The following is a 114,254-nucleotide window of genomic DNA, read 5'->3' on the forward strand; positions in this document are numbered from 1 at the left end:
CATCCACTGGTACAACCATGACCGCATCTCGTTAACGCTCGAGTGCCTGAGCCCGATGAAATACCGGGCCCAGGCACTGGCTGCGTAGACTTTTACTTACCGAGTCCAACTTTCGGGGACCAGTTCACAACTCGGTCCACTTCTCAGTGTGAAATTTTCGGACGTTGGGTGTCGCGGTGAACCATCGGCCTATGCCCCACACGACCGCGGGCCCGAACTGGTTGAGTTCTTTCAATGGCACAGGCGACCTCCCAGGCGGGTATCTCTCATTAGATGTGAAGACCGCTCAGGCATCGTGCTCGTCGCCGCAGCGATCCTGGTCAGCATCAGCCCTCGTGCGCGGGCAGTTCAGTGTTCCGATGATCCAGCAACGCCGCAACCGTTCCACCTCCCGAGGTGCCACTTCAGGATTCCGATCCGTGCCGGGCGACGCTACGTTGAGGTCAATCGACAGGGGCCCTGTCCTGCTTGCGTGCATAGGCGCGCGAGGCGCGCACGCGATCACCGCAGCGGGTGGAGCACCAGCACCGACGCGCATGGGTCCGCAGAAAATACCGATCGCAGGAGGCTGCCTCGCAACGGGCAATCAACCCTGCCTGGCTGCCGGTCAGCAAGGCGGAGGCATCCTCTGCGATCTGGGCCATGGCGTGTTCGACGAGTTGCGTCACCGGCGGCCGTGGCACCCGGCGAAGCCCTTCGGTTGATTCGTATTGGAGTACCGGTGCGCTGGGTACTTTCACCAAGGCCCGGTTCACGCTTGCCAGGGCCTGGGGATCTGGGGCGGCACCGTCCACGTGGGCCGTGAAAACTGCCCGCAGGTCCCCGCGCAACGCCATGAGCTGGCTTTGGCAGTACTCCAGCAATGCTGTCTTCTCGGGAACTAGGCGATGTCCGACAAGCCAGTCGGTGGCTTCGGCGGGGCTTTCCAATTCATCCACCGAGTGGCCGCCGGGGAGGCTTGTGGCGCTGTTGACCAGGGCGAGGCTCGGGTGGTCGCCCGCTCCGGGTGCGGGTGGAAGAGGACTCTTTGACATAAGTCTCATGGTATCAGTTGTATTTTTCCGTGACATCAAGCTAGGGTGGTAATCACGCTTAACTTGCTATTTTACCGTGAGAATCGAGAGACAACCCATGAACCAGTCACGCCCTTCGGGCAACGCGCCCTTCGTCCTTTCGGTGCTCGACAATGCCATCACCGGAGTGGGGCATACGGCACAGGAGACCTTCGGGGAAATCATCGCACTGGCGCAGTTGGCCGAGAAGCGCGGCTTCGAGCGCTTCTGGATGTCCGAACACCACGCCATGCCCGGTGCCGTGACCTCCTCGCCCCAGCTGATGGTGGCTCGCCTGACCGGCGAGACGCAGCGGATCCGCCTCGGTGCCGGTGGCGTGATGCTGCCCAACCACGCACCACTGGTGATCGCCGAGCAGTTCGGCATGCTTGAGTCGCTCGCCCCGGGACGCATCGACCTCGGACTGGGGCGTGCTCCGGGAACCGACGGGCAGACGGCGGCAGCGCTGCGGCGGCGCCACAATGCCAATGACGACTTTCCACAGCAGGTGCTGGAATTGCTCGGTTTCATCGACGACGACTTCCCACAGGGGCACCCATACCGCGATGTCCACGCCGTGCCGGGCCCCTGGCTCGCCGAGCAAAACCGGGTGCCGAGGCCCGAGACGAATCCCGAGGTCTGGATCCTGGGCTCATCCCCGTATTCGGCGCAGCTGGCGGGCCAGCTGGGCCGTCCCTACGCCTTCGCCCTGCAGTTCGGCAGCGCCGACGTTGTCACGGCCATGCGGCTGTACCGCGAGAACTTCCGGCCCTCGGAGCTGCTGAGCGAGCCGTACAGCCTGGTCAGCGTGGGCGCAATCGCCGACGACAATCCGGTCGAGGCGCGTCGCCAGGCGGCGTCCTCGGCGATGGCCATGATGCGGATGTTCCAGCGCAAGCCCTTTGCCATGCTGCCCCCGGACGAGGTCGAGGCCTACCGCGCCAACGAGCACGAGCGGGCGATCCTCGAGGAATGGACAGACCGCACACTGCACGGCACCGCCGCGGACGTGGCCGAGGGCCTGGAGCTGCTCCACCGGCAGACGGGCGTCGACGAAGTGATGCTCGTTGTCGGGGGCCATTCACGCCAGGCGCAAACCCGGACCGTGGAGCTGATCGCCGACCACTACAACCTGCCCCGGCTCTAACACCGGTCCACGGTCAGCACCTGCGAAACGAGCTATAGGGATCATGCAACATTTGCCTGTCCCGCCCTAGAGCCACCGCCGGTGCCGGTGCCTGGGAGAGAAGCGTGCCCCAGCCGAGGATTTACGGCGTCACTTTCACTCGGAGACGCGATTGGCATATGGCCGCTCATCTCAAACCCATGCCGATCCCGTGGAATTCCCTTAGTGATCGCCCCCAGGCAGCCACCGCAGGGGCACCCAGCGACGCGCGGGACATGGTTCCAAATCCCCACAGTCAGTCAACCAGGAGAAGAAATGAAGCTTAAGCATGTCCGCAACGCCACCATGGTGCTCGAACTTGGGGATCAGCGGATCCTCGTCGACCCCATGCTCGGCGCCAAGGGATCCATGGATCCTTTCCCCAATTCCGCCGGCAATTCCACACGCAACCCCACCACCGACCTTGCCGTGCCCCTGGCCGAGCTGATCGATGTTGACGTCGTCGTGGTCACACACATCCACCTGGACCATTGGGACAACGCCGCAGCTTCGCTGCTTCCACGAGATGTGCCACTGCTGGTCCAGAACGAAGCCGACGGGAAAGCCATTTCCGCGAACGGCTTCAGCAATGTCCAGGTCCTAAAGGAGCCCCTCCGCATCGGTCAAACCGTGTTCACGCGCACCGCGGGCCAACACGGCTCGGACGCAGTGTTGGCGACATGGCCCAGCCTGGGCGAAGTCAGTGGCGTCGTCATCAATCATCCGGGGGAACCAAGCATCTACGTCGCCGGGGACACCGTCTGGAACGACCAGGTGAACGAGGCCCTGGCCGAGCACCGGCCCGACATCGTGGTGCTGAACACCGGTGAAGCACGATTGCCCGACAACAGCCGCTTGATCATGGACGCCCAGGAGATCCTCGAGGTGCACGCAGCCGCCCCGCAGGCGCGCATCGTCGCCGTGCACATGGAGGCGCTGAACCACTGCGTCGTCACCCGAGCCCAGGTCCGCGCACTGGTGCGCGAGCACCAAATCGCCGAACACGTCCTGGTTCCCGAGGACGGCGAAGTGCTCATCTTCTAATTCGCGCCCCGCCATTGGCTTGGTTTTCGCGAACCGGCGAGAACCAAGCCAATGGCACCTTCGCCGTTCAGTACCCCCTATTTCCGAGCAGAAAGCGAGTCCCCTCGTGGAGACAGTCCGGGCCGTTGGCCAACACCATGCCGAGGAAACCGGCATGCCCCCCGGTCGCCTGCCCACGCAGCGAAGGGTCCTCACAATCCTCGTGGTGGGGCAGATCCTGGGTGGGCTCGGCATGGGTGCCTCGCTTTCCCTCGGGGCGCTGCTCGCCGTTCACGTCTCCGGCTCCGCGGCCTGGTCCGGCATGGGTGCCACGATGAACACCTTGGGTGCCGCGCTCTTCGCCATTCCGCTTGCACGACTTGCGATGCGACGTGGCCGCCGGGTCTCGCTCGCCACCGGCGCCCTCATCTCGGGGATCGGGGCCTGTATCGTGATCCCCTCCGCCGCCGTCACGTCCTTCGCCGGGTTGCTGGTGGGGTTGGCGCTGCTCGGTGCGGGAACGGCGGTCGGCTTGCAGTCCCGCTTCGCAGCCAACGACCTTTCCTCGCCCAAGAGCCGGGGTCGGGATATCTCGATCGTGATTTGGTCCACGACCATCGGAGCTGTTGCCGGACCCAACCTCGTCGGACCAGGCGAGGCCTTCGGCCAAATGCTGCACATGCCACCCCTGACGGGTTCGTTCGTCATCACTGTGCTCGCGCAGCTGCTCGCTGCCCTCGTCTACATTGCAGTGCTGAGACCCGATCCGCTGGGACCGCGTCCGGTGGCCACAACGGCGGGGCGCCGCACCTCTTCGGGCATGGCCGTGCTCCTGCGCAACCCGAACGCACGCTTCGCCGTGGCCGTCATCGCCCTGAGCCACGGCACGATGGTCGCACTGATGTCCATGACCCCGGTCCACCTTCAGGATCACGGCGCGGGCCTCACCGCCATCGGGCTGACCATAAGCCTCCACATTGCGGGCATGTACGCGCTCTCACCCGTCTTTGGCTGGCTGGCCGACCGGATCGGCAGACTCCCTTCCCTTCTCATGGGTCAGGGGATGCTACTTGTGTCGCTCCTGCTGGCGTGGCTCGCCCCGGACACCATGACGACCCCCAGCCTGATTCTCCTGGGCCTAGGGTGGTCGGCATCCATCATCTCCGGTTCCACCTTCCTCACCGACTCGGTACCTGCGGGCGAGCGGCCCGGGGTCCAGGGCTTGTCTGACCTGGCCATGAACCTGGTGGGAGCCTTGTGCGGCGCGCTCGCCGGGCTGGTCCTGTCCGGCATCGGCTATTCAGGCCTCGCGGCAGTGGCCATGGTCCTAGTGGGGGGCGTGATCGGATGGACGATTCTGCGTTCCACTCGCATCAAATCCGACCGGATGGATATGTCGGTCCCGAAGTAGGAGTATCCGCCGCGCCCGGGCGCACGCTGACCGGCGTGGGCACTGGGTGGGCCGTCGACACCTACGTGCAGGCTTGACTTCAGGCTGGCGGAGACCTCTACCTTCGGATGGGAAACAGGTGTCGCGCTGGACCATCGGCTTACGCGGCAGGACTCAAGCTCTTGAGCTGCGGTCGCTCCCGGACGCGGGAAGCGGACCAAAGTTCTTCCGCGCCCCAGGTAGGAGCATCCAACTCCCGGTGCATCGACGCGCGGCATCGTGATCCGCGGTAGCCCCGGGAGCCGGGGGTCGACGGAGCTGGCAATGAGGCTATCGAGTTGAGAACGCAGCTTGTCCCGCCAGCAGGCCGGAAGCGGCCGCGCGACGAAAGACGGGGAAGAAAATCTTTCAAACGTGTCTGTGGGCTTACCACGCGTTGAGCGGAACGATGTCCGTTCGACGTCCTGAATCGTCGAACAGGGCTCCCATTCGTTTGACCGTTTTGACGGTGGTGAGCCGATCGTGGACTTGTAGAGATGGAATTTTTTCGACGAGTGCGCTCTCGAATTCCTGGATGTGGCCGAGGTCGCGGAGCCACAAATTGATGAACATCGTGTAGTGGCAGGATACTTTAGCAATCATCCGGCATTCTGGCTGTTCCTGGATGATTCTGCATGCCGTCTCTAGCCGGGGTCCCAGGACAGAGGCGAGCAGAGACACCGCCACCGGGAAGTCGGCTAGCTCTCTGGAGACATCGCAGCGAAATCTCACCAGGCCAGTCTTTGTTAGACGCTCGACACGCCGCTTTGCCGTTCCGGCAGTGGTTCCGCAAGCAGCGGCAACATCAGCCCAGGCCCTCCGCCCGTCTCCGCTCAGCTGCTTTATGAGGGCACGGTCGAGACTGTCCACCAATCCCTCTCTGCTTCGGCCCACTGTCTTCTGTTGGCGCTGTACTCCCAGACGGCGAAGTTGGGACGGGTCCAACGACCCCAGTCCCCAGCTGCTCGCTTCCTGGTAAAGGCGCGTGATGAAGGCGGTCTTGACGCTGGTGATGCCGGGAACATGATCCAGGGTGTTGATCAGGTAGGACGAAAGCGATTCCAGGTCCCGGGCGACAACGTCAAGCTGCAGGTCCGCGCCACCTACGGTGACCTCGATCGTGGCAGCCTCGGGATGCTGTGCAATGATATCCGCCACCTGTAGGCGTAGCCCGGGTTGGCAGGAGACCAGGACAATCGCCGTGCAGTAAAGCCGAGTGAACTCCGGGCCCGGTCCCGTTGAGATCCATGCAAATCCATGCAAATCCGGCATTCCGGAGACGAGCCCAGCGGCGGGAGACCGTGGCCGTGGAGGCGTCAAGGGAGCGTGCGACTTGGGATAGCTCCCCGCGAGGCTCAATCTGCAGGGCATGGACGATTTCGTAATCCAGCGACGCCAGCATAGCTAATTATTGCATTTGTAGGTCGTGGCTGCCTGATATTTGCAATATCGCCTACGGCGTTACCCGCGATGCCAATCTTAAGCGGGGGCTATCAAGCGCTTCTTGAATCCGAGCTCCGTAGTCGGCATTTGGGGCTCATGGTGGCCTGCCTCGACCGCTGGGAGACAAGCTGTACGGCATATTCGAGGTACAAAAGCCACTTCGCGCCAGACCCAGCCATCATCGGATTCTTCCTGTTTACAGAGATTGGAGGTGGCTATGACGTGGTCGGTTGCTGTTCAAGGTTCCCGCACCACCGGCATCGCCACCGAGGTGCGGGGCAATTCCGTGCATCGGTCTACGAACCACCTGACCCCGAGACCATATTCGGTCGCGCAGCTTTTGTTCCTCCCGCCCCTACTTCGAGAAAGCGCAATAATGACGACAACAGCTAATTCCGTCACGACGGGGGCTGAAACGGCCTCCAACAGAATCGTAGGCATCAAGGATCGAATCCGGGCCGAAATAGAAATGATGCGGGATCGCTTCACGGGATTCAGCCACCTCCTGCACGAGAATCCGGAGCTCGGATACCAGGAGATCAAAGCATCGGCGTGGCTCGCGGAAGAGCTCCGGAAGGTAGCGGGGGCACGAATCACCCATGGATTGGGAGACTTCCCGACTGCGGTGCGCGCCGAAATCGGCACTGGCGAACTGGTCGTCACCCTCTGCGCGGAATATGACGCCCTCCCGGGAATGGGACATGCCTGCGGCCACAACATCATCGCGGCCAGCGCGCTGGCAGCCTTTACCGGGCTTGCTCCCGTTGCTGCCGAGCTGGGGATCACGGTCCGGCTCCTGGGGACCCCTGCAGAAGAAAGCGGCGGAGGGAAGATCGATCTTCTTCGGCAAGGCGATTTCGACGGAACCCATGCCGCCATGATGGTGCACCCCACCAATGGGGAGGATGAGGTTGCGATGCATCCGCTGGCCTGCGTTTCCTACACGGCACGCTTCACGGGCAGGAGTGCCCATGCCTCGGCCGCCCCCTGGGAGGGCATCAACGCCTTGGATGCAATGACCGTGGCACTGACCGCCATCGGACTGGCGCGCCAGCAGTTGGAACCCGGCCATCAGATCCATGGCATCCTGACGGCCGCCGGCACGGCAGCGAATGCGATTCCCGAGACCGCCGCAGGCGAGTGGATGATCCGCGCCCACGACATCGAGTACCCTGAAGCGCGCCAGCGCGGTATTCCGTCGCTGCCTGGATGCCGGGGCGGTGGCAACAGGTGCGTCGCTAGAGGTGACGAGGATGGGCAACCCTTTCAGCGAAATGGACAGCGACGAGGCGATGAACCAGCTTTTCCTGAAGAACGCAGTGGCCTTGGGGCGGGACATGAAGCCGGCCAGCGGCAGGCGCGGCGGTTCCACCGACATGGCCAACGTTTCGCACTACTTCCCTACCATCCACCCCATGCTCGGAATCGGCGACGGCTCTCCGCAGATGCACAGCCCCGATTTTGCCGACTTCGCCGCCGGACCGAAAGCGGATCGGGCCCTTATCGATGCTGCCTTAGCCATGGCCTACACGGCGGCCGATTTTGCCGCCGACGAAGTGCAGCGGCGGCGCCTGCTCGCCCGCATCCCCCTCCCCACAAGCGGTGCCGGGTCCGAACTCGACAACTGAACCAGCCTGACCACATTTCGACCACCAATCACACGGAGAACACCATGAACGAAAAGATCCGGCGCCTCATGCGCAAAGGCCCCATAACGGCCGGGGCCTTAATGGCAGTATCAGCCATCGCCCTCACCGCCTGCACCACGGGTTCCCCCACAGGCGGCGCCAATTCCTCCGGGTCCCCCTCAACGGACACTATCCGCACGGTGTTCACCGCGGATCCCTCGACGTTCTCCCCCTTCAAGGTCAATGCCATCGACGACTACACGGCCAGTCGCTTCCTGTTCGATACGCTGGTGCGACGCGGGGCGGACAACCAGATCGTTTCCGGGCTCGCTTCCAAGTGGGAAATCATCCCGACCAAGGGGGTCTTCACTCTTCGGGACGGAGCCACTTGTTCGGACGGCACAGCGATCCCGCCCCAGGTAGTCTCCGATTCGCTGAACTATTTCGCATCCAAGGACGCCGGATCCACCTTCCGGGTCTTGGTCTTTGGCGAGGGAGAAGCCAAGATCAGCGCAGATGCCGCTGTCGGCACCGTGACCGTGGACCTGGCACAGCCATGGACCGACATGCTCCAGGGCCTTAGCCTGGCCGGATCGGGCATCGTCTGCCCGGAGGGCCTGAAGGACCAAAAGGGCTTGGCCGCGGGCACCGCCAAGGGCGCTTTCTCAGGGCCATACACCCTGGCCAAGAAGGCACACGGCGTCAACTACCAGTTCGCCCTGCGCACCGATTACAAGGCATGGCCCGCCTACGATCCAGCGCCCGCCGGAACACCTGCGAAGAGCATCGAGGCTAGCGTGAACGCCAACTCCAGTGCCATAACCAACGAGCTGCTAACCGGCAGCCGGGACTATGCCCGCATCAGCGGCAAGGACATGACCCGCTTCAAAGACCAGCAGGGATATGGGGCCGAGGTCTATGCGCAGGCCAGCACCTACATCGTCTTCAACGAACGCCCGGGTAGCCCCTTCGCCAGCGCTGATGCGCGGAAGGCCGTCGCTCAGGCAGTCAACCGCGATGCCTACAACCACGCCACCGGCGGAGGCCTTGGCCAAACCTACAGCTCCTTTGCCCGCCCCGGAGTCGCCTGTGCCAACGAAGAACAGGCGATGTTGATCCCGGAAGATTCCGCCGCAGCCAAGACATCGCTCGCCGGAATCAAGATCAAGATGGTCGGAGCCAATGCGTTCGGTCCCAACGGCGCCGGAAACACCTACGTGAGCGAGGCCCTTCGGGCAGCGGGGGCCGACGTCGAACTGCGCAACGTTGATGTCGCCAACTGGGCCACCGACCTCCAGCAGAATCCCGAGGCCTGGGACATGACCATTTACGGCGCTCTTAATCCCAGCGGCACCATGTATGCGGCTCTTTCCCCCATTGCCGGCGTCCCGGTGGAATCCGGCGGATTGAACGTCACCGGCAACGCGAACCAGCCCGTGATGGACCTGGTGGCCCAGGCCATGGCCGAGACGGACGACACCAAGCGCTGCACGACCTACGAGGCAGTGCAGGAAAACATCATCGGAGAGGCCCACGCCGTGCCGCTGGCCTCGTTGCCCGCCCAGTCCACCACCCGCCCGGGATTCGGTGTCAGCATTTTCAATGGATCCGTCGACGAAAGCACCCTACGCGTCACCAATTGATCTAGCGGGTGGGCACGATGGGCGGTTCCCGAGGTTTGACCGCCAAATCGCGGGAACCGCCCATCGTTTTTCACGAGCCCGCAAACCAGCGCCGCAGTGATGTTTTACCCCGCGGGCTTGGACGTCAGTGTGGATAAGGACGACATACATTGACCCTTTATGTCATGAATGCGGCGAAGTCCTGTCACGCGGGAAGTGCAGGAGGAAGCGGCTGCAAGGAGCTCCCGGCAGGGACGGACGGACGAAGAACAATTCAGGCATGTTTGCGGCGGCGGGCGGCGGTCAGACGGTATCCAAGATGTTGATAGTGAAGGGAATACCTTCGCCGCAAATGTCGTGTTGTCGAGCCTTGGCTGTCTCCGGCACGTATCGAGGGGGCACCCTGAATTGCAGAAAGGACTTCATTTCGTTGAAAATGCGCACAATGCTGAATGTCGGCATACATTGTGCATATGACCTCCCTTACCGATCTTGACCGTCGCCTCCTCTCCGCACTGCGGGAGGACGGCAGGGCACCTGTCGCCAGCCTGGCCCGAACCCTTGGCGTCGCACGCGCGACGGTGAACAGCCGGCTCGAGCGCCTTCTCGCCACTGGAACCATCGTTGGCTTCACAGCCAGGGTTCGCGACGAGGTGGACCCGCTCGCCATCCATGCCATCGCCTTCATCGCGGTAGAGGGTCGTTCCGCGGATAAGGTTATCCGGCAATTGAGGGGTTTTCCGGAGATTACGGCGCTGCACACCACCAACGGCGGATGGGACCTCGTTGCCGAGTTGCGCACGGAGAGCCTGGGCGGCTTCGACCAGGTACTTGGCCGGATCCGCGGCGTCGAGGGCATCGTCAACAGCGAGACAAGCCTGCTACTCAGCTCCGTACTTCGGTGAAAGCCCACGTGGCCCAGCGGACTGCCGCCATCCGGGCCACATCCCGCACCGTATGCCGACCCAAGACCGGGGGAGATCTGGCTGGATGGGCAAAATGCATCATGAGCCGCTTCATTTCGTATATTTTTTCAACGAAAAGCATACACTTCGGCCATTGTGGCTGCATATCGACAATCCGTAGGCTCGTAGTACCAATGGTTTACGAGAAAAAAGGGGGCGCAATTGACGCGCTTTGTCGATGTTCACAACATGGTCCGCTGGACGGCCAGCCGCGGTCCGGAAAACATCATCGCCGGCATAATGGCATACCTCGAGGATGACTTCCGGCGCTGGGAGTCCTTTGACAAGACCCCCCGTGTCGCCAGCCACACACCTTTCGGCGTCATCGAACTCATGCCCACCAGTGATCGCGAAACGTACGGTTTCAAGTACGTGAACGGACACCCCTCGAATCCGGCCCGAGGCTTCCAGACGGTCACGGCCTTTGGTGTATTGGCCGATGTCCACAACGGCTATCCCACGTTCCTGACCGAGATGACGGTGCTGACCGCCCTGCGGACAGCAGCAACCTCCGGCATGGTGGCGAAAAAGCTTGCCCGCGCGGATTCGCGGGTGATGGCCATGATTGGAACCGGCAGCCAGTCCGAGTTCCAGGCCCTGGCCTTTCGCAGCGCCCTGGGGATCACCACACTCCGCGTCTGGGACACGGATCCTGCCGCGATGGAAAAGTTTGTTCGGAACATGACCCCGCTAGGCTTCGATATCACCGTCGCCGCATCGGCACACGAGGCATTGCGTGGCGCGGACATCATCACCACCTGCACCGCCGACAAGACCAACGCGACCATCCTCACCGCAGACCTCATTGCGCCCGGCGTGCACATCAATGCCATCGGTGGCGACTGCCCGGGAAAAACCGAACTCGATGCCACCATCTTGGAACTCGGGAACGTCTTCGTGGAATACACCCCGCAGACACTCATCGAAGGCGAAATCCAGCAGATGCCCGCCGATTTCCCCGTGACCGAGTTCTGGCAGGTCCTGGCCAATCAAGCGATGGGCAGGACGTCCCCCGAACAGGTCACGATCTTTGACTCCGTCGGCTTCGCCATCGAGGATTTTTCAGCCCTGCGATACGTCCGCGATGCAGTCGACGGCACGGACTTCTTCGAGGACATCGATCTTGTCGCAAACCCAGAGAACCCCAAGGATCTCTTCGGCCTGGTCGGCGCACTCTCTCCAGTCGGATTCTGAGCAACAGGATGTCTGTTCAGGCCCCCTCCGCGATTGTTCTCATCCGGCCACACCGGTTCGCACCGAACCCGGCGACCGCGGGAGACAACGCCTTTCAGGTCTCCGCCGGCACCTTGGACCCGGAGGTGCTCGCGGCCACGGCCCGGGACGAGGTCACGGGGCTCGCACTGGCGCTGGAGTCCGCCGGCGTCACGGTGCACCTGTTTGATGACCACGACCATAGCCGGCCGGACAGCGTGTTTCCCAACAACTGGCTGTCCACTCACGCCGGCGGCCACGTGGCCGTCTTCCCGATGTACGCTCCGAACCGCCGAAGCGAACGCCGCACCGATATTCTTGAGCTTCTCAAAACGCGGTATCGGGTGCAAGACGTCATCGACTACTCCGGACTCGAGCTGGACGATGTCTTCCTGGAAGGCACCGGGGCGATGGTCCTGGATCACGGAGGCCGGGTGGCCTACGCGGCGAAGTCCCATCGGGCGGACCCGGTGGCACTGGAGCGGTTCTGCACAAATTTCGGTTATGAGCCGATGGTGTTCGATGCGGCGGATTCCTCCGGAACCGCCGTCTACCATACGAATGTCATGATGACCGTTGCGACCGATTTCGCGATGATCGGACTTGACATGATTCGATCACCCGAGCGGCGCCGACAGGTCGTGGAACGCCTTTCCGCTGGCGGGAGGACCATTATCGAGCTTACCCATCATCAGGTCCGGGAATTCGCGGGGAACGCGATCGAGCTGCAGGGCCCGAACGGACGCATCCTGGCACTGTCGCACCGGGCCTTCGCGAGCCTGACAGAATCCCAAAAGGCCGTGATCCAGCGCAGCTGCACCCTACTCCCGATTGACGTGCCAACCATCGAGCTGGCAGGAGGATCCGTGAGGTGCATGATCGCCGGCATACACCTCGACCCCAGACCCGTCCTCCTGTCCGGGGACGGCTCGCCAGAGCAGTCGGGCGAGCATGGATTCCTTACTGCCTGCCACGCTCCATTGACGGAGCCCGAACGCCTCGCACCCGGTGAGCTACGCTCGCAGCAGGCAGCACTTATTCCTGCATAGGGAAGGCGCACTTCCGCGCCTGGCGGATCCCGGAACGTTGGACCCTCAAAATAGGAGTCTGCGTAACGGCCGCAATTTCGGGCAGACCCCCTCCCGAGGCTCAAGCGTTCATGCCTTTGGGGCATGTCCTTCTTTGGCATTTGGTCTTAGACAGCGTCCTGCCAACGCCCCGACAATGGGATTATACCCATGGCTGAAAGGAACCCCCATGCCCGTACCAGTAAAATCCTCCACAGGCGTTGCCCCTACCCCGGCCGCCGGCATCAATGCGCAGGGCTCTCCCCAGTACCTTGCCCAGCGCACCCTTGCCGCGCGTCCCTCGGAGGTCCGCAAGGTTTTTAGGGCCGCCCAGCGTCCGGGCATGATCTCCTTTGCCAACGGAGCGCCCTACCTTGGGGCGCTGCCGTTCGAGCGGATCGCGCTGGATGCCCAGCGGATACTGCTTGAGGGCGGAGAGCGCTCGCTCCAGTACGGGTCCAGTGACGGCATTCCCGAGTTGCGCGCACACATCAGTGAACTCATGAAGCTTGAGGGCATCAGCGCCGGCCCGGACCAGGTCATCGTCACCTCGGGAAGCCAACAGGCCCTTGACGTCGCCGCGCGCGTGCTGGTCAATCCGGGCGATGTCATCTTTGCGGAGGCGCCCTCGTACGCCGGCGGCATGGCCGTCTTCACCAGCTATGAGGCCGAGATCGTGCACGTCCCGATGGACGCCAACGGGCTGATCCCGGAGGAGCTCGAACGCCTGATCGGCGAGGTCCGGGCAGCAGGAAAGACGGCCAAGGGACTCTACACGATCCCCAACTTCCAGAATCCCGGGGGAGTGAACCTCTCGGAGGAACGCCGGCTGCAGGTGGGGCAACTGTGTCGAAGCAACGATCTTTTGATATTCGAAGACAACCCCTACGGCCTGCTCGGTTTCGACGGCGAGACCATGCGGGCCATACAGCCTGAGTTCGAGGACATCACCTTGTACTTCGGCTCCTTCTCCAAGATGATCGCTCCGGGCCTGCGTGTGGGTTGGGTCCTGCCGCCCGCTTCGCTGTATGGCAATCTGGTCAATGCAAGCGAGACCTCACAATTGAACCCCTCGGTGTTCTCCCAGCAGCTCATCAGCGCCTACCTCGACGATCCTGCATGGCAGGACAAGCTCTCGGAATACCGTCGCATCTACCACGAGAAATTCACCGTCCTGGTGGAATCGCTGGAAAAAGTCATGCCCGAGGGGACCACCTGGAACCGGCCGACCGGCGGTTTCTACCTCTGGGTCAAGCTGCCCGAAGGCATCGACACCGAAGCCCTGGTCTACGAATGCATCGAACGCGGCGTGGTGTACGTCCCCGGAACCGCCTTCTACACCGACGGCAACGGACACGGCGAACTGAGGATGTCCTTCTGCCTGCCGTCCCTGGACGACATCCGCAAGGGCGCCGCCATCCTCGGCGAGGTTTTCGGTGCCGCCGTTGCCGGAGCAACCTCCAACTAGACCAGTAACGACATAACAACGTGAGGCGCCCCCAGAACCTGTCTGCGGGCGCCTCACGTATATATGTGCGTATTTCAGATCGGATTACACAGAGGCCGGCACTGCTTCCGTATGACGTCCAAAAAAGATCTCGAACGAATCGAAATCGATCATCCGTCGGGTGCCCGTGACGGTGTCCTGAATCCAGAACACTCTCAAATCCGGGTGGGCTTCTTCGATGCGGCCTAGGTGGTGAATTTTTTGGTTCTGCCGAGCCTCGATGAAATCGCCGGGGCAGAGGCGGGTGAAGTCGTAGGACCGGAACTTGTCGGAGGGGAGGTCCGTCATGAGGGGTCCCTTCTGGACGGAGTGGGTGGCTGAGGCCGGTAGTTCTGGCGTTTTTTCATGGTGTTTTCCAAATCCCGCCGTCTACTTCGCGGTACGGATCAGCTTCCGGTTCACGAACTCGTCCATGCCGTACTTGCCCAGTTCGCGGCCCACGCCGGAGCGTTTGATGCCGCCGAACGGCAGCTCGGCCGCGGTGCCCGGCGCCTCGTTGATGAACACCATGCCGGTCTCAAGGCGGTCCGCGATTTCCTCGGCCTTGGCCGGGTCGGTGGACTGGATCACGGCGCCCAGGCCGTAGACGGAGTTGTTGGCCAGCTCCACGGCCTCGTCCTCGGAGGAAACGCAGTGGAGAACGGCGACCGGTCCGAAGAGTTCCTCGGAGAAGGCGCGCATGTCGGCGGTGACCCCGGCCAGGACCGTCGGCTGGAACCAGGCCCCTGGCCCATCCAGGCTCGAACCGCCGGCGAGTACCGTGGCGCCCTTGGCGACGGCGTCGTCTACCTGCGCGGCGAGCCCGTCACGGGCAGCGGTGGAGGACAGTGGACCCATGAAGGTGTCGGCCTCGGTCGGGTCGCCCACCTTTACGGAGGTGACGGCGCCGACGAACTTTTCCACGAATTCGTCGTAGACGGCATCGGCCACGATGATGCGCTTGGCCGCGTTGCAGGCCTGGCCGGTGTTGCCGAAGCGGCCGAAGAGCGCGTGCGTGACTGCCTGATCAACATTCGCGGACTCGAGAACCAGGAACGGGTCCGATCCGCCGAGTTCCAGCACCACCTTCTTGAGGTTTCGGCCTGCGATTTCGGCGACGGCGGATCCCGCGCGCTCCGAACCGGTGAGCGAGACACCCTGCACGCGGGGGTCCGCGATGATGTCGGCAACCTGTGCGTTGGTGGCGAAGATGTTGAGGTAGGCCCCCTCGGGGGCGCCTGCGTCCAGGAAGATCTGTTCCATGGCCAGTGCCGACTCCGGGCACTGGGGTGCGTGCTTGAGCAGGATGGTGTTGCCGTTCATCAGGTTCGGAGCGACAAACCGCGCGACCTGATAGTACGGGAAGTTCCATGGCATGATGCCCAGCAGAACGCCAAGGCCGTCCTTGCGGACGATTGCCTTGCCGCCGGCGGACACGTCCAGTTCCTCGTCCTCGAGGAACCCGGGGCCGTTTTCGGCGTAGTAGCGGTAGATGGATGCGACGATGTCAACTTCGATCTGCGCCTGGAAGATGGGCTTGCCCATTTCGCGTGTGACGATCGCGGCGAGCTCGTCGCGGCGCTCGGTGTACAGCTCCGCGACGCGGCTCAGGAGTTTGACCCGATCACCCAGGGCCGTCTTGTTCCACGACTTGAATGCGCCATCAGCTGTGGCAAGGGCGGCTTGGATGTCCGCGTCGGTGGCCGTGGAATACTCCTTGAGGGACTCCCCGGTCGCCGGGTTGGTGACGGCGTAAAGGCTCATGCTGTTCTCCTTTTGGTGGTTCAGAGCGCTCAGGGGAGGGCGATCTGCGGATCGGTGATGACGTGGATGATGGCCGGAATCCGCGTCTCCAGCACGGCCTTGAGGGCACGTTCGACGGCGGTCGCGGCCTGGTCGTCATGGGTGACCGTCTCGCCGTGGCCTCCAAAGGCCCGGGCGAACGCGGCGAAGTCGGGGTTGCTGAGCTGGGTGCCGCTGACGCGGCCCGGGAAGTGGTGCTCCTGGTGGTCGCGGATGGTGCCGTACTGGCCATTGTCCATGACGATGATGAGCATGGCGGCACCGTGCTGCACGGCCGTGGCGAACTCCTGGCCGTTCATCAAGAACTCGCCGTCGCCGGCGATGGCCACTGCCAGTCGCTCCGGGGATTCCAGGGAAGCGGCGACCGCTGCAGGCACGCTGTATCCCATGGATCCGTTGCGCATGCTCAGCTGCGACGGAAACACATTGGTGGGCAGGTACCGCTGCGCCCACGCGCAGTGGTTTCCGGCACCGAAGGTGTAGACGGCGTCGTGGGGCAGCCGCTGGACCAGCTCGGCGACAACGGCGCCCATGTGCGCGGTGTGCTCCCTGGTGGCAGGAAGGGCGGACTGTTCCGGCAGCGCGCTGAAGGCGATCTGGGCCATGCGTCCGGCGGCACGCCACGGATCCCACCGCGCGGAATTGCCCAGCCGCACGTTCCTGATGGCGTCGGCGAAGGCCACCGGGGATGCAAGGACGTGGGCGGTGACCGCACCGGAGCGTCCGCGCAGAGAGGTGTCGATGTTGACGAGGATATTGGTGGCATCCTTGGTCTGGCGCAGGGTGTAGCCGTCGGTGGGAACATCGGTGGGAAGGGCGCCGATGGCCAGCAACACGTCGGCCTCGGCGAACATCCGGGCGGTGTCCTGTGTGCGGCCGTAGCCCAGGGCGCCCACGAAGACCTCCGAGTTGAACGGGATGCGGTCAGAAGCGCGCCAGTCCTGGACCACCGGGATGCAGTTGGCTTCGGCAAAGGAGGTCACTGCGGCGGCGGCCTCTGGGGTCCAGCGCTGGCCACCGACGAAGATCACGGGCTTTTGTGCTCCGGCCAGGGCGGTGGTGATCAGCTCCAGCTCCCCGGCGGAGACCGCACCCTCGGCCACGGCGATGGCAGGGTGCAGTTCGCCCGCGAATTCGTGGGTGATGACGTCCTCGGGCAGGCCGACGATGACAGGCCCGGGCCGCCCGGACTTGGCCGCAAAGAACGCCTCGGCGACGATCTCCGAGGCGCGGGAGGCCTCCTCGAGCACGAAGACACGCTTGGCCTGGGTACCGAACCATGCGTGGGGGTCGAATTCCTGGAATGATTCGCGCATGCGGTCGGCCACCGGGATCAGGCCCACGAAGAGGACCATCGGGGTCGCATCCTGCCAGGCAGCGTGGATGGCCACGTAGGCGTTGGCGGCCCCGGGCCCGCGGGTGACCATGGCGACGCCGGGCTCGCCGGTGAACTTGCCGTGCGCCTCGGCCATGTAGGCCGCCCCGCCTTCCTGGCGGCACACCACGGTGTTGATATCGGCACCGTGGAGTCCGTCGAGCACGGCGAGGTAGCTTTCGCCCGGTACCGCGAATACACGGTTAACTCCGTGCAGGGCCAGCGAATCAACAATCGCCTGGCCGGCGTGGGTCTTCTTCTCCAAGTGGTGCTCCTCAAATGGGGTGTAGGCGGTTAGATGCCTCTGGCGATAGGGGACCCAGAGGCCATGGTCCGTTGCTTATTTCAAGTATTCGTCCGCGCCTTCATGCTGTCCAATACTCATAAAGTTCAAACTTCATAACCGCAGGGCATGACGGGGAGGTTGCTTCTCGGCCGCTCTCAGGGGAATCACGGGCAATCGGGTCGCTGCGCCGGGGAGCGGCGGCTATCTTGGCTCCGTCGACAGCAAGGTCCGGTGTGCCCCATGCATCGGTCAAGCAGCGGGCGGGTTGGGGCTTGTTACAGCTTCCCGTGGGCGAGCCTGCCATCGACTACTGTGGCGGTGACCGTGATGTCGCCGATATCCTCGGAGGCCACGGTGTAGATGTCATCGGACAGCACAACGAAGTCTGCCAACATGCCATGGACCAGGGTGCCTTTGCTCCGTTCCTCATGGACCGCATACGCGCTGCCCAGAGTGTAGGAGCGAATCGCCTGCGCTACCGAGATGCGCTCCTCGGGAACGAAGTCCGCGCCGGAGGCGGTGCGGCGGTTCACCAGGTCATGGATGTTCTGGATGGGGTCCGCGCCCACGACCGGGGCGTCCGTGCTGGCGGGAATCTCCAGCCCGGCATCCAGCAGGGCCTTCACGCGGTAGGAGATCCTGGTGCGGTCCGGGCCCATGGCCCGGGCCACGCCGTCCCCGAGCTCGTAAACAAAGCGGCCTTGCGGAACGGGGACCAGGCCGAGGGCAGCTACGCGCCGGATCTGTTCGTCACTGGCCACGCTCAAGTGCTCGATCCGGTGGCGGGTGTCGGGCCGGGGGTAGAGCCGTTGGGCTTCCTCGAAGATCCCCATCACCACGTCAAGGGCCGCGTCCCCGATCGCATGCGCGGCCACCTGCCAGCCTGCCCGGTGTGCACCGATGATCTTCCGGCGCATGTCCTCGGCAGGAAACTGCAGCAGACCGCGGTTCTCTTGGTTCGCCGCCGCATCCCCGCTGTAATCGCAGCACATGAATGCGCTGCGGCCAATGAGCGAACCGTCGGAGAGGATCTTGGCCGGGCCAAGTCGCAGCCAGTCGTCGCCGAAGCCGGTGCGCATGCCCAGATCAAGGCCGATCGGCCGAACCGGTAACCCGCGGTCTTGGTCACCGACAAGGAAATCGCCCAGGCCGTGCAGTGTGGTGATGTACGGCATGACGGTGGCGCGCACGCCCAAGATCCCCGCGTCGCGAGCCTGCTGAAAGCCGGCGAGGTCCGAAAAGCTGTGGCCGATGTGCTGGGGGGCGCCGAGCCCGGGTTCGGTGATGCTGGTGACCCCCAATGCCAGCAGCGCCGCACTGCCGGCTGCCACCATGCCGGCCACATCGTCGGTGGTGGGCATCGGGATGGCGTCCATGACCAGTGCCCGCGCCGTTTCCTGCAGGAGGCCGAGGGCGCGGCCATCGGAGGACACCGGTACCGCGCCGCCTTCGGGTGCGTGTACGTTGCGCCTGTCGGGATAGCCCGCAAGTTCAAAGGCATGCGTATTGGCCACGCCCATGTGCCTGGAAACGTGCATCAGGAAGACCGGGTGGCCATGGCTGACGGCATCCAACTGCTCCGCCGTGGGGTGTTGGTTCCCGAAATAGTTTTGGTCGTAGCCCGCACCTTGGACCCAGGCACCCTCCGGTGCTGCGGCACACGCAGCCTCGACCGCCGCCAGGAGCTCGTCCATGGTGGTGCAGGTCGAGGGCCGCAGGTCCGCCTGCATCGTCGCCAGTCCCACATAACTCAGGTGGCAGTGTGCGTCGTTGAAACCGGGAACCACGACAGCGCCGTGAAAATCGTGCACCTCGCGGAAGTATGTGGGTGCCAGTTCGTCGTCGAGGCTGATGACACGCCCGTTGTGGACGCCGATGCTTTGGGCCAGTGGTCGGCTGGCGTCCTGCGTGTGGAAGGTTCCGTTGGTGTAAAGCGTATCGAAGAGCATGCGCTTCCCCCGATTCTGTGGATGCGTAGTGGGCTTCATCCCAGTATCGGTAGCTAACTCCATGCTGTCTAATACGGTAAAGGTTGGGTCCCAATGCCCCTTGGGCATGAACTGGGTCTGGTCGGGCTTAGTTTGCGGGGGAATCGGTAATAGTGGCGCCCTGTTCACTGAGGAAGTCGTGTAGGCGCACGGCGAGGGCGCGAATGGATTTCTCTGCAAAGTGGCCGGGAATCCACGCCACGTGCAGGGGTAGCCGCAGGGTGCGGCCGGTAGCCCCGGGGGCGCTGTTGAGGATGCGAATCGGATGGGTGCCGTAGGCGGGAAGGTCGGTGGTGATTCCGAGCCCGTGTCCTGCTGCCGCTAGCGCCATGATCGTATTGCCGTCGTCGCACTCGGAAACTTGCCGGAAGGCCAACTGCGACTGGTTAAGGGCGTCGTCCAGGATGTAGCGGCTCACGCTCTGGTGCGAGGGCAGGATCGCATGGTGGCCTATCAGTTCCTCAAGCGGCAGCTCGGTGGTGCCGGCCAGCGCCCATTCATGGTTGGCCGGGACGAAGGCTTTGAGCGGGATGCTGCCCAAGGGCATGGTCGCGAGCCCTGGTTCCGGTGGTGCCGGGGAGACGGCGAAGTCGCTGCCGTGCAACAGTGCCTCGGTGATGGCAAAGTGGCTGGTCTCCCGCGTGATGATCAGCGGCTCGGTGGGGTTGGTGGTGGCAATGAAGGGGGCGAGGAAGCCGCGGACCGACGCAGCCGTCGCGGCAGCCACGAGCGCTGCGACGTGCCCGGTCCGGAGGGAATCCGCAGCGTCTTCGAGGCTCTGTGTCTCCAGCATCAGGCGGCGGGCGGCCGGCACGAACGCCCGGCCGGCGGGTGTCAGCGCCAACTTATTGCCCTGGGGCTCGAACAGGGCAAGCTTGAGCTCGCCCTCAAGCGTCTTGATCTGCCGGCTCAGGGCGGGCTGGGCAATATGGATCTTTTCCGCGGCCGCGGTAAGGGTGCCCGCATCGACTACGGCGAGGAAATACTGGAGACGGCGAAGATTCATGACTAAATCATGCCTCTTTGGCATGGCATCTCGCAATTATTGGCAATCTCGGGTATGCAATCGTCGGGGAGAGCTTATTCCCCGCTCATGTGCCGCACCAGCCCGTCTGTGACGGTCATCCGCACCTTCGTCTCCCTGATCTCCGCCGGGCCCACCGCGAAGATGTCCGTGTCCAACACCGTGAAGTCCGCCAGCATCCCGGGCTTAAGCATGCCTTTGAGGTTTTCCTCCCCTGACGCATAGGCCGGTGCGACGCAGTAGGCATTGAGAGTTTGGGCCAGGGAGATCCGCTCGTGGGGTTCCCAGCCGCCTTCGGGCTTTCCCTCCTCGGTGGTCCGCGTCAGTGCCGCATGGATCCCGTGGAACGGGTTGGGGATTTCGACGGGGGAGTCGGAACCAAACGCCACCGTGGCCCCTGCATCCAACAGGCTTCGCCAAGCGTAGGACGCGAGGTTCCGGCCCCTCAGCATGCCCAGGATGGGCATGTCGCTGGGACAGTGCTGTGGCTGCATGGAGGCCACGACCCCGAGGGTGGCCAGCCGCGGAACATCCGCCGGCAAGAGGAACTGGACATGTTCGAGCCGGTGGCGCAGCCCGTGCCTGGAGGTGAGGCCCTGGACCTCGGTCAGCGCGTTGAGCACCAAATGGTTGGCCCGGTCCCCGATGGCGTGGACCGCGACGGCGATTCCCGCCCTGGCGGCGCGAGTGGCCAAGGAGAGCATTTCGGGATATGTGGTGACTTCCATCCCGTGGTTGTTGCCGCCCGGAAAGGGTTCGCCCATGTGGCAGGTGTGCGAGCCCACCGCGCCGTCGGCGAAAATCTTCACCGCGCCGTGCCGGATCCAACTGTCTCCTTGGCCTGTCCGGATCCCGTTCCGGATCGCGGCCTCCAGATCGTTCTGGGCGAGCAACTTGTTCACGCGCAGGGCCAGCGCTCCGTCCTCGCGAAGGCGGGTGTAGGCCTCCAGCGCATCGGCTCCGTCGATGTCGTGGACGCCGGTCACACCCAGCGACAATAGGTACCCCTGGGCCTTGCGCAGCTGTTCGGCGAGATTTCCGGAAAGCCCCGAGGCGGCGAGCCTCCGGACTGGATAGACCGCGCTCTCCCGCAGGATCCCCGTGGCTTCCCCCTGCGCGTCGCGGACGATTTCGCCGCCGGCGGGATCCGGCGTCGTCCGGGTGATGCCGAGCGCCTGGAGCGCCCGGCCATTGGCCCATACCGTGTGGCCGTCGGCGCTGGTGAGTGCCACCGGATTGCGTGGGCACACCGCGTCCAGTCCGCGGCGATCCGGCTGGACCGGAACTTGCCATTTGTTGTAGTCCCACCATCCGCCGAAAATCCACTCGCCGTCACCGTATTGCGGCTCCACGGCAGCGACCCCGGCCAGCGCTTCCTCCACGCTTCCGGCATACCGCAGGTCGACCTCGTGCATGGCCCGCGCCAGCGTCGCGGTGTGGATGTGGGAATCGGTGAACCCGGGAATGACCACTGCTTTTTCCAGATCGTGTGTTCTGGTCCCGATCGGAGCGTGGGCTCGAAGTTCGGCTTCCGAGCCTACCGCCACGATGATGCCATCCTCCACCAGAAGGGCACTGGCCCGGGGCTTCCGTGGATTGAGGGTGTGGATGGCGGCGTTGGCAAAGAGAGTGGTGGTCATGGAATGAGGGTATGGGCGCCGCTTCGCAACAACGCCCTGGGTTGCGCAACAAGCGGGTCACAAATATGCGCTGCACCGCGTGCCCACTTCGGGATCCCACGTGAATAAACGGAAGCGCCGCCTTCATGCCAGTTATGCATACGTTAGTTGCGAAATGAGTCTTAGACGTACTGGAGGAGCGGGTCACATACTCACTCCATGGGCATTCGCATGAGCTAGGTCACACGAAGCCCGCACTCGCATTGAATCCAAGCAAAGGACCCCCACGTGATCCAGAAACACCAGTCAACGGCCGGCACGTCCGCCCGCCTTGGCCGCCGACTCGCCCGCCTGGCCGCCGCCGCCGCGGCAATCACCATCGCCGCCACCGGCTGCACCACCGGCGCCGGAGCAGGCGCGGGGGCGCCTGCCTCCGGTGAAGTCTCCACGGACACCATCAACACCGTGCTCAGCGCCGACCCCACCTCGTTCGCGCCGGTAGAGGTCCGCAATGCGGACGACTACATGGCCAACCGCCTCTTATACTCCACGCTGGTGCGTCGCGATGAGAACAACAAAATCGTTTCGGACCTGGCCAGCAAGTGGGACATCACCCCCACCCAGGGCACGTTCACCATCCGCGACGGCGCCACCTGCTCCGACGGCACCCCCATCACCGCCAGCGTGGTCGCTGACTCCCTGAAGGTCTTCGCCTCGCCGGATAGCAAGTCCAGCTTCCGCCCCCTCGTCCTGGGCGAGGGCCCGGCCACGGTCACCGCCGATGAATCCGCCGGCACCGTCACAGTGAAGCTCGCTCAGCCGTGGACCGACTTGCTGCAGGGCATGAGCCTTCACGCCACAGGCATTGCTTGCCCCGCGGGCCTCAATGACCCCAAGGGCCTGACCGCCGGCGACGTGGCCGGGGCGTTCTCCGGACCCTATACGCTGACCAAGAAACAGCACGGCGTCGGCTACTCGTTCACGCTTCGCGATGACTACAAGACCTGGCCCGCCTACGAGACCAAGATCGAGGGCACGCCCGCCAAGACCATCGAGGCCAGCGTCAACGCCAATCCCAGTGCCATCTCCAACGAGCTCCTCACCGGCACGAAGGACATTGCCTCCATCCGCGGGAAAGACAGCACCCGGTTCGAGGGCAACCAGGACTTCAGCACCGAGACCATCCCGCAGGGCAGCCTGTACATGATGTTCAACGAGCGTCCCGGCCACCCCTTTGCCGACCCGACCCTCCGCAAGGCCGTCGCGCAGGCGCTGAACGCAACCGCCTTCAACCAGGCCACCTCCGGTGGCCTCGGCGAGGTCTACACGTCCTTCGCCCACCCAGGCGTTCCGTGCTCCAGCACCGACACTGAACTCCTCATCAAGTCCGACCCTGCAGCGGCCCAAAAGGCCCTCGCCGGAGTCAAGATCCGCATGGTCGGGGCCCAGATCTTCGGCCCCAACGGAGCGGCCAACACCTACGTCGCCGAGGCCCTGCGGGCCGCCGGGGCGGATATCGAGCTGCGCAACGTGGACCTGGCAACTTGGAGCACCGAGCTGACGCAGAAGATCGACACCTGGGACGTCACCGTCATGGGTGGCATCAACGCCGGGGGCACCATGTTCGGCGCACTGTCCACAGTCATCGGCACTCCGGTGGAACAAGGCGGCCTGAACTGGGGAGGCTTGGAGAACCAGCCCGTCCTTGACATCGTGGCCAAGGCCATGACGCAGACCGACGCCACCGAGCGCTGCGGCACCTACCAGGAAGCCCAGAAAGTCATGATCGGCGAGGCCCACGTGGTCCCGCTGGCCAGCCTTCCCGCCCAGGTCACCATCCGGTCCGGATTCGCCATGCACACCATGAATGGCCAGCCGGACGAAAGCACCATGCGGATCACGAAGTAGGAACAGGCCATGACTTCCTCGATTGCTGTTGAAGCTTCCCGAACCCCCGGCGTCGCAGCCGGGGGTTCGGGGGGCCGTTTCGTCCACCGGCCGTGGGTGGCGTTTTCCTTGCGCCGCCTCGGTGGGCTGGTGTTGTCGTTTGCGGTGCTGGTCGTGGTGACGTTCCTGATCGTGCCGCTGATCCCGGGCGATCCTGCGGTGATTGCCGCCGGTGACGGCGCAAGTCCCGCGCAAATCGCCACTGTCAGATCCGAGCTTGGCCTGGACCTGCCGGTCGCCGTGCAGTTCCTGAACTATGTCGGGGGAGTGCTGCGCCTGGACATGGGGACCTCGTTCGTCTCCGGCGAGAGCGTCTCCGCCTTGATCTTCACCCGGTTTCCCTTCACCGCCGAGATCGCGTTGCTGGCCATCGTGCTGGTCCTGCTGCTGTCGGTCCCGCTGGGCATGGCCGTGGCGATCCTGACCCGCGGCGGACGAAACAAGTGGCTGGACAACTCCTTCAATTTCCTGACCAGCCTGCTGTACTCGATCCCGCAGTATGTGGTGGCGACACTGCTCGTGGTGGTGTTCGCCGTAACGCTGCGCTGGCTTCCGGCGGCGGGCGCAGCGACCCTGGATTCGCTGGTGCTTCCCACGGCGGCACTGATGCTGGGCCCGATCTGCGTGATCTCACGGATCGTGCGACGCGAAACGGCCGTGGTCCTGGACAAGGACTACATCCGCACGGCGCGCGGCTGGCGGCTCGGCGCGCTGCGCACCAATGCGCGCTACGTCTTGCCGAACCTGGTCACCACTACGCTGACTCTCTCAGGGCTCATCCTTGCCGCACAGCTGGGCGGAGCCGTGGTCATCGAGACCGTCTTCGCCTGGCCGGGACTGGGCCAGGGGATCGTGAACGCGATCCTGCAGCGCGACTATCCCGTCATCAGGGGCATCATCCTGGTCCTGGGCCTGCTCGCGACCCTCATCATCATCCTGGTGGACCTGATCCTGGCCATCATCGATCCCCGCAACCTCGGAGGAACCTCAAGTGACATCTAGGCTTAGGAGCCGGGAGTTCTGGACTCCCGCCATGCTCACCGGTGCCAGCCTGCTCACGGCATTGGTTCTGGTGGCCATCATCGCCCCGCCGACCCTGGGGCAAGCGGCCGAACAGCTGACCCCCAATGCCGCCCTCGGACCCAGTGCCGAGCATTGGCTGGGCACCGACGACTTCGGCCGGGACCTGCTCTCGCGCACCCTAGTCGCGACCCGGCTGACCCTGCTCATGACCGCCGGCGCCGCCGCCATCTCGGTTGTCTGCGGCGCGGTGATCGGCCTGGGCATCTGGCTCTCGGGCCGGCGTGTCCGGGAAGTTGCGCTGCGCATCCTGGAAACCGCAGTCGCCTATCCCTCGCTGATCTTCGCCCTCGTGATTGCCGCAGTCCTGGAACCGGGAGTTTCCTCGGCGGTCATCGCGATCGGCATCGCCGGCATCCCCGGCTTCGCCCGGATCACCGCGAACCTGGCCTCCTCGGTGTCCAACAGTGAGTACGTCGTGACGGCACGACTGCTGGGTGTCAGCCCGGTGCGGATCGCGGCTCGGCACATGCTGCCGAACATGGCCGAGCCGTTGCTGATCCTGTCCGCGACCGTTTTCGCCTTGTCCCTCGTGGAGATCTCCGCGCTGTCCTTCATTGGCCTGGGCGTCCAGTCCCCGCAATACGACTTCGGCCGGCTCCTGAACGACAGTCTCGGGGCCCTCTACACCCAGCCGGTGGAGGCAGTCGGCCCGTCGGTCATGATTGCCCTCAGCGGGCTCTCGGTCATGCTGATCGGTGACGCGCTGGCAGCCCACGCCGATCCCCGGGCCAAGCGCAGCTTCTTTCGCCGGGCCCTGGACCGCACGCGCATCATCCCGGCCCAGGTCACCGGCGCCGACACCGCATTGGTGCGCGTGGAGAACCTACGCATCAGCATCCCGAACCGGGCCGAGCTCGTCAAGGGCGTCTCGTTCTCCATCAACCCCGGTGAAGTCGTGGCCCTGGTGGGCGAATCCGGATCCGGGAAGTCCCTCACGGCCATGGCCATTGCGGGCCTGTCCTCCGAAGACCTCGCCGTCGAGGCGGAGCTCCTGCGGGTCGGTGACATGAACATGCTCGCCGCACCGGACCAGTCACGGCTGGCCAAGGAAATCAGCATCGTCTACCAGGACCCCGGCACCACGTTCAACCCCTCCCTGCGCATGGGTTCCCAGCTGACCGAGGTACTGCGGACCCATCTGGGCATGGGCGGGGCGATGGCGCGCAAGGTGATCACCGAGGCACTGGCCAGCATGAACGTCACCGAACCTGCCCAACGCCTGCGCCAGCACCCGCACGAACTTTCCGGCGGCATGCGCCAGCGGGCCATGATCGCCGCATCCATCGTCACCTCGCCCAAACTCATCGTCGCCGACGAACCGACCACGGCACTGGACGTCACCGTCCAGGCCGATGTCCTTCGCCAATTCCGGCGCATCCACCGCGAACAGGGCACCGCGATGCTCTTCATCTCCCACGACCTCGGCGTCGTCGAGGCACTGTGCGACACCATCCTGGTCATGAAGTCAGGGGAGATCGTTGAACGGCTTACCGCCGCCCAGCTCGCCGCCCGCGACGTCCACCACCCCTACACCAAGGCACTGCTGGCCGCGATCCCCACCCTGGACCTCGACCCCGCACCGGCCACCGCAGGAGCAACCACACCATGAACGCGCACACCCAACCCGTCCCCTTCGAAACCCGCACCGACACCATAAACGACATCCCTCAGGGCGGCGGCCTGCCCGCGGCCGCATCCGTGAAGGACCTCAACGTCAGCTTCGGCGCCGCCCACGTGCTCAAGGGCATCACGCTGAGCGTTCCCGCCGGCATCGTGGTCGGACTGGTCGGGGAATCCGGCTCGGGAAAGTCCACGCTTGGCAAGACCCTGGTCGGAATCAACAAGCCCTCCAGCGGCGAGGTGCTCATCGGCGGCGAGGACTTCACCAAAATGCACGGCAGGCGCCGCCAGCAGATGCGCCGCGAAGTCCAGTACATCCCACAGGACCCGTACTCCTCACTCAGCCCCCGTCGCACCACCGGCCAAACGCTGGCCGAGGCCCTGGACCCCCACGGCGCCAATCCCGCCGAGCACCGCGAGGCCATTGCCGCCGCCCTGGAACGGGTCAAGCTCCCGTCCTCGTCCGCTGAGAAATACCCACATGAATTCTCCGGCGGGCAACGTCAACGGATCGCCATCGCCCGCGCCCTGATGCTCGAGCCAAAACTCGTGATCGCCGATGAAATCACCTCGGCCCTGGATGTCTCCGTTCAGGCCGACATCATCAAACTGCTCCAAGGCATGCGCGGAACCGTGCGCTCCGCCATGCTCTTCATCTCCCACAACCTCGCCGTCGTCCAACAGGTCTGCGACGAGGTCGTCGTCATGAACCACGGCCGCATCGTCGAACACGGCACCATCGACTCCGTCTACCGCAACCCACAACATGACTACACCCGAAAGCTCCTCGCTTCCGTCCCCGGCTCACCCGGATTCACTTTGGACTAAAAGCGAAATAGCTCAGCTCCGGGGTGACGCTCAGAATGACGGCCACCGGATCAGGCAGCCACTGGCCTCCCATGCGTTGCCGGTGCCCGAGGTGCAGGAACCGGCCATCGGGTTCCGGCAGCCCGCCATAGCCCGCCGGGGGTACAGCGCGGGAAAGCGGACCCGACGGTTTCCACGGGGCCCGGCCCGTCAGTCTTCGATTGTTGGTAATCCGCAAAGGTCCCCGCGTCCCTTTTCGGCCAGCGAAAATCAAAGTGGCATTGCCGGTCGCCGCCGCCTCGGCAACCGGCGGAAGCACCGAGAGCGCGCGAAGTGCAGGTGCTCCATGCCCTGGTGCTATGCAACTCTTGCAATTTTGGTCATGGACGGCAGGTTGCACAGGTCACATACTCGAATGAAACCTTCCATAATATTGTGGAACTTCAGTTCATTCGAAGGGAACATTGCGTGTCCGTCACGAAAATTCTTGAAGACGCCCGGGAGCTTCATGGCGATATCGCCCAGTTTCGTCATGACCTCCACCGACACCCCGAGCTTGGGCTGGAGCTTCCCCGGACCCAGGAAAAGGTCCTCGAGGCCCTGGCGGACCTGCCGCTCGAGATCACTCTCGGCAAGGGGCTAAGCTCCGTTGGGGCCGTCCTGCGCGGTAAGGCACCCGGTGATCAGGGGGATGCGCCCAAGCACACCGTCCTCCTGCGAGCGGACATGGATGCCTTGCCCCTCCAAGAGGAAACGGGCGTCGAATTTGCCTCGACGGTGGCCAACCGCATGCACGCCTGCGGCCACGACCTGCACACCGCGATGCTCGTTGGCGCCGCCCGCCTGCTCTCGGAGCGGCGGCACTTGCTCACGGGCGACGTGGTCTTCATGTTCCAGCCCGCCGAGGAACAGCTCGCAGGCGCCCCGATGATGATTGAGGAAGGAATCCTGGATCTTTCGGGACACCGGGCAGACGCGGCCTACGGGCTCCACGTCTTCAGCGCCGGCGGCAACACCGGACGCTTCGAAACGAAGCCCGGGGTCATGATGTCCGCGGCGGACGCCTTGTTCGTCAAGGTCATCGGACGGGGCGGCCATGGCTCGGCACCGCACCAGGCCCAAGATCCGGTGCCGGTGATGGCAGAAATGATCCTCGGCCTCCAGCACATGGTCACTCGCCAGTTTAACGCCCATGATCCGGTGGTCGTGTCGGTCGGAATGGTCAAGGCCGGCGATGCCATCAACGTCATCCCCGACTCAGCAGAATTCGGCGCGAGCCTGCGCATGTATTCGGCAGAGGCGCGGACCAAGATGCAGTCGGCCATTCCGCGGCTTCTGAAAGGCATCGCCTCCGCGCACGGCGTCGAAGTTGACATAAACTACCACGTCGGTGGTCGGGTCACCGTGACGGACGAGGCCCACACGAACTTCGCCGCTGAACAAATCACCGAACTCTTCGGTGCCGAGCGCCATCACCGTTTGGCCGCTCCGCTGGGCGGTTCCGAGGATTTCGCCGACGTCCTGGCGCAGGTTCCTGGCAGCTTTATCTGCCTGGACGCCACGCCGCTCGGCGCCGGTCCCGATGCCGCATTCAACCACTCGCCCCGAGCCACCTTCGATGACAGTGTGCTGGTCGATGGTACGGCCCTGTATACCCAACTCGCCATGGGCCGCCTGGCCCGGTCCGCCAGCGTCTGACCTTCTCCTCCATTCCCAAGGAATTCCGATGATCCACAAGACAAAATCCGGCACCGCAACGGCGGTCTCCCGGGAAGCGGTTCCGCCCGCAACTGCTTCTCCCAGAGCCACTAAATCCCAGAGGCAGACCCTTTTCGCCACCGGCTTGGGCAACGCGCTCGAATGGTACGACTGGGGTATCTACTCCGCGTTCGCCATCTACTTCGCCACCGAGGTCTTCAACCCGGAAGACCCCCTGGCCGCGCTCCTGGGTGCCATGGCGGTCTTTGCCGTCGGCTTTATCGCCCGACCCGTGGGGGGCTTCCTCTTCGGGTGGATGGCGGACCACTTGGGGCGCCGGTCCTCCATGATCGCCACCGTTGGTCTCGCCTCCTTTGGTTCGCTCATGATCGCCCTGGTGCCGACCTACAACACGGCCGGCATCTGGGCCGCGGTGGTCCTCCTGACCGCCCGCCTGCTCCAGGGGCTTGCCCACGGCGGAGAGATGCCCTCCGCACAGACCTACATTTCCGAGGCCGCGCCGGCCGAGCGCCGGGGACTGTGGTCCTCCCTGATCTACGTGTCGGGCACCGCCGGGATCGTGATCGGCCTGCTCTTCGGCTACATCCTGAACTCCATCCTCAGCAAGCAGGACATGCAGGCCTGGGGTTGGCGCATCCCCTTCATCCTCGGGGCACTCCTTGGCCTCTACACCCTCATTGCCCGCTCCCGCATGAAGGAGACGGAAGCCTTCTCGGTCGCAAAGGCCACGGGCCGCCAACCGATGTGGCCTGAGATCCGCAAGAACTGGCGCTCGGCGCTGCGCGTGATCGGCCTCGGCGTCGGCTCCACCGTGTGCTACTACGTCTGGTCGGTGAGCGCCGTCCAACAGGCCGTTATCATCCACGGGATGGACCAAGGCACGGCACTGTTGGCCAGCGTCCTGAGCAACCTCGTGCTGATCATCTCGCTCCCTTTCTGGGGAAGGTTCTCGGACCGCTTCGGGCGCCGCGCCGGCCTGCTGATCGGCACCGGGGTTCCAATCGTGTTGTTCCCCCTGCTGATAACCACCGTAGGCTCGACATTCTGGTCTCTCTTCCTCCCTGCGACCGCCATCCTGGTCCTGATGGGGGCGACGCTCGCGATCACGCCGGCCGTCTTCGCAGAGATGTTCCCCACCCGTATCCGCACCGTGGGTGTCGCCGTCCCTTACGCGGTCGCGGTCGCCGTCTTTGGCGGAACCGCGCCGTATCTCCAGAGCTGGACGAACGCGACCTTCGGCCCCTCCGTATTCACCATCTACGTTGTCGTCCTCATGGCCATCTCCACCCTCGTCGCCTGGAAGCTGCCGGAAACCAAGGGCAGGGACCTCACGAAGTAGGGGGCGGGGAGGTCGTGCCCCCACGTCGTACTGCTGTGCGTAGGCCAGTACGAATGTTGTTTTTTGCACTCGTCAAGTTGTACGGGTAACGTGGAAAAGTCGTCCGGAAGTGCCATCCCCAAGAGGCCACCGGACGGGATTGCAAGCCCCCGCGTCCGCGCCCACCCCCAAGGTGTGCGGCGGCGGGGGTTTCCCTTTAAGGCCGCTGCGGACTCCGCGACCACAGGGGCACGGCAAAAGATATTTCCTTCGGTCTTTTCCCGCACACCTGTGGACGCCGGGACCCCACCGTCCGGTGCCCACCACCGCCAGGTTCCGTTCCGCCCTTATTCCCACTTGGCGCTGCCGGCGATCGTGCACACGCTCACCATCGTCGTGGGTTTCGGCGTCGTTCCCCATGGTCCAAGACGCTCCCGCGCGGCCCACCTGTTTAGTGGGCCGGGTCTTTTCGGCACTGACCACGAGTGTGCGGCTTGGGCAGGAGTGAATTTTTCACGATGGTCTAATCGTGGCTACCGCTATGGGGTACCCAAGTTCCCAGGATCAACAACCCACGCCACAAAGATCTAGATAGGCTAACTGCCGGATTCTTGGTGCCAGGGTGTCGCGGTGAACCATCCTTCACTGCAAAACCCACTTCAACATCTACACGGTTGTCGTGGCCTGTTCCCGTCATCACGTGGCTATCGGGCGCACAAGAATCGACAAAATGAACGTGCTCTGATCGTGCACTTTGCTGCGAAATCGGCGACGACTCACTTTGCGTTTCCCTCGACGGCGAAAGGCTAGAGAGCGTTACCCATGCTGCGTCGGCACATAACAGAGAGATCCCGGCCAACTGTGAGTTCGAGTCGTCACTGCGCCGAATCCGTTAACCCGGTAGGCTGGTATACGTATGGTTTGCAATTTCGCATGACCAGCACAGAAACAAGACGAAATATCCGCGCACTTCGCGCACTTGACCCACCGGAAGACAGTCGCGGTCCTCGGTAGTGGCTTTCGCTCTTCCTGATGGAAGAGCGCGAGTCTCGATCGAAGACCAGATTGCACCGTTGTGTGGCCTGTTCGCAGCGTGCTGCGGATATTGATCGAAAGGACACGCCCCATGGAGGGTCCCGAAATTCAATTCGCAGAGGCCGTGATCGACAACGGTCGATACGGCAAGCGAGTTATCCGCTTCGAAACCGGCCGTCTGGCCCAGCAGGCCGCAGGTGCGGCCATGGTCTACATCGACGAAGAAACCGCACTGCTCTCGGCAACCACTGCCGGCAAGCACCCGCGCGAAGGCTTCGACTTCTTCCCGCTGACCGTGGACGTCGAGGAGCGCATGTACGCTGCCGGCCGCATCCCGGGCAGCTTCTTCCGCCGCGAAGGTCGCCCGTCGACCGAAGCCATCCTGGCTTGCCGCCTGATGGACCGCCCGCTGCGCCCGGCCTTCGTCAAGGGCCTGCGCAACGAGGTCCAGATCGTGGTCACCGTTCTGGCGATCAACCCGGACGAGCTCTACGACGTGGTGGCCATCAACGCCTCCTCGATGTCGACCCAGCTCTCGGGCCTGCCGTTCTCCGGCCCGATCGGCGGCGTTCGCGTTGCACTGGTTGACGACGGAAACGGTGCCCAGTGGGTTGCCTTCCCGAAGCACAGCCAGCTGGAAAACGCAGTGTTCAACATGGTTGTTGCAGGCCGCATCGCTGGCGACGACGTCGCCATCATGATGGTCGAGGCCGAGGCCACCGACAACTCCTGGAACCTCATCAAGGAACAGGGCCACACCGCCCCGACCGAAGAGGTTGTTGCCCAGGGCCTTGAGGCTGCAAAGCCGTTCATCAAGGCACTGTGCGAGGCACAGTCCGACCTGGCAGCCCGCGCCGCCAAGCCGACCGTCGAGTTCCCGGTCTTCCGCGACTTCGAGGACGACGTCTTCGCAGCCGTTGAGGCCAAGGCCGCCACGAAGCTTGCAGGCATCTACCAGATTGCCGCCAAGCAGGAGCGCGACAACGCAGCCTCCGCCTTCAAGGACGAGGTCGTTGCCGAGCTCGCCGCCGAGGGCACCGCCTTCGAGAAGCGCGCAGGCGAGGTCTCCAAGGCCTTCGGTGCTGTCACCAAGCAGGTCGTGCGCCAGCGCATCCTGACCGACCAGATCCGCATGGACGGCCGCGGCCTGTCCGACATCCGCAAGCTCACCGCCGAGGTCGAGGTTCTTCCCCGCGTCCACGGTTCGGCGATCTTCGAGCGTGGCGAAACCCAGATCATGGGCGTCACCACCTTGAACATGCTCAAGATGGAACAGCAGATCGACTCGTTGTCGCCGGTGACGCGCAAGCGCTACATGCACAACTACAACTTCCCGCCGTACTCCACCGGTGAGACCGGCCGCGTGGGTTCGCCCAAGCGCCGCGAAATCGGCCACGGTGCCCTTGCAGAGCGCGCCATCATGCCGGTGCTGCCGTCGCGTGAGGAATTCCCGTACGCCATCCGCCAGGTCTCCGAGGCATTGAGCTCCAACGGCTCGACCTCGATGGGCTCGGTCTGCGCATCGACCCTGTCGCTGCTGAACGCCGGTGTGCCGTTGCGCGCAGCCGTCGCCGGCATCGCCATGGGCCTGGTGTCCGACGAAGTTGACGGCCAGACCCGCTACGCGGCCCTGACCGACATCCTCGGCGCCGAAGACGCCATGGGCGACATGGACTTCAAGGTCGCAGGTACCTCCGAGTTCATCACCGCCATCCAGCTTGACACCAAGCTCGACGGCATCCCGGCATCGGTCCTGGCAGCTGCGCTGACCCAGGCCCGCGAAGCCCGTCTGCACATCCTCAATGTCCTGAACCAGGCCATTGACACCCCGGACGAGCTCTCCACCTACGCTCCGCGGATCATCTCCGTGAAGATCCCCGTAGACAAGATCGGCGAGGTCATCGGCCCGAAGGGCAAGATGATCAACCAGATCCAGGAGGATACCGGAGCGGATATCTCCATCGAGGACGACGGAACCGTCCTCATCGGCGCCACCAACGGGGAGTCGGCAGAAGCCGCACGCTCCGCAGTGAACGCCATCGCCAACCCTCAGGTTCCTGAGATTGGCGAGCGCTACCTCGGCACCGTCGTGAAGCTGACCACCTTCGGTGCGTTCGTTTCGCTGACCCCGGGCAAGGACGGCCTGCTGCACATCTCCGAGCTGCGCAAGCTCGCCGGTGGCAAGCGCGTGGACGACGTCGAAGACGTTGTCTCCGTGGGCCAGAAGCTTCAGGTTGAAATCACCAAGGTCGACGATCGTGGAAAGCTCTCGCTTGCCCCGGTTGTAGCCGAGGAAGACCTCGTCGAAGCCGAGTAATCCTAGTTTTCTAGGCTAGAAAATCCCGGTCCACCTTTTGGTGGGCCGGGATTTTTCTATGCCCGCGGAATTGGCAATTGCAAGGAGAAGATCCAAGCCCAGCGGCAACCCGGCAACCCGGCAACCCGGCAACCCGGCTACCCGCGACACGGGTGCGGCCAGGTGGGCTACCAGCCTTGGGCCTCACTGCGTGGGGGAGCGCGCGGTGAGAGACCGCTCATGTCATGGCAGTGAATGGTTTGCCCTGTGGAAGAATGGAGTAATGCCTTTTGCGCGCCACTGCGCGCGAATAACCCAATGCTCCGCGGTCAGACAAGCGGACAGTAAGGATGTTTTCTGTGGTCATGATTCCCCTGCCGCTCAACGGCTTTGGAATGTCTCCCGCCCCGGCGGGGGAGCGTGGGGTATCCCCCGCCCCCGCCCCGCACGAGGCGGGGGGCCCCCCCAACATCCACGGGCAGGCCGGTGGGGCGCTGGTGCGCCGCTCGGTCCTGCCCGGTGGTGTTCGTGTGCTGACCGAGGCAATGCCCGGCCAGCGTTCGGCAACCATCGGTTTCTGGGTGGCTGTCGGATCCCGCGATGAGCAGGACGGACAACACGGTTCCACCCACTTCCTTGAGCACCTGCTGTTCAAGGGCACCAAGCGCCGCACGGCGCTTGAAATCGCCTCGGCCTTCGACGAGGTCGGCGGCGAGTCGAATGCCGCCACGGCGAAGGAAAGCACCTGCTACTTCGCCCGCGTGCTGGACTCCGACCTGCCGATGGCCATCGATGTCATTGCCGACATGGTCACCTCCGCCGTTATTGATCCAAATGAATTGGAACAGGAACGCGACGTGATCCTCGAGGAAATCGCGATGGACGCGGATGATCCGGGGGATGTCGCGCACGAACGCTTCGTCGAGGCGGTCATGGGCCACCACGTCCTGGGCCGCCCCATCGGCGGCACGCCCGAGGCCATCACCGGCATCGGCAGGGACTCCGTCTGGGAGCACTACCAGCGCTTCTACACCCCGGACGAACTGGTCATCACCGCGGCGGGCTCCCTTGACCACGACGAGGTCTGCGACCTGGTCCTCAAGGCCCTGCGCACCGCGGGCTGGAACATGGAAGAGGGCGCCTCGCCGGTGCCCCGCCGTTCCACGGTTCCGGTGGAAATCACCGGCTCCGAGCGCATCGACGTGATCCGCCGGCCGGTCGAGCAGGTCAACATCATCATGGGCTGCCCGGGCATCGTGGCCACCGACGAGCGCCGGCACGTGATGAGCGTGCTGAACGCGATCCTCGGCGGCGGCATGTCCTCGCGACTCTTCCAGGAGATCCGCGAGAAGCGCGGGCTGGTGTACTCCACCTACTCGTTCTCCGCCGCGTACTCCGATGCGGGCTACTTCGGCATGTATGCCGGGTGCGCCCCCGCCAAGACCGAGCGCGTGATCAAGCTGCTGGGCGAAGAGCTGGACAAGCTTGCAGCTGACGGCATCACCGACGAGGAGCTGCGCAAGGCCGTTGGCCAGCTCTCCGGCGGCATGGTGCTGGCGCTGGAGGATCCGGGATCGCGCATGTCGCGCCTGGGCCGTGCAGAGCTTGTCACCGGTGTCTTCCACGACATCGACGAGTCGCTCGAGCGCGTCAAGGCAGTCACCCCGGCACAGGTGCAGGAACTGGCGGCGCTGCTGGCGTCCCGTCCGCGCACCATCACCGTGGTGGGGCCGTTTGATTCACCCGCCGACTTCGGCATGTAGTCACACGGCACATCGCCTTCAAGGACCGCCCTTTTCCCGATTCGGGACAAAGGGCGGTCCTTTTTGTGTTCCGGGAGACGAATCCCGCCGCTTATCGCCAATTTGCCACCGTTCGTCTTGGTTCATCCGGTCGTAACAGGCAATTGGCCACCGGACGTGGGACGTAACGTAGGATGAGTGCTTTGTGACAGTAGTCACGCTCGCATTTAATCACTCGCACGAGAAGATATGGGACCCATACTTATGGACGACCTCGCAACTCTCCTCGGTGACATCAGTAGCGTCATCTGGGGACCCTTCATGCTGATCCCGCTGCTGTTGGGCACCGGGCTTTACCTGACCTTCCGCCTGGGCGGACTGCAATTCCTCAAGCTCGGTGTCGCACTGCGCCTGGGGCTGCTCAAGCGCAAGGACGCCGGCTCCGAGGGAGACATCTCCCAGTTCCAGGCATTGACCACCGCACTGGCGGCCACCGTCGGAACCGGCAACATCGTCGGCGTGGCCACGGCCATCGGCATCGGCGGCCCCGGCGCGCTGTTCTGGATGTGGGTCACCGGCCTGCTGGGCATGGCCTCGAAGTACTCGGAGGCCTACCTCGGTGTCCGCTACCGCGGCACCGACACCGCCGGGGAGAAGTCGGGCGGCCCGCAGTACTACCTGGAACGCGGCATCAAGGGCCCGTTTGGCAAGTTCCTGGCGCTGTTCTTCGCCATTGCCGCCACGCTGGCCTGCTTCGGCATCGGCAACATGACCCAGGGCAACTCGATCGCGGCCAACCTGGAGAACTCCTTCAGCGTCCCGACCTGGACCACCGGCCTGGTGCTGACCGTCCTGGCAATGATCGTGCTGGTCGGTGGCATCAAGTCCATCGGCAAGGTCACCGCCGGCTTCGTTCCGGTCATGATCGTCTTCTACGTCGCTGCCGCCATCTACATCCTGATCGCCAACGTCGGCCAGGTCCCGGCGGCCATCGGCCAGATCTTCTCCCAGGCCTTCACCGGCACCTCGGCCGTCGGCGGCTTCGCCGGCTCCGCCATCATCATCGCCGTGCAATTCGGCGTGGCCCGCGGCATCTTCTCCAACGAGTCCGGCATGGGCTCCGCGGCCATCGCCGCCGCCTCGGCGCAGACCACCCACCCGGTGCGCCAGGGCCTGGTCTCCATGACCCAGACCTTCATCGACACCATCATCGTGGTCACCTGCACCGGCCTGGTCATCATCACCACCGGGGCCTGGAACTACATCGACCCGGAAACCGGGAAGCAGATCTCTGCGTCGCTGATGACAGGCCACGCCTTCACCTTCGGCCTGCCGGGGGAGTGGGGACACTGGATCGTGACCATTGGCTTGGTCATGTTCGCCTTCTCCACCATCCTGGGCTGGTGCTACTACGGTGAGCGAAACATCGAGCGCCTCATCGGACGCAAGGCAGTCATGCCGTTCCGCGTGGTCTTCTCACTCGTCGTCTACGTGGGCTGCACCACCCAGCTCACCGCCGTGTGGAACTTCTCCGACATGATGAACGGGCTCATGGCACTGCCGAACCTCATCGGACTGCTGCTGCTCTCGGGCATGATTGCCCGCGAAACCCGCTGGTACCTCAAGCACGACCCGACCCTGGACGCCACCAAGGAAGACATCGAGCTGTTCATGAAGGACCGCCCGGACTGGGCCGACTGGAAGGCCGGGGACGTCCTGGGCTCCAGCCGCATGTCCGCCACGGAGCGGACCGCCGCGGGCGACCGCGTCTAGCGGCAGTAGATTCACCAACACCAAAGAAGCGGCCCGGTTTCCAGGATTTGGCGAGTTCTAGCGGTCGTTGCAACACCCCAGATTTTGGGAGTTGCAACGACCGTGTCGTCTTTAACGGAAAATCCATCCACCGATTCAAATCCTTCGGGGCGCAGGAAATATTCCGCCCAGGACCGTGAACGATTCCTGGGTGTCTTTGACAGGCTGGGAAACATCTCGGCTTCTGCCTCTGAACTCGGATTCGACTATGGCAAATGCCGCCAATGGGCACGGGAACTCCCCCCGGGTTCCGGGGGTGAAAACCGGGAAACTCGTGGCAGGAAGAAGACCAAATACACCGAGGAACAAAAGGATCGGTTCTTTGCCTGCCTTGACCGGTTGGGGAACATTTCGGCGGCAGCCCGAGAATCCGGCTTTCCGGTGGGAACGTGCTTCCAATGGGCGCACAAGGCCGGAGTGGCGACGCTTGGGACGCACGCAGGGAAGCGGGAGGAATACCTGAGGCTGCGCAGCGCCGGGGCGACCCAGGAGGAGGCAGCCGCGGCCTCCGGGGCAAATGTGCGTACCGGCCGGGACTGGGAGAACGGGGTTCGCAGGTCACGCAACAAGCGCATTTACCCCGACGGGCGGACTGTCGACTACAAACAAGGGGTGACTACTACTTATTCAGTCGATGGGTCTGCCTTCAAGGCTCCGTTTCCCGGGCTGGCCGCGCTGGAGAAACCGATTAGCGACCGCTACCTCTCCCTGCCCGAACGCGAGCAGATCCGCGACCTGCTGGTGGCCGGTTCTTCGATGCGGGCCATTGCCAAGACCCTGGGCAGGCCGGTCTCCACTGTCAGCCGGGAAATCGCCCGCAACACCGGCCCCAACGGCTACCAGCCATACGCCGCGCACCGCGCAGCGGCCCAACGCCGGCCACGTCCCAAGACCAGCATGCTTGCCTGCGAGGGAACCTTGCGAAAATACGTGGGGGCGAAGTTGCTTCTAGGCTGGTCTCCGGAGCAAATCAGCAACAGGCTGAAGAAGCTGCTCCCGGACAGGCTGGAGTTTCACGTGTGCCACGAAACGATTTATCAGGCGCTTTACTTGCAGGCCCGCGGCGGCCTCAAGCGCGAGGTAGCCGCGGCGCTCCGCACCGGCCGCGCCCGCCGCAAGTCCCGCCGCGACCCCGAGGCGCGCACCAGCCGGTTCCGGGACCCGATGGTCAACATCTCCGAACGTCCCCCAGAGGTCGAGGACCGCGCCGTGCCAGGCCACTGGGAAGGGGACCTGATCACCGGGATGCAAAACAAGACCGCGATCGCGACCCTGGTCGAGCGGAGCACCCGCTACGTCATGCTCGTGCACCTCGAGGGCGACCACACCGCCGCCACCGTCCGCGACGGACTCATCAAGACCATGGGCGGGCTACCCGAACGCCTCAGGGGTTCCCTGACCTGGGACCAAGGCGCCGAAATGGCGACGCACAAGGCTTTCTCCCTGGCCACCGACATGGATGTCTATTTCTGTGATCCTGCAAGCCCCTGGCAGCGAGGCTCCAACGAGAACACCAACGGCCTACTGCGCCAATACTTCCCCAAAGGAACCGACCTCTCTGTCCACAGCCCGGACGAGCTCGAACGAGTCAGCCGACTGCTCAACGGGCGCCCACGCAAAACGCTCGGCTGGGATACCCCAACCGAGCGTCTGCGTGGACTACTCTTGGCAGCTTAGCCACCTGGTGTTGCGACGACCCCTAGAATTCAAGATTTCCTGGAAGCCGGGCCGCTTCATTTTGCGCTAGAAGACCATTGCCATCCACGGTTTCCCAGACGTATCGTTGAGTATCGCTATATGTCGTTCGAATTTTTTCCGAAGGAGTTCGTGATGCATGGTTCCCACCCGGCCGGAGGATTTTCCGGCAACAACTTCGATGGCGTGTGGCAGGCCATGGACGAGCTGCGTTCGCGCTTTGAAAAGCGCTCCGGCACCCGTGCCGGCCGCGGCGAGGTCCGCGCCGCGGTCCTGGCCCTGCTCGCCGAGCAACCGATGCACGGCTACCAGATCATCAGGGAAATCGAGGAACGCAGCCACGGCAACTGGAAGCCCAGCGCCGGTTCGGTCTACCCCACGCTGCAACTTCTGGCGGACGAGGGCATCGTGAGCACCGAGGAGTCCAACGGGCGCAAGATCTACTCGCTGACCGAGGCCGGCCGCGAGGAAGTGGCCGAATCCAAGGGCTCTGTCCCGTGGGAGCCGGGCGGATCGGCACCCGGCGCCGGGTTCGCCGCCCTGCCCAAGGCCGGGGTCGAGCTCGCCCAGGCGGCGGCCCAGGTGGGCCGCACCGGCTCCGCGGAGCAGGTGCAGGAGGCCGTGGCGGTGCTCGACGAGGCCCGCCGCCGTCTGTACTCGATCCTCGCCCAGGGCTGAGGCGTAGTGGGAGCGGTTCCCCGGAAGCGTGCCATCGAGGCAGTCGGGGCGGGGGACACCCGTGCCCGCTACCGCCGCATCCTGCGCTTCGCCGCCCGTCACCTGGCGGCGATCTGGTTCTTTGAGATCTTCCTGCCGCGGATCGGGTTGGACCGTGTCGCCGAGCGCACACGCACCAAGCGGATGCGCTCCTTCGCCCGGCGCTTCCACGCCCTGGCGCTGGAGCTCGGAGGACTGATGATCAAGGTGGGGCAGTTCATGTCCTCCCGGCTGGACGTGCTGCCGCCGGAAATCACCGAGGAACTCGAGGGGCTGCAGGACGAGGTCCCGCCCGTGCCGTTTCCCGCGATCCGTGCCCTGGCCGAGAAGGAGCTGGGCGCATCGCTGGAGGAGCGCTTCGCCTGGGTGGAAGAGGAACCGCTCGCCGCCGCATCCCTCGGGCAGGCGCACCGGGCCCGGCTTCTGCCAGCCGACGCGGAAGAGAGCGGACTGGACCACGTGGTCATCAAGGTCCAGCGCCCGGGCATCGAGGAGATCGTCGAGGCGGACCTGGCGGCGCTGCGCAAGGTCGGGGGCTGGCTCAGCCGTGTGCGCATCGTGGCCGCGCGCGCGGACGCGCCGGCGCTGGTCGGGGAATTCGCCCGGACCAGCCTCCAGGAAATCGATTACCTGAACGAGGCGGCCAACGCGGAGCGCTTTGCCGTGGACTTCGGCGACGACGCACGGGTCGCTGTGCCGGCGGTGGCCTGGGAGCGGACCACCCGCCGCGTGCTGACCCTGCAGGACGTCACGGCGATCAAGGTCACCGATGCGAGTGCGCTGGCCGCCGCCGGCATCGACCCGGTGCTCGTTGCCCCGGTGTTCGCCTCGGTGATGTTCGACCAGCTTTTCACCAACGGCTACTTCCATGCCGACCCGCACCCGGGCAACATCTTCATCACCCCGTCCTCCGACGGGGAAGCTGAGCACCCGTGGAAGCTGACGTTCATCGACTTCGGGATGATGGGGGAGGTTCCCCCGGGCACGCGCACCGGGCTGCGCAAGGCGTTGGTTGCCGCCGCCTCCCGCGACGGCAAGGGCCTGGTCGGTGCGATCAGCGACGTGGGGGTGCTGGTTCCCTCCGCGGACACCGCCGGGCTGGAACGGGCGATGACACAGCTCTTCGCGCGCTTTGGCGGGATGGGATTCGCCGAGCTGCGGGAGGTGGACCCGCGGGAGTTCCGCGCATTCGCCGAGGAATTCGGGGACGTCATCCGGTCCCTGCCCTTCCAACTCCCGGAGGACTTCTTGCTGATCATCCGCGCGATGTCGCTGACCTCCGGGGTGTGCAGCTCGCTGGATCCGGCATTCAACCTGTGGGACTCGGTGGAACCCTATGCCGCGCAGCTGGTCCGCGACGAGCGCGGAAATCTCGTCCAGGACGCAGCCCGGCAGGCGCTGGATGCGGCGGGGCTTGCATTGCGCCTGCCGGGCCGGCTTGACCGGCTCGCCACCCGGATCGAGGACGGCTCGCTGGAGGTGGCCAACCCGCGCCTCGAACGCCGGGTGGCCCGGTTGGAGCGCACGGGTCGCAGGGCTGTCCGCGCGGTCCTCTTCGGTGCGCTGCTCATTGCCGGGGCGATCCTGCGGCCCGAGGACCTGGTGCTGGGCAACGTGCTGATGATGGGGTCGTTACTGCCCCTGCTTTACGGGTTGTGGGCGGGGCGCCGCGGCGTTTAGTTCCGCAGCAAACACGGCGGCGGGATGCGGCCACTATCCGCCGGCGAAGGGCGGGAGCACGTCCAGTTCGTCGCCGGGGCGCAGGGCGCGGGAGTGGTCCTGTTCGCTGACGCCGTTGACCAGGAAGCTGCAGCGCGCCAGCACCGTGCCCAGTGAGGTGGTGCGGCGCAACAGCGGCCCGTCAGACACCGGGGCTGCGGCGGGGCTGCTGGCGGCAAGGTGCTCGAGCACCGTGCCCAGGGTGGCCCCGGGGAGCTGAAGCAGGTCGAGTCGTTCCTCGGTCCTGCCCGCGGCCTGCGCGGCGGCGGCAAAGTATCGAATGCGCATTATCCTCCGATGGCGCTCATGGAGCGGTCCGATTGTACAAAGTCCTTGGATCCCAGCCCGGTGTGGTCCATGCCGTGGGCCCGGGGCTTGCCCCACATGGCGGCCCGCCAGCGTTCGGCAATTGCCTGATCGTCCGAGCCGTCGCGCAGCAACGCTGACAGGTCGGTTTCCTCGCGGGAGAACAGGCAGCTCATGACCTTGCCCTCGGCGGTGATGCGGGTGCGCTTGCAGTCCGCGCAGAACGGCTCGGACACCGAGGCGATGATGCCCACCGCCCCCAGGATGGTGTCGGGGTCCGCGAGGGCGGAGACCAGGAAGCGTTCGGCAGGCGCGCCGTCGCGCGGCTTGGTGTCGGGGGACAGCCGGAAACGCGTTTCCAGGTAGGCGCGCAGATCCGCGGCGGTGACCATGTTGTCCTTGCGCCACACGTGGTCGGCATCCAGCGGCATCTGCTCGATGAAGCGCAGCTCCAGGCCCCGCTCCAGGGCCCAGGCCAAAAGCTCGGGTGCCTGCTCGTCGTTGATCCCACGCATCAACACCGCATTGATCTTCACCGGGAGCAGGTCGGCGGCCAGGGCCGCATCGATCCCGGCGAACACCGAATCGATGTGGTCGCGCCGGGTGAGCTTCGCGAAGGTCTCGGCGTGCAGCGTGTCGAGGGAGACGTTGATGCGGGTCAGTCCGGCCTCGGCGAGCGCGGCTGCCTTCTTGGCCAGTCCCACCCCGTTGGTGGTCAGGGAGATGGGTAACTCAGGGTGTTCGGTGCGCACCGCGGCAATGATCTGGGCCAGGTCCACGCGCACCAGGGGCTCGCCTCCGGTGAGTCGCAGTTCGCGCACTCCCAGGTCGCGCACGCCGATGCGCACGATCCGGGTGATTTCCTCGAGCGTGAGCAGCTTGGACTTGGGCAGCCAGGCCAGTCCGTCGGCGGGCATGCAGTAGGTGCAGCGGAGGTTGCATTTGTCGATCAGGGAGATGCGCAGATCGGTGGCCTGCCGGCCGAACTTGTCACTGAGTCCGGGGGAGTCTGCGGGTGCCGGTGTCAGGATGGTGGGCATGGGCAGGCTGACGGTGCTGCGGGGTGTATCTGTGTTCGTCGCCATATATCGAGGGTAGTCCAAGGCAGGGGACATTGCTTCGTGTATTGCGCGGCCCTTCGCGCACAGCGCACCACCGGCGTGCCCGAGTCACGGACGCCGCTGACGGAACCTGGCCGCCTCCTCCACAAATGAGCGCTGCACCCGGGCCCCGACCTAGGATGGAAGGCATGAGACCATCATTTCGCCGCAGCGTCCCCGGGCACCTCAAGGCCATCGAGGACTTGTTGGCGCCCGCGCTGCGGGATGAGGGCAGCGAACCGGTGCAGCTGGGTCATGCGCTGGGCCGCACCCTGGCCCGCGACCTGATGGCACCGCGCGCGCTGCCGCCCTGGGACAACTCCCAAATGGACGGGTATGCGGTGCATGCGCAGGACCTGGGTTCCGGGCCGTTGCGGGTGGTCGCGCCCATTGCCGCCGGCCAAGGAGCGGCCGCACTGGTGCGCGGGACCGCCGCCCCCATCATGACCGGTGCCCCGATGCCCGAGGGCGCCAACACCGTCGTCCCCATCGAGGCGGCCGACCCGGACCGCTTTCCCACGACGGCAGAGCTCGCGGATGGCTTCTCCGTGGTGCTCCCGGACACCAGTGAGGTGGGCAATTACGTCCGTGCCCGCGGCAGCGACATCGCCGAAGGCGCGCTGGTACTCGAAGCCGGGACAAGACTCGGCCCCACGGCACTGGGCCTGATTGCGGGACTGGGCCTGCCCGAGGTGCAGGTCCTGGCCCGGCCGCGGGTGCTGCTGCTCTCCACCGGGGACGAACTCATCGCCCCGGGCGGGGCACTGGGACCGGGACAGATCCACGACGCCAACACCACGTTGCTGCGCTCCTCGCTTGAGGCCGCCGGGTGCGTCGTGACAAGCCTCGGGGTGTTCGATGACTCGCCCGAACGCTTCTCCGCATCCCTTGCAGCCGCCCTGGATTCCGGGGCCCTTCCCTACCAGCTGGTGCTCAGCAGCGGGGGGATCTCCAAGGGGGCCTTCGACGTGGTCAAGGAAGTCCTGGGGAACCACGGCATCGAGTTCGGCTCCGTGGCCATGCAACCCGGCGGGCCCCAGGGCTCCGGGACGCTCGCGCTGCCCGGCTGCGCGCCGGTGGCCCTCATCGCGCTGCCCGGGAACCCGGTCAGCGCCTATGTCAGCTTCGAGATGTTCCTGCGCCCCGTGCTCGCCGAGCACCTCGGCCTGCCCGAGCGCACCCGCACCACCGCCACGCTCACCGAGAACATGGAATCGGTGCCCGGGAAGCTGCAGGTGCGCCGCGGAACCCATGTGAACGGCACCTTCACCCCGCTGGGCGGGGCCTCCTCGCACCTGCTGGCCGCCCTGGCGGCAAGCAACGCCTTCATCCTCATTGACGAGAACACCGCCAACCTGCCCGCGGGAAGCCCCGCGGAGGTCCTGATCATTGGAGACGGCTCATGACCCGTGAACCCACACCCGAACCGAAATCCGCACCAAGCCCTGCAGCGCTCTCGCACGTGCGCGCCGACGGCAGCGCCCACATGGTGGATGTCAGCGACAAGGCCGAGACCAGCCGTCAGGCCACCGCCGAGGCGTCCGTGCACACCACTGCAGAGGTCATGAAGCTGATCACCAGCTCGGGGATGCCCAAGGGCGACGCGCTCGCCGTGGCCCGCATCGCAGGAATCATGGGGGCCAAGAAGACCTCCGAACTGATCCCGTTGTGCCACCCGCTGCCGATCTCCAAGGTCGTGATCGACTTCGAGCTGGATGCCGTGGACCGCGTGCGGATCCTGGCCACGGTCAAGACCCGCGGGGTGACCGGGGTCGAGATGGAGGCGCTGACAGCGGTGGGCACCGCGGCCCTGGCCCTGTATGACATGATCAAGGCCGTCGACAAGCACGCAAGCATCACCGACATGCGCGTGCTGGCCAAGTCCGGCGGCAAGTCCGGTTCCTGGGACATTGCCCCGCAACGACACCCGAAACCCGAAGGAGAAATAAGCGCATGAGCGCCTGCGAACCACTGGGGGCCCCACGCAAGGCCGCCATCCTGATCTCATCCACCCGTGCCGCAATGGGCATCTACGAGGATGCCAGCGCCCCGGTTATCGCCGACTGGCTCCAGGAACAGAACTTCGATGTCATCCCGGCGATCATCGTGCCCGACGGCCCTTCCGTCGGCGCCGCGCTGCAGGGCCTGCTGCTGTCCAAGCCCCGGGTCATCATCACCTCCGGCGGCACCGGGCTGAGTCCCGATGACATGACGCCGGAGGAAACCGAACCGCTGCTGAACCGGCTGGTTCCGGGCATCATGGAGGCGCTGCGTGCCACCGGCCGGGAGAAGACCCCGATGGCCGCGCTGAGCCGCGGCCATGCGGGCATCTCCGGGGAGACGTTCATCGTGAACCTGCCAGGTTCCCCCTCCGGGGTCATGGACGGGCTCACGGTGCTCACCCCGTTGCTGACCCACATTTGCGACCAGCTGGAGGGCCGCCATGGGCACTAGCGCTACCGGTGCTCCCGGGGAAGCGGTCTTTGCCGGGATCAGCGACACCCCGATCGACGTGGACACCGCCTGGGACGCGGTGGAATCCGATCACACCGGCGCCGTGGTCACCTTCGGCGGCATCGTGCGCAATCACGACGGCGGCCGCGAGGTGCTGAAGCTGACCTACAGCGCCCACCCCAGCGCCCCGGCGCGCATGGTCGAGTTGGTGGCGGAGGTCGCCTCACGGCACCCCGGGACCCGGCTATGGGCAGCGCACCGGGTGGGGGAGCTGCACATCGGCGACGCCGCCCTGGTGGCAGCCGCAGCCGCCGCCCACCGCGGTGCCGCCTTCGACGCCTGCCGCGACCTGGTGGAAACCGTCAAGGCGCACGTCCCGGTCTGGAAGGAACAGTTCTTCGCCGACGGCGAGGTCGAATGGGTGGGCAGCGCCTAAAGCTTCGGTAGCTTTCCACAGTTGGTAGGGCCGATCCAAATGCCGGAAGGCAAGGTCTTTACGCTTGCTGCGTGGCCAACAATAAAATTCCCGGCAAGAAAGCGAAGCAACCTTCGGCGAGTGCCCCCGGGCCCGGTAAAGCCTCGGATTCGGAACAGCGAGCCGCGGCAGACCCGTCACCGGGCCCCACCGCCCGCGCAGGCGATGAACCATCCAACCAGCTCTCGAAAAAGACCATTGGAAGGTTGATCCGTGTACCACTCACGAGTCCAAAGGCTTGGATATTCATCCTGGCCTGGTCCATTCCAGCGGTGTCGATAGCCGCTTATGTTGCCCTGCCCTCCGTCCAGCATCTCGTTGACACCGTTCTCGGTGGTTTCTGGCTCGTAATCTCGGTGGAGATTCCTGCCTACTTTTTCACTACGGGGGCGACCCTAATCGTCGCAGCTGTGGCTTGGCGAGCGCTCAAGCAAAAGCAAGCAGCCGATCGCAAGAGTGAATGGTGGCGACGGACGCAATATGCCTTGGACCAGTTGGTTTCAGGAAATAGGAAATCGAATTTTCTGGGGACGGATCTCATAGAATTTCTTGCGCGCGACCATGACGATAACCCGGAACTGGTTGACGAAGCGGATCGAGTTCTTTTCAAAGAGGTGATCGAGAGACTCCCGATGCTCATAAGCAGCGAGGATAAGATGGAGAAGAACGCCAAGGAGGAAAAGACATGAGTTCAGACCCAATCGAGTCGCGGACTGCAGCAACCGAGCCTCCAAACGCCGCTTTGCTGAAGCGCGTTCATGAACTCTCTGAAACGCTCAACGCGATGGTCGCAGAGGACGAGAGACGAAAGCAGGCCTTGGCCGAGCTCACGCGATTTGAGCGTTTTTTCGTCGTGCATATGGGTGCCAAGATTCCCTACGCAAAGAAGTGACACTCCCTCCGTAGAAGTACTATGCGGTGCGTGAATTGCGCACACTCGAAGACGCGGCTTTCCACCAACACCTTTGTCGTACGGATCGACGCCGAGTCCTAAAGCTGCGATCCATACCCGCGTTGTGCGGTGCGTCCTGCGCACCAGTACCCTGAGTAGATGACCAATGCACCAGAAATTGCCCAGTGGATCCTTGATGCGATCCACAAAGAAAAGACAGTCCACCAGGAAGCCCTTGTGCCACGCATTGCGGAGGCCTTCGGCGACGAGTGGGTCTACACCAACGAAAACGGGCACCCGGCCATCAACCGCGACGTCCTGAAGTCCTTGCGCAAGTTGCGCGATGCCTCGGTGGCCTGGAATCGCGAGGAACGCTGCTGGAACGTCGTCGACGCCAGCTAGCACCACCGAGGGGCCGCCGGAATCCGTAATCCTCCGGCGGCCTTTTTGCTGCCCTTTTGTTCCCCGGCCGCCCATCGGATCGGGGAACTACGCATCGGGGCCGCGGCACAGGTAGCCGCGACAGCATCGGCACACCGCGGCGCGGCGTTCGAGGCCTGCCGAGAACTGTTGGAGGCAGCCGGGGAGGCATTTGCGCACCTCTCTTACGAGCTGCAATTCCCGCAGAACTTTGAATTTCGGCCTGGGGGCAGCCCGGCTGCGGCTTCGGCGCTGGCCGGCGGCTTTCGGTGATCGCTGTGTGTCGCGGTGCTGGTTTCGCGTTGGTCGTCAATCGCAAAGGTCGCGAGTCCTTTCAGCCGAAGTAGCTCTGTCTGGCGTTATCTGTACCGCCCCGTTTTGTCAGTCGTTGGGTATTTGTTTGACCCACGTAAACTTGCAGGCCAGATAGGGGCCACCCGAGGGAGAGAGGATAGGTTGCCGCTTGCTCGCCGCCGAGCAACGTCACAGACTCAAGGAGAGTTCCCCATGACTTTTGATCGCAGACGAATGCTCACAGGATCGGCCGGGGTAGGAGCCATCGCCTTGGCCGGGCTGGTGGCCAGGCCCGCAGCGTCCGCCGCCTCTGCCATCCCGGCGGGCGGAATGCTGCCCAGCGCCCCGGCAGGTTCCCCGGACAAGGTCGCCCTGGATGAGAAGTACTGGAAGCAGGTGGCCAAGCACTTCAAGATGACCGATGCGACGGTCAACTTCGAAAACGGCTACTTCGGTGCGAACCCGACCAACGTGCGGACCGCCTACGCCGAGGCGACCGCGCGGATCCAGGAGGAAAATTCCTGGTTCATGCGCCGCGATTTCGGGAAAGAGACATCGGCGGTGCGCGAACGAATCGCTGCCGAACTGGGCTGCTCGGTTGATGAGATCGCTGTGACCCGAGGTGCCACCGAGGCGCTGCAGGCCATCATTGGCGGGTACAACAAACTCGCCCCGGGCGATGCCGTAGCCTACGCGGACTTGGACTACGACTCGATGCAATACGCGATGAACTGGCTGCGTGACCGTCGCGGCGTCGACGTTATCCGCACGGCCATCCCCGAGCCGGCCACCCGCCAGTCCGTCTTGGACTACTACGAGCGGCTGCTCGTCGACAACCCCAAGATCAGGCTCTTGCTACTCACCCATGTCTCGCACCGTACCGGGCTGGTCCCGCCGATCGGCGAAATCTCCGAGATGGCCGCCGCACGTGGCGTCGACACCGTGGTTGATGCCGCCCACTCCTGGGGCCAGTTGGATTTCAACGTCGCCGACTTGAAGAGCCCGTTCATAGGCTTCAACCTGCACAAGTGGATCGGTGCACCGCTGGGCGTAGGCTTCCTCTACATTCGCAAGGATCGGCTCGCAGACATCGACAGGCACTTCGCGGACGAGGACTACGGTGTTAACGACGTCCGCTCGCGGATACACACCGGCACAACCAATTCCGCGAACCTCCTCGCCGTGCCCGCCGCGTTGGACTTCCACCGTGCCGTCGGCGCCGCAAACAAGCAGGCCCGCCTGCGCCTGCTCCGAGACCGCTGGGTGCACCAGGTCCTCGACGTGCCAAACCTGCAGATCCTCACGCCCGAGGATCCGAGCATGTACGGAGCCCTGACGTCGTTCCGGATCCAAGGGAACACCACATCCGCCCAGTCCACGGCCATCACCAAGTACCTGAGCGATGAATGGGGCGTCTTCACGGTCCGCCGTGGCGGCGTGGAGCGCGGAGAAGTCATCCGCGTGACACCCGCGTTGTACAACACGATGGACGACGCAGACCTCTTTGCCCGCGCCGTTCGTGCCGCCGCCTCGAAGTTCTGAGGTGCCAGTTGCCATGATGGCGCGGGGTCCATCTGGCCAGCGAGTGGGCCCATGCCACCAAGATAGATAACCAAGCCTGGATTCTTGCTGGCTGGAGATTCAACGTCCTGTGGGACGGTAGCTGAATGGTGTCATGACAAAATCACGATTCGTGTACCTGGCAGCAACGTGCGAGCGCTCGGTAGTCCCCGCCGCCGATCCGTCCCACTGCTCGGCGGCGGCGGGGCACGAGAGAAGAGATCCCTGGAGGTGGGGGGCCATGGGCGATGCGCATCCAGCTGCGATCGTGAAAGTAAGGCATCCCACGACGCTGAATGGGCCAGCAACTGTCATCGAGGCGGGGACCCAAATAATTTCCAGATAAGCTGGAAGCCATGAGTGCACCACTGAAAGTCGCCGTCCTCGGCGCATCGGGACGAATGGGAGCCGAGGCCGTTAAGGCCGTCGGCGCCGCCACGGACATGGAACTTGTTGCCGCGCTGGGTCGCGGAGATTCCCTGGAAATCCTGTTGGAGACCGGAGCCACCCACGTGGTGGAACTGTCCGTCCCGGCAAGCACCGAGGAAAACGTCCGCTTCGCCGTCGAACACGGTATCCACGCGGTTGTCGGCACCACCGGCTGGGATGACGCCAAGCGCGAGTCCTTGACCGCACTGCTGGCCGAGCACCCCGGGACCGGCGTGCTCATCGCCCCGAACTTCGCCCTGGGATCGGTGCTGGCCTCGGCCTTTGCCGCCACCGCGGCACGCTACTTTGAATCGGTGGAAATCATCGAGCTGCACCACCCCAACAAGGTTGACGCGCCCTCGGGCACCGCGGTGCGCACCGCCGAACTGATTGCCGCCGAACGCGCCGCCGCCGGCGTGCCGGCAAGCCCGGACGCCACCGAAACCCAGCTGGACGGTGCCCGCGGCGCGGTGGTCGACGGGATCCACGTGCACTCGGTGCGCCTGCGCGGACTGGTCGCTCACCAGGAGGTCCTGCTCGGCGGGGAAGGCGAGCAGCTCACGCTGCGCCACGACTCCTACGACCGAGCCTCCTTTATGCCCGGCGTGCTGCTGGGCCTGCGCACCGTCGCCTCGCGCCCGGGGCTGACCTACGGCCTTGACGGCTACCTCGAGTTGGGACGCTAGAAAAGTATGAAAACCAAGATCTGGGTCGGCGCCATCCTGCTGCTCTTCGTGTTCTACCTGGTCGCGGCGTTCGGCTCGGCGGTCCGCTTCATCTCCGCCGACGAACCCATTGCCAAGGTCATCGGCGTCGCCGCCCTGGTGGTCCCGCTGGTCGGGGTGTGGATCCTGGTACGCGAGGTGCTCTTCGGTGCCCGCACCCAGAAGATGGCATCGATCCTTGCCACCGAGGGCCTGCTGCCCGAGGACAAGCTGCCGCGCACCCCGTCGGGGCGCATCGTCAAGGCGGCGGCCGACGAGGACTTCGTCCAGTACAAGGAAGAGGCCGAGGCCAACCCCGTCTCCTGGAAGTCCTGGCACCGCCTGGCCCTGGCCTACGATGCCGCAGGGGATCGGCGCCGTGCCCGCGAATCGATGCGCACGGCCATCGGCTTCTATCTGGCCGACAGCAAGTAAACAGCTCCGAGGCACGATCGATGCCCCCTTGAACGGTTCGCAAAGAACCGCTCAAGGGGGCATTTCCATGTCCGCAGGCACCACATTTCTGGACGTGGTGCCCTGCATCGTCTTGGATGGTTCAATGGCCACCCGGTGAAGGGCCTCGGCGCGGTTCACGTGTCATTCATGCCGCATTCATTTCCCGGTGATCGAATCTGATCGGGCTACACCCCCGTGCGCCACCGCGTCACGGAGAGACAGACGACCGAGGGAAATCATGAAGAAAAGCGCAACGGCGGCTTTCGCCACCGTGACCTTGGCAGCGGCGATGGCCGTGGGGGCAATCGCCCCGGCCTCGGCTGCAGTCGACGAAACGACGTCCATCGAGAAAATCCAGGGCACGGGTGCCGCGAGCAGAATGGTCGGGGAGCAGGTCACCATTCGCGCGGTGGTCACCGGTGCCTACGCCGAGGGCGGCATCCGCGGCTTCTATGTCCAGGGCGCGGGCACCGGAAGCGAGGTTTCCGCTGAGGGCAGCTCGGGGATCTTCGTCTACTCGCCAAGCGGGGTGGCCAAGGTTGCCGTGGGCGACCACGTCGAGGTTTCCGGGACGGTCGGGGAATACTTCGGGCTGACCCAGCTCAGCGCCTCGGCCTCCGGCATCGCGGTGCTCACCGAGCCGGCCGATGCCGTCAAGCCCCTGGCCATCGACATTCCCTCCTCGGACACCGAACGCGAGCGCTTCGAATCCATGCTGGTCGATCCGCAGGGACAGTGGACGGTCGCCGACAATTATTCGCTGAACCAGTTCGGTGAAATGACCCTCGCCGAAGGCTCCAGCAAGATCCTGCCCGGCGAGCGCACCCTGCGCCAGGCCACCGACGCCTTCGCCCCGGGCAGCGCCGGTGCCCAGGCCCTGGAGGCCGAGAACCAACGACGCGCCCTGGTGCTGGACGACGGCGCCACCTTGAACTTCCTCGGATCGAACAACAACAAGTCCGTCCCGCTGCCCTACCTTTCGGCGGGCCACCGCGTCAGCGTCGGTGCGCAGGCCACCTTCACCGGGCCGGTGATCATGGACTACCGCTACGAACTGTGGCGGCTGCAGCCCCAGGGGCAGGTCACCGGGGCCGAGGATGCCGATATCCCGGCAGTCTTCGCACAAACCACGGCCGAGGAGCCGGCGGAGGTTGGCGGAAATCTCAGTGTCGGCAGCTTCAACGTGTTGAACTACTTCACCACCACCGGGAGCCAGCTTTCCGGCTGCACCTACTACACCGACCGCGCCGGCCAGCCGGTCACGGTGCGCGGCGGCTGCGACGCACGCGGTGCAGCGAACGAGGAAAACCTGCAGCGCCAGCAAGCCAAGATCGTCTCGGCACTGAACACGTTCGACGCCGACGTCGTGGTGCTGGAGGAGATCGAAAACTCCGCCCGCTTCGGGCTCGATCGCGACCACGCGCTGGGAACCCTGGTGGAGGAGCTGAACCGGGCAGCCGGCAAACAGCAGTGGAAGTTCGTGCCAAGCCCGGTGGCAGTTCCCGCCGACGAGGACGTCATTCGCACGGCGATGATCTACAAGAACATCGAGGTGAAGCCCATTGACGAGTCGGTGATCCTGGATGATGCGGCGTTCGACAATGCACGCGACCCCCTGGCCCAGGCCTTCCAGCGCGTGGGCGGAAATGCCCAGACCCGCTTCCTGGTCGTGGCCAACCACTTCAAGTCCAAGGGCTCGGACCCGAAGGACGGCTCGGCGAACGCCGACAGGGGAGACGGTGCCGGGGCCTGGAACGCCGCACGCGTGGAGCAGGCCAAGGCCCTGGTGGGATTCGCGGAGGGACTGAAGAAGGAACGCAACACCAACAAGGTGCTGCTTGCAGGGGACTTCAACGCGTACTCCGCCGAGGAACCGATCCAGGTCCTGGCCGGGGCCGGATACGTGGATCTTGGTGCAGCCGCGGATACCCGCAGTTACCTCTTTGGCGGCCGCACCGGCTCCCTGGACCACATTCTTGCCTCACGCGAGGTGGCGCAGCAGGTCACCGGACAAGACATCTGGAACATCAACGCCACCGAGTCCGTGGCCTACGAGTACAGCCGCTACAACTACAACGTGGCACAGCTGTTCTCCCCGGACCAGTTCCGCTCGTCGGACCACGATCCGGTGCTCGTGGGTCTGGAGCTGAATAAGTAGTAGGAGCCTGGAAAGAATCCGGTGGATCGAGATGATCCGCCGGTTTCTTTCCGTTAATGAAGTTGCTCCGCTCGATTTTGCCTGGCTCGATGGTCGGCGCAACGACGCTTGAACGGCTTGCGGCTGGCGAGGCTGACTTCGTGTCTGCCCGTGTATTGCAGCTACGCGAGATCTTCGGGAGCCGCAATTGATTCACCGCCATATTTTCCGCGGCATTTTCGCTTGGGCCGAGCATCTGAGGATCACTGGCTTGGCCCATTGGTGCGAAAGCCGACCACAACGTTTCCGAAGTCGGTATAGTTCTGGCCAAAATTGACCATAACTATACCGAAAACGGTATAGTTATGGCATGGATAGGAGTGTTGCCGACTACGCGGCGGAGGCCGACGTCTCTGAGAGGCGCGTCAGGAAACTGGCCGAATCCGGAAAGATTGATGCCTTCAAGGTCGGTAGAGCGTGGATCATTCGAGAGCCGGTTTCCAAACATGCCCAACGCCGAAAATCGGGCGGTCGACCATTGACCGAAGAGAGCGCTTGGGAGCTTGCACTCATGCTTGATGGCTATGTAGCTGAGTCCCACAGACCCTCTAGGGCGCGTGCGAGGATCAACCAGCTCAAGCATGATCAAAGTCTTCGGGACGAGCTTGGTGCTTGGCTCGTCGATCGGGCCGAGGCCAGGCATTTCCGGGCCCCGCCCGGCGATCTCGGGGACATGCGTGAAGACAACCGCCTGCTGGCGACCGGCGTCTCCCATCCGGACTCAGGGTTGCTTCAGGCTCAAGAGCATGAAGCCTATGTGGTGCGCCAGGAGTTTCAAGACGTGGTCGACGACTACATGCTGATGCCATCGACGCCCGATAAGTCGAACGTCATACTTCGTGTCATCAGTGGCCCGGTTGCCCCTCGCGCTGTACCTCGCTTGCTGATCGCAGCCGATTTGATGGATCGGGGCACCGCCAGGGAACATGCCGCCGCCCGAGAGATTCTGGAAAAAGCGCTGATATAGGGCTCTGAGGTCTGCCTTGGATTTCCCCGGTCGGCGGTTCAAAAGACCGGACTTGAGGCCATCTGTCTACGCTGGGAGCATGACGACAATCCTGCACCTGGCCGAACTGGATTTCTGGGAACAAGCCCAAACCACCGGCGTCTATCGGCAGTCGACACGAGGGGCGACCCTTGAGCAGGTCGGCTTCATCCACTGCTCGTCCCCGCAACAGCTGCAGGCGGTCGCTGCCTACATCTATGCCGATTACTCGGGCGATCTGATGGTCTTGGAGCAGGACGGCTTCGCAATCGCCGCCGCGGGAATCGAAATCCGCTTCGAGGACGGCGGAGACGGCCAAATGTTTCCCCACCTGTACGGCGAGCTGAGGACCGAGTGGGTGCGGGCGACGCACCGGGCGGCCATGGACTCCGGGGCGCTGTGCGCACCCGGCCTCGAAAGCGCGAGAGGGGGTACTTCGTGACCGTGCCATCACCGCAGGAAAACGGCGTTCCGCCCCGCGGCAGAAAGCCGGTCGCCACTTGGACCCTGATGCTTCTTGCCGTGGCCGTCACGCTGCTGCTGCCCGACTGGACAGGAACCGGTGCCCTTCTGCCGGCGTGGTTCATGGCCGCGCCCATGCTTCTGGGGCTGGTGGGTGCTTGGCTGGCATTCCGTTTCGGACGGCTCGGCTGGGCGATGGCCTCGGGCATCCTGGGATTGGTGCTGGTTCCGGGCCTGCTGCAGACCATCGTCCTGGTTTCCGGTCCATAGGCAGCGGGGGAGACCGTGTGGACCGTGGAAGCAGCAGTCCTGAATGGGTAGGGTAAGAGTCATGACGATGAACGCGGGAGAAACGTCCACGCTTCGTGTGCTCCGGTTCGTTGAACAGGATTTGCTTGCGCGAGCCACGTTGGGAAACATGAACTGGCCGGGTCCCAGGTTCACACTCGAGCAAATCGCCCGGATTCCTGCCATGGCGCACTATTTCACCGAGTGGCCCGGAACCAAGGACTTCGGCCTTGTCGCGGAAGACGCGAAAGGCAGTGCTGTCGGTGTCGTTTGGCTGCGCTACTTCGCGGCTGCCAGCCCGGGCTATGGCTTTGTCGATGAGTCGATCCCTGAACTCTGTCTCTGGGTTGCCGAGGCGCAACGGCGGCGCGGACTCGGAAACCGTCTCATCGCCGGAATCCTCGAACAGGCACGTTCCAGCGCATTGCCCGCGATCAGCCTCAGCGTCGAAACGGGAAACCCCGCGCGTTTCCTCTATGAGCGACACGGGTTCGCTCCCGCCGGATTGGGTTTCGACCCGGGAACCCTCGTCCTCTACCTCTAACCCGGTCGCCGGGCCGTCATCGACGGTTCACCACCGTCCCGCGTCAGCGAAGGAACCTGCGCATCGGGGTTCCTTTTCGGCCCCAGCGTCGTCTTCTCGTCGTTGAATTCCGTTGCCGCGCGCACCGGTGGCACCATCGATCCACGACGTCACCGGCGAACGGAACCGGCAATAGCGGGACCAGGATCGGGTCGCAGGCCTTTAGCTGCTGCGTCCCAGCGTCCGCGACACCGCATGCACCAGCGCCTCGAGCGGTCCGCGGCGCCCCAGGAACTTGAAGACCAGCCCTGCAAGCAGGCAGCCGACCGCGTAAATGATGTACAAGCCGGTGCGCGGCAGCGGGGCGGAGAAGTCGCTGAAAAGATCCAGTGCCAACAGGTGCGCGGCATAGAGCGTGAGCGTTGCGGCGCCGGCCCCGGTCAGTGGCCAGAGCAGCATCTCGCCCACCGACCCGAGCAGTGCTGACAGGGCCATGCAGAGCAATTGAGCGGCGCCCAGCGCCGCCAGCGCGCAGCCAACGACGTGCAGCGCATCCAGCGGGGCGCCCGAATGCGGTGCCGAGATCGCCAGGAACCAGACGCTGTCTGCGGCATCGCGCAGGCGCTGGCCGGTCACCAGCGCCACCGACAGATCCTTGGATCCCAGGTTGGCTGCTTCGGTGAGCGAGGCGAACGCACCGGGCTGGGCGAGCAACCAGGCCGAAAGCGCCTTGGCTCCCACCGCGAGCGCTGCGCCCGCCACGCCAATGGCCAGGGCCACCGGGGGACGGGCCAGTGCCAGGCGCCCCACGCAGAGGCCCGCCAGGATGAAACCGAACCAGAGAAGCAGCGGGTAGTAGCCGGTGAGCAGCAGGTCGGCCAGGAACACCGCGGGGGTGAACAGGTCCTCGGGCAGCGGGGAGGCACCCAGCCGGTGCGGATCGAGCAGCTCCATGGCCCAGGGGCGGGCCAGATACAGGGCAAGGGGGGAGAGGAGCAGCCAGCCGGCTGCCCAGAAACCCAGCGTGCGGGCGCGCATCCCCAGGAACGGGATCGCACACAGGAACAACACCGCGTAGTGCACCAGGATGACAGCAACATTTGTCTCGAGCATGCCCAGTCCCAGCCCAAGCACGAAGACCAGCAGTGCCCGCACTGCAACCGAGCGGCGCACCCCCGCAAGCTTGGGCGCACCGATGTTCCCGGAGCCGCCGGAGAACAGTGCGAGCCCCACCCCTGCCAGCACCACGAAGAGCGCCGAGGCCCTGCCGGAGAACAGGGTGGCGGCCCATGTGGCGGCCGGCGATCCGTCGGCGTCCAGGATCCGCAGCGGCATGATGTGCACCGCGACCATCCCCAGCAGCGCGAGCCCGCGGGCAGCATCCACACCGGCGATGCGCGTGCGTGGTCCGGCCGCGGCGGTGCCCGGAGCGCGGTGGCGGGTGCCGCGGGAGGAGAATTGCGTCATGTTTACAGCCTAAACGCCTGCGCCGAATCAATCCTTGGTGCGTGCAAAGTGTAACCTTGGAGTCATGGCTGAATCTGGATTGCATACCCCGCGCAAGAACTACACCTTCGGAACGGTGCTCACCGCCATGGTGACCCCTTTCAAGGACAACGGGGAGGTCGACTACGACGCTGCAGCCAAATTGGCCACCAAGCTCGTCGACGACGGCTGCGACGGCCTGGTCGTCACCGGCACCACCGGGGAAACCTCGACGCTGACCGACGAGGAAAACCTCGGCATGTTCAAGGCCGTGAAGGACGCCGTGGGGGACCGGTGCAAGGTCATCGCCGGAACCGGCACCAACGACACCGCGCACTCCATCTCGCTGTCCAAGCGCGCCGCGGAAATCGGCGTCGACGGCCTGCTGATCGTCACCCCGTACTACAACAAGCCCTCCCAGGCCGGCGTCAAGGCCCACTTCGAGGCCATCGCCTCGGCCACCGAGCTTCCCGTGATGCTCTATGACATCCCGGGCCGCGCCGGAATTGCGATCAGCCCCGAGACCATCATCGCGCTGGCACAGCACCCGAACATCGTGGCGCTGAAGGACGCGAAGGCCGACTACCAGTCCACCACCACGGTGCTGGCGAACACCGACCTCGACGTCTACTCGGGCGACGACGGACTGACCCTGCCGCTGATGGCTGCAGGCGCCGTCGGCGTCGTCTCGGTGACAGCCCACATTGCCGCGGCCCAGTACCGCATCCTGGTCGACGCGATGCTCGCCGGGGACCTGGCAACCGCCCGCAAGGCCCACTTCGAGCTGGACCCGATCCAGCGCGCGGTGATGAGCCACGTCCAGGGCGCCGTTGCTGCAAAACACATTCTTAACTGGCAGGGAGTCCTGCCGAACACCGTGGTCCGGCTGCCGCTTGTGGCACCGTCGGAAACGGAACTCGAAACCATCCGCACCGATTTGCGCGAGGGCGGATGGGAGCTCTAGAAAGGTAAGTTATTCATGACCGATTCCTCCGTTGGGACCACCGATACGGTGCTTCACAACCTTCCGCCCAAGCTCAAGCCGGGCACCTTGCGCATCGTGCCGCTCGGTGGCCTGGGTGAGATCGGGCGGAACATGGCCGTCTTCGAAATCGACGGCAAGCTGCTGATCGTCGACTGCGGACTGCTCTTCCCCGAGGAGCACCAGCCGGGCGTGGACGTCATCCTGCCCGATTTCAGCTACATCAAGGACCGCCTCGATGACGTCGTCGGCGTCGTGCTCACGCACGGCCACGAGGACCATATCGGTGCCGTGCCGTACCTTTTGCGCCTGCGCGGGGACATCCCGCTGATCGGCTCGCGCCTGACCCTCGCACTGATCTCGGCCAAGCTGGAGGAGCACCGCATCAAGCCGGTGCTGCGCCAGGTTGCCGAGGGCGACGTGGAGACCTTCGGCCCGTTCGAGACCGAGTTTGTTGCAGTCAACCACTCGATCCCCGACGCGCTTGCCGTCTTCATCCGCACCGAGGCCGGCAACGTGCTGCACACCGGTGACTTCAAGATGGACCAGCTGCCGCTCGATGGCCGCATCACAGACCTGCGCCACTTCGCCCGCCTGGCCGACGAGGGCGTGGATTTGTTCATGCCCGACTCCACCAACGCTGATGTCCCCGGTTTCACCACCGCGGAAAAGGAAATCGGCCCGGTGCTCGAGGCCCTCTTCGGCCGTGCGCGCAAGCGCATCATCGTCGCCTCCTTCTCCTCGCACATGCACCGCGTGCAGCAGGTCATCGACGCCGCACAGGTCCACGGGCGCAAGGTGGCCTTCATCGGCCGCTCCATGGTGCGCAACATGACCATCGCCGAGAAGCTTGGCTACCTGCACATCCCCGCCGGGATCCTGGTGGACATGAAGAACGTGGACAAGCTGCCCGACAACAAGGTCGTGCTGATGTCCACCGGTTCGCAGGGCGAGCCGATGGCCGCGCTCTCGCGCATGGCCACCGGCGACCACCGCATCCAGGTCGGCCCGGGCGACACCGTCATCCTGGCCTCCTCGCTGATCCCGGGCAACGAGAACTCGGTGTTCCGCGTGATCAACGGGCTGATGCGCCTGGGTGCCGACGTCATCCACAAGGGCATGGCCAAGATCCACGTCTCGGGCCACGCCTCGGCAGGCGAGCTGTTGTACTGCTACAACATCATCCAGCCGCTGAACGTGATGCCGATTCACGGCGAAACCCGCCACCTGATCGCCAACGCCCGCCTCGCGGCCCAGTCCGGCGTGCCGGCGGAGAACGTGCTGCTCACCGAGGACGGCTCGGTCGTCGACCTCAAGGACGGCGTCGCCAAGCTCGTCGGCCAGGTCGACTGCGGCTACGTCTACGTCGATGGCTCCAAGGTCGGCACCATCACCGACGAGGACCTCAAGGACCGTGTCACGCTCGCCGAGGAGGGCTTCATCTCCGTCATCTCGGTGATCAACCGCCAGTCCGGCAAGCTGATTTCCGGACCCGACATCCACGCCCGCGGCGTGGCCGAGGACGATTCGGTGTTTGACGAGATCAAGCCGAAGATCGCCGAGGCCATCGAGGAAGCGGTGCGCAACAACCCGACGCACACCACGCACCAGCTGCAGCAGGTAGTGCGCCGCGTCGTCGGCTCGTGGGTCTCGCGCAAGCTGCGCCGCAAGCCCATGATCGTCCCGGTCGTGCTCGAGGCCTAGGCCTTACGCCCTCCCGCTTGTACACAGGTACCCCGCATCGGTTTTTGCCGGCGCGGGGTACCTGTGTCTTGACTCGAATTCCATTCGCTCGCAGATACCTGCAACCTTGGCTGCATGACGATGAGCGCCGATGCGCGGAGCGAATGATGAAAGCTCGGATTGGCCGCGATCCCCGGCGTCCGGTCCGGTTCAAGCCAAAGACGGTACCCGTGGGTATCCGGCCTGTCGTCGGCCCGTTTGCCAGACGACAGGCCACGCAGCGGACTTCTCAGTGTTCCATTGCGGCGACGCCGGCCTCGCGACCTTCAACGGGATCATCCTGCCGCGCCCGGGGGATCAGCAGTACCGCGATCAGGCCCAGTGCCGCTGCCAGCAGGAATGAATAGAAGTTCCATTCGAAGCCCAAATCGGAATCCAGAATGAGCCCCACCATGAGCGGTGCCACCACGGCACCGAGTCTTCCCACGCCGAGGGTGATCCCCACGGCAGTCCCTCGGGTCCAGGCCGGGAAATATGCTGCGGCGTAACCGTTGACAAGGATCTGGGTGCCGATCGATCCCAGCCCGGCCAAGGCCACGAACGCGTAGAGCAGCAGCGCGGTCGGCTGCAGGCTGAGGCCCACCAGGGTGATGACCGCAGCCGTGAAGGCCACCGTCACCGCGATCCGCGAGCCCAACTTGTCGGCCAGGAACGCCGTGGCCACGCTGCCGAGAACAGCACCCAGATTCAGCACGAGCAGGAAACCTATCGCGGAGCCCAGCGGATAGCCGGCGGAGCGCATGATCTGCGGCAGCCAGGTGTTCAGGCCATAGACAAGCAGCAGTCCGGCGAACGAAGCGATCGAGAACAGCACCAAGGGACGCAGGCGGCCCGGACCAACCAGATAACGCAATACGGAGGCGCGGCGCGAGCCTGCCACGGGCGGGATGGCCGCAGGAACAATTCCATAGATCCTGGCCAGTTCCTCCGCGCGCCCGGTTTCTCCGCGTCTGAGCAGGTAGGTCATGGATTCGGGCAGGTGCCTTGCGATCAGCGGCACCAGGACAAGGGCGGGCAAGGCCCCGAAGGCGATCAGCCACCTGAAGCCCAAGGGCTCGATGAACACCAGCGCCGTCAGCGCTGCCAACACCCCGCCGACCGAGTAGCCAACGAACATCAAGGCGTTGTATAGCTGTTTCCTTCCTACAGGTGCGTATTCGACGGTCAGCGCGATGGCAGTTGGCATGACGCCGCCCAGACCGATTCCGGCCAGTAGCCGGGCCAGGCCAAATATTTCCGGACTCGGGGCCGCGGCGCTCACCAAGGTCAGCACACTGAACCAGATGGTGCTGATCAACATGACCCGGCGCCGGCCAAAGGTGTCCGAGAGTGTGCCGACCAGCAAGGCGCCCAGGAGCATGCCGAGGGTGGTGAGGCTGCCGATGATGCCCAGCTCGCTGGCCTTGAGCCCCCACTGCGGATATTCGAGAAGCACGGGGACGATGGCGCCGAAGACCATGAGGTCGTAGCCGTCCAGGACGATGACTGCGAAGCACAGGGCGACGACCAGCAGTGGAGAGCGCGAGCGCAGGGCGGGTGACAGTGGATTCATGAACATACCTTCCGGATTTGGGGCAAGCCTGGGAGTCGGTCAGGCCGAGGCGGGCTGGAGGGAGCGTGCTGCCTGGTACTCGTGGATCCAGGCCAGGTGGCGTTCCCACGCGTCCGGTGCTGCAAGCCGGGCGTTCCTGGCATCGGCGCGTTCGCCGTCGGGGAGGTGCAGGACATCGGCGGTGGTGGCCGAGGCGATCTGGACCCTGCGGGTCCTTTCGATGCGCACGTCCTGGTAGCGCTGGCGTGCGGCGTCCCAGCCGGAACCGTCCTCCAGCCCCTGGATGAGGCAATCGGCCAAGACAATGGCGTCCTCGATGGACTGGTTCGCTCCCTGCCCGTGATGCGGAACCAGTGCATGGGCGGCATCTCCCATGAGGGTCACCTTTCCGCGGCTCCACTGGTGCAGCGGCGGACGCTGGAACAGTGCCCAGCGGTCTCCGGTCGGTGCGGCGCCGATCATCTGCTGCACGGCAGGATGCCAGCCTTCGAAGGCCGCAAGATGGGCTCCTTCCTCGTCGGCCGTGGCCCAGGCAGGACCCTCCCACGGTCCGCCGTGCCGGCGGACCAACAGATAGTTCTGCTCGCCGCTGCCGATCGGGTAGTGCAGCAGATGGCCGCCGGGCCCCATCCAGAACTGGATGGCCTCCGGATCCGGAAGGTCCGCCAGGGCCTCGGGGGCCACGATCCCGCGCCAGCCGGAACAGCCGGAGAACTGGGCGTCGTCGTATCCCACGACGTGGCGGCGCACCGTCGACCGGGCCCCGTCCGCGCCAATGACCAGATCGGCCTCGACGGTGTCGCCGTCGCTGAAGTGGAGGCGAACGGCATCGGCGGTTTCCTCGATCCGCACGCATTCCTTGGACAGGTGCAGGCCCTCGCCGCCGAGGCGGTCCACCAGCAGCTTCTGCAGATCCGCGCGGTGGATCCCGTAGTACGGCGCACCGCAGGCGGCCTGGTACTCATCGCGCGAAGATATCCGCCCGATGACCCGGCCGTCTCGGCCATCGCGGAACACCAGCCCGTCCACGCTGGCCGCCGCCGCTGCCAGGCCGGCCCCGATGCCGGTTCGCTCGTCGAGGTAGCGTGTCGCGTTGGCCGACAGCGCGACGGCCGCGCCGACTTCGCGCAGTTCCGACACCCGATCAAAAACCAGCGGGTCCAGGCCGCGGCGCCGCAGCTCGATGGCAAGCGTCAGCCCGCTGATGCCGGCGCCGATGATTGCGATGCGGCGGCCGCGCGGCTGGTTGATGGTGGTCTGCATGAAAAACCCCTTCTGGAGGAAATGGTGCTTGTTCGTCCCCTCAACCTTAGGAATTAGTGATGTGCGGCACAGTGGCATGCGGTAGAACTTCCCGCCCATCATTTCCGACACTGTGTCGCAATATCTTCGTGACGCGTTCCGGAGCCGACCTAGACTGGGTGGATGAACCGCACGCCCGAACTCCACGACGCCATCCAGGACCTGTCCGAAGCCCTGGAACGGCGCCTGGTGGTGCTGGATCGCACCATGCGGGTCGTCGCCTATTCAATCCACGAGTCTCCGGAGGACCGGCTGCGGCTCTCCCGCATCCTGGCACACAGCGATTCGTGGGACATCCCCGCCACCGCGCACCGGGCCAGTGCCATCCAGGATGTGGACGGTGTCGGGCCCGTGGTCATGTATCGGCTTCTGCGGGCCGACCGGCACATCGTCGGGTACCTGATGCTGACCCCGATGGACGGCACCGACGCCGCAACTCCGGTCGGCGGCGTCGCCGAGAACCAGCTCGGTCGCATCAGCCGGCTCATGGAGGCGCGCGACTCGAGCGCCAGGGCCCTGCAGGCCCGCTCGAGTTCCCTGGCCGTGGACCTCGTCTCCCACGACGACGAACGATGCCAGGGAGCGGCGGCAATGCTGCTCAGCGAGGAAATCTTCGGGGTTTCCGAGCACTACTGCGCAGTGGCGATCGGGCCCGGGGCCGTGGAGGCCACACCAACGGCCCTCGCACGGGTCGAGCAGGCGGTCGCGCAAACCATCCGTTTCGTCAACGACACCTCGACGGCCAGCGTGATTGGCGGCGTGAGCAATGAAGGCAACGGCGTGCTGATTTTCCCCCGGCCCGTGGTTGCCCCTCGCTTGGCACGCATTCTCACCCGTCCCCAGCTCGCTCCGTCCCGGGCCGGCATCGGTCCGCTGGCGCCCCTGGATGGCCTGCGCGATTCCTACCGGCGCGCGGGTTGGGCTCTTCGCGCCACCAGCCTGGCACCCGCCGACCACCCGGTGGCGGTCCACTTCTCCGACACGGGATCCGACGGCGTTCTGGCCGCCTTGCCGTTGGACGGCCTTGCGGTGCAGGACCTTCCCGCCCCCGTGCGGCATATCCTGCAGGAGAAGAAGACGCGCCTCTTGGCGGTGACGCTGGAGGCCTTCCTCGACAGTGCCGGGGACATCCAGCGCACCGCGCAGGTGCTCAACGTGCACCGGTCCACCATCTACTACCGGCTGGAGCGGCTCACCGAAGTGGCCGGCGTTGACCTGCGGCTGGGCACGGTCCAGCGCGATCTGCATGTGGGGCTGCGACTTGCCCGGCTGGCAGGGTTCCTCGATCAACCAGACGTATCGCGGTCGTGACGGTTCACGGAATCCACTTCTGCGAACCGGCTTCCCGGCATGGCTCCGCGTGATGCAAACACCGATCCGGCGGTCGAAACATCGTTGAAAACGGTCCCCGTGACACAGGCGTCGGGTCGGGATCAACGGTGCGCACCCGGTGGCGGTGATGATGCTCCACGTCACGTTGGACCCGTGCAAAGCGCCGACCGGACCGAGCTCGACGAATTCGTCGGCGCCCTGAAAGGCGCGGATGCTCAGATGCTGTGACAAGTCTCCATGGTGCCCAAGCCCCGGCGAACCGTGTAAATTCAGGCTTCGGACCCCCGTGGGCGATACCCTAGAGCCATGGCCCCACGTACCTCCTCGCAAGGCGAAGGGAAGACAACCACGCGCAAACCGCGTGCGTCGACCTCCTCGTCCAAGACGACCCGAAACTCCAAGAGCGCACCCGCACCGGTAGAACACGACTTCCCGCTGCCGGTGCGCATGGTGCGTTCGGCCTGGATGGGCATCGCGCGCGTCACCGGCGGTGCCTTCCGCAAGGTCGGCCGCGACGTGCACCCGCCCTACGAGGTGCGCCGCGACGGGACCGGTCTCTTCCTGGTCATCCTTGCCATCGTCATTGCCTCCGTGGAGTGGTGGGGGCTGCGCGGGGTGGGCAGCTACGGCGGGTTCGTGCATGCAGTGGCCGGCGGGACCTTCGGGTTCATGGCCGCGCTCATGCCCCCGATCCTGCTCATCGGCGCCATCCGGCTCTTCCGCTGGCCCGAGGAACACCGCGCCAACAACCGCGTGGGCATCGGACTGGCCCTGCTCTCGCTGGCCGGATCCGGGATCTCCCATGTCGCCGGGGGACTTCCCTCGGTCTCCGCGCCCTTCGAGGATCTCTGGGGAGCCGGCGGAATGCTCGGCGCCCTGGTCTCCGTCCCGCTTGCGGGGCTGATTTCCGGTCCCGGGGCCATGGCCGTGATGATCGTACTCGCGCTGCTGAGCCTGATGATCCTCACCGCCACCCCCTTCCGGCACATCCCCGCGCGTTTCCGCGAGGGCTACGAAAAGCTCATGGGCCAGCACCCCGAGGGCAGCACCCGGTCCGGCGGCGTGGAGCTGACGGGGGAGGAGCACGACCAGTCCTACCTGTACGAGTCCGAGGAACCGCAGAAGAAGCCGCGCAAGAAGATGCGGCTCTTCGGCAAGGACCGGGACGCCGAGGCGTTGGCCGCCGAGGAGGCCGCGTACACCGGCGACGTCGCCTACGACCAGGCGGTCATCACCGACGCCTACGACCACACCGCCGCACCGGGAAGCCACCCGGTGGACCTCTACGACGAGGCAGTGGACGCCGCGCACGAGGAGCCCGCGATCCGTCCGGGAGTGCGCCGCCCGACCAAGGACGAGCGCGAGCGCGCCGCGATCATGGACGCGGTGGGTCTGGGCCGGGAGCCCGAGGCCGACACCCAGGCCATGAGCGCCATCGACCTCACCAACTACGACGACGTCGCCACCGGCGCGATCCCGCAGATCCCCGCGCGCACCGCCGCCGCCCCGCTGCCGCCGATTCCTGCACGCACCGAACAGCTCCAGCTCTCCGGGGACGTCGCCTACACGCTGCCGGGCTCCGACCTCTTGCCCGCGGGCCCGCCGTCCAAGCAGCGCTCCGAGGCCAACGACGCGGTCGTCGCTGCCCTCACCGACACGCTGGACCAGTTCAAGGTCGACGCGAAGGTCACCGGTTTCTCCCGCGGCCCGACGGTCACGCGCTACGAGATCGAACTGGCCTCCGGCACCAAGGTCGAGCGCGTCACCGCCCTGTCCAAGAACATCTCCTACGCGGTGGCCTCCTCGGATGTGCGCATCCTTTCCCCGATCCCCGGCAAGAGCGCGATCGGCATCGAGATCCCGAATGCGGACAAGGAAATCGTGGTGCTGGGAGATGTGCTGCGCAGCCACAATGCCCGCAAGACCGAGCACCCCATGGTCATGGGCGTGGGCAAGGACGTCGAGGGCGGCTTCGTAGTCGCGAACCTCGCCAAGATGCCCCACCTGCTGGTGGCAGGTGCCACCGGTGCCGGCAAGTCGTCGTTCGTGAACTCGATGATCACCTCCATCCTGATGCGTGCCACCCCGGACGAGGTTCGCATGGTCATGGTCGACCCCAAGCGCGTGGAACTCACCGCCTACGAGGGCGTGCCCCACCTGATCACCCCGATCATCACCAACCCGAAAAAGGCCGCCGAGGCCCTGCAGTGGGTGGTCCGCGAAATGGACACCCGCTACGACGACCTGGCCAACTTCGGCTTCAAGCACATCGACGACTTCAACAAGGCTGTCAAAAACGGCAAGGCGGTCCCGCCCGAGGGCTCCAAGCGCGTGATGAAGCCATACCCGTACCTCCTGGTCATCGTCGATGAGCTCGCGGACCTCATGATGGTTGCCCCGCGCGATGTTGAGGATTCGATCGTGCGAATCACCCAGCTGGCGCGTGCCGCAGGCATCCACCTGGTGCTTGCCACCCAGCGCCCGTCCGTGGACGTGGTCACCGGCCTGATCAAGGCCAACGTGCCCTCGCGCATGGCCTTTGCCACCTCCTCGGTCACCGACTCCCGCGTGGTGCTTGACCAGCCGGGCGCCGAGAAGCTGCTGGGCCAGGGCGACGCGCTCTTCCTGCCCATGGGCACCTCCAAGCCCATGCGTGTCCAGGGTGCCTGGGTCACCGAGTCCGAGATCCACGCCGTCGTCGAACACGTCAAGGGCCAGCTGAAGGCCGAATACCGACACGACGTCGCCCCCGAGGTGCAAAAGAAGCAGATCGATGACGACATCGGAGATGACCTGGAGCTGTTGCTGCAGGCCACCGAGCTGGTGGTGACCACGCAATTTGGTTCCACCTCGATGCTCCAGCGCAAGCTACGCGTCGGCTTTGCCAAGGCCGGAAGGCTCATGGACCTGCTCGAGTCCCGCGGCGTGGTGGGTCCCTCCGAGGGCTCCAAGGCCCGCGACGTGCTGGTCAAGCCCGATGACCTGCCCGAGGTGCTGGCAGCCATGCGCGGCGACGAAGGCGGCGCCGGCGACGTGGTCCCCACCGCGACCGAGGCGGCGCTGGCGGACAACGCCAACGCCAACCACTACGGCACGGACCTGGTCGCCGAGGACCTCGACGGGTTCGAAGAGTCAGTTGACTACCACGACGGTGCCGACGAAGAGGGCTCGGAAGACGCCTGGAACCTTACCGGAAGGTAGCCTAGAAGCGTGACTGAATCCCCAGCAGAACAGCAACCCGCCCATGTCCCGACCCTGAACATCGCCAACGTGCTCACCACGCTGCGCATCCTCATGGTCCCGTTCTTCATCTGGGCCCTGGTGGCGGACGAGAAGGAATACGGACTCATGCGCTGGGTGGCCGTGGCGATCTTCGCCGTGGCCATGTACACCGACAAGCTGGACGGGGACCTGGCCCGCAGCCGCGGGCTGATCACCAACTTCGGCAAAATTGCCGACCCGATCGCCGACAAGCTGCTGACCGGTTCGGCGCTGGTGATGTTCTCGATCCTGGCCGAGCTGCCCTGGTGGATCACCCTCGTGATCCTGGTGCGCGAATGGGGCATCACCCTGGTGCGCTTCGTGGTCATCCGCTACGGTGTCATGGCCGCCTCGCGCGGCGGCAAGCTCAAGACAGTGATGCAGGCTGTGGCCATCGTGCTTTATCTCCTGCCCTGGACCCACACCTTGGATTGGCTGCACGTGGTGGCGTTCATCGTGATGCTGCTGACCCTGGCCGTCACCGTGGTGACCGGCCTGGACTACCTGTTCAAGGCCTGGCAGTTGCGCGCGGCAGCCACCACCCGCTCCTAGCCACCACCCCGCGCCAACATCCAAGGATCGACGGAGATGACACAGCCCATGGACGCAAACCCCGGCACCGAGCTGGCCGGCCGCGTTGTTGCCGCTGCCATCGCCGCCGGGACCAGCATTGCCACCGCCGAATCCCTGACCGCCGGAATGATCGCGGCAACGCTTGCCGAGGTGCCCGGCGCCTCGGCCGTACTGCAGGGCGGGGTGGTGAGCTACTCGAATTCCGTCAAGGCCAACGTGCTGGGCGTGGATCCGGCGCTGCTGGCCGAACGTGGTTCCGTCGACGGAGACGTGGCGCGGCAAATGGCCGAGGGTGCCAGGCGCGCCTGCGGGGCCGACCTGTCCGTCTCTGCGACAGGAGTTGCAGGTCCGGACGCGCATGACGGCAAGGACGTGGGCACGGTCTTCCTGGGTTATGCGTCGGAATCGGGCAGCGGATTCACCGAGCACCGTTTTTCCGGTGACCGGGCACAGATCCGGATCTCGAGCACCCTGGCGGCACTGGAATTGCTTGCTTCCCACCTCCCGCCCAGCAAGCACACAGCTTGATGGGGGAAGGTGGCTATGAATCGTTTTGTGACACCATTGCAGATCGATTTGCGATAGTTATGGAAAATCACCCACAGCAGTGGCTAAGGTGGGGGCGGGGAACAAAAAACGACTCCCGGCAGTTATTACCCATGACGGGCACTAAACAGTGACCCGCACCGATCGCCCCACAAGGCATCTAGGACCGGAGAACAAAAGGCAATGCACATGGTCAAGCAACCAGTATCGGTAAACGGTGTGGTCCGTTGGCGTGATGTGGGCCTACAGAGCGAGGTCCGCCGCGACAAAGAGGAGCGCAAGATGGTAGTCCTTCGACACGAAATCGGCGACGTCCTCCGCGATGTTCGTCAACGCCAGGGACGCACCTTGCGCGAGGTCTCCCACAGTGCCCGTGTTTCCCTCGGATATCTTTCCGAGGTCGAGCGCGGACAAAAGGAAGCCTCATCCGAGCTTCTCTCCTCGATCTGTGGTGCCCTCGAGGTGCCGCTGTCACTGATGCTCCGCGAGGTCAGCGACCGCGTTGCCATCGCCGAAGGCATCACCATTCCGGATACGGTCCCCGTGGACCTGACCAGCGAATTCGCTGGTGACTATCCGGTTGAACTCGGCAAGCGTCTGGCCCCGAGCCACTAGTCAACAACAAGCGGGCTCGGTGGTGTACCCGGGCTTCGTGGCCTTGGCCCCCGTGCCGGTGTCCGTTCATCATGAACAGGACCCCGGTGCGGGGGCTTTTTGCTTAAGGCCCAAGCTTCCCGTGGCACAATTGCGAAGGTGCGATTGAGTGATTTCTGGCGTCTGATGGACGACGAGTTCGGTGCGGGCTATTCCCGCACGTTGGCTTCCTCCCTGGTGCTCTCCGCCGTTGGCGGGGTCAGCGCCCAGGAGGCGCTGGTCAAGGGGGTCCCTCCGCGGGACGTGTGGCTGGCGGTGTGCGAGATGCAGGATGTGCCGCCCGAGCGCCGGTTGGGCAGGGACCAGCCGGTCAAGGAGCGGTAGAATATTCGAGGAACACGCCCACCGCCTTCGAATATCTGTTCGGAAGAGTGTAGACTTCTCAGTGAGAGTTCGTCGGGGTGCACGTTGCCGGTTTTCCACAGCAACGACGCCCTGAAACCAAAGTGTCGGCCAACCGTCGTACGCTCGTGAATAGACAAAGAGTACCGGCCAAACCGTTCATCGGGTGGCCCTAACAACCGAGGTGAACAATGGCCGTTGGTAAAGATCGCGAGAAGGCCCTCGAAGCTGCACTTGCACAGATCGACAAGCAATTCGGCAAGGGTTCGGTCATGCGACTGGGCGACAAGACCGTTGCACCCATCGCCGCCATCCCCACCGGGTCGGTGGCACTCGACATCGCGCTGGGCATTGGCGGACTGCCGCGTGGCCGCGTGGTGGAGATCTACGGTCCGGAATCCTCCGGTAAGACCACGGTCGCCCTGCACGCGGTGGCCAGCGCCCAGAGGCTTGGCGGCATTGCCGCCTTCATCGACGCCGAGCACGCGCTGGATCCCGAATACGCCAAGAAGCTGGGCGTCGACACCGACGCACTTCTGGTTTCACAGCCGGACACCGGCGAGCAGGCCCTGGAAATCATGGACATGCTCGTGGGCTCCGGATCCGTCGACATCGTCGTGATCGACTCCGTGGCCGCACTCGTGCCCCGGGCCGAAATCGAAGGCGAGATGGGTGACAGCCACGTCGGCCTCCAGGCCCGCCTGATGAGCCAGGCCCTGCGCAAGATCACCGGGCGCCTCAGCCAGACCCGCACGACAGCAATCTTCATCAACCAGCTGCGTGAAAAGATCGGCGTGATGTTCGGCAGCCCGGAAACCACCACCGGTGGCAAGGCGCTGAAGTTCTACGCTTCGATTCGCATCGACGTGCGTCGCATCGAAACGCTGAAGGAAGGCACCGTCCCGGTCGGCAACCGCACACGCGCCAAGATCGTGAAGAACAAGATGGCCCCGCCGTTCAAGCAGGCCGAATTCGACATCATCTACGGCCTGGGCATCTCGCGCGAAGGCAGCCTCATCGACATCGGCGTGGAGCAGGGCTTCGTCAAGAAGTCGGGCGCATGGTTCACCTATGACGGCGACCAGCTGGGCCAGGGCAAGGAAAATGCGCGGAAGTTCCTGCGCGACAACCCTGATCTCGCCAACGAACTCGAACGCCAGATCCTCGAGAAGCTTGGCATTGGCCAAGACGCCGAAGACAAGGACGGCGATACGTTGCGCGTGGTCAAGGAGTCCTAGTTCCGTGGGCACCACCAAACACCAGGGCGGTTCGTCCGGCTCCCAACCAGGAGCCGAACGGCCGCTTTGGTCGTTCCCGGCAGACGGCAACTCGGACTGGGGCGACCCATCGGAAATTCCCGTCTGGGCGCACAGCCAGGCAGCCTCAACGGCCCCGCCGCCCGAGGAGGCACCCGGACCGCCAGAGGCGAAGCCCGCCTTCGGGGAACGTGCCGGATACGCAGGACGCAGTTCATCGCGTACCGCCAAGCGCGGCACCGGCGGCGCAAGTTCGTGGGGCAACGGCGGTCGCTCCGCCCAAGCCGGTTCCCGGCGCACCTCACAGCGGGCTCCGCGGACCCGCGACAAGACGCTGCGGGAACCCGCCGAACCCATCGAGCTCACGGACGAGCAGTATGCCACCAAGGGGCGGGCCATCCTGCTGAGGCAGCTCACCGCCTCGGCCAAGAGCCGTGCACAGCTGAAAACCAAGATGCTCGAGAAGGAAGTCCCCGAGCACATTGCCGAGGAACTCCTGGACCGGTTCGAGGAAATCCAGCTCGTGGATGACGAGGCCTTCGCCGAGAGCTGGGTGCGCTCTCGTGCCCGCAGCCGCGGCCTGGCCCGCGCGGCGATCAAGCGCGAACTGCGGGAAAAGGGAATCGAAGGCGACATCGCCGAAAATGCTCTGGAGCAGATCGACGAGGAGTCCGAGGAGGAGACTGCCCGCGACCTGGTGGAACGCAAGCTACGGGCCCCATCGATGGGGGTGGACCGTGAGAAGAGCGTGCGACGGCTGGTGGGCATGCTGGCACGCAAGGGCTACTCGCCATCCGTGGCCTTCCGCATCGTCAATGCCGCCTGGGAGGAACGTTTCGGAGCCGTGCAGGACTAGTCCAAAATGGCCTCCCGAAAGGCGGTCTGCGGCGCAGAATTGGGTAGGCTTGACGGGTGACTGCGACCATATCAATGACCGACGAGCAAGAACCAGCCTCCCCGACCCGTACCTACGAGGTCCGCACCTACGGGTGCCAGATGAATGTCCACGATTCCGAGCGCCTATCCGGGCTCCTCGAGGCCAGCGGCCTCATCGAGCAACAGCCCGGGGACGAGATTGCCGACGTCGTGGTCTTCAATACCTGCGCGGTTCGGGAAAACGCTGACAACAAGCTCTACGGAAACCTGGGCATGCTGGCGCATGTCAAGGAAAAGCGTCCGGGAATGCAGATCGCAGTCGGCGGCTGCCTGGCCCAGAAGGACCGGGACACCATCCTGCGCAAGGCGCCCTGGGTCGATGTGGTCTTCGGAACGCACAATGTCGGTTCGCTGCCGGCCTTGTTGGATCGTGCACGGCACAACAACGAAGCCCAACTGGAAATCCTCGAATCCCTCGAGGTCTTCCCCTCCACGCTGCCCACGAAACGGGACTCGGTGCATTCGGGCTGGGTGTCGATCTCCGTGGGCTGCAACAACACCTGCACTTTCTGCATCGTCCCCTCCCTCCGAGGCAAGGAGCGCGACCGGCGGCCGGGGGAGATCTTGGCAGAGATCGAGGCACTGGTCGCCGACGGGGTCATCGAAGTGACCCTGCTGGGCCAGAATGTGAACTCCTACGGCATCGAATTCGGGGATCGCCTGGCCTTCGGCAAGCTCCTGCGTGCCTGTGGCCAGATCGAGGGGCTGGAACGCGTCCGCTTCACCAGCCCGCACCCCGCCGCATTCACCGACGATGTCATCGAGGCCATGGCCGAGACCCCCAACATCATGCCCCAGCTGCACATGCCGCTGCAGTCAGGGTCGGACAAGGTCCTCAAGGAGATGCGCCGCTCCTACCGGTCCAAGAAGTTCCTGGGCATCCTGGACAAGGTCCGGGAACTCATTCCGGAGGCTGCCATCACCACCGACATCATCGTGGGATTCCCCGGCGAAACGGAAGAGGACTTCCAGGCGACGCTCGATGTGGTGGAGGCCTCGCGCTTCTCCAGTGCCTTCACCTTCCAGTACTCCAAGCGTCCCGGCACTCCCGCCGCAGACCTGCCCGACCAGCTGCCCAAGGCCGTGGTGCAGGAACGCTACGAACGGCTCACCGCCCTGCAGGACCGGATCTGTGCCGAGGAAAACGCCAGGCAAATCGGGCGTACCGTCGAGGTCATGGTCACCGAACATGCCGGGCGCAAGTCAGGGGAGACCCACCGGCTCTCCGGGCGGTCCACCGACCAGCGCCTCGTGCACTTCTCCGTCCCCGAGGGCGGGCAAATCCCGCGCCCCGGCGACCTGGTCACCGTCACCGTGACTGGCGCGGCCGCCTTCCACCTCGTCTCCGACCCCGCATCCCTTGGCGACTATTCGGTGCGCCGTTCGAGGGCGGGGGATGCGTGGGACCGCGCGCAAGCCGACTCCTGCGGCGTCCCTGCCACCGGCGCCACCGGAACCGGCGGAGTGTCCCTGGGCATGCCCGCGCTTCCCCCGCGCAAGTAGGGCACCGACCATGAAACTACCGGTGATCGCCGTCCTGGGACCGACAGGCACGGGCAAGTCCGACCTGTCCATCGCCCTGGCCCAGGAGCTGGGCGGAGAAATCGTGAACGCAGACGCCCTGCAGTTCTACCGCGGGATGGACATCGGTACCGCCAAGCTTCCGCCGGCCGAACGCGGCGGGGTACCGCACCACCTGCTCGACATCATGGATGTCCGCCAGGAGGCGAGTGTGGCCCGCTTCCAGGCCGAGGCGCGCCATGCCTTCGACGGCATTCGCGACCGCGGCCTGGTGCCCATCCTGGTTGGCGGGTCGGGCCTGTATGTGCGGGCGGCGCTGGACGAGATTGACTTCCCGCCGACCGATCCGGCAGTTCGCCGGCGGCTGGAGGCAGAGGCCGCCGAATTTGGCATTGCCCCTTTGGCCGCACGCCTGGCGGAGGTGGATCCGGCCTCGGCGGCCAGGAACCTCGATGACCGGCGCCTGATCCGCGCCCTGGAGGTCCACGAAATCAGTGGCAAGCCGTTCAGCTCGTTCATGCCCCAACGGCAATACCACGCCCCTGCGGTACAGATCGGCCTGAACCTCGACCGTGCGCTGCTGCATGAGCGGTTGGCTGCGCGGGTGGGGAAGATGGTCGAACTCGGCCTGCTGGACGAGGTGCGCCGGCTCGATGCCGACGGGCTGCGGGAGGGGAAGACCGCCTCGCGGGCCATCGGCTATGCGCAGTTCCTGGCGGTGCTGGATGGCACCATGTCGGTTAAGGAAGCCACGGAGAAGACAGTCATTGCCACACGGCAATTTGCCCGGCGCCAGGTCACCTGGTTCGGGGCCGATGACCGGGTCAACTGGTTCGACCCGATGAACAAGACCTTGGTGCCCGAGGTCCTGGCCCGTATCCGGGAATCCTGATTCCGCACACGCACCTGGCCGGAAAGAATCGTTTTGACGCTCGGTGCTTCCTGCTTGCTGGAGCGCTCTTTGATCGTCACCAAGGTTTTGGTATCAACGGTGGCATCCTGGCAGCCAGGGATCCACTATTCCCTGGCTTGATGCGGGCGCATGCTCACCTGCCGAACCGTCAGAGCCCACCGCACGGGGGATGAGGCAATGGTTGCGTGGTTTTAGATACCTAGGAATACACCGGATACACCATCTACACAGGTATTCACGGAATTCAGTGAAGTACACCGATCGTACTGCTACTCACAAGGGACAGGCAATCGATCTCACTAGGCCACAAAACCCATTCCGCCCAACTGCTGGCGCCGAACCGCCACAACTGATCGGTCGCGCAGGAATGCTGGACGAATTCGTATATGGACTGCAGATCAGGTCAGGAGCCCCCGCACTGCTCACCTTATTTATCGGCGCACGAGAAATCGGCAAAACCGTCTGGTGCAGGCGGTCCAACAGGCAAAAGTGAAGGACGTAAGGCTGCGAGTTTCGGGTGATTGAGCACCGGGGTTTTGCTGCACGTATTCTTAAGACCATGAGCGCGAACGACCCCACACCAGAGACCACCCCGAGCCTGCAGTCCATCGTGGGCAACCTTCCCTACGCCAAGGGGCATGGAACCGGAAACGATTTCGTCCTCATTGCCGATCCCTTCGACGAGCACCAGCTCGATCAAGCACAGGTCGCCGCCCTTTGCGACAGGCACCGCGGGATCGGCGCCGACGGATTGATTCGGGCGGTGCCCTCCAAGACCCTGGCCGAGGGCCGGGAAGTCCTGGAATCGAGTCCCGAGGCCTACTGGTTCATGGACTACCGCAACGGCGACGGATCGATCTCGGAGATGTGCGGCAACGGGGTACGCGTCTTCATGCATTTCCTGTTGAGTGAAAAACTGGTGGAACTTCCGGTGGGCTCCCGGCTGCCCATTGGCACGCGCGCCGGGGTGAAAATCGTGACGCGCCTTGAAGACGGCTACGCCGTGGACATGGGCCCGTGGGAATTTATTTTTGAGCAGGCAGCCACGCAGAACGGGCTTGATTCGAGGGTGGCAACCGCCGGACTGGACAACGCCCGCGGCGCCCTGAGCATCTCCATGGGCAACCCCCACACCGTCGTGGCCCTGGCCAACGCCGCTGAATTGGAGAACCTGGAACTCTTTGCAATCCCCGATGTCCAGCCACTGCCCCCACACGGAACAAACGTCGAATACGTCCTGGCCGCAGACCCCGTCGTCCACGAAGGGGTTGGGTCGTTGCGCATGCGAGTGCACGAACGCGGTGTGGGGGAGACCCTGTCATGCGGCACCGGGGCCTGCGCCGCTGCAGCAGCCACCCGCCACTGGGCCCAGGCCCAGGACACCCTCAGCTGGAAGGTGCAGGTGCCCGGAGGCGAACTGGGCATCGAGTTCACCCCAGGTGCCACGGGACGGGAACATGTGGTGCTCAGCGGCCCCGCGGTCCTGGTGTCCCGGGGCGAGATCTCCGCGATCTGAAAACGATGGCCGGATTCCCTGGAGGGGAATCCGGCCATCGGCGTAGTAGGGGCTAGGAAGCCTCGGGGCGTGCGATTTTCAGGATGCGGAAGGCCTTGTCCGTCGAGACCCGTTCGATGCTCCAGTCTTCCGGCAAGACGGTTCCCAGCCACTTCTGCAGCGAGTCCGCACCGAGGTTCTTCTGAACCACCAGCCAGGCAATCCCGCCCGGGGCAAGTCGCGGCAGCCACAGCAGCAGAAGCTCGTGCAGGGCTTCCTTGCCGATCCGGATCGGCGGATTGGACCAGATGGTGTTGTACTGCAGTTCCGGGTCGATTGCCTCCGGAAGCGCAACGACCACGTTCTTCAATCCCAGGGTCGCGGCATTGTCACGGGTCAGGGAGAGGCTTCGCTCATTCACATCAACCCCGTAGACCGTCGCCTTGGGGGAGGCCATGGCCATCGAGAGTGCGATTGGTCCCCAACCGCAGCCGATGTCCAGGAGGTTTCCGCCGGCTGAAGGGTCCGGAACACCGTCCAGAAGAATGGCGGTTCCCTTGTCGATCCTGTCCGGGCTGAAGATGCCGCCGGAGCTTTGCACCTTGTGCACGGCGCCACGCAACTTGACGCTGATGTGGCGCCGCTTCTCTGGGGTGGAAGGCTGGGCGCTGAAATAATGTTCCGGGCTCATGTTGGCAGGTTAACCGCCCGGGGGTGGCAAACCCAAACCCGGAGCCCGTTTTCGGGCCACAATTAGGTGTGAGATGCCTCAATGCGCACGGCCGGGCCAAGTGATAGAGTTTTCCGTATGACTTACCTGTAAGACGCACCGAGCGCACAATCGACCGCGGGCCCTTCCCCGAGCGAGCCCTTGGCTCCTTGGCTGGAAGTCGACCCCTGCCGGGTCTGTGGGTGTTGCGCCGAAGAGTCATTTCCTCCGCAGCGGACCTTCGAAAACCACCGACGTTTTCCAAAAAAGGTTCCCCGTCGCGGCATCCCGCCCCGGGATCGACATGGCCCCCGCCGCGTACGCGCTGCCCGGCAACCAGGAAATCGCCATCGAGGCCCATACGATCCCTGCGCTTCATGGACACCAAATTTGGGGGCGTCCCGCATGCACCCGGCGCCCCAGGCAAGGAGCAAACGATGCATCCATCCAACGAACACGGACACCCCGGCAATCAATCCACACACAAGGACGCTTCTGTGGGTGCGGGGCACTATTCTGGAATACAGCAAACTAAGGGGAACATGACCAATCCACAGCCTTCCGGCCCGCAGGACAACGACATGGACGAGGCCCAGATCCAGGCAGCCATCGAACGGATCCTCGCCAGCGACAAGGCCGCCGCCAGCAAGAGCACCCACTTTGGCGCTCCGGCGGACGAGGGAGTCCTTTCCGGACGCGCCCAGGCCCTGAGCAAGCTCACCGGCGAGCATTCGTCCACCGACGGTGACCAGCAGGAGTTGGCCGAACGCCGCGCCCTGAAGCGCGGTGCGAGCCTCTCCACCGAACTCGAGGACGTCACCGAGGTCGAATACCGCCAGCTGCGCCTCGAGCGCGTCGTGCTGGCCGGCATCTGGAACGAGGGGACCGCCCAGGACGCGGAAAACTCGTTGCGTGAGCTGGCCGCCCTGGCCGAAACCGCTGGCTCGGAAGTGCTCGACGGAATGGTGCAACGCCGCGCGAAGCCCGATCCCGGCACGTACCTGGGATCGGGCAAGGCCATGGAACTGCGCGAAATCGTCGCCGCCACCGGGGCCGACACCGTCATCATCGACACCGAGCTGGCACCGTCGCAGCGCCGTGCCCTAGAAGACGTCGTCAAGGTCAAGGTCATTGACCGCACGGCATTGATCCTGGACATCTTTGCCCAGCACGCCAAGAGCCACGAGGGCCGCGCCCAGGTGGAGCTGGCCCAGCTCGAATACCTCCTGCCGCGCCTGCGTGGCTGGGGCGACTCGATGTCCCGCCAGGCAGGTGGCCGCGTGGGTGCCGCCGGCGGCGGCATCGGCTCCCGCGGCCCCGGTGAAACGAAGATTGAACTGGACCGCCGTCGCATTCGCGACCGCATGGCAAAGCTCCGCAAGGAGATCAAGGGAATGCTCCCGGCCCGCGAGGCCAAGCGCGCGAACCGCAAGCGCAACGCGGTGCCGTCGGTGGCCATCGTCGGGTACACCAACGCCGGCAAGTCCTCGCTGCTCAACCGGCTCACCGACGCCGGGGTCCTGGTCGAAAACGCACTGTTCGCGACCCTGGATCCCACGGTCCGCCAGGCCGAGACCCGCGATGGGCTGAACTACACGCTCGTGGACACGGTCGGCTTCGTCAAGTCGCTGCCCACCCAATTGATCGAGGCCTTCCGCTCCACGCTGGAGGAAGTGGCCGACTCCGACCTGATCCTGCACGTTGTCGACGCGGCGCACCCGGACCCTGAAGGCCAGATCCAGGCCGTGCGCGAGGTGCTCAACGAGGTGGACGCGCGGAACATCCCGGAGCTCATGGTCTTGAACAAGGCGGATGTTGCAGACCCGTTCGTGGTCGAGCGCCTGCGCCAGCGCGAGCCGAACCACGTCATCGTCTCGGCACGCACCGGCGAAGGCATTGCCGAACTGCTCGAAAAGATCAGCGCCGCAATCCCGAGGCCCAATGTCCAACTAGAATTGATGATTCCCTATGATCGAGGCGACGTGGTCAACAAGCTCCACGGCGCCGAGGCCGAGATCCTGGCCGTCGAACACACCGAAACGGGAACCCGCATGATGGTGAAGGTCCGCGAAAGCATGGCCGCAGAAGTGGAGCAATTTAGTATTCATGGCTGAGGAATCAGACGTCATCGCCCTATTGGACGAAGCAGTGTCCAGCATGGGCGGACAAAGCCGACCGGGCCAACACGAAATGACACGCCAAGTCGTGCGGGCCATGGAAACCGGTGAACACCTGCTGGTGCAGGCGGGAACCGGAACCGGCAAATCCATGGCCTACCTGGTTCCCGCGCTGGCCCACGCGCTGGAATCGGAGAAGCCCGTGGTGATTTCCACCGCAACGCTGGCGCTCCAGGCGCAGATCGTCGGCCGCGACGTGCCCCGCCTGCTGAGCTCGCTGAAGGACAAGTTGCCGCGCGAAATGGACGTGGCCCTGGTCAAGGGCCGCTCCAACTACGTGTGCCAATACAAGCTCGGCGGGGGATACCCGGACGACGACGAAGGCGCATTGTTTTCGCTGGAATCCGGCACCCCCATGGTCGGCGGGTCCTCCGAGGGCCCCGGCTCGGCACTGGGCCAGGAAGTGGTGCGCCTGCGGCAATGGGCCGAACGCACCGACACCGGCGACCGCGACGACATCACGCCCGGGGTCAGCGACAAGGCCTGGCGCCAGGTCTCGGTCAGCGCGATGGACTGCCTGGGTGCCCAAAAATGCCCCATGGCCTCCGACTGCTTCAGCGAGCTGGCCCGCGCCCGCGCGGCCAGCGCCGACGTCGTGATCACCAACCACGCCATGCTGGCCGTCTCGGCCTTCGAGGGCCTGGCAGTGCTGCCTGACTTCGACACCGTCATCATTGACGAGGCCCACGAACTGCAGGACCGGGTGACCAGCTCGGTGACCCGGCCCCTGTCGGTCAACATGGTCCAGACCGCTGCCTCGGCCGCCCGCAAGCACTGCTCGGTGAGCGTGGACTCGCTGAACCAGGGAGCCAAGGCCTTGCAGCGTGCCCTGGAGGGCGTCCCCACCGGACTCATGGCCCGTGGGTTGAACGAGGACCAGGAGGCCGCACTGAACCAGATCGCCGAGGCCGCGCGCGTGGTCCTTTCCGACTCCAAGCCCGAAGCCAACGCGCCCGCCGATGGCGGACGCCAGATGGCCCGCTCGCAGGTCATGTACCTGGTGGAGCAGTGCACCAAGATGCTTGAAATGACCGAGGAGCGCGAGGTGATCTGGGCTTCGCGGCCCGGCCACTTCAGCCCGGGGGAGGGCTATGTCCAGCCCGACGAGTCGAGCCAGCCGACCTTGATGGTTGCACCGCTCTCGGTGGCGGGAAAGCTCAGGGAGGGTCTCTTCGACGGCCGCACCGTCATCCTCACCAGCGCGACCCTGGCCATCGGCGCCGCCTTTGAGCCGGTTGCGGGTTCCCTGGGACTGGTGGGTGACGGCGCACCGACCTGGAACGGCGTCGACGTGGGCAGTCCCTTCGACTATCCCAAGCAGGGCATCCTGTACGTTGCCAAGCACCTGCCAAAGCCCGGGCGCCAGATGTCCCAGGAGACGCTTTCCGAAATCGAGGACCTGATCAAGGCCTCCGGCGGCGGAGCCTTGGCGCTGTTCACCTCGCGCCGTGCGGCCGAGGAAGCCGCCGAGATCCTGCGCGCACGCCTGGATATTCCCATCCTGTGCCAGGGCGAGTCCAGCATGAAGGCCCTGGTCGACCAGTTCTCGGCCGAGCCCGATACGTGCCTGTTTGGCACCATGACGCTGTGGCAGGGCGTGGATGTGCCCGGCAACGCCTGCCGGCTGGTCATCATCGACAAGATCCCGTTCCCCAGGCCGGATGATCCGCTCTCCTCGGCACGCAGCCGGGATGTCGCGAAGCACGGCGGAAACGGTTTCATGGCCGTGGCAGCAAGCCACGCCGCGGTGCGACTGGCCCAGGGCGCGGGCCGCTTGATCCGTTCGGTCAATGACAAGGGTGTTGTTGCGGTGCTGGATTCGCGCCTGGCCACCGAACGCTATGGCACCTTCCTGCGGGCCTCCCTGCCGCCCTTGTGGGCAACGCCGAACAAGGCCACCGTCATTGCCGCGCTCGAAAGGCTCAGCGAGGGCTGAGCCCCGTCGCCTGGCCCGTCCCGCTTACGGTCGATGGGCAAGGGACGGAAAAACCCGTGTGGGGCCGATGACTGATCGGCACCACACGGGTTTTGGGATGAGCTGTGGCTGCGGGCCTAGATGGAACGCATGACCGATACGACCTTGCCCATGACGGTTGCGGCGTCACCAAGGATCGGTTCGTATCGGGAGTTCTGCGGCAGCAGCCAGGTGTGACCGTCGCGCTGGCGGAAGGTCTTGACCGTGGCTTCGTCCTCGAGCAACGCCGCGACGATGTCGCCGTTGTTGGCCGTCGGCTGGCGCCTCACGACAACCCAGTCTCCGTCACAAATGGCGGCATCGATCATGGAGTCGCCGCTGACCTTTAGCATGAAGAGCTCGCCGTGGCCCACCAGTTGGCGCGGCAGGGCGAAAACGTCCTCGATCGCCTGGTCGGCCAGGATCGGCCCGCCGGCGGCAATGCGCCCGACCAGGGGAACCATGGCGGTGTCTGCGGAGGTCGTCAGCTCCGAGACGTTCATGCCGTTGGCTGCCTTGAGCTCCGACTGCCCCTCGACCACCTCGAGCTTCGCGTCGCTCTTGAGCTGCAGTGGGAGCAGGATTTCCATCGCCCGCGGGCGGCGCGGGTCGCGCCGGATGTAGCCAAGCTTCTCGAGCTGGCTGAGCTGGTGGGTCACGCTCGAGAGGCTGGCAAGTCCCACGGCGTCCCCGATTTCCCGCATCGACGGCGGGTACCCGTTGCTGCTCACGGAGCGCTGGATGGTTTCCAGGACCTTCTTCTGACGGATGGTCAGGCTCTTCGCGTCGCGTCGAGGGGTTCGTTGTTCGGTCGTCATTGTCAATGCCTCATCCCGATCGTCGCCGGTTGCCCGCGCGTGCCGCAAATTGTCGGTGCGGGTTGATGTAGTGAATACATCGCCCCACAACCACCATCCTAGTAGACAAAGTCACTGCTTTCAAAGATTTGTTCGAACAGATCTGGACACGTGTCGTCGAAAAGTGCTAGAAATAAGATACGCACTACGAACACATGTTCGAAAGGTGCGTTCGAATAATCGTCGCATGTTCGATCGCGGGCCACCAGGCCCCGGTCGCCAAGCGAATTCAGAGGAAAGGCAAAGACGTGGCAAACACTGCTTTCTCGGCCCCGCTCCACCTTGTAACATCCAACGACTACCTGCCCGAGCTGCAGCCATCGCTGGCGCCCCTGCGGCTCACCCGCCGCGGAAAGTTCGTGCTGATCGGGCTGCCCATCTTCGTGGTGAGTGCCGCGGTACTCATGCTCCTGGGCCTGTTCCTCTCCCCGGCCAACGCATCGGCCGAGGTCCCGCTGGGCGTCAACGCCGTCAGCGTCACGGTCATCGAGGGCGACACCTTGTGGGGGATTGCCCGCGAATTCGCTCCGCAGCTCGAGCCCCGCGAAGCTGTTCGCCAGATCGGCGACCTCAACAACCTCAGCAGCTCGGTGCTGAACCCCGGAGCGGAACTCTTCGTTCCCATCGGTAGCTAGGGCACCACCCCGGCACCGTCCGCTGACACCGTCCGCCGGCGCCAATTCGACTCATTGCGAACCGATTATTACCCTGGGCACCGGCGAAGATTCTCGGGCCCACCGGCCCCCGCCGTAGACTTGACTTGTGAATGAACGGCTAAATCGCCTGGCAAATCTGCCCCTGCGAGAAAATCTTCAAGGTCTCGAACCCTACGGCGCACCCCAAATTGACGTCCCGATTCAATTGAACGTCAATGAAAACACCCACCCGCTACCAGCGGAAGTACATCGCGCCATAGTCGAAGAAGTCTCCGCGGCAGCCGTGGGACTGAACCGTTACCCCGACCGCGAATTTACCGAACTGCGCGAACGGCTTGCGGCATTCCTTGGCCACGGCCTGGGCTCCGACAACATCTGGGCAGCCAACGGCTCGAATGAGGTCCTCCAGCAAATCCTGCAGGCCTTCGGCGGACCTGGCCGCTCCGTCATGAGCTTCCCGCCCACCTACTCGATGTACCCGCTGCTGGCCTCCGGAACCGACACCACCTATGTTGCGGGTGTGCGGTCGGCGGACTACGGGCTTTCGGCAGCCGACGCCGCGGCGCAGGTGCGCGAGGCAGCGCCGAACATCGTGATCCTGTGCTCACCGAACAACCCCACCGGCACCGCCCTGGGCCTGGATGTCGTCGAAGCCGTCTACGAGGCGGGCAAGGCCAGCAACGCCATCGTGATCGTCGACGAAGCGTATGCGGAATTTGCCCACACCGGGACGCTCTCGGCACTTTCCCTGTTGCCCGGCCGCGAGCGCCTCATCGTTTCGCGGACCATGTCCAAGGCCTTCGCCCTGGCCGGCGCCCGCCTGGGCTACCTTGCCGCGGCCCCGGAAGTCACCGACGCCATCCGCCTGGTTCGCCTGCCCTACCACCTTTCGGCTGTCACCCAGGCAACCGCGAATGCGGCACTGAAGCACGCCGACATCCTGCTGGCCAACGTCGAGGCCATCAAGGTCCAACGTGACCGCATCGTCAACGAGCTCACCCGCATGGGGCTGCACCCTGCCTCCAGCGATTCCAACTTCGTGTTCTTCGGCGGGATCAAGGACACCAAGGCCATCTGGGAGGGGCTGCTCGAGGCCGGTGTGATCATCCGTGACGTGGGGATTCCCGGGCACCTGCGGGTCACCGCGGGCACCGAGGACGAAACCACCGCGTTCCTTGTCCGTCTCGAGGAACTGCTCAATCAGGGTCCACACACGCTCTAACGCTAAACTTGGGGCGGTGGCGCTGGTGACGGCGGGCGGCCGGCAGAAATTGCCCGGCCGCACACCTGCCAGCCGCCGCCCCACATCCTCGTCTCAACGCCTGATCTAAAGGAATGTGCATGTCTGCCGAAAAACTCACGGGTCGTCGCGCTCGCCTCGAACGCATCACCAGCGAGTCCTCCATCTTTGTCGAACTTGATCTGGACGGCACCGGCCGCTCGGAAATCAGCACGGGCGTCCCGTTCTACGACCACATGCTGACCGCGCTGTCCAAGCACTCGCTCATCGACCTCACGGTGCGAGCCACCGGGGACATCCACATCGATGTGCACCACACCGTCGAGGACACCGCCATCACCATCGGCGAGGTGCTGCGCACCGCACTGGGCAACAAGGCAGGCATCCGCCGCTTCGGCACCGCCTACGCCCCGCTGGACGAGGCACTGGCACGCGCCGTGGTCGACATCTCCGGGCGCCCCTACCTGGTCCACGGCGGCGAGCCGGCAGGCCAGGAATACCACTTGATCGGCGGCCACTTCACCGGTTCGATGACGCGCCACGTGTTCGAGTCCCTGACCTTCCACGCGCAGATTTGCGCCCACATCGAGGTGCTCTCGGGACGCGATCCGCACCACATTGTCGAGGCCCAGTTCAAGGCCCTGGCCCGCGCGCTGCGCGAGGCCGTGGAAATCGACCCGCGGATCGGCGACGCCATCCCCTCGACCAAGGGCGCGCTGTAAATGGCGGCCAAGACCGTCACGGTCCTGGACTACGGATCCGGCAACGTCCGCTCGGCCGTCAGGGCGCTTGAGGCCGCCGGCGCGCAGGTCAAGCTCTCGGCCAAGCCCGAGGACATCCTGGAATGCGACGGGCTCTTCGTGCCCGGCGTGGGCGCCTTCGCCGCGGTCATGGACGCGCTCAAGGAAGTCGGGGCGATCCGCTGGATCGGCCGCCGCATCGCCGGGGGCAGGCCGGTGCTCGGCGTCTGCGTCGGCCACCAGGTCTTCTTCGACGAAGGCGTGGAGCACGGGATCCGCACCCAGGGAATCGGCGAATGGCCCGGCACCGTGGAGCTGCTCAAGGCCCCGGTCATCCCGCACATGGGATGGAACACCGTCACCCCGCCGGCCGGAAGCAAGCTCTTTGCCGGGATCGAGAACGAGCGCTTCTACTTCGTGCACTCCTACGCGGTGCAGGAATGGAACTTCGAAGTCGCCCAGCCCAAGATGATCCCGCCACAGGTCACCTGGGCGGAGCACGGCGTTCCGTTCATCGCCGGGATTGAAAACGGGCCGTTGTGCGCGCTGCAGTTCCACCCGGAGAAGTCCGGGGAAGCCGGAGCCAAATTGCTGCGCAACTGGTTGGGGACCCTGTAAATCATGTGGTCCATCGTCCTCATGGGAGCCGCCGGCCTGCTGGCCGGCGGCGCGCTCTCCCTGCGCCAGCAACGCGCCCACATCTCCTGGATCGTCGCCGCCTGGGCGCTGGCCGGGGTGGCGCTCTTCGGCGCCTACGTCCTCACGCTTTAATCGGCGGCCAACGGCCCGGCACGATTCTGCCGGCCGCCGCATCGCACCAGCCGGCCCAAGCACGCCGCCGGCCCGGAATGAACCAAGGAATGATCATGACCGAGAACCAAAAAAACATCCTGGAACTGCTGCCCGCCGTAGACGTGGTCGACGGCCAGGCCGTGCGCCTGGTCCAGGGCGAGGCCGGATCCGAAACCGGTTACGGCGACCCGCTTGAGGCCGCACTGTCCTGGCAGAACGCCGGCGCCGAATGGATTCACCTGGTGGACCTCGACGCTGCCTTCGACCGCGGGGACAACACCAAGATCCTGGGCCGCATCGCCAGCGAACTGAGCATCAAGGTCGAGCTCTCCGGCGGCATCCGCGACGACGCATCCCTCGAGCGAGCCCTGGAATTCGGCGCCACGCGCGTGAACCTGGGCACCGCAGCGCTGGAGAACCCGGAGTGGACAGCCCGCGCCATCGCCCGCCACGGCGACAAGATCGCCGTGGGCCTGGACGTGCGCGGAACCACGCTTTCGGGGCGCGGCTGGACCAAGGAAGGCGGGGACATCTGGGAGGTCCTGGCCCGCCTGGAAGATGCAGGATGCGCCCGCTACGTGGTCACCGACGTCACCAAGGACGGAACGCTGCGCGGACCCAACGTCGATCTGCTGGCCGAAATGTGCAAGCGCACCGCCAAGCCGGTCGTCGCCTCCGGCGGCATCTCCAGCCTCGAGGACCTGCGCGTGCTGCGTGAACTGGTCCCCAACGGCGTCGAGGGCGCGATCGTGGGCAAGGCCCTGTACGCGGGGAAGTTCACCATGGCCGAGGCGCTGGACGTGGCCGGCCGCCGCTAAGGCACACTCACCGGCACCGGTGGCCGGCAATAAGCATTGAATCGAATGGGGGCAGGGCCGCGCGGCGGCCCTGCCCCCATCGCTTTGCATCGCTCATGGCAATCTCCTCCGGGACCTGGCCTGGCCAGTGTGTCCCGAAGGCGCCGGGTCGGCGGGCGAGCTTCGCCACACAGCCGCAAGCGCCTGCGCGGGAAGAATCGGCCCGGCACATGGGCAGCGGCGGCCGGGCCCCGAATCCCGCGACCAGCTCCTGACGTGGGCGCAAGATAGCATGTGCATATGAGCACGAAACCTCCTTCTTCCCCCGCCGGCCAGGGCACCGAACGCCACCTGCCCGGACACATCGCCGCAGCCCTGGCGCGCGCCGGCGGACCCGGCGATTCCGCCGGGCAGGGCTGGGAAGGACGGGACCTCAGCGGGGAAGGCAACCCGCTGCACAACTTCGACAACGACAACGGCCTGATCGATGCGCAGCTGAAGGCTGCGCTCCACGGGCTCATCGCCGGAACCGGCACCGAGCAACAGGTCCACGCCGCGCTGGCCGGGGCCCGCGTCTACATCGCGGTCGTTGCCCAGCTGGCCGAGGGCGGCATGGGGGAGCACGGCTTCGCCGAGGACAAGGAAGCCGACATGGCCCTGGTCACGCTCACCGCCCCCGACGGCCGCAAGGCCCTGCCGGTGTTCAGCAGCGTCGAGAACCTGCAGGCCTGGCACGCCGAGGCCCGCCCCGTGGCGGTCTACGCGTCCCGGGCGGCTCTCTCGGCGGTGAGCGAGGATGCCCAAATGCTGGTCCTGGACCCCGGCGCCGACTTCACCTTCGTCCTGCGCCGCCCGGGCATGTGGGCCCTGGCCCGGCAAGAGGAATGGGTCCCCAGTTACCTCAGCGAGGAGCTGGCCGCGGTGGTGGCCGAACAGGCCCGCAGCGAGGAAGCGCTTGCCGAGATCCACATTGCCCCGGGCCGCGGGGTGGGCACGCGCACGGCCGGCGGCACGTCGGTTCCCGGCGGGGGATCCGGACCGGAACTGCGCCTGGAATTCACCTTCCGTCCGGGCACCGACGAGGCCGGGGCCCGGCAGTGCGTCTCGCGGATCCATACGCGGCTCTCGGCCAACCAGGACTTTGCGGAAAACGTCGACTCGCTCGAGGTTGCCTTGAAGTCAGGGCCTGCCGCGGATCCCGGCACGACGGCATGAAATTCGGTCGTTACGGCCAGCTGCTGAGGCAACCGGGCGTGGCGCCGCTGCTGCTGATCGGCATGGTGGCCCGGCTTCCGCACGCCACGGTCGGCATGCTCCTGCTGCTGCACCTGGTCAACGAGCTGGGACTGGACTGGGGACCTGCAGGGCTGGTCGTCGGCCTGATGACCATCGGCATTGCCCTGGGCGCACCCTGGCGCGGACACGTGGTGGATATGTACGGGCTGCGTCGGGCGCTGATTCCCTCCATCATCGCCGAGGCCGTGGTGTGGAGCATCGTTCCGCAGGTTTCCTTCCCCTGGGTGCTGCCGATGGTGTTTCTCGGCGGGCTCTTTTCCCTGCCGGTCTTCTCCGTGGTCCGCACGGCACTTGGCGTGATGACCACGGGGGAGACCCGGCGTTCGGCCTTCGCCCTGGATGCCATGGCCACCGAGCTGGTCTTCATCGTCGGGCCCGCCACCGCGGGGATCGTGGCAACGTCCCTGAACACCACCGTCGGGATGATCGGCATTGCGGCCGCCGCCTCGCTCAGCGGCGTGGCGCTGATGGTCCTGAACCCGCCCACCCGCTCGGGCCAGCCAGGGGCCGTGGCCACGAAGGCCAACCCGCACGAGGAGCGACTCGGAGCCGAGGCCTCGCTCATTGCCGCCGGCCCCGGCGGCCTGGCCGACGTCGAGGGCGAGTTGATTCTTGCCGGATCCAAGTCGGCACGGGCGCGCGTTGCCGACCGCGGACGCAGCTTCCGCCACAAGTTCGGCTGGGTCAGCGCCTCGGTGATCGCGGTGTTCATTGCCGCCTCCGGCGCGGGACTGGTGCTCTCGGGCACCGAGGTCGGCATCCTTTCGCTGCTTGAGGAGCAACACAGCGAGGGACAGCTGGGCATCGTGTTCCTGTTCTGGTGCGGCGCCTCGCTGGTGGGCGGGCTTGTATACGGCAGCCAGAACCGGCGCATCTCACCGATCGTCCTGTTGCTGGCGATGGCAGTGCTCACGGTCCCGATGGCATTTGCCACCAACACCTGGTCGCTGGCGCTGCTCTCGATTCTCCCCGGCATGCTGTGCGCGCCGGTGCTTTCGGCCGCCTCCGAGTGGTTGACCGACCTGGTCGCGGAAAAGCGGCGAGGAGAGGCCATGGGCTGGTACGGCTCGGCGCTGACCAGCGGCACCGCCCTCGGTTCGCCGGTCACCGGGGCGACCGTGGATTCATTCGGTGCCTACGCGGGATTCGTCGTGGTAGGCGTCATCGGCGCCGTGGTGTGCGTCGTGGCGCTGGTGGCCCAGCAGGTGCGTCGACGCCGTGCCACCACCCGGGCACGCACGCTCATCGAAGACTCCTAGGCCGGGAATCCACGGCGGAAATCGGGGCCAAACAAAAAGTGCCCCGTCGTGAGGCGGGGCACTTTTCGGCATTCCGGCGGGAAGGAACAGGGCGGTTCCGGATGCCGGAACCGCCCTGTGATCAACCTCTCGGCGGCATGCCGCCAAAATCTTGCAGTATTACGCGTGAATTGCGGGTGTTAGTTCACCGGTCCGGTGAGCTTTTCGCCCGGGCCCTTGCCCGGCTCGTCCGGGAAGGTCGATGCTTCGCGGAATGCCAGCTGCAGCGAGCGCAGGCCGTCGCGCAATGGACCTGCATGCTGGGAGCCGATTTCCGGGGCGGCGGAGGTGACCAGGCCGGCCAGTGCGGTGATGAGCTTGCGGGCCTCGTCGAGGTCCTTCAGCTCTTCGGCGTCGTCGCCTGCGGCCAGTCCGCACTTGACGGCGGCGGCGCTCATCAGGTGAACGGCGGCGGTGGTGATGATTTCAACGGCAGCCACTTCGGCGATGTCGCGGATCTCGTTGGTGGCGTTGTTGGAGTCCGGATTGGTTTCAGGAGTGCTCATACTGCTAAGCTTTCCATAGACCGACTGAATCCGTGTATTTGGAAGCGTCGCCCAACGGGTGGATGTGACCAAGGAGCCATGGATCAGTACGCAAGTGGAGGCCACTCCCACCCGCAGCAGCCGAATCAGGCGGCCGGGTACGTTCGGTGCCGATGACCCCGCGGGGTAGATCGGCTGGATGATTTTTCATCGATCGAATTTGGGGCCTTCGCTTGCACATGCAGCCGAGGGCCTTTCCTTTTGCTGCGGTGGCCTCGAACTTCGAACTACTCAGGAGCAACACATTAGCGATCCACGCATTAATGATCGAATCCGCGTCCCAGAGGTGCGGCTTGTCGGCCCTGCCGGTGAACAGGTTGGCATTGTCCGTATTGAGGATGCACTTCGTCTTGCCGTCGAGTCCGATCTTGATCTCGTGGAGGTTGCGCCCACCGCGAAGCCTCCCGTGTGCAAGTTGATGGACTTCGGAAAGTACAAGTACGAGGCTGCAGTCAAGGCACGTGAAACACGCAAGAACCAGACGAACACCGTGCTGAAGGAAATTCGTTTCCGTCTGAAGATCGACACGCACGACTACGAAACCAAGGTCGGACACGCACTGCGATTCCTCGGAGCCGGTGACAAGGTCAAGGCCATGATCCAGTTCCGTGGTCGTGAGCAGCAGCGTCCGGAAATGGGCATCCGTTTGCTGAACAAGTTTGCCGAGGCAGTTGCCGAGGTCGGACTTATTGAGTCGACTCCCCGCATCGATGGCCGCAACATGGTCATGGTCGTTGGACCGCTGAAGAACAAGGCAGAGGCCAAGGCCGAAGCCCGTCGCTTGGAACAGCGCGATGCCGACAAGGCCAAGGCAGCCAACCCCCAGGCCCGGATGGACACCTCGGAGCCCCAGGGCGACATTGGTGGTTCCGTTGCCGATGTCATCGAATCGGACATCATGGAAAAGCTTGCCAAGGTACGCGCAGAGGCAGCAGCCGAAGAGGCCGCAGCCGCCGCAGCACCGAAGGTCGCCCCGGTCAGGACAGCCCCTGTCGTTTCCAAGGCCCCTGTCAGGTCGGCACCGCCCCGCGAGGCCTCCAGCCGTCCGGCAGCCGCAAAGGCACCGGCACGTCCGGCAGTCAGCAAGCCGGCAGTGGCAGCGGCATCGGCTCCCAAGCCGGCCGTCGCAGCCAAGCCTGTTGCGGCTCCGAAGCCAATGGCCATTCCCAAGCCAATGGCCATGGCACCAAAGCCTGCGGGCAAGCCGGGTCCCAAGCCCGCAACCCGCGCAGCCAAGCCCGGGACGACCAAGTAAGGTCGCTCCGAGCAGGGCACGCTCGCAAGAGCAACACCAGAACCACGGATTCCCCCAAACGCGGGAGTTCGCAAGATCCCCCGGTCCGCAAGGATCCCGGGAGCAAGTAAGGAGAACGGCGGATATGCCGAAGTTCAAGACCCACAGTGGCGCCAAGAAGCGCTTCAAGCTCACCGGTAGCGGCAAGCTCGTGCGCCAGCAGGCCAACCGCCGCCACTACCTGGAGCACAAGTCCTCCCGCATCACCCGTCGCCTGGCATCTGACCAGTTGGTCGCCAAGGCGGACGTCAAGACCATCAAGCGGATGCTCGGTATCTAACTCCAGTCCGTCTTGGGAATCCGATCCTGGATCCCGACCACTTAAAGATTTTTCGCCAGACCGCCAAGATGCGGCAGCGCGAGACAGAACCAAAGGAGTACACACGTGGCACGTGTGAAGCGGGCAGTAAACGCCCATAAGAAGCGTCGCGTCATTCTTGAACGCGCCAAGGGTTACCGCGGTCAGCGTTCGCGCTTGTACCGCAAGGCCAAGGAGCAGCTGCTCCACTCGTTCATTTACAGCTACGGTGACCGCCGCAAGCGTAAGGGTGACTTCCGTCGCCTGTGGATCCAGCGCATCAACGCTGCATCCCGCGCCAACGACCTGACCTACAACCGCCTGATCCAGGGCCTGAAGGCTGCATCGGTCGAGGTTGACCGCCGCATGCTGGCCGAGCTGGCCGTTTCGGATGCCAAGGCATTCGCCGTGCTGGTTGCCGTTGCCAAGCAGGCCCTCCCGGCCGATGTCAACGCCCCGAAGGCCGCCGCCGCAGCTCCGGTTGCTCCGGCCGCCAAGAAGGCCCCGGCCAAGAAGGCTGCCGCTCCGGCCGCCGAGAAGGCTGAAATCGAAGGCGCCGTCAAGGCCGTCGAAGGTGAAGCTGCTCCCGAGGGCTTCATCATCAAGGGCAACGCCCAGTCGAACAAGTACCACGTCCCGGGCTCGACCTGGTACGACCAGACCGACGCCGAGTTCTGGTTCAACAGCATTGAAGCAGCCAAGGCTGCCGGCTTCGAGCCTGCAGGTGGCGAGTCCCGCCAGCAGATCAAGGACGCCTAGTCCTTGAGCGCTTAAAGCTCTGGTCCAAAGGGACGGAATCGTTTTCGATTCCGTCCCTTTGGCGTATCCCCGGTAAAGTCATTGTCATGAATCTTGCCGGAGACAACGAAGTGACCATGACCAACGTCCGTGCCGAAAAGGTTCGCGAAGTGGCCCGACTGGCCACGCGCACCGGGCGCGCCCGCAGCGGCGAGTTCCTTGCCGAAGGCCCGCAGGCCGTCCGCGAGGCCTTGCGCCTGCAACTTGAAAATGCGGAACAGGGACGGGCAGCGGTGGTTCGTGCCGTCTATGCGACCGAAGACTGCCTGGACCGTTATCCGGAACTAGAGGTAATGGCCAATAAGGCCGACGGTGTACACACCCGATTGGTCAGCCCGGAGGTGCTGTCGGCAATGGCCGACACCGTGACCCCGCAGGGGATCGTGGCCGTGTGCGTCATCCCCGAAACCAGCCTGCAGGATGTGGCCGCAGCCAAGCCGCGACTCGTGGCGGTGTTGTGCCGCGTGCAGGACCCGGGCAACGCCGGAACCATCATCAGGGCCGCGGTTGCCGCAGGCGCCGACGCCGTGGTGCTCACCGCAGGCAGCGTGGACATCTACAACCCCAAGGCCGTGCGCTCCACCGTGGGCTCCATCTTCCACCTGCCCATCATCACCAACATCGATTTCGGTGAAGCCATGGCCACGCTCAAGGCCCAGGGCAGCACCATTCTTGCCGCCGACGGCTACGGGACCGCGGACCTGGATGCACTCCAGGACGCCAGCGCCGCGCGCCGCGCGGGAAGCGGGGAAGCAGCCCCCGAGGGGCAGCCGGCATTGGAGAATCCGACCGTGTGGGTCTTCGGAAACGAGGGCCAGGGCCTGAACGAGGTCGAACTGGCCGGCGCCGACCACCGAGTGGCGGTGCCGCTGTACGGGATCGCCGAATCGCTCAATGTGGGCACGGCAGCCACTGTGTGCCTCTATGCCTCGGCACGCGCGCAACGACGCGCCTGAGCTGACCGCCGCGCAGCTGCGCAACGGTGAAAAGCCCGTGGCATAGGATGAGGAAATAGTGCTCAGACACCATGCCAATACCTCCAGCATGCGAAGTCGACCCTTGCCGGGCTGACAATCCCGCGGGAGTCGACGAATGACGAGCGAAAGAAGGTAGGGGCGCCATGGCAGCATCCGGCGGAACGAAAGCGGTGGTCGCAGCTCTTGCGGCCAACCTGACCATTGCGGTATTCAAGTTTATTGCCTGGGCCGTGACCGCATCGTCCTCCATGCTTGCCGAAGCCATCCACTCGGTGGCGGACTCCGGAAACCAGGTGCTCCTGCTCGTCGGCGGAAAGAAGGCCCAGCGGGAGGCCAGCGAGGAGCATCCGTTCGGCTACGGCCGCGAACGCTATGTCTATTCGTTCATTGTCTCCATCGTGCTGTTCAGCGTCGGCGGGCTTTTCGCCCTCTACGAGGCCTGGCAGAAATTCCAGCACCCCCACGGCATCGAAGGCAGATGGTGGTGGGTGCCGCTGGCAGTGCTCATCGGCGCGATCGTCGCCGAGTCCTTCTCGTTCCGCACGGCGATCATCGAATCGAACCTGGTGCGCGGCACCCAGTCCTGGACCAAATTCATCCGCACCGCCAAGGCACCGGAACTGCCGGTCATCCTGCTCGAAGACCTCGGGGCGCTCGTCGGCCTGGTTCTCGCCCTGTGCGGCGTCAGCCTCACCCTGCTGACCGGTAACGGCATCTGGGACGCTGCGGGCACCGCCTGCATCGGTCTGCTGCTGGTGGCCATCGCGATCGTGCTGGCCCTGGAAACCAAGTCCTTGCTGCTGGGCGAAGCGGCGGGGGTCGAGCATGTCAACCAGATCTCGGCCGCCATCACCGCCACCGGCGCCCGACTGATCCACCTCAAGACCCTGCACCTGGGGCCAGAGGAAATCCTGGTCGCGGCCAAGTTCTCGGTTCCGGAAAATGCGACGGGGGCGCAGATTGCCACCGCCATCGACGATGCCGAATCGCGCATCCGTGCCGCGGTTCCGCTCAAATGCGTCATCTACCTTGAACCGGACATCCTCGGGGCCAGCGAAGCGCTGCCCACCGAAGGGTAGGGGCGATGGCCTACAAACAGATCGTCGCCGCCGCGATCCTGGACTCGCTCAGTTCCCCGAGCCGGCTGCTTGCGGCGCGGCGCACCGCACCGCCGGAACTGGCCGGGTTGTGGGAATTTCCCGGAGGAAAGCTCGAGCCCGGAGAGAGCTGTGAAGAGGGAGTGCGGCGCGAACTGGCCGAGGAGCTCGGCGTCGAGGTGGCCTTGGGCAGCGAGGTCTTCGGTCCAGTGCCCGAAGGCTGGGTGCTCAACGACCGCGCGGCGATGCGGGTCTGGTTCGCCGAGATCACCGGCGGAACCCCCGACACGCTCGAAGACCACGACCAGCTCGCATGGGTAGACCTGGAACACGAGGCACTCGAGGCCCTGGACTGGATCCCGGCGGATCTCCCCATCGTCCGCGCGGTGCTGGCCGACACCATGGCCGGTGCCACCCGTTGATCCTGCTCACCGGATTTGAACCATTCGGCGGCCAGGATTTCAACGCTTCGAATTCCATGGCCCAACAGGCCGCGCGCATCCTGAATGAGCGGGGGATCCAAGCCACTGCCGCGGAACTGCCGTGCGTTTTCGCCACCGCCCCCGCGGTGCTCGAAGGCCTCCTGGCCACCTGGCAACCGCGCGTGGTGGTCGCTCTCGGGTTGGCCGCGGGGCGCAGGACGCTGGGACTGGAAAAGGTCGCCATCAACCACGTGGATGCCCGGATTGCCGACAACGCCGGGGAACAACCGATCGACCTGCCCGTGGTGGCCGGAGGTCCGGACGCGTATTTCTCCGGCCTTCCGCTGAAGGCTGCCCTGCAGGCCCTGCGGGATCCGGCCTCGGAACACGGCAATGTCGAGGCCGAGATCTCCTATTCCGCCGGGTCCTTTGTCTGCAACCAGGTGTTCTATTCCCTGATGCACCACTCGCACGTGGTGCCGGGTGTTCGCGCCGGATTCATCCATGTTCCCTGGATGGATGCCACCGACCCCGGGCTGGGGGACCACGCACGCGCGGTGGCCACCGTCGCACGGCTGGCCCTGGACGGTGTGCCCGAACCGCTCCTGAGCGCGGGCACGGAATATTAGGAGCCCGAGGAGGAGCCCCGATCATCGGAGAGCAGTTCCCACTGGACCTCTAGCGTCACCGAAAGCTCCCGCTGCCCGGCAACCACCGGCATCGATTCTGCGGCAAACCGGGTGGACTTGGTGCGTTGCAGCGGGAGCGCGGGTTCGTCGGTGCATTCGCGGATCAGCAAGGCGTGACCGAGGCGCGCCCCGGCAAGCAGCGCCAGGTGTTGCGCCTTGGAACGTGCATCCGCAAAGGCCCTCGTCCGGGCGCTAGCCAGGGCATCGCCCGGATCGGATACCTCGGCACGCATCGAATGGATCCGCAGCGCATCGCCGCCGGCGGCAACGGCGGCCGCCAACACCCAGGTGACGGCGTCCACCGCCAGGTCCGTGGCCTCGATGGTGGTTTCGGCATCGTACCCATCGGGCACGGATTGCTCGTTGCGCCAGGCGATTCGTGCCGCGAGCCCGATTCCCGTGGTTGCCAGGTTTGCGTCCGGGGCAGCAACCAACACCGCCGCAATGACTTCCCGCGCCCGCACCGAAGCCAGTTCGAAGGCTTCGGCCGCCTGTCCATGGTGGATCTGGATGGTGAGGGATATGGCCATGACATCGGGGACGGCCGACGCGGACGCCGTCCCGTGCACCGTGATTGCAGGTGGGCGGTTCATGCCGCGGGTCCTTTCGACGTATGGGCCGCTGACTGTCCCCGGCGAAGTCCCCGGCGCAGGCCGGCGGCGAGCACGGGCATCAGCTTGCGGACAGGTCTTTCACGGTATCCGCCGGCCTGTAGGTTGGCGGCGCGTTCAAAGAAGTTCCTTGAGGCCGGATCCGAGGTGCGCAGCCACGAATAGCCGGCCGCCGCAAGATACAGGGGGATGAAGGGCAGCCCCAGGCACACGGCATATTGGGTGCAGTGCGTTTCCTCATGGGACAGCAACTGCGGGCGCAGGACCTGACCACTGAGGGATGGGCGGAAAAAGACGACGTTTCCCACGGTGAAGGCCCCGGCCTTGGGGAGCGCCGGGGTGTAGTTTCGCGCGTAGAGGATTCCCCGCGCACCGCGCTCGATGTTGCATCCGGTGGTGGTCGCCAGCACCAGTCCACTGATTGTGCTCAGGTTCAGCCAATTGGCGACCTCGCGTGTGCGCTCCCAGGTGTTCATGGTTCCCCAGTGTATTCCCGCAGCCAAGGCAAATGGGAGAGGAAGCCGAGGCGGCAATTCTTGGCCGAGGCAACCCAGCCACTAGAGTTGATTGTGAAACCGGGAGCACCGTTGCCGATCAAGGCCCCGAACGTGGAGGAGAATTCATGAAGAAGATCGTATCCGTCATTGGTGTCATGGTGGCGCTGGTTTTGAGCCTGACCGGTTGCATGAAGATGGATGTTGATCTGGTCATCTCGAGCCCGGAAAAAGCAACCCTCGACATGGTCATGGCCTTCGACAAGAGCGTTGTCGGAGACGTCAGCGTCCAGGAGATGCTGGCCCAGATGGGGACCTCCGAGGAGGAACTCTTCAAGAACTTCCCGGCGGACGCGCAAAAGGCGCCCTACGACGAGGAGAACTTCAAGGGCTACATCTTCACCGTCGCGGACAAGTCGCTGACCGAGATGAGCGATATTTCCGGTGAGCTTGGCCCGAAGGTCAACATCGAATACCGCGGAGACATGTACTACTTCTCCGCCCAGGGCCTTGCCGGGACCGACACCTCGACCCTGAGCGAGTCGACCATGACCGTCACCTTCCCGGGCGAGGTCACGAGCGCCAGCGCCGGGGCACACATCGATGGCAAGACCGTGAGCTTCGACATGCGCGAGTCCAGCGGCGAGATGACCGCCGTGGCCAAGCCCAAGGACAACACGCCGATGTACCTTTCCCTCGGCTTCGGGGCACTGGCCCTGCTGGGCGCCGTCGGTGCGGTCGCCGCGATGCGCCGCACCGAGGAAACCGAGAACGTCCACGCCTAACACCGCACCGCCGCCGAACCACACGGTTCGGAAGCGAAACGCCAAGAGGGACCGACAGGCCGGGAAAAACCCGGGTTTGTCGGTCCCTCTTGGCATGTCTGCCGGGGGAACGGCGCCTACTGCGCGTCGGTCAGGAATTCGGCAAGGATCGGGCCCGCGGTCTGTGCCCCGCCGCTGCCGTCGCCCACGAACACCGCCACCGCGAGATCGCCCTGGGCGGCGATGGTCCACGCGTGGGCGTTGCGTTCGGCATCATATTCCGCCGTGCCGCTCTTGCCGATGATCGTGGGTCCGGGGACGTTCTTGAGGTCCTTCAGCGTGCCATGGTCAACGACCTGGGCCATCATGCCCGAAAGCGCCTTGGCCTCGGCCGCAGTCAGCGGGTTCTTGGGCTTCGGGGCGGCGTCGGGCTTCGGGCTGGCCACCAGGTAGGGGCTGACGGTGGCGCCGTTCTTGACCGAGGCCGCCACCGTGGCCATGCCCAGTGCCGAGGCCTCGACGACGCCCTGTCCGATGCCGTTGGCCGCCAGCTCGGTGCCCGTGGAGTCCTCCGGGACCGAGCCCAGGAACGAGGCGGCGCCCGTGGAGGGGCCCAGATTCAGTCCCAGGGAGGCCGCTGCGTCGGCGAGGGCCGGCGCCTTGACCTTGGACGCACCCTGGAGGAAAACGGTGTTGCAGGACTGGGCCACCGCCTCGGAGAGCGGGATGCTTCCCAACGCACTGGAGGGGTAGCCGTCGTAGTTCTTGAACGCCTTGCCATCAACCGTCATGGTGGCAGGGCAATCCACGGTCGTCTTGGGGGTGTCCCCGGAGCGGAGCATGGCCAGCGCGGTGATGACCTTGAACGTGGAGCCGGGGGCGTACTTGCCCAGCAGTGCGGTGTTCTGTGCGTTGTCGGTGGGACCGGCGGCGGCGGCAAGGATCGCCCCGTCGGAGGGGCGGACCGCGACCAGGGCGCTGTCGCTGTCAGAATCGGCAATCAGCGACTCGGCCAGGTTCTGCAGGTCCCGGTCCAGCGTGGTCTTCAGGTCAGTGCCGTCCACGGCTTCCTGCGTCACCAGGGTCGAGACCTCGGCCCTGTCCTCGTTGTAGATGTTGATGCTGTAGCCCTTGGTGCCGGCCAACTCTTCCTGGTAGGCCTTCTGCAGTCCCGAAAGCCCGACCTGGTCCCCGGCACCGATGCTGCCCTTGGAGTCGGCGACGATTTCCGCCGTGGCCTCGCCCACCGAGCCCAGGATCGCCCGGGCAAAGCTCCTGCTTGGGGCCAGCGGCTGGGAGCCCGGCTGCGCCATGACCCCGGGGATGGCATCGAGTTGCCCATCGGTGACGGTGCGGTCGGCGTCATCGCGCAGCGTGATGGCCTGGACGAAGGCGCGCGGGCCGGCGGCGGCAACGCTCTTGGCATACGGTTCGGCGTCGATCTGAAGCACCTTGGCGAGCTTGGTCGCCGAGCCCTCCCAATCCGCGGCGTCGATCGCTTCCTTGTTGATCCCGATGCGGAGCACCGGTCGGTCGGTCACCAGGGTCTGCGCGTTGTTGCCCAGGATCTCCCCGCGCTTGGCGGCGACGTTGCGCTTGGCAACGTACTGGCCGGCCTCCAGCCCCGGCACGGCAAGCGCGGGGGAGTAGCGCACCGCCCAGGTCTTCGTTTGGTCATCGAGTTCCAGTGTCGCCTGGGTCTGGTAGGTCCAGTCGGTGTCGGTGGCATCAATGTCCCACACCGTGTTGTAGATGGCGGTGGCGGTCTTCGGGGCCTCGGATCCCTCGTCCTCGGTGACCGAGGCCAGCGTGACGGTGCGGGGGACTGATTCCAGTGGCTTGAGCGCCTCGGCCAATTCGGCACCTGCAGCGGCTGCATCGCCTGCCAGCGGGACGGAGGCAAGATCCAGGCCTTGGAGCGAACCTGCAAGGAGCTCGGCCGTCGCGTCCGGCGAGGGCGGCGCGGAGCAGGCCCCCAGGGAGCCGATCATCAACAAGGCGGCGGCAGGCAGGGCAAAGGTTCGAATAACTCGCGACATGGGACTAACTATTGCCCAAGCCTCCCGCGGTGTCCACAACCGCGGGACCGAGGGGCATCGAGTCGCGATTCCCGACCCGCCGGGACGTGCACCTAGAATGGGATGCAGAACCAGAGACACAATCAACAGTGAAAAGGGCCGTAGAACCCCATGTCTGAACCCACGAGCCCGGAAGTGGATGTCATTGACAGCCACGCGCCGGTTGTCCCGCATCCCACCGACGAGGCCGGCATCGACGTTGCGGTGCAGGCTGCCCTGGCCGCCTTTGCCGCCGCGAAGAACCTGGACGAGCTGAAGGCCGCGCGCCTGGCCCACACCGGGGAAAAGTCCCCGCTGTCGCTGGCCAACCGAGAAATCGGCCGCCTCGACAAGTCCGAGAAGGCCGTCGCCGGCAAGCTCATGGGCGCTTCCCGCGGACGCGTCAACAAGGCGCTCGCCGGACGCACCGCCGTCCTGGAGGCCGAGGACGCGGCACGCATCCTCGTCGAGGAGACCGTCGACGTCACCGCCGCCCCGCGCCGCCGCCGTGCAGGTGCACGCCACCCGCTCTCCACGCTGCAGGACCGCGTCTCGGACATCTTCGTGGGCATGGGCTGGGAAATCGCCGAGGGCCCGGAGATCGAATCCGAGTGGTTCAACTTCGACGCGCTGAACTTCGCCCCGGACCACCCGGCCCGCGAAATGCAGGACACCTTCTTCATCGAGCCGGTGGATTCGCACCTGTTGCTGCGCACCCACACCTCCCCGGTGCAGGTGCGTTCGATGCTCGAGCGCGAGCTGCCGATCTACGTGCTGTGCCCGGGGCGGGTCTACCGCACCGATGAGCTGGACGCCACGCACACCCCGGTCTTCCACCAGTTCGAGGGCCTGGCCATCGACAAGAACCTGACCATGGCCGACCTGCGCGGCACCCTGGAGCACTTCGCCCGGCAGATGTTCGGCGACGACGCCTCCATCCGCCTGCGTCCGAACTTCTTCCCGTTCACCGAACCCAGCGCCGAGCTGGACATCTGGCACCCGGGCGCCAAGGGCGGCCCGCGCTGGATCGAGTGGGGCGGCTGCGGCATGGTCAACCCCAACGTGCTGCGTGCAGCTGGCATCGACCCGGAGGAATACTCCGGGTTCGCCTTCGGCATGGGCGTGGAGCGGACCCTGATGTTCCGCAACGAGGTCCCCGACATGCACGACATGATCGAGGGCGACATTCGGTTCAGCGAGCACTTCGGGATGGAGATCTAAGACATGCGTATTCCACTTTCATGGCTGCGCGAATACGCGCAGGTACCTGCAGATGCCTCGGCCGAAGACGTCATGGCCGAACTGGTCAAGGTTGGCCTCGAGGAAGAGGACGTGCACCGTCCCACCGATTCGATTTCCGGACCCATCGTCGTGGGCCAGGTGCTCTCCATCGTCAAGGAGGAGCAGACCAACGGCAAGACCATCAATTGGTGCCAGGTCCGCGTCGTGCCCGAGGGGACCGAGCAGACCCTGACCTTTGAGGGCATCGACCCCTCGGGTGTGCAGGGCGTCATTTGCGGTGCGCACAACTTCGTGGAGGGCGACAAGGTAGTTGTCACCCTTCCGGGTGCGGTGCTGCCGGGCGACTTCGAGATCAGCGCCCGCCAGACCTACGGCCACCTCTCGGCAGGCATGATCGCCTCCTCCCGCGAGCTGGGCATCGGGGACGACCACGATGGCATCATCGTGCTCGCGCGCCTGGGCCTGGATCCGGAAATCGGCGCCGACGCGATGGAACTGCTGGGTCTCTACGACCAGGCGGCCGAAATCAACGTCACCCCCGACCGCTCCTACGCATTCTCCATCCGCGGCGTGGCCCGCGAGTACGCGCACGCCACCGGCACCCCCTACACCGACCCGGCATCGCTGGTCACGGTGGATGCCGCAAGCGCCCCGGGCCACCCGGTCAAGCTTGCGGATGCCGCGGGCATCTACGGCAAGGACGGCTGCGACAGGTTCCTGACCCGCAAGGTCACCAACGTGAACCCGGCACTGCCCACCCCGCCGTGGATGGCCAGCCGGCTGAACCTTGCAGGGATGCGCTCGATCTCCCTGGTCGTGGACATCTCCAACTACGTGATGCTCGAGCTCGGCCAGCCGCTGCACTTCTACGACGCCGACCAGCTGACCGGTGAAATCACGGTCCGCCGTGCCAACCCGGGCGAGACGCTGAAGACCCTTGATTCCAAGGAGCGCAAGCTGCACGTCGAGGACCTGTTGATCACCGACGGTTCCGGTGCCATCGGCATTGCCGGGGTCATGGGCGGATCGGCCACCGAGGTCTCCGGATCCACTTCCACGGTGCTCATCGAGGCGGCTCACTTCGAGCCGATCTCCATTGCCCGTTCGCGCCGCCGCCACAAGCTGCCCTCCGAGGCCTCGAAGCGCTTTGAGCGCGGCGTGGACTGGAACGTGGCTGACGTGGCTGCCCAGCGTGCGGTGGACCTGCTCGTCGAGTTGGCCGGCGGCACCGCCACCACCGAGATCACCGACGAGGGCACCAAGCCCGCAGCGGTTCTCATCGACCTGCCCGCCGGGTTCGCCTCGGCACTGATCGGCATCGACTACACCGAGGAGCAGATCACCTGGGCGCTGGGCGAGATCGGTGCGGAAATAGAAAACGTTGAGGGCGGCTACCGCGTCACCGCGCCGTCCTGGCGCCCCGACCTGGACACCAAGCAGGACCTGGTCGAGGAAATCGCACGTCTGGTGGGCTACCACCTGATTCCGGCGACTTTGCCCACGGCCCCTCCGGGCCGCGGACTGTCCCGCGTGCAGGGACAGCGCCGCCGCGTCGTTGCCGCACTGGCGGACGCCGGTTTGACCGAGGTGCTTTCCTACCCGTTCGTCACCAAGGTGCAGAACAACACCTTCGGTGCGCCCGAGGCCGGGGAAGTGAAGGCCGTCAAGCTGAACAACCCCATGTCCAGCGAGTACGGTTTCATGCGCACCTCGATCCTGCCGGGCCTGCTTGGCATTGCCCGTCGCAACCACGGCCGCGGCTTCCGCGACCTGGCCCTGTACGAGGCCGGCCAGGTCTTCCTGCCGGGCGAGACCCTGGGCACCGCAACGATTCCGCCGCTGGGGGCGCGTCCCTCCGAGGAAGAGCTCGAGGCGCTGTACAACGGACTGCCGCACCAGCCGACGCACATTGCAGCCGTGCTGACCGGGCACGATTCGCCGGTTGCCGCAGCGCACACCCCGCGCGTCTACGACTGGGCCGATGCGCTGGACACCGCCAAGCTGGTCGGTGACGTGCTGGGCGTCGATATCGTCGTCTCGCAGGGTTCGCACCAGGCATTCCACCCGGGCCGCACCGCGGCCCTGGCGCTGCGCAACGGCACGCACGTCGGCTACGCCGGCGAGCTGCACCCGAAGCTGCTGGCCGAGCTGGATCTCCCCGAACGCACCGTCGCGATGGAAATCAACGCGGACGAGCTCTTCGAGTCAGCTGCAGATGTGATCGTGGCCAAGGAGATCTCCACCTTCCCGATCTCCACGCAGGACGTGGCCCTGGTGGTTGACTCCACCGTTGTCGCGGCCGAGGTGCTCGAAACCCTGCGCGAGGGCGCCGGTGAACTGCTCGAGGACCTCGCGCTCTTCGACGTGTACTCCGGCACCGGCATTCCGGAGGGCAAGAAGTCGCTGGCCTTCGGCCTGCGCTTCCGTGCCAACGACCGCACGCTGACCGCCGAGGAGGCATCCGAGGCGCGTGCCGCCGCGGTGGCACTGGCGGCCGAGCGCTTCGGCGCCGTGCAGCGATAGCACCCAGGCAATACCGGTCACGAAGGCCGGCCGCTCCCCGCCAATCCGGGCCACGACGCCCGCCCGCCCCCCCCCAACCCGCGGAGCGCGGCCGGCCTTCGGTGTTTGTTGTACTCGTCGTCCAATTCCTTGATGGCCTCGCGGACCATCGGCTGCGCGATGAGGGAGCCGTGAGAGTATTCCAAGACCCCGGTCTGCAGGCAAGCGAGGATGGATGTGGAGATCTCGCCATACCTGTCTGCCAACTGATCCTGGATGTCTTCGCCAAGCGTCAAGACGCTGGTATCTCCGCGGGCCTTTGCCTCTGATGACTGGTCGCCCACCTCAACGAGGACGGCCAAGCACTCGTCGGCCCTTCGGAGCCCGGCCAGCCCGGCCACGGGTCTGGCAATTGCCCAGATCACGCTTTTCAGGTAAGCCGCCAGCAGGCTGCGGACCGCTTCACGGTTTCGTGGATGCTCGTCCTGCAACAAGGCCATACCTGAATGCGTGGGATAGGGTTCCCCGTAGTTCTCCCAACATTCCTCGTCATCTTCGTCCTCGCTGTCTTCGTGCTCGTCCTCAAAGGTTTCGTAGAGATCTGCGACGCGCATGGATTCGAAAACCTCGAGGAACCGCGAAACGGGAAGCGGGTAGAGGCCCGGTGCCAACAGCTTCGTGCCTGCACGGTCCGCGACCGGAAGCGCAAGCGAATCAGTGGAGTTCGGGCTAAATTTTCCCTCGAGCATCCGGTCAAGCAGATAGGCAGCCCACTGCACGAGGGCTATGCCATGGCCGTGGGGCAGGTCTGTGCCGATCGGGCATTCGCGAGGCGTGGTTCGATTTGCCCGGCCGGGAACGCGAATCAGCACCAGCATGTGCAACACGTCGAACACCTCGCTTCCGCGATGCCAGCGGCCATTGTCCTTCAGGAAGTGAAGGTAGCTGTCCAGCTGGTCCAGGAGGTCGCAGGCGGCGGGTCCGGGCATGCGGCGGATGCCGTTCAGCATTGAGGCGAAAGATTGCGGGGCCAACTGGTCGGGGGAGTTGAACGGCGCGAAGGCCGCATAGGTCTCCAGCACTGCCAGCAGCCCCGCCCAGTCGGCGCTGGCCTGGTTGTGCGGGACGGTAAGGGATCTCCAGGCAAGGTAGGCAGGTTCCAGTACGCGGAGTCGTTCCAGCCCGGAAGCATGGGACGGGTGGGGGCCTTGTCGCCGTGCTTTCGGGGATTTGCGGTGTTTTCGGCGCAGCTGCTTGCTCGTCGTGGTCATGGCCATCCTTGGGGGGATCGGTGCGGGAATCCCAGTATGGCTCGCTCCGCTGGTTGAAAAACCTGAGCGCTGCAGCACTGTGGAAAACTCGTCGGACCGCCCCGGTCGATTGCCCGAGAACAGGCCGGCCGCACCCCCGGCAAAACGGTCGAGGGCGACCTGTGGCGTTCTCTCAGGCGCTGCCGACCCCGGTGGTGATGGCCCCGATCCCGGCGGCCAGCAGTCCGGCGGTGAGGCAGGCCGCGCCGAGGCCGATCAGCAGCGAGAGCCTGTTGGGTTTCTCCGGATTCTTCCCGAGCACCGAGAGGAAGAAGCCGGCGGGCATCAAGATTGCAGCGACCGGGACGCCCGAGCGGGCGATCCAGCCGACCCAGGCCGGGACGTCGAGCTGGTCGGCGAAGGCGAGGATCGCCAGGGACAGGACCAGCAGGACCGCGGCATGGGCGTGGCCTGCCCGGTACCAGGATTTCTGCAGGCCGTTGGCGGGAACCCCGCCGGCGGCGACTCGGACGAGGAACGCGCCTCCTGATTCGACGGTGATGAGTGCCAGAAGCAGGATTCCGGCGAGGACCAGCGTGCTCGGTTCCATGAGGGTGTTTCCTTTCGAACCCAATTGGATAGCTGTACTATCCAAGGTAGATACCTGAACCATCCAACACAAGGGGTTGCCGCATGCGGATGTCCGAACTTCTCAAGCGGTCTGGGCTGCCGCTGGCGACAGTCAAGTACTACCTGCGCGAAGGGCTGTTGGCCCCGGGGGAGTCGTTCGGTGCAACGATGGCAGACTACGGAGAGGAGCACGTGCGCCGGTTGGCGCTGATCCGCGCGCTCACCGAGGTCGTGGGCCTGCCTCTTGCGGGCGTGAGCACCATCGTCGGACTCATCGACGCGCCGGAGTCCGACCGCTTCGGCACCTTGGGACGCGCGATCGCAGTGCTGCCGCCGGCCGTGGAGGCGGACCCGGAGGGCGACTATCCGCGGGCCCGGGCGGCGTTGGCGGAGATCGGCCAGCTCTACGACCCCGGCTACGCGGCGGTTGCCCAGCTCGAGCGCGGGCTTGCCGCCGCCGAGGCCGTCGGCATGCCCATGGGGAACGACCGGCTGCGCGGCTACGCGCGGCACATCATGGCGATCGCCGAGATCGACCTGGCCCAGCTGCCCGGCGACGACACGTCCCGGGCGGTGGAGTACTCCGTGCTCGGCACCGCCGTCTACGAACCGATCCTGGCGGCCATGCGGCGCCTGGCCCACCAGGACCTCGCAAGCCGGATGCTTGGCGACGCAACGGGGGACAGGGTCCAGTAGGCATCGGTGCCCGGCTTCGAAAGCGCCGGCGCAGATTCGTTCGTGCCAAGATGGGGGAATGAGCGCAGAAATCCCGGTTGCTGTCCGTGCCACGTCCGTTTGGACCAAGTCCCGCTGGCTGAAGATTCCTTATCGCCACATTCGATTCGACGTAAGATACGCCGACGGGCGTGAGGAACATGTCGAGAGTTTGGACAAGGTGCTCCAGGGTTCAAGCTATCCCGCGGATGCGTGGAGCACCCGGAAGGGTGCCGAAAAGGCCTGCCCGAAAGAGGGCGCCGGCGAATGGGTCGATTATCCCTACGGGCGGACGCTGGGATCTTGACTGCCTGGGCTCGGTTCGGCTTGCCAACCCCGAGGCCGGCACGATCGACCGGTTCAAGGGCACCGACCCTGGGCCGGGGCCGCGGACCCGCTCGCGCCCCTTGCCCCGATCGAACTGTAGCGGCCGGAAAACCTTTTTCGTAGGCTGTGCACATGACTGCTCCCCAGATCTATGTCAGTTTTCCCGGCACGGCGCGCGAAGCGCTCGGTTTCTACGCGGACGTTTTCGGCGGAAAACTCTCTTTGTACACCTTTGAAGAATTTGGCCGGAAGGACGGTCCCCCGGAGTCCATAGCTCATGGAGTTCTAGACGGCGTGGTGGCGTTGGCGGGATCGGATGCTGCCACGGGAGGAAAGAGCGTCCGGTTCGAAGGGCTCATGCTCTCGTTGCTGGGGACCGCCGGGCCATCCACCCTCCATGAGTGGTTCGACAAACTCGCTGTTGACGGCACCGTGATGGACCCGCTTTCCCCCAAGCCATGGGGAGCATCCGATGGCCAGGTCATCGATCGTCATGGGCTGCACTGGCTCATCGGATACGAGCCGGAGTCGTGAGAGACGCCCTGTTGTTCACTGGGCACAGGGGCTCCGCCTGACGAGCGGCATTCGATATGCGGCGCGGAAAACTGGTCCTTGTCACAGCGGACGGCAGGCGGTCGCAGGGCTCGGCGTGATCGTGGCGGTCACCTCCCATTGGGCATCGGATAAATGTGCGCATCGCCCGGACGGGTAGCATCGTAGGTGCGAATCATCGCACCTACGGGAGAATACCCAGCAACAATCCCGCCGCCCAGATCCAAGGAACCCGATTCAGTTGAATAAAAAAACGCTCAAAGACGACGGGTTCACCGGATTCCGGCCCATCACGGCTCTTGAGATCAACAGGATTCCGCAGCGTCAGGGGATATTCGTCGTGTTGCGGCCCGAGGGGTTTGAGCCGCGGTTCCTCACCAAGAGCACTGCAGGGATTTTCAAGAAGAAGAATCCCTCCCTGCCCCAGGCGGGGCTCGAGGCTGAATGGGTCGCGGACGCGGATATCTTGTTCATTGGCAAGGCCGGCCTCGGCAGCAAGGGCAACCGCGGGCTCCGACGCCAGATCCAGGAATTTGTGGACTTCGGAAAGGGAAAGCCTCCGGGGCACTGGGACGGGCGGCTGATCTGGCAGCTGGCCGACGCGGGGACCCTTCTCGTGGCATGGAAGGAGCTGCCTGCGGAGTCGCTCAACGCGGCCCAGGCGGAATACCATGCGGGGTTCCGCGCATTACACGGCAGGTTGCCGTTCGCCAATCTTGTCCAGGCCCGCGCCTAGGGCTTTTCGCCTTGTTGGCGTGGCCGGATCCGCCCTGGGTGGCGACCTGCGTTGTCTCCCTCTACCCGCCGGGGTCGCGCGTGAGTACTGTGGGAGCGTAGGCGAGGGGGACCTCTGATGCGCGACGTGACCTATTCGATGGGCGTCTCACTTGACGGATACATCGTCGGGCCGGACGGCGACTTCGACTGGACGGGCCCCGACCCGGAGGTCTTTCGCTTCGTCACCGAGGAGATACGCGGAGTCGGCGTCTACGTTTTGGGGAGACGGCTGTACGAGACGATGCTGTACTGGGAGGCCGCCGACCAGGATCCGTCGCTTGACGACTCAAAGCGCGAGTGGGCCGCGATCTGGAATCCGCTTCCCAAGGGGGTGTTCTCCACCATGCTGTCGACGGTGCAGGGCAATGCCCGCTTGGCCTCCGGCGGTTTGGTGGAGGAGATCGAGCGGCTACGAACCCAAGGCCAGGGCAACATTGCGATCGGCGGCGCGACCCTCGCGGCCGAGGCGGCCGCGCTGGACCTTATAGATGAGTACCGGGCCAGGGTCTACCCGGTGCTGGTTGGCGGCGGCATTCCGTTCTTCCCCGGGGGCAAACGCCGGGTGGATCTCGCACTCGCCGAAAGCCGCACTTTCAGCTCGGGAGTCGTATACCTCTCTTACCGTGTCGTGCGCTAGTAATAGTCGACCTGTCTTGATACCGGAGCCGCCTACACGAGCGCTTCATTTCCTGTTCAAAGCACCTTCGATTCTGTTCCTCGCGGCCGCCATTGACCGTTCCCTCCGTCATTCGTCATGGTCAACTGCACGGAGTGCCAAAGCCGTGTAATTTCGGTAGCTGCGGAAGCCCTTGCACTGTGGCCGCGGCCCGGCTCGTGTGCCACGGATACGCCCTTTCGCGAGCCAGAGATTGGCTGCGGCTTGGGCAGGCAGACCCCTTCAGAGGTCACCGTGGTTAGTGATCGGTGCCCAATTGGACCGGGGGCGGCGGAGGCAATTTGCTTGTGAGTGAACGATTCGACCCAATCCCTCGTCTTAGTTGCCGGAGCCGGTCTTTGGCGCCGCAATATTCACTTCACCACCTGTAAACCGAGTCGAGGATGAATCTTGATGTAAATGCGTAACCGCCAAATGGCCGTTGATGTTGACTCTGCGGGGGTTCCGGGAGCGATGGTTGCGTTCCTGGACCGGGAGTGGCCATGAATGGATTCCCTCCGGCATCGGTGAAGCACATCAGCCGTATCTTCCGTCGAGCCTCAGACAACACGTAGATCCTGGTCTCAAGAACAAACTCCCAGAGGAGCCACACTTCATGAACAAACGAATTGGTACAACCATGGCAGCGCTATCTTTGATCGTGCTGGCCCTTTCCGGCTGCGACTCAGCAACAGATACCGCCCGCGGCGCAGAATCCCCGTCCACCGGTGTCGCGACCAGCTCGGCCCCGTCGGACCTCCAAGACAGTGGAACCGCATTTGACGCCGATATAACCAATAACTCCCTTGCGGTGAGCCCGGATGAGAAAACCGCGGCTGTCTCGGACAGCCGCGAAAAGTCAGTCCTGATCTATGACCTGGCGAAGGGTGAGCTGCGCAAAAAGATCGGTGGCTTTGGCACACCGCGGAACATCGTGTTCATTAATGACGGCTCGCAATTTGTTGTCTCTGACAGCAGCCTCGGCACCCTCCGTTTTTACAGCTCGGAAGATTACACGCTGCAGGATGAAGTCGTCGTTGGCCCCGGAGCATTCGGAACCGCTGTGAGTCCGAATGGAAAGACCCTTTATGTGAACAACCAGGCGCATAGCTCCGTCACAGTCGTCGATCTCGAGGCGAGGAAACCGACCGACGTTATAACCGGCTTTTCCCGGCCAAGGCAAGGCATCAAGGTGTCTCAGGACGGAAAATACGTATTTGTGACGAACTTCGAGGGCGACAAAGTCACCGTTTTCGATGCCGCCAGCAGGGAAATTATCCGCGAACTGACCGGATTCTCCAAGATCCGGGGAATCTCCGTGGCGGCCGACGGGAACACGCTGTATGCCGCAAACAGCGGGCGCAACAGTATCTCCGTGGTCGACATACGGAAGGGCGCCATCACGAACGAAATCGAAGTCGGTCGCGAACCGTATGGTGCCGCCCTGTCCCCGGATGGCAAACTGCTTTTTGCCAGCAACAAGGCAGATAACACAATTGACGTCATCGACGTCACCGAAAACACGGTCGTGAAGAAACTCGAGGGATTCAAGGAACCCCGCCAGGCAATCGTCTTCAGCCGCGACCAAGACCGGGCGTACGTGTTGAACCGGGATCTTACTATTGCCCTCGTGAATGTCGAAGACCTCTCCTTAACGGACACGGTCGGTGAATAGACAGGATACGGCAGGGGATTCTGCATAGGGAGTACGGTTGCAGAGCGATTTTGCGGGATCCCCAATGAGCACTGTCGCCTCCTCCAAACTCGGAGGAGCTGAGAGGTGCGCCAGTACGCGAGACTGGGATGGCCGGGATACGGATGGCAGGACGGTGAGCGGGTTCGGTCGCCTCGCTCTCATGTGGTCTACTGCTCTGACTAGGCCGGGGTCGCGACGTCAGGGAATCAGCAACCGGCCATCCGATCTCGACGGTGTTCTGTCTCGAGATTTTAGGGACGATTGTGGGCCTCCCGAAGGACACGGATGGTGGAGCTTTGAGCTGTTCTACCGGAGTGGACGTACTTTACCGTGATTCATGCAAGCTCGCCGGGCACGCCAGCTTCTCCGTCTGGGGACGTGCTCTTCTGTCTCACCTGGACAGCGAGCCCCAATCCGATCTCCCGCACCAAGGTCAGTGCTCGCCGCCAGTCGCCGAATCACGCGGTAGGCACCCAGGCCTCCAGACAGCTGCAGTCACAGTGTCATCGTCGGCCGCACCGACCCACGTCGACGGCATGCAGGATGAAAGGAAGCCCTGGGGCGATTGCATGGTGATTTGCAGGCGAGGTCTTTGGTGGCCGTTGCACTGACGGTGCCGGCGCGGGTGGCTACTAACCGCAAGTTGTTGTTAGGGTCAGTCATTGTGATCATTCTATTTTGGTGGTCGCAGCGCCAGCGACCGTTCAAGTGGTTCCGCGGCGCTTTGTGCAAAGGTAGAAACGATAAAACCATGCTGGTGAAATTCTTTGGCTGATGGTCGACGAGGTACGAAAGACATGACAAATCGGGTAAAGGGACGCCTCGCGGCTGCCGCTTCCGGGCTGGCACTCATCTTGGTCGTCGCCGGGTGCACCGCGGCCGATCCGGCAGGCGGCAACAGTAATTCCCATGCCCAATCGCAGGAAAGCCAGAACCGCGTGGTGCTGGCCGAACCCGAGTCGGGCATTGGCCGGATTGGTGGCGGCACCGAGGCCATGGCGCTGGAATCCAGCCGGGCGTTCTTCGAAAAGGCACCGGCCGTTGTCGTACTGGGAAACGGCGGAGAGCTGAAATCTGCCATCGGGCAGGCACGGGAACGCGGGCTTCCGCTGCTCGTGGCGCCCGAGGATGCTTCGGAGCAGGAAGCCTTTGCTGTCGAGCTGGGGCGTTTGGGGGCGCATACCCTCATTGCCTACGGGTCCCTGCCCGGTTCGCTGGCAGGGGGCCTGGAGGTCGTCAACGGGTCAACACCCAATGCCGACTTGCCCGACATCGACCCGGCCCAAAGCACTCCGGAGGCGGGCTTCGCCGTCGTCGTGCGCGCGGGGGAGAAAGAGGCGGAAGCGATAGGTCCCGCACTTGCCACGGCCCAGGCCGCCGGGGCGGTCGTCCACACCATGGATACGCCTGACCCGCGGGCCGCGAAGAACCAGAAGTTCTTCCAGAATCACGCCGGCTCGGAGCTGTACGCGATCGGCAATGGCTTTGGCAACGCCACGGATTTCACGGCGCTGGCGGAAACGGCCGCCGGGGGAAAGCCGCTTCCAGGCGGCGGGCAGCTCGTGTTCCCCGATCGGCGCATGGTGGCGTTGTACGGGACGCCCGGAACATCTTCACTGGGCTTGCTGGGCGAACAGGACGTCGACGCGGCCATCAAGCGTGCCAAGAAGTACGCTGCGGAGTACCAGCCCCATAGCAAGGAAAAGGTCCAGCCGGCCTTCGAGATCATCGCGACAGTCGCCTCGGCGTCCGCCGGCAAGGATGGGAAGTACTCCAGCTACGTTCCGGTGGAGAAACTCGAGCGCTGGGTGGAGGCTGCCCGGAAGGCAGGAGTGTACGTGGTGCTTGACCTGCAACCGGGCCTCAACGACTTCCTGACCCAGGCCAAGCACTACGAACAGTTGCTGTCCTACCCCAACGTCGGCATCGCCTATGACCCCGAGTGGAGACTCAAGCCCGGCCAGCGGCACATGGCCCAGATCGGTTCCGTGGATGCCGCTGAGCTCAACCGCGCCAACGCGTGGTTGGCTGAGCTGACGCGCAAACACCGCCTCCCGCAGAAGGTCGTCATCCTGCACCAGTTCACGCAGAGCATGATCCGCAACCGCTCGGAACTGGACACCTCGCACCCCGAGCTGGCGATGCTCGTGCATGCCGACGGCCACGGCACACCGGGGATGAAGATGGCGACGTGGAATAACCTGCGCCGCGACCTGCCCGACGGGATCCGGATGGCGTGGAAGAACTTCATCGACGAGGATTCCCCGACGTTCACACCGGAGCAGACCTTCGACGTCGACCCGAAGCCATGGTTCGTCTCCTACCAGTAGTCCGTGCCATGGCGTCGGAGGAGGGCCGCCACTTGACGTCGTGAATGCCTGGTCCCGGTACATGCGTCTGGATGAACCGCACGTGCTATCTGCTATTCCACCGACCGGTCTCGACCGCCAAATGGTCCTGGGCATGGTGGGCCGCGAGATAGGCAAAGACATTCTCCGCGGTTTCTCCTTCGACCGCGTCGACGGCCATAAGGTTTTTTGAAGACCATTCGACGAGCCCGCCGAGCTCGCGAACCCTCGTTTCGATTTCGTCCTTCGGATACGAGGACCCTCCGAACCAGACGCGGAACACGGCGCGCTTGGAGGCCTCGAGGACGCCGATGAACATGAAGTCATCGTCCGTTTCAACCACGTCGCCCAGTGCCATGCCGTAGACGAAAAATGGGATGCAGCAGATCTCGAACTGCAAATCGCCCACCTGTCGACCCCAGAGCTGCTCCCACCTATTTTCCTCGGCCAAGTTGGCACCGAATATGAAATTGGACCGTCCCCTCCAAACCGGATCTTGATGAGTCGAGACGAGGGGCGAAGAATTGCTCATCGTGGTTCCTTCCAGAGGTCAAGGTCGGTGCTTGAATTCTATGAGGGAAGGCCTTCAAGGATTTCGTGCGGCCATTGCTGTTGCAGGACGTCGGAGAGACATTGGTTGGGGCTGCTCACGCAATATGGCGTGTGATCAATGTTCGTCACTTCCAAGGCGACCGGTGCCCCCAGCAGGCTCCAGGGCATGACGGTATTCGCGATGTATCCCGTCAGGCGCAGGTCTGCATACTCCGGTGCCCACCATGCCGAAAGTGTTCGATGAAGTTCGGAGGTGCTGATTGCCACCCACACCCCAAACGTGAGCGTGTGTCCGTGGCTGAGGGATACCGGCAGAAGTGCCCTAACAAAAGAGCCGAGCCGCGGGATTTGCATCATGACCGACCTATTCGGTTCCTCATGGCTGAGCCATGCACCCGGCGCGTGGTGCTGTTCAGTGCTTTCGAGGACAAGGTCTGGAAGGGTGAAGCGGATGTGTCGATCGTGGTCACCGACGTCACGACCGCAGCTGTGGCAGAAATGTTCGGCAGGCATGGTTCATGCTCCCTCGCTGTATGAGTCTCCTTGAACCATAACCGCAATCGAAATATTTGCTACCGACAGGCAGATTTCATTCGCAGAGGCCCTGCCTTGGGCGTAACCATCCGGGAGGAAAACTCCCGCCCGGGAGCGCGAATTCTTGCCGGTCGGAACGAGCTTCGACTGTTAGTCTCGTTGTAAATGCGTGTTCCAGTTCTGATATCCGGAGGAAAATGAATATGCCGCAGGAAACCAATTACGACACTTTTGCCGAGGCGTACGCGATTGAAAACGAAACCAGCCTGCTTAATGGATTCTACGAACGCCCGGCGATGTTGGAGCTCGCAGGAGATGTCCGAAGTCGTCGGATTCTTGACGCTGGTTGCGGTTCCGGGCCTCTATCCAAGGCGCTCGGTGATCGCGGCGCCGTCGTGACCGGATTTGACTCCAGCGAAGCGATGATCGGCTTGGCCCGGGAAAGACTGGGCGTGGAGGCAGAGCTGCTCGTAGCCGACCTCGGAGGGCCGCTTCCATTCGCCGATGACACGTTCGACGATGTAGCAGCATCGTTGGTCTTCCACTATTTGGAAGACTGGGTGGGCCCGCTGGAAGAGATGCGGCGCATCCTGCGTCCTGGCGGCAGAGTCATCATGTCGGTAAACCACCCGATCCTCTACCCATGGACTCACCCCGGCACAGACTACTTCAAGCCCGCGAAGTACTCGGATGATCACACCTTCAATGGCCAACCAGCTACCCTGACGTATTGGCACCGCCCATTGCACGCTATGACGGATGCGTTTAACAAAGCCGGATTCCAGATCGAAGTGGTCAGCGAACCACCGTACTCTACCGATGCACCTTCGGAAATCATCCCGCCACAATTCAAAGATCGGGAATCGTTCTTAAGCTTTATTTTCTTCGTGCTGCGCGCGAAATGACGGAGATTCTCCCAAACTTCGGCAGGAAGAAACCTGGAGCCCAGACAGAGTGACGCTGTGCGGACGGCAGACCCATGGCGTGGCGGAGCCGGGATTTCGATCCATGCTGGTTCCGAAGTCGAAACCCTAACGGTCATGTCAAATGACGATGGTGCATACTGCGTAACTCTGCGCTCTGCGGCAGAGTCTTCCTCTTGTTCTGAATTCGCCGTAGGCTCCGTCTTGTGCCGTTTAGAACGAATTTTTGGAGGATGTTCCTATGTCGCGAATCATTCGGTTCGACCACGTCGGTGTCACCGTTCAGGACATCGACCAGGTGACGGCGTTCTTCGTCGGACTGGGTCTCGAGATCGAGGGCCGGGCGTTCGTGGAGGGCGAGTTCATCGACACGGTCACGGCGATCCCCGATTCCCGTACAGAGATCGTTATGTTGCGAACGCCTGACGGAGGTACGGGAGTGGAGCTTTCCAGCTTCGTTCGGCCCGACCCCGAGAGAGGATCGCCTGCAGCCATGGCCAACGAGCTCGGGCTGCGCAGTTTGTCTTTCGAAGTCGATGATCTCCAGGCGCAGGTCGATCGGCTGGCCGCGGAGGGGTACGGGCTGGTCGGTGGCATCGGCCAGTATGAGGGTGTCTGGCGAATGGCCTACGTGCGCGGCCCGGAGGGAATCATTGTGGCCCTGGCCGAGCGGATCAGCTGACCGCGGCCACCGAGGAGCGACATCGCCCGAGGTCTGCCAGCCGAAGGCTGCTTCGCCGAGGCTTGGATCGCAAGCGTCAAACCCTCAAAATCCCGCGAAAGCGGAAATTTGACCGGGCGTTGTTCGAGGTCTTCCACGGTCCCGTAGCGATAAGGGTGCCATGGATCCTGACCGGCACATTTCAGTGCACTTGAGTTCCAGAAGTTAAACCCATTTCTCTGTAAAATGGCTTTCGCCTCCAAGCTAACACCCATGCTGGACATAAGAGCAGGAAGCCGAGACGCTTTTCGGCGGCTCGGCTTCCTGCTGTTGCGGGCAGATTTCGTCAGCGGAACAAGGTCCCGCTGCGGCCGGGACCTAGCCCTTGGTCCATTGGCCTCGCGTGCCCACGTACGATGCCGTGGCGCAGGGATCAGGGGCATTGTTCACGTCCTTGCAGGCGCGAATCCGGAAACCATCGGCTCCCGGAGCCCAGGTGGGGATGACCCTCCTGGACGAATCGGAGAAATGATAGCGGTTGCCGTAGCCACAAACATTTACGGTAAACCGCCCCCACGCGGTATCGATCATGTCGTTGCGTACACCTTGCACCTGGTAGTACACGCAGTGGCCGTCCCTGGCGTCATCCGTCAGGTATAGGTTGTAACCCATGTGGTCGCTGTCGTCTTTCCACACCTTGCCACTGCTCTTGGCCCACGAATTGTCCATCGAGTAGTTTTCGTATGCCTGGGCAGGGGCGGCAAAGGTCAGTGACGCCAGCACGACCGCGGCGGCAGCCGCGAGGCTGCGTTTCATGTGTTTCATCGAAGTTCCTCAACTTTTCGAATTGAAGGGGTTCGCAAGTGTTCGGACGCCTGCGACCTTACCAGCCGACACACAGGATGGATAGGTCTAATTCATGGATTTATTAGAGTAATCTTCAACTAATTGCCAGGTTGCCAACTTTTCACCGCTCTACGGGTGACGCCCGTGCACAAGGATCATGTTCCGGCAGACCCGGTAGGCCCGGTGAACTGTCCGGTGTTATTCCGAATTCGGAATAACACCGGTTATGCCGATGTCGTGGTTATTCCGATAGCGGGGGCTGGATGACTGCCACTGCTGGGGTGTGGCGGGCGAAGTTCGGCATAACCAGAAGCCGGCAGGTTGAGTGATACTTCTATCTCCATTGTC

104 protein-coding genes and 1 pseudogene are annotated in these 114,254 nt (G+C 64.6%); 81 read left to right on the forward strand and 24 right to left on the reverse strand.

Features of this window, described 5'->3' with window-relative positions:
- Window position 1: 1 nt before the first annotated feature.
- Window positions 2-88, forward strand: coding sequence for an IS3 family transposase (locus tag ACLQ7E_RS16065; protein ID WP_411731500.1), 87 nt, complete (start codon window positions 2-4; stop codon window positions 86-88).
- Between the two features lie 355 nt (window positions 89-443).
- Here ACLQ7E_RS16065 and ACLQ7E_RS16070 read toward each other — a convergent pair whose 3' ends face one another.
- Window positions 444-1,034: a CGNR zinc finger domain-containing protein gene (locus ACLQ7E_RS16070; protein ID WP_411733575.1), complete on the reverse strand. Its 591-nt coding sequence runs from the start codon at window positions 1,032-1,034 to the stop codon at window positions 444-446.
- A gap of 97 nt (window positions 1,035-1,131) precedes the next feature.
- Between ACLQ7E_RS16070 and ACLQ7E_RS16075 the strand changes: the two genes are divergently transcribed.
- From ACLQ7E_RS16075 to ACLQ7E_RS16085, 3 genes are all read left to right on the forward strand, one after another.
- The gene (locus ACLQ7E_RS16075) at window positions 1,132-2,199 is read left to right on the forward strand and encodes an LLM class flavin-dependent oxidoreductase (protein ID WP_411733576.1); all 1,068 of its coding nucleotides are present in this window, start codon (window positions 1,132-1,134) and stop codon (window positions 2,197-2,199) included.
- 294 nt (window positions 2,200-2,493) lie between these two features.
- Window positions 2,494-3,261 (forward strand): MBL fold metallo-hydrolase, encoded by a 768-nt coding sequence (locus tag ACLQ7E_RS16080; protein WP_411733577.1) that lies wholly within the window; start codon window positions 2,494-2,496, stop codon window positions 3,259-3,261.
- A 154-nt stretch (window positions 3,262-3,415) separates the two neighbouring features.
- Window positions 3,416-4,651 (forward strand): MFS transporter, encoded by a 1,236-nt coding sequence (locus tag ACLQ7E_RS16085; RefSeq protein WP_411733578.1) that lies wholly within the window; start codon window positions 3,416-3,418, stop codon window positions 4,649-4,651.
- A gap of 405 nt (window positions 4,652-5,056) precedes the next feature.
- On the opposite strand, the gene ACLQ7E_RS16090 is transcribed toward ACLQ7E_RS16085, so the two are convergent.
- On the reverse strand, window positions 5,057-6,040 hold the full coding sequence (locus ACLQ7E_RS16090; RefSeq protein WP_411733579.1) for an Lrp/AsnC ligand binding domain-containing protein: 984 nt from the start codon (window positions 6,038-6,040) through the stop codon (window positions 5,057-5,059).
- Between the two features lie 766 nt (window positions 6,041-6,806).
- Here ACLQ7E_RS16090 and ACLQ7E_RS16095 point away from each other — a divergent pair.
- From ACLQ7E_RS16095 to ACLQ7E_RS16125, 7 genes and pseudogenes are all read left to right on the forward strand, one after another.
- A pseudogene (locus ACLQ7E_RS16095) lies at window positions 6,807-7,223 on the forward strand (M20/M25/M40 family metallo-hydrolase); the annotation flags it as partial.
- A gap of 142 nt (window positions 7,224-7,365) precedes the next feature.
- The gene (locus ACLQ7E_RS16100) at window positions 7,366-7,740 is read left to right on the forward strand and encodes a hypothetical protein (protein ID WP_411733675.1); all 375 of its coding nucleotides are present in this window, start codon (window positions 7,366-7,368) and stop codon (window positions 7,738-7,740) included.
- A gap of 44 nt (window positions 7,741-7,784) precedes the next feature.
- Complete coding sequence (locus ACLQ7E_RS16105; RefSeq protein WP_411733670.1) at window positions 7,785-9,383, forward strand: ABC transporter substrate-binding protein; 1,599 nt, start codon at window positions 7,785-7,787, stop codon at window positions 9,381-9,383.
- A 431-nt stretch (window positions 9,384-9,814) separates the two neighbouring features.
- The gene (locus ACLQ7E_RS16110; protein ID WP_411733580.1) at window positions 9,815-10,267 is read left to right on the forward strand and encodes an Lrp/AsnC family transcriptional regulator; all 453 of its coding nucleotides are present in this window, start codon (window positions 9,815-9,817) and stop codon (window positions 10,265-10,267) included.
- A gap of 222 nt (window positions 10,268-10,489) precedes the next feature.
- The gene (locus tag ACLQ7E_RS16115) at window positions 10,490-11,521 is read left to right on the forward strand and encodes an ornithine cyclodeaminase (protein ID WP_411733581.1); all 1,032 of its coding nucleotides are present in this window, start codon (window positions 10,490-10,492) and stop codon (window positions 11,519-11,521) included.
- An 8-nt stretch (window positions 11,522-11,529) separates the two neighbouring features.
- On the forward strand, window positions 11,530-12,588 hold the full coding sequence (ctlX, locus tag ACLQ7E_RS16120) for a citrulline utilization hydrolase CtlX (protein WP_411733582.1): 1,059 nt from the start codon (window positions 11,530-11,532) through the stop codon (window positions 12,586-12,588).
- 208 nt (window positions 12,589-12,796) lie between these two features.
- Window positions 12,797-14,074, forward strand: a complete 1,278-nt coding sequence (locus ACLQ7E_RS16125) for a PLP-dependent aminotransferase family protein (protein WP_411733583.1) — start codon at window positions 12,797-12,799, stop codon at window positions 14,072-14,074.
- A gap of 84 nt (window positions 14,075-14,158) precedes the next feature.
- On the opposite strand, the gene ACLQ7E_RS16130 is transcribed toward ACLQ7E_RS16125, so the two are convergent.
- From ACLQ7E_RS16130 to ACLQ7E_RS16155, 6 genes are all read right to left on the reverse strand, one after another.
- The gene (locus ACLQ7E_RS16130; RefSeq protein ID WP_411733584.1) at window positions 14,159-14,401 is read right to left on the reverse strand and encodes a hypothetical protein; all 243 of its coding nucleotides are present in this window, start codon (window positions 14,399-14,401) and stop codon (window positions 14,159-14,161) included.
- Between the two features lie 81 nt (window positions 14,402-14,482).
- Entirely contained in the window at window positions 14,483-15,856 is a 1,374-nt protein-coding gene (locus ACLQ7E_RS16135; protein ID WP_411733585.1) for an NAD-dependent succinate-semialdehyde dehydrogenase, read from the reverse strand.
- 29 nt (window positions 15,857-15,885) lie between these two features.
- Complete coding sequence (locus ACLQ7E_RS16140; RefSeq protein WP_411733586.1) at window positions 15,886-17,535, reverse strand: thiamine pyrophosphate-dependent enzyme; 1,650 nt, start codon at window positions 17,533-17,535, stop codon at window positions 15,886-15,888.
- 296 nt (window positions 17,536-17,831) lie between these two features.
- Window positions 17,832-19,505, reverse strand: coding sequence for an amidohydrolase (locus tag ACLQ7E_RS16145; protein WP_411733587.1), 1,674 nt, complete (start codon window positions 19,503-19,505; stop codon window positions 17,832-17,834).
- Window positions 19,506-19,632: 127 nt separating this feature from the next.
- The gene (locus ACLQ7E_RS16150) at window positions 19,633-20,550 is read right to left on the reverse strand and encodes a LysR family transcriptional regulator (RefSeq protein WP_411733588.1); all 918 of its coding nucleotides are present in this window, start codon (window positions 20,548-20,550) and stop codon (window positions 19,633-19,635) included.
- 74 nt (window positions 20,551-20,624) lie between these two features.
- Complete coding sequence (locus tag ACLQ7E_RS16155; RefSeq protein ID WP_411733589.1) at window positions 20,625-22,208, reverse strand: amidohydrolase; 1,584 nt, start codon at window positions 22,206-22,208, stop codon at window positions 20,625-20,627.
- Between the two features lie 267 nt (window positions 22,209-22,475).
- Here ACLQ7E_RS16155 and ACLQ7E_RS16160 point away from each other — a divergent pair, with 267 nt between their 5' ends.
- The 12 genes from ACLQ7E_RS16160 (at window position 22,476) to ACLQ7E_RS16215 (ending at window position 41,658) form a co-directional block, all read left to right on the forward strand.
- Window positions 22,476-24,095, forward strand: a complete 1,620-nt coding sequence (locus tag ACLQ7E_RS16160; RefSeq protein WP_411733590.1) for an ABC transporter substrate-binding protein — start codon at window positions 22,476-22,478, stop codon at window positions 24,093-24,095.
- A gap of 9 nt (window positions 24,096-24,104) precedes the next feature.
- Entirely contained in the window at window positions 24,105-25,136 is a 1,032-nt protein-coding gene (locus ACLQ7E_RS16165; RefSeq protein ID WP_411733591.1) for an ABC transporter permease, read from the forward strand.
- Window positions 25,126-26,826: a dipeptide/oligopeptide/nickel ABC transporter permease/ATP-binding protein gene (locus ACLQ7E_RS16170; protein ID WP_411733592.1), complete on the forward strand. Its 1,701-nt coding sequence runs from the start codon at window positions 25,126-25,128 to the stop codon at window positions 26,824-26,826. The genes ACLQ7E_RS16165 and ACLQ7E_RS16170 overlap by 11 nt, the downstream gene beginning before the upstream one ends.
- Window positions 26,823-27,665: an ABC transporter ATP-binding protein gene (locus ACLQ7E_RS16175; RefSeq protein ID WP_411733593.1), complete on the forward strand. Its 843-nt coding sequence runs from the start codon at window positions 26,823-26,825 to the stop codon at window positions 27,663-27,665. The genes ACLQ7E_RS16170 and ACLQ7E_RS16175 overlap by 4 nt, the downstream gene beginning before the upstream one ends.
- Window positions 27,666-28,112: 447 nt before the next feature.
- On the forward strand, window positions 28,113-29,342 hold the full coding sequence (locus ACLQ7E_RS16180) for a M20 metallopeptidase family protein (RefSeq protein WP_411733594.1): 1,230 nt from the start codon (window positions 28,113-28,115) through the stop codon (window positions 29,340-29,342).
- Window positions 29,343-29,370: 28 nt separating this feature from the next.
- Window positions 29,371-30,702: an MFS transporter gene (locus tag ACLQ7E_RS16185; RefSeq protein ID WP_411733595.1), complete on the forward strand. Its 1,332-nt coding sequence runs from the start codon at window positions 29,371-29,373 to the stop codon at window positions 30,700-30,702.
- A gap of 1,105 nt (window positions 30,703-31,807) precedes the next feature.
- On the forward strand, window positions 31,808-34,033 hold the full coding sequence (locus ACLQ7E_RS16190) for a polyribonucleotide nucleotidyltransferase (RefSeq protein ID WP_411733596.1): 2,226 nt from the start codon (window positions 31,808-31,810) through the stop codon (window positions 34,031-34,033).
- Window positions 34,034-34,371: 338 nt separating this feature from the next.
- Window positions 34,372-35,775 (forward strand): M16 family metallopeptidase, encoded by a 1,404-nt coding sequence (locus ACLQ7E_RS16195; RefSeq protein WP_411733597.1) that lies wholly within the window; start codon window positions 34,372-34,374, stop codon window positions 35,773-35,775.
- A gap of 228 nt (window positions 35,776-36,003) precedes the next feature.
- A complete protein-coding gene (locus ACLQ7E_RS16200; RefSeq protein WP_411733598.1) occupies window positions 36,004-37,527 on the forward strand; it encodes an alanine/glycine:cation symporter family protein in 1,524 nt (507 codons plus the stop codon).
- A 498-nt stretch (window positions 37,528-38,025) separates the two neighbouring features.
- The gene (locus ACLQ7E_RS16205; RefSeq protein WP_411733671.1) at window positions 38,026-39,243 is read left to right on the forward strand and encodes an IS30 family transposase; all 1,218 of its coding nucleotides are present in this window, start codon (window positions 38,026-38,028) and stop codon (window positions 39,241-39,243) included.
- Between the two features lie 153 nt (window positions 39,244-39,396).
- Window positions 39,397-39,939 carry a PadR family transcriptional regulator gene (locus ACLQ7E_RS16210; protein ID WP_411733599.1) on the forward strand — a complete coding sequence of 181 codons (543 nt, stop codon included), beginning with the start codon at window positions 39,397-39,399 and terminating at the stop codon, window positions 39,937-39,939.
- A gap of 6 nt (window positions 39,940-39,945) precedes the next feature.
- A complete protein-coding gene (locus ACLQ7E_RS16215; protein ID WP_411733600.1) occupies window positions 39,946-41,658 on the forward strand; it encodes an ABC1 kinase family protein in 1,713 nt (570 codons plus the stop codon).
- 33 nt (window positions 41,659-41,691) lie between these two features.
- Here ACLQ7E_RS16215 and ACLQ7E_RS16220 read toward each other — a convergent pair whose 3' ends face one another.
- Entirely contained in the window at window positions 41,692-41,985 is a 294-nt protein-coding gene (locus ACLQ7E_RS16220; RefSeq protein WP_411733601.1) for a MoaD/ThiS family protein, read from the reverse strand.
- Window positions 41,985-43,043, reverse strand: a complete 1,059-nt coding sequence (gene moaA, locus ACLQ7E_RS16225) for a GTP 3',8-cyclase MoaA (RefSeq protein ID WP_411733672.1) — start codon at window positions 43,041-43,043, stop codon at window positions 41,985-41,987. Before moaA ends, ACLQ7E_RS16220 begins: the two co-directional genes overlap by 1 nt.
- Before the next feature lie 209 nt (window positions 43,044-43,252).
- Here moaA and glp point away from each other — a divergent pair, with 209 nt between their 5' ends.
- The 16 genes from glp to ACLQ7E_RS16305 all read left to right on the forward strand — a co-directional run bounded on the left by glp (window position 43,253) and on the right by ACLQ7E_RS16305 (window position 55,263).
- Complete coding sequence (glp, locus tag ACLQ7E_RS16230) at window positions 43,253-44,509, forward strand: gephyrin-like molybdotransferase Glp (protein ID WP_411733602.1); 1,257 nt, start codon at window positions 43,253-43,255, stop codon at window positions 44,507-44,509.
- Window positions 44,506-45,060 (forward strand): cyclic pyranopterin monophosphate synthase MoaC, encoded by a 555-nt coding sequence (gene moaC / locus ACLQ7E_RS16235; protein WP_411733603.1) that lies wholly within the window; start codon window positions 44,506-44,508, stop codon window positions 45,058-45,060. The genes glp and moaC overlap by 4 nt, the downstream gene beginning before the upstream one ends.
- A complete protein-coding gene (locus ACLQ7E_RS16240) occupies window positions 45,057-45,557 on the forward strand; it encodes a MogA/MoaB family molybdenum cofactor biosynthesis protein (protein ID WP_411733604.1) in 501 nt (166 codons plus the stop codon). Before moaC ends, ACLQ7E_RS16240 begins: the two co-directional genes overlap by 4 nt.
- The gene (locus ACLQ7E_RS16245) at window positions 45,547-45,993 is read left to right on the forward strand and encodes a molybdenum cofactor biosynthesis protein MoaE (protein ID WP_411733605.1); all 447 of its coding nucleotides are present in this window, start codon (window positions 45,547-45,549) and stop codon (window positions 45,991-45,993) included. Before ACLQ7E_RS16240 ends, ACLQ7E_RS16245 begins: the two co-directional genes overlap by 11 nt.
- A 71-nt stretch (window positions 45,994-46,064) precedes the next feature.
- Window positions 46,065-46,721: a hypothetical protein gene (locus ACLQ7E_RS16250; RefSeq protein ID WP_411733606.1), complete on the forward strand. Its 657-nt coding sequence runs from the start codon at window positions 46,065-46,067 to the stop codon at window positions 46,719-46,721.
- Window positions 46,718-46,924 (forward strand): hypothetical protein, encoded by a 207-nt coding sequence (locus ACLQ7E_RS16255; RefSeq protein ID WP_411733607.1) that lies wholly within the window; start codon window positions 46,718-46,720, stop codon window positions 46,922-46,924. The genes ACLQ7E_RS16250 and ACLQ7E_RS16255 overlap by 4 nt, the downstream gene beginning before the upstream one ends.
- A 159-nt stretch (window positions 46,925-47,083) precedes the next feature.
- Window positions 47,084-47,326 (forward strand): DUF6953 family protein, encoded by a 243-nt coding sequence (locus tag ACLQ7E_RS16260; RefSeq protein ID WP_411733608.1) that lies wholly within the window; start codon window positions 47,084-47,086, stop codon window positions 47,324-47,326.
- A gap of 45 nt (window positions 47,327-47,371) precedes the next feature.
- Window positions 47,372-47,617 carry a molybdenum cofactor biosynthesis protein MoaE gene (locus ACLQ7E_RS16265; protein WP_411733609.1) on the forward strand — a complete coding sequence of 82 codons (246 nt, stop codon included), beginning with the start codon at window positions 47,372-47,374 and terminating at the stop codon, window positions 47,615-47,617.
- Window positions 47,618-47,851: 234 nt separating this feature from the next.
- The gene (locus ACLQ7E_RS16270) at window positions 47,852-49,180 is read left to right on the forward strand and encodes an aminotransferase class V-fold PLP-dependent enzyme (RefSeq protein WP_411733610.1); all 1,329 of its coding nucleotides are present in this window, start codon (window positions 47,852-47,854) and stop codon (window positions 49,178-49,180) included.
- A 374-nt stretch (window positions 49,181-49,554) separates the two neighbouring features.
- Window positions 49,555-50,313: a 4-hydroxy-tetrahydrodipicolinate reductase gene (gene dapB / locus ACLQ7E_RS16275; RefSeq protein ID WP_411733611.1), complete on the forward strand. Its 759-nt coding sequence runs from the start codon at window positions 49,555-49,557 to the stop codon at window positions 50,311-50,313.
- A 6-nt stretch (window positions 50,314-50,319) separates the two neighbouring features.
- Window positions 50,320-50,766: a hypothetical protein gene (locus tag ACLQ7E_RS16280; protein ID WP_411733612.1), complete on the forward strand. Its 447-nt coding sequence runs from the start codon at window positions 50,320-50,322 to the stop codon at window positions 50,764-50,766.
- A gap of 259 nt (window positions 50,767-51,025) precedes the next feature.
- Window positions 51,026-52,945, forward strand: a complete 1,920-nt coding sequence (locus tag ACLQ7E_RS16285) for an ExeM/NucH family extracellular endonuclease (RefSeq protein WP_411733613.1) — start codon at window positions 51,026-51,028, stop codon at window positions 52,943-52,945.
- Window positions 52,946-53,294: 349 nt separating this feature from the next.
- On the forward strand, window positions 53,295-53,951 hold the full coding sequence (locus ACLQ7E_RS16290; protein WP_411733614.1) for a helix-turn-helix domain-containing protein: 657 nt from the start codon (window positions 53,295-53,297) through the stop codon (window positions 53,949-53,951).
- Between the two features lie 79 nt (window positions 53,952-54,030).
- Entirely contained in the window at window positions 54,031-54,411 is a 381-nt protein-coding gene (locus ACLQ7E_RS16295; protein ID WP_411733615.1) for a DUF952 domain-containing protein, read from the forward strand.
- The gene (locus ACLQ7E_RS16300) at window positions 54,408-54,701 is read left to right on the forward strand and encodes a hypothetical protein (protein ID WP_411733616.1); all 294 of its coding nucleotides are present in this window, start codon (window positions 54,408-54,410) and stop codon (window positions 54,699-54,701) included. Before ACLQ7E_RS16295 ends, ACLQ7E_RS16300 begins: the two co-directional genes overlap by 4 nt.
- Window positions 54,702-54,762: 61 nt before the next feature.
- Entirely contained in the window at window positions 54,763-55,263 is a 501-nt protein-coding gene (locus tag ACLQ7E_RS16305; RefSeq protein WP_411733617.1) for an N-acetyltransferase family protein, read from the forward strand.
- Window positions 55,264-55,464: 201 nt separating this feature from the next.
- Here the strand turns inward: ACLQ7E_RS16305 and ACLQ7E_RS16310 are convergent, their stop codons facing one another.
- The gene (locus tag ACLQ7E_RS16310; RefSeq protein WP_411733618.1) at window positions 55,465-56,709 is read right to left on the reverse strand and encodes a heparan-alpha-glucosaminide N-acetyltransferase domain-containing protein; all 1,245 of its coding nucleotides are present in this window, start codon (window positions 56,707-56,709) and stop codon (window positions 55,465-55,467) included.
- A 64-nt stretch (window positions 56,710-56,773) separates the two neighbouring features.
- Between ACLQ7E_RS16310 and dapA the strand changes: the two genes are divergently transcribed.
- Together dapA and ACLQ7E_RS16320 are read left to right on the forward strand one after the other, a co-directional pair.
- Window positions 56,774-57,691 (forward strand): 4-hydroxy-tetrahydrodipicolinate synthase, encoded by a 918-nt coding sequence (dapA, locus tag ACLQ7E_RS16315; RefSeq protein ID WP_411733619.1) that lies wholly within the window; start codon window positions 56,774-56,776, stop codon window positions 57,689-57,691.
- 15 nt (window positions 57,692-57,706) lie between these two features.
- Window positions 57,707-59,413 carry a ribonuclease J gene (locus ACLQ7E_RS16320; RefSeq protein ID WP_411733620.1) on the forward strand — a complete coding sequence of 569 codons (1,707 nt, stop codon included), beginning with the start codon at window positions 57,707-57,709 and terminating at the stop codon, window positions 59,411-59,413.
- A gap of 268 nt (window positions 59,414-59,681) precedes the next feature.
- On the opposite strand, the gene ACLQ7E_RS16325 is transcribed toward ACLQ7E_RS16320, so the two are convergent.
- Window positions 59,682-61,004 (reverse strand): MFS transporter, encoded by a 1,323-nt coding sequence (locus tag ACLQ7E_RS16325; protein WP_411733621.1) that lies wholly within the window; start codon window positions 61,002-61,004, stop codon window positions 59,682-59,684.
- Window positions 61,005-61,043: 39 nt separating this feature from the next.
- Window positions 61,044-62,267 carry an FAD-dependent monooxygenase gene (locus tag ACLQ7E_RS16330; RefSeq protein WP_411733622.1) on the reverse strand — a complete coding sequence of 408 codons (1,224 nt, stop codon included), beginning with the start codon at window positions 62,265-62,267 and terminating at the stop codon, window positions 61,044-61,046.
- A 162-nt stretch (window positions 62,268-62,429) separates the two neighbouring features.
- On the opposite strand from ACLQ7E_RS16330, the gene ACLQ7E_RS16335 reads away from it, so the two are divergent.
- From ACLQ7E_RS16335 to dapF, 11 genes are all read left to right on the forward strand, one after another.
- Entirely contained in the window at window positions 62,430-63,617 is a 1,188-nt protein-coding gene (locus tag ACLQ7E_RS16335) for a PucR family transcriptional regulator (protein WP_411733623.1), read from the forward strand.
- A 327-nt stretch (window positions 63,618-63,944) separates the two neighbouring features.
- Window positions 63,945-66,839 carry a DNA translocase FtsK 4TM domain-containing protein gene (locus tag ACLQ7E_RS16340; RefSeq protein WP_411733624.1) on the forward strand — a complete coding sequence of 965 codons (2,895 nt, stop codon included), beginning with the start codon at window positions 63,945-63,947 and terminating at the stop codon, window positions 66,837-66,839.
- A 9-nt stretch (window positions 66,840-66,848) separates the two neighbouring features.
- Window positions 66,849-67,451, forward strand: a complete 603-nt coding sequence (gene pgsA / locus ACLQ7E_RS16345; protein ID WP_411733625.1) for a CDP-diacylglycerol--glycerol-3-phosphate 3-phosphatidyltransferase — start codon at window positions 66,849-66,851, stop codon at window positions 67,449-67,451.
- Between the two features lie 36 nt (window positions 67,452-67,487).
- Window positions 67,488-68,000 carry a CinA family protein gene (locus ACLQ7E_RS16350; protein ID WP_411733626.1) on the forward strand — a complete coding sequence of 171 codons (513 nt, stop codon included), beginning with the start codon at window positions 67,488-67,490 and terminating at the stop codon, window positions 67,998-68,000.
- 207 nt (window positions 68,001-68,207) lie between these two features.
- Complete coding sequence (locus ACLQ7E_RS16355) at window positions 68,208-68,633, forward strand: helix-turn-helix domain-containing protein (RefSeq protein WP_071215828.1); 426 nt, start codon at window positions 68,208-68,210, stop codon at window positions 68,631-68,633.
- A 138-nt stretch (window positions 68,634-68,771) separates the two neighbouring features.
- The gene (locus ACLQ7E_RS16360; RefSeq protein WP_411733627.1) at window positions 68,772-68,996 is read left to right on the forward strand and encodes a DUF3046 domain-containing protein; all 225 of its coding nucleotides are present in this window, start codon (window positions 68,772-68,774) and stop codon (window positions 68,994-68,996) included.
- 209 nt (window positions 68,997-69,205) lie between these two features.
- On the forward strand, window positions 69,206-70,252 hold the full coding sequence (recA, locus tag ACLQ7E_RS16365; protein WP_411733628.1) for a recombinase RecA: 1,047 nt from the start codon (window positions 69,206-69,208) through the stop codon (window positions 70,250-70,252).
- A 4-nt stretch (window positions 70,253-70,256) separates the two neighbouring features.
- Window positions 70,257-71,126, forward strand: a complete 870-nt coding sequence (locus ACLQ7E_RS16370) for a regulatory protein RecX (protein ID WP_411733629.1) — start codon at window positions 70,257-70,259, stop codon at window positions 71,124-71,126.
- 74 nt (window positions 71,127-71,200) lie between these two features.
- Entirely contained in the window at window positions 71,201-72,709 is a 1,509-nt protein-coding gene (miaB, locus tag ACLQ7E_RS16375) for a tRNA (N6-isopentenyl adenosine(37)-C2)-methylthiotransferase MiaB (RefSeq protein WP_411733673.1), read from the forward strand.
- A gap of 10 nt (window positions 72,710-72,719) precedes the next feature.
- A complete protein-coding gene (gene miaA, locus ACLQ7E_RS16380; protein ID WP_411733630.1) occupies window positions 72,720-73,619 on the forward strand; it encodes a tRNA (adenosine(37)-N6)-dimethylallyltransferase MiaA in 900 nt (299 codons plus the stop codon).
- 580 nt (window positions 73,620-74,199) lie between these two features.
- The gene (gene dapF, locus ACLQ7E_RS16385) at window positions 74,200-75,156 is read left to right on the forward strand and encodes a diaminopimelate epimerase (protein ID WP_411733631.1); all 957 of its coding nucleotides are present in this window, start codon (window positions 74,200-74,202) and stop codon (window positions 75,154-75,156) included.
- Window positions 75,157-75,208: 52 nt separating this feature from the next.
- Here the strand turns inward: dapF and ACLQ7E_RS16390 are convergent, their stop codons facing one another.
- Entirely contained in the window at window positions 75,209-75,826 is a 618-nt protein-coding gene (locus tag ACLQ7E_RS16390) for a class I SAM-dependent methyltransferase (RefSeq protein ID WP_411733632.1), read from the reverse strand.
- 560 nt (window positions 75,827-76,386) lie between these two features.
- Between ACLQ7E_RS16390 and hflX the strand changes: the two genes are divergently transcribed.
- Window positions 76,387-77,958 carry a GTPase HflX gene (hflX, locus tag ACLQ7E_RS16395; RefSeq protein WP_411733633.1) on the forward strand — a complete coding sequence of 524 codons (1,572 nt, stop codon included), beginning with the start codon at window positions 76,387-76,389 and terminating at the stop codon, window positions 77,956-77,958.
- A complete protein-coding gene (locus tag ACLQ7E_RS16400; protein WP_411733634.1) occupies window positions 77,951-79,957 on the forward strand; it encodes an ATP-dependent DNA helicase in 2,007 nt (668 codons plus the stop codon). The genes hflX and ACLQ7E_RS16400 overlap by 8 nt, the downstream gene beginning before the upstream one ends.
- A 116-nt stretch (window positions 79,958-80,073) precedes the next feature.
- Here the strand turns inward: ACLQ7E_RS16400 and lexA are convergent, their stop codons facing one another.
- A complete protein-coding gene (gene lexA, locus ACLQ7E_RS16405; protein WP_411733635.1) occupies window positions 80,074-80,793 on the reverse strand; it encodes a transcriptional repressor LexA in 720 nt (239 codons plus the stop codon).
- Between the two features lie 287 nt (window positions 80,794-81,080).
- On the opposite strand from lexA, the gene ACLQ7E_RS16410 reads away from it, so the two are divergent.
- The 8 genes from ACLQ7E_RS16410 (at window position 81,081) to ACLQ7E_RS16445 (ending at window position 87,612) form a co-directional block, all read left to right on the forward strand.
- On the forward strand, window positions 81,081-81,467 hold the full coding sequence (locus tag ACLQ7E_RS16410) for a LysM peptidoglycan-binding domain-containing protein (protein ID WP_411733636.1): 387 nt from the start codon (window positions 81,081-81,083) through the stop codon (window positions 81,465-81,467).
- Between the two features lie 127 nt (window positions 81,468-81,594).
- Window positions 81,595-82,710, forward strand: a complete 1,116-nt coding sequence (locus tag ACLQ7E_RS16415; RefSeq protein WP_411733637.1) for a histidinol-phosphate transaminase — start codon at window positions 81,595-81,597, stop codon at window positions 82,708-82,710.
- Between the two features lie 119 nt (window positions 82,711-82,829).
- A complete protein-coding gene (hisB, locus tag ACLQ7E_RS16420) occupies window positions 82,830-83,450 on the forward strand; it encodes an imidazoleglycerol-phosphate dehydratase HisB (RefSeq protein WP_411733638.1) in 621 nt (206 codons plus the stop codon).
- Window positions 83,451-84,086 (forward strand): imidazole glycerol phosphate synthase subunit HisH, encoded by a 636-nt coding sequence (gene hisH, locus ACLQ7E_RS16425; RefSeq protein WP_411733639.1) that lies wholly within the window; start codon window positions 83,451-83,453, stop codon window positions 84,084-84,086.
- Window positions 84,087-84,089: 3 nt separating this feature from the next.
- Complete coding sequence (locus ACLQ7E_RS16430) at window positions 84,090-84,239, forward strand: hypothetical protein (RefSeq protein WP_411733640.1); 150 nt, start codon at window positions 84,090-84,092, stop codon at window positions 84,237-84,239.
- Between the two features lie 95 nt (window positions 84,240-84,334).
- On the forward strand, window positions 84,335-85,078 hold the full coding sequence (gene priA / locus ACLQ7E_RS16435) for a bifunctional 1-(5-phosphoribosyl)-5-((5-phosphoribosylamino)methylideneamino)imidazole-4-carboxamide isomerase/phosphoribosylanthranilate isomerase PriA (RefSeq protein ID WP_411733641.1): 744 nt from the start codon (window positions 84,335-84,337) through the stop codon (window positions 85,076-85,078).
- 279 nt (window positions 85,079-85,357) lie between these two features.
- Window positions 85,358-86,272 carry an SseB family protein gene (locus tag ACLQ7E_RS16440; protein WP_411733642.1) on the forward strand — a complete coding sequence of 305 codons (915 nt, stop codon included), beginning with the start codon at window positions 85,358-85,360 and terminating at the stop codon, window positions 86,270-86,272.
- On the forward strand, window positions 86,269-87,612 hold the full coding sequence (locus tag ACLQ7E_RS16445) for an MFS transporter (protein ID WP_411733643.1): 1,344 nt from the start codon (window positions 86,269-86,271) through the stop codon (window positions 87,610-87,612). Before ACLQ7E_RS16440 ends, ACLQ7E_RS16445 begins: the two co-directional genes overlap by 4 nt.
- Before the next feature lie 179 nt (window positions 87,613-87,791).
- Here ACLQ7E_RS16445 and ACLQ7E_RS16450 read toward each other — a convergent pair whose 3' ends face one another.
- Window positions 87,792-88,157, reverse strand: a complete 366-nt coding sequence (locus ACLQ7E_RS16450) for a DUF1844 domain-containing protein (RefSeq protein ID WP_407611489.1) — start codon at window positions 88,155-88,157, stop codon at window positions 87,792-87,794.
- A gap of 325 nt (window positions 88,158-88,482) precedes the next feature.
- Here ACLQ7E_RS16450 and infC point away from each other — a divergent pair, with 325 nt between their 5' ends.
- The 7 genes from infC (at window position 88,483) to ACLQ7E_RS16485 (ending at window position 93,711) form a co-directional block, all read left to right on the forward strand.
- Window positions 88,483-89,451 (forward strand): translation initiation factor IF-3, encoded by a 969-nt coding sequence (gene infC / locus ACLQ7E_RS16455; RefSeq protein WP_411733644.1) that lies wholly within the window; start codon window positions 88,483-88,485, stop codon window positions 89,449-89,451.
- A gap of 124 nt (window positions 89,452-89,575) precedes the next feature.
- The gene (gene rpmI / locus ACLQ7E_RS16460) at window positions 89,576-89,770 is read left to right on the forward strand and encodes a 50S ribosomal protein L35 (protein WP_411733645.1); all 195 of its coding nucleotides are present in this window, start codon (window positions 89,576-89,578) and stop codon (window positions 89,768-89,770) included.
- Window positions 89,771-89,875: 105 nt separating this feature from the next.
- Window positions 89,876-90,547 carry a 50S ribosomal protein L20 gene (gene rplT, locus ACLQ7E_RS16465; RefSeq protein WP_411733646.1) on the forward strand — a complete coding sequence of 224 codons (672 nt, stop codon included), beginning with the start codon at window positions 89,876-89,878 and terminating at the stop codon, window positions 90,545-90,547.
- An 86-nt stretch (window positions 90,548-90,633) separates the two neighbouring features.
- A complete protein-coding gene (locus ACLQ7E_RS16470) occupies window positions 90,634-91,542 on the forward strand; it encodes a TrmH family RNA methyltransferase (RefSeq protein WP_411733647.1) in 909 nt (302 codons plus the stop codon).
- 164 nt (window positions 91,543-91,706) lie between these two features.
- Window positions 91,707-92,642, forward strand: coding sequence for a cation diffusion facilitator family transporter (locus ACLQ7E_RS16475; RefSeq protein WP_411733648.1), 936 nt, complete (start codon window positions 91,707-91,709; stop codon window positions 92,640-92,642).
- Window positions 92,643-92,647: 5 nt separating this feature from the next.
- The gene (locus ACLQ7E_RS16480; RefSeq protein ID WP_411733649.1) at window positions 92,648-93,082 is read left to right on the forward strand and encodes a (deoxy)nucleoside triphosphate pyrophosphohydrolase; all 435 of its coding nucleotides are present in this window, start codon (window positions 92,648-92,650) and stop codon (window positions 93,080-93,082) included.
- Entirely contained in the window at window positions 93,079-93,711 is a 633-nt protein-coding gene (locus tag ACLQ7E_RS16485) for a pyroglutamyl-peptidase I (RefSeq protein ID WP_411733650.1), read from the forward strand. The genes ACLQ7E_RS16480 and ACLQ7E_RS16485 overlap by 4 nt, the downstream gene beginning before the upstream one ends.
- On the opposite strand, the gene ACLQ7E_RS16490 is transcribed toward ACLQ7E_RS16485, so the two are convergent.
- Together ACLQ7E_RS16490 and ACLQ7E_RS16495 are read right to left on the reverse strand one after the other, a co-directional pair.
- Entirely contained in the window at window positions 93,708-94,364 is a 657-nt protein-coding gene (locus ACLQ7E_RS16490) for an SIMPL domain-containing protein (protein WP_411733651.1), read from the reverse strand. The two genes, ACLQ7E_RS16485 and ACLQ7E_RS16490, sit on opposite strands and share 4 nt — an antisense overlap.
- Complete coding sequence (locus tag ACLQ7E_RS16495) at window positions 94,361-94,858, reverse strand: hypothetical protein (RefSeq protein ID WP_411733652.1); 498 nt, start codon at window positions 94,856-94,858, stop codon at window positions 94,361-94,363. The genes ACLQ7E_RS16490 and ACLQ7E_RS16495 overlap by 4 nt, the downstream gene beginning before the upstream one ends.
- A 146-nt stretch (window positions 94,859-95,004) precedes the next feature.
- Between ACLQ7E_RS16495 and ACLQ7E_RS16500 the strand changes: the two genes are divergently transcribed.
- Window positions 95,005-95,661 carry an LppM family (lipo)protein gene (locus ACLQ7E_RS16500; protein WP_411733653.1) on the forward strand — a complete coding sequence of 219 codons (657 nt, stop codon included), beginning with the start codon at window positions 95,005-95,007 and terminating at the stop codon, window positions 95,659-95,661.
- Window positions 95,662-95,777: 116 nt separating this feature from the next.
- On the opposite strand, the gene ACLQ7E_RS16505 is transcribed toward ACLQ7E_RS16500, so the two are convergent.
- Window positions 95,778-97,679 carry a penicillin-binding transpeptidase domain-containing protein gene (locus ACLQ7E_RS16505; RefSeq protein ID WP_411733654.1) on the reverse strand — a complete coding sequence of 634 codons (1,902 nt, stop codon included), beginning with the start codon at window positions 97,677-97,679 and terminating at the stop codon, window positions 95,778-95,780.
- Between the two features lie 150 nt (window positions 97,680-97,829).
- Here ACLQ7E_RS16505 and pheS point away from each other — a divergent pair, with 150 nt between their 5' ends.
- Both pheS and pheT read left to right on the forward strand, forming a co-directional pair.
- Entirely contained in the window at window positions 97,830-98,918 is a 1,089-nt protein-coding gene (gene pheS / locus ACLQ7E_RS16510) for a phenylalanine--tRNA ligase subunit alpha (RefSeq protein WP_411733655.1), read from the forward strand.
- 3 nt (window positions 98,919-98,921) lie between these two features.
- Window positions 98,922-101,462, forward strand: coding sequence for a phenylalanine--tRNA ligase subunit beta (pheT, locus tag ACLQ7E_RS16515; RefSeq protein WP_411733656.1), 2,541 nt, complete (start codon window positions 98,922-98,924; stop codon window positions 101,460-101,462).
- A gap of 17 nt (window positions 101,463-101,479) precedes the next feature.
- Here pheT and ACLQ7E_RS16520 read toward each other — a convergent pair whose 3' ends face one another.
- A complete protein-coding gene (locus tag ACLQ7E_RS16520) occupies window positions 101,480-102,718 on the reverse strand; it encodes a hypothetical protein (RefSeq protein WP_411733657.1) in 1,239 nt (412 codons plus the stop codon).
- Between the two features lie 166 nt (window positions 102,719-102,884).
- Window positions 102,885-103,301 carry a hypothetical protein gene (locus tag ACLQ7E_RS16525; RefSeq protein WP_411733658.1) on the reverse strand — a complete coding sequence of 139 codons (417 nt, stop codon included), beginning with the start codon at window positions 103,299-103,301 and terminating at the stop codon, window positions 102,885-102,887.
- Between the two features lie 83 nt (window positions 103,302-103,384).
- Here ACLQ7E_RS16525 and ACLQ7E_RS16530 point away from each other — a divergent pair, with 83 nt between their 5' ends.
- The 7 genes from ACLQ7E_RS16530 to ACLQ7E_RS16560 all read left to right on the forward strand — a co-directional run bounded on the left by ACLQ7E_RS16530 (window position 103,385) and on the right by ACLQ7E_RS16560 (window position 110,372).
- Window positions 103,385-104,017 (forward strand): MerR family transcriptional regulator, encoded by a 633-nt coding sequence (locus ACLQ7E_RS16530; RefSeq protein WP_411733659.1) that lies wholly within the window; start codon window positions 103,385-103,387, stop codon window positions 104,015-104,017.
- Window positions 104,018-104,075: 58 nt separating this feature from the next.
- Window positions 104,076-104,342: a hypothetical protein gene (locus ACLQ7E_RS16535; RefSeq protein ID WP_411733660.1), complete on the forward strand. Its 267-nt coding sequence runs from the start codon at window positions 104,076-104,078 to the stop codon at window positions 104,340-104,342.
- Window positions 104,343-104,494: 152 nt separating this feature from the next.
- Window positions 104,495-104,896: a VOC family protein gene (locus ACLQ7E_RS16540; protein WP_411733661.1), complete on the forward strand. Its 402-nt coding sequence runs from the start codon at window positions 104,495-104,497 to the stop codon at window positions 104,894-104,896.
- 253 nt (window positions 104,897-105,149) lie between these two features.
- Entirely contained in the window at window positions 105,150-105,650 is a 501-nt protein-coding gene (locus ACLQ7E_RS16545; RefSeq protein WP_411733674.1) for a hypothetical protein, read from the forward strand.
- Between the two features lie 117 nt (window positions 105,651-105,767).
- Window positions 105,768-106,328: a dihydrofolate reductase family protein gene (locus tag ACLQ7E_RS16550; RefSeq protein WP_411733662.1), complete on the forward strand. Its 561-nt coding sequence runs from the start codon at window positions 105,768-105,770 to the stop codon at window positions 106,326-106,328.
- A gap of 634 nt (window positions 106,329-106,962) precedes the next feature.
- Window positions 106,963-108,021, forward strand: a complete 1,059-nt coding sequence (locus ACLQ7E_RS16555) for a beta-propeller fold lactonase family protein (protein ID WP_411733663.1) — start codon at window positions 106,963-106,965, stop codon at window positions 108,019-108,021.
- 818 nt (window positions 108,022-108,839) lie between these two features.
- On the forward strand, window positions 108,840-110,372 hold the full coding sequence (locus ACLQ7E_RS16560) for a hypothetical protein (protein WP_411733664.1): 1,533 nt from the start codon (window positions 108,840-108,842) through the stop codon (window positions 110,370-110,372).
- 85 nt (window positions 110,373-110,457) lie between these two features.
- Here the strand turns inward: ACLQ7E_RS16560 and ACLQ7E_RS16565 are convergent, their stop codons facing one another.
- Both ACLQ7E_RS16565 and ACLQ7E_RS16570 read right to left on the reverse strand, forming a co-directional pair.
- Complete coding sequence (locus ACLQ7E_RS16565; RefSeq protein WP_411733665.1) at window positions 110,458-110,922, reverse strand: DUF4265 domain-containing protein; 465 nt, start codon at window positions 110,920-110,922, stop codon at window positions 110,458-110,460.
- Between the two features lie 38 nt (window positions 110,923-110,960).
- A complete protein-coding gene (locus tag ACLQ7E_RS16570; protein ID WP_411733666.1) occupies window positions 110,961-111,455 on the reverse strand; it encodes a DUF2199 domain-containing protein in 495 nt (164 codons plus the stop codon).
- Window positions 111,456-111,679: 224 nt separating this feature from the next.
- On the opposite strand from ACLQ7E_RS16570, the gene ACLQ7E_RS16575 reads away from it, so the two are divergent.
- Both ACLQ7E_RS16575 and ACLQ7E_RS16580 read left to right on the forward strand, forming a co-directional pair.
- Window positions 111,680-112,381 (forward strand): class I SAM-dependent methyltransferase, encoded by a 702-nt coding sequence (locus ACLQ7E_RS16575; protein ID WP_411733667.1) that lies wholly within the window; start codon window positions 111,680-111,682, stop codon window positions 112,379-112,381.
- 259 nt (window positions 112,382-112,640) lie between these two features.
- Entirely contained in the window at window positions 112,641-113,081 is a 441-nt protein-coding gene (locus tag ACLQ7E_RS16580; RefSeq protein ID WP_411733668.1) for a VOC family protein, read from the forward strand.
- Between the two features lie 357 nt (window positions 113,082-113,438).
- Here ACLQ7E_RS16580 and ACLQ7E_RS16585 read toward each other — a convergent pair whose 3' ends face one another.
- Entirely contained in the window at window positions 113,439-113,885 is a 447-nt protein-coding gene (locus ACLQ7E_RS16585) for a hypothetical protein (RefSeq protein ID WP_411733669.1), read from the reverse strand.
- Window positions 113,886-114,254 lie beyond the last annotated feature (369 nt).

Source organism: Paeniglutamicibacter sp. (assembly GCF_046714615.1).
GTDB lineage: Bacteria > Actinomycetota > Actinomycetes > Actinomycetales > Micrococcaceae > Paeniglutamicibacter.

Excerpts from the sequence above, each read along its gene's own strand:
- ACLQ7E_RS16070 (WP_411733575.1), bottom strand. The coding sequence starts at position 1,034 with ATGTCAAAGAGTCCTCTTCCACCCGCACCCGGAGCGGGCGACCACCCG.
- ACLQ7E_RS16075 (WP_411733576.1), top strand. The coding sequence starts at position 1,132 with ATGAACCAGTCACGCCCTTCGGGCAACGCGCCCTTCGTCCTTTCGGTG.
- ACLQ7E_RS16080 (WP_411733577.1), top strand. The coding sequence starts at position 2,494 with ATGAAGCTTAAGCATGTCCGCAACGCCACCATGGTGCTCGAACTTGGG.
- ACLQ7E_RS16085 (WP_411733578.1), top strand. The coding sequence starts at position 3,416 with ATGCCCCCCGGTCGCCTGCCCACGCAGCGAAGGGTCCTCACAATCCTC.
- ACLQ7E_RS16090 (WP_411733579.1), bottom strand. The coding sequence starts at position 6,040 with ATGCCCTGCAGATTGAGCCTCGCGGGGAGCTATCCCAAGTCGCACGCT.
- ACLQ7E_RS16100 (WP_411733675.1), top strand. The coding sequence starts at position 7,366 with ATGGGCAACCCTTTCAGCGAAATGGACAGCGACGAGGCGATGAACCAG.
- ACLQ7E_RS16105 (WP_411733670.1), top strand. The coding sequence starts at position 7,785 with ATGAACGAAAAGATCCGGCGCCTCATGCGCAAAGGCCCCATAACGGCC.
- ACLQ7E_RS16110 (WP_411733580.1), top strand. The coding sequence starts at position 9,815 with ATGTCGGCATACATTGTGCATATGACCTCCCTTACCGATCTTGACCGT.
- ctlX (WP_411733582.1), top strand. The coding sequence starts at position 11,530 with ATGTCTGTTCAGGCCCCCTCCGCGATTGTTCTCATCCGGCCACACCGG.
- ACLQ7E_RS16125 (WP_411733583.1), top strand. The coding sequence starts at position 12,797 with ATGCCCGTACCAGTAAAATCCTCCACAGGCGTTGCCCCTACCCCGGCC.
- ACLQ7E_RS16130 (WP_411733584.1), bottom strand. The coding sequence starts at position 14,401 with ATGACGGACCTCCCCTCCGACAAGTTCCGGTCCTACGACTTCACCCGC.
- ACLQ7E_RS16135 (WP_411733585.1), bottom strand. The coding sequence starts at position 15,856 with ATGAGCCTTTACGCCGTCACCAACCCGGCGACCGGGGAGTCCCTCAAG.
- ACLQ7E_RS16145 (WP_411733587.1), bottom strand. The coding sequence starts at position 19,505 with ATGCTCTTCGATACGCTTTACACCAACGGAACCTTCCACACGCAGGAC.
- ACLQ7E_RS16150 (WP_411733588.1), bottom strand. The coding sequence starts at position 20,550 with ATGAATCTTCGCCGTCTCCAGTATTTCCTCGCCGTAGTCGATGCGGGC.
- ACLQ7E_RS16155 (WP_411733589.1), bottom strand. The coding sequence starts at position 22,208 with ATGACCACCACTCTCTTTGCCAACGCCGCCATCCACACCCTCAATCCA.
- ACLQ7E_RS16165 (WP_411733591.1), top strand. The coding sequence starts at position 24,105 with ATGACTTCCTCGATTGCTGTTGAAGCTTCCCGAACCCCCGGCGTCGCA.
- ACLQ7E_RS16175 (WP_411733593.1), top strand. The coding sequence starts at position 26,823 with ATGAACGCGCACACCCAACCCGTCCCCTTCGAAACCCGCACCGACACC.
- ACLQ7E_RS16185 (WP_411733595.1), top strand. The coding sequence starts at position 29,371 with ATGATCCACAAGACAAAATCCGGCACCGCAACGGCGGTCTCCCGGGAA.
- ACLQ7E_RS16190 (WP_411733596.1), top strand. The coding sequence starts at position 31,808 with ATGGAGGGTCCCGAAATTCAATTCGCAGAGGCCGTGATCGACAACGGT.
- ACLQ7E_RS16200 (WP_411733598.1), top strand. The coding sequence starts at position 36,004 with ATGGGACCCATACTTATGGACGACCTCGCAACTCTCCTCGGTGACATC.
- ACLQ7E_RS16210 (WP_411733599.1), top strand. The coding sequence starts at position 39,397 with ATGCATGGTTCCCACCCGGCCGGAGGATTTTCCGGCAACAACTTCGAT.
- ACLQ7E_RS16220 (WP_411733601.1), bottom strand. The coding sequence starts at position 41,985 with ATGCGCATTCGATACTTTGCCGCCGCCGCGCAGGCCGCGGGCAGGACC.
- moaA (WP_411733672.1), bottom strand. The coding sequence starts at position 43,043 with ATGCCCACCATCCTGACACCGGCACCCGCAGACTCCCCCGGACTCAGT.
- glp (WP_411733602.1), top strand. The coding sequence starts at position 43,253 with ATGAGACCATCATTTCGCCGCAGCGTCCCCGGGCACCTCAAGGCCATC.
- moaC (WP_411733603.1), top strand. The coding sequence starts at position 44,506 with ATGACCCGTGAACCCACACCCGAACCGAAATCCGCACCAAGCCCTGCA.
- ACLQ7E_RS16240 (WP_411733604.1), top strand. The coding sequence starts at position 45,057 with ATGAGCGCCTGCGAACCACTGGGGGCCCCACGCAAGGCCGCCATCCTG.
- ACLQ7E_RS16245 (WP_411733605.1), top strand. The coding sequence starts at position 45,547 with ATGGGCACTAGCGCTACCGGTGCTCCCGGGGAAGCGGTCTTTGCCGGG.
- ACLQ7E_RS16255 (WP_411733607.1), top strand. The coding sequence starts at position 46,718 with ATGAGTTCAGACCCAATCGAGTCGCGGACTGCAGCAACCGAGCCTCCA.
- ACLQ7E_RS16260 (WP_411733608.1), top strand. The coding sequence starts at position 47,084 with ATGACCAATGCACCAGAAATTGCCCAGTGGATCCTTGATGCGATCCAC.
- ACLQ7E_RS16270 (WP_411733610.1), top strand. The coding sequence starts at position 47,852 with ATGACTTTTGATCGCAGACGAATGCTCACAGGATCGGCCGGGGTAGGA.
- dapB (WP_411733611.1), top strand. The coding sequence starts at position 49,555 with ATGAGTGCACCACTGAAAGTCGCCGTCCTCGGCGCATCGGGACGAATG.
- ACLQ7E_RS16280 (WP_411733612.1), top strand. The coding sequence starts at position 50,320 with ATGAAAACCAAGATCTGGGTCGGCGCCATCCTGCTGCTCTTCGTGTTC.
- ACLQ7E_RS16285 (WP_411733613.1), top strand. The coding sequence starts at position 51,026 with ATGAAGAAAAGCGCAACGGCGGCTTTCGCCACCGTGACCTTGGCAGCG.
- ACLQ7E_RS16290 (WP_411733614.1), top strand. The coding sequence starts at position 53,295 with ATGGATAGGAGTGTTGCCGACTACGCGGCGGAGGCCGACGTCTCTGAG.
- ACLQ7E_RS16295 (WP_411733615.1), top strand. The coding sequence starts at position 54,031 with ATGACGACAATCCTGCACCTGGCCGAACTGGATTTCTGGGAACAAGCC.
- ACLQ7E_RS16305 (WP_411733617.1), top strand. The coding sequence starts at position 54,763 with ATGACGATGAACGCGGGAGAAACGTCCACGCTTCGTGTGCTCCGGTTC.
- ACLQ7E_RS16310 (WP_411733618.1), bottom strand. The coding sequence starts at position 56,709 with ATGACGCAATTCTCCTCCCGCGGCACCCGCCACCGCGCTCCGGGCACC.
- dapA (WP_411733619.1), top strand. The coding sequence starts at position 56,774 with ATGGCTGAATCTGGATTGCATACCCCGCGCAAGAACTACACCTTCGGA.
- ACLQ7E_RS16320 (WP_411733620.1), top strand. The coding sequence starts at position 57,707 with ATGACCGATTCCTCCGTTGGGACCACCGATACGGTGCTTCACAACCTT.
- ACLQ7E_RS16325 (WP_411733621.1), bottom strand. The coding sequence starts at position 61,004 with ATGAATCCACTGTCACCCGCCCTGCGCTCGCGCTCTCCACTGCTGGTC.
- ACLQ7E_RS16330 (WP_411733622.1), bottom strand. The coding sequence starts at position 62,267 with ATGCAGACCACCATCAACCAGCCGCGCGGCCGCCGCATCGCAATCATC.
- ACLQ7E_RS16335 (WP_411733623.1), top strand. The coding sequence starts at position 62,430 with ATGAACCGCACGCCCGAACTCCACGACGCCATCCAGGACCTGTCCGAA.
- ACLQ7E_RS16340 (WP_411733624.1), top strand. The coding sequence starts at position 63,945 with ATGGCCCCACGTACCTCCTCGCAAGGCGAAGGGAAGACAACCACGCGC.
- ACLQ7E_RS16350 (WP_411733626.1), top strand. The coding sequence starts at position 67,488 with ATGACACAGCCCATGGACGCAAACCCCGGCACCGAGCTGGCCGGCCGC.
- ACLQ7E_RS16355 (WP_071215828.1), top strand. The coding sequence starts at position 68,208 with ATGGTCAAGCAACCAGTATCGGTAAACGGTGTGGTCCGTTGGCGTGAT.
- recA (WP_411733628.1), top strand. The coding sequence starts at position 69,206 with ATGGCCGTTGGTAAAGATCGCGAGAAGGCCCTCGAAGCTGCACTTGCA.
- miaB (WP_411733673.1), top strand. The coding sequence starts at position 71,201 with ATGACCGACGAGCAAGAACCAGCCTCCCCGACCCGTACCTACGAGGTC.
- miaA (WP_411733630.1), top strand. The coding sequence starts at position 72,720 with ATGAAACTACCGGTGATCGCCGTCCTGGGACCGACAGGCACGGGCAAG.
- dapF (WP_411733631.1), top strand. The coding sequence starts at position 74,200 with ATGAGCGCGAACGACCCCACACCAGAGACCACCCCGAGCCTGCAGTCC.
- ACLQ7E_RS16390 (WP_411733632.1), bottom strand. The coding sequence starts at position 75,826 with ATGAGCCCGGAACATTATTTCAGCGCCCAGCCTTCCACCCCAGAGAAG.
- hflX (WP_411733633.1), top strand. The coding sequence starts at position 76,387 with ATGACCAATCCACAGCCTTCCGGCCCGCAGGACAACGACATGGACGAG.
- ACLQ7E_RS16400 (WP_411733634.1), top strand. The coding sequence starts at position 77,951 with ATGGCTGAGGAATCAGACGTCATCGCCCTATTGGACGAAGCAGTGTCC.
- lexA (WP_411733635.1), bottom strand. The coding sequence starts at position 80,793 with ATGACGACCGAACAACGAACCCCTCGACGCGACGCGAAGAGCCTGACC.
- hisB (WP_411733638.1), top strand. The coding sequence starts at position 82,830 with ATGTCTGCCGAAAAACTCACGGGTCGTCGCGCTCGCCTCGAACGCATC.
- hisH (WP_411733639.1), top strand. The coding sequence starts at position 83,451 with ATGGCGGCCAAGACCGTCACGGTCCTGGACTACGGATCCGGCAACGTC.
- ACLQ7E_RS16430 (WP_411733640.1), top strand. The coding sequence starts at position 84,090 with ATGTGGTCCATCGTCCTCATGGGAGCCGCCGGCCTGCTGGCCGGCGGC.
- priA (WP_411733641.1), top strand. The coding sequence starts at position 84,335 with ATGACCGAGAACCAAAAAAACATCCTGGAACTGCTGCCCGCCGTAGAC.
- ACLQ7E_RS16440 (WP_411733642.1), top strand. The coding sequence starts at position 85,358 with ATGAGCACGAAACCTCCTTCTTCCCCCGCCGGCCAGGGCACCGAACGC.
- ACLQ7E_RS16445 (WP_411733643.1), top strand. The coding sequence starts at position 86,269 with ATGAAATTCGGTCGTTACGGCCAGCTGCTGAGGCAACCGGGCGTGGCG.
- ACLQ7E_RS16450 (WP_407611489.1), bottom strand. The coding sequence starts at position 88,157 with ATGAGCACTCCTGAAACCAATCCGGACTCCAACAACGCCACCAACGAG.
- rpmI (WP_411733645.1), top strand. The coding sequence starts at position 89,576 with ATGCCGAAGTTCAAGACCCACAGTGGCGCCAAGAAGCGCTTCAAGCTC.
- ACLQ7E_RS16470 (WP_411733647.1), top strand. The coding sequence starts at position 90,634 with ATGAATCTTGCCGGAGACAACGAAGTGACCATGACCAACGTCCGTGCC.
- ACLQ7E_RS16475 (WP_411733648.1), top strand. The coding sequence starts at position 91,707 with ATGGCAGCATCCGGCGGAACGAAAGCGGTGGTCGCAGCTCTTGCGGCC.
- ACLQ7E_RS16480 (WP_411733649.1), top strand. The coding sequence starts at position 92,648 with ATGGCCTACAAACAGATCGTCGCCGCCGCGATCCTGGACTCGCTCAGT.
- ACLQ7E_RS16490 (WP_411733651.1), bottom strand. The coding sequence starts at position 94,364 with ATGAACCGCCCACCTGCAATCACGGTGCACGGGACGGCGTCCGCGTCG.
- ACLQ7E_RS16495 (WP_411733652.1), bottom strand. The coding sequence starts at position 94,858 with ATGAACACCTGGGAGCGCACACGCGAGGTCGCCAATTGGCTGAACCTG.
- ACLQ7E_RS16500 (WP_411733653.1), top strand. The coding sequence starts at position 95,005 with ATGAAGAAGATCGTATCCGTCATTGGTGTCATGGTGGCGCTGGTTTTG.
- ACLQ7E_RS16505 (WP_411733654.1), bottom strand. The coding sequence starts at position 97,679 with ATGTCGCGAGTTATTCGAACCTTTGCCCTGCCTGCCGCCGCCTTGTTG.
- pheS (WP_411733655.1), top strand. The coding sequence starts at position 97,830 with ATGTCTGAACCCACGAGCCCGGAAGTGGATGTCATTGACAGCCACGCG.
- pheT (WP_411733656.1), top strand. The coding sequence starts at position 98,922 with ATGCGTATTCCACTTTCATGGCTGCGCGAATACGCGCAGGTACCTGCA.
- ACLQ7E_RS16520 (WP_411733657.1), bottom strand. The coding sequence starts at position 102,718 with ATGGCCATGACCACGACGAGCAAGCAGCTGCGCCGAAAACACCGCAAA.
- ACLQ7E_RS16525 (WP_411733658.1), bottom strand. The coding sequence starts at position 103,301 with ATGGAACCGAGCACGCTGGTCCTCGCCGGAATCCTGCTTCTGGCACTC.
- ACLQ7E_RS16530 (WP_411733659.1), top strand. The coding sequence starts at position 103,385 with ATGCGGATGTCCGAACTTCTCAAGCGGTCTGGGCTGCCGCTGGCGACA.
- ACLQ7E_RS16535 (WP_411733660.1), top strand. The coding sequence starts at position 104,076 with ATGAGCGCAGAAATCCCGGTTGCTGTCCGTGCCACGTCCGTTTGGACC.
- ACLQ7E_RS16540 (WP_411733661.1), top strand. The coding sequence starts at position 104,495 with ATGACTGCTCCCCAGATCTATGTCAGTTTTCCCGGCACGGCGCGCGAA.
- ACLQ7E_RS16550 (WP_411733662.1), top strand. The coding sequence starts at position 105,768 with ATGCGCGACGTGACCTATTCGATGGGCGTCTCACTTGACGGATACATC.
- ACLQ7E_RS16555 (WP_411733663.1), top strand. The coding sequence starts at position 106,963 with ATGAACAAACGAATTGGTACAACCATGGCAGCGCTATCTTTGATCGTG.
- ACLQ7E_RS16560 (WP_411733664.1), top strand. The coding sequence starts at position 108,840 with ATGACAAATCGGGTAAAGGGACGCCTCGCGGCTGCCGCTTCCGGGCTG.
- ACLQ7E_RS16565 (WP_411733665.1), bottom strand. The coding sequence starts at position 110,922 with ATGAGCAATTCTTCGCCCCTCGTCTCGACTCATCAAGATCCGGTTTGG.
- ACLQ7E_RS16570 (WP_411733666.1), bottom strand. The coding sequence starts at position 111,455 with ATGCCTGCCGAACATTTCTGCCACAGCTGCGGTCGTGACGTCGGTGAC.
- ACLQ7E_RS16575 (WP_411733667.1), top strand. The coding sequence starts at position 111,680 with ATGCCGCAGGAAACCAATTACGACACTTTTGCCGAGGCGTACGCGATT.
- ACLQ7E_RS16580 (WP_411733668.1), top strand. The coding sequence starts at position 112,641 with ATGTCGCGAATCATTCGGTTCGACCACGTCGGTGTCACCGTTCAGGAC.
- ACLQ7E_RS16585 (WP_411733669.1), bottom strand. The coding sequence starts at position 113,885 with ATGAAACACATGAAACGCAGCCTCGCGGCTGCCGCCGCGGTCGTGCTG.